This window comes from Streptomyces sp. NPDC051561 (assembly GCF_044454195.1).
Classification (GTDB): Bacteria; Actinomycetota; Actinomycetes; order Streptomycetales; family Streptomycetaceae; genus Streptomyces.
Map to the genome: position 1 here is coordinate 451,284 of NZ_JBITDM010000003.1, position 113,178 is coordinate 564,461.

104 protein-coding genes and 3 tRNA genes (2 of these 107 running past the window's edge) are annotated in these 113,178 nt (G+C 71.0%); 48 read left to right on the plus strand and 59 right to left on the minus strand.

Annotation, left to right across the window (positions count from 1 at the left end):
* Positions 1–16, plus strand: partial view of a zinc ribbon domain-containing protein gene (locus ACIA73_RS10195; protein WP_399437892.1) — the 3' end only. It extends 209 nt beyond the left edge of the window; only the last 16 of its 225 coding nucleotides appear in the window; its start codon lies beyond the left edge, outside the window; it ends in the stop codon at positions 14–16.
* A 27-nt stretch (positions 17–43) separates the two neighbouring features.
* Here ACIA73_RS10195 and ACIA73_RS10200 read toward each other — a convergent pair whose 3' ends face one another.
* The 3 genes from ACIA73_RS10200 to ACIA73_RS10210 are packed head-to-tail and all read right to left on the minus strand — an operon-like array spanning position 44 to position 2,483.
* Positions 44–703: an O-methyltransferase gene (locus ACIA73_RS10200; RefSeq protein WP_399437893.1), complete on the minus strand. Its 660-nt coding sequence runs from the start codon at positions 701–703 to the stop codon at positions 44–46.
* Entirely contained in the window at positions 700–1,350 is a 651-nt protein-coding gene (locus tag ACIA73_RS10205; RefSeq protein ID WP_399437894.1) for a response regulator, read from the minus strand. Before ACIA73_RS10205 ends, ACIA73_RS10200 begins: the two co-directional genes overlap by 4 nt.
* Complete coding sequence (locus ACIA73_RS10210; RefSeq protein ID WP_399437895.1) at positions 1,341–2,483, minus strand: histidine kinase; 1,143 nt, start codon at positions 2,481–2,483, stop codon at positions 1,341–1,343. Before ACIA73_RS10210 ends, ACIA73_RS10205 begins: the two co-directional genes overlap by 10 nt.
* 131 nt (positions 2,484–2,614) lie before the next feature.
* Here ACIA73_RS10210 and ACIA73_RS10215 point away from each other — a divergent pair, with 131 nt between their 5' ends.
* A complete protein-coding gene (locus tag ACIA73_RS10215) occupies positions 2,615–3,301 on the plus strand; it encodes a DedA family protein (RefSeq protein ID WP_399437896.1) in 687 nt (228 codons plus the stop codon).
* Here the strand turns inward: ACIA73_RS10215 and ACIA73_RS10220 are convergent.
* The 3 genes from ACIA73_RS10220 to ACIA73_RS10230 all read right to left on the minus strand — a co-directional run bounded on the left by ACIA73_RS10220 (position 3,210) and on the right by ACIA73_RS10230 (position 8,212).
* Positions 3,210–4,025, minus strand: a complete 816-nt coding sequence (locus tag ACIA73_RS10220; RefSeq protein WP_399438051.1) for an HAD family hydrolase — start codon at positions 4,023–4,025, stop codon at positions 3,210–3,212. The genes ACIA73_RS10215 and ACIA73_RS10220 overlap by 92 nt on opposite strands.
* A gap of 92 nt (positions 4,026–4,117) precedes the next feature.
* A complete protein-coding gene (locus ACIA73_RS10225; protein ID WP_399437897.1) occupies positions 4,118–6,907 on the minus strand; it encodes a phosphoribosyltransferase in 2,790 nt (929 codons plus the stop codon).
* Between the two features lie 96 nt (positions 6,908–7,003).
* Positions 7,004–8,212, minus strand: coding sequence for an HpcH/HpaI aldolase/citrate lyase family protein (locus tag ACIA73_RS10230; protein WP_399437898.1), 1,209 nt, complete (start codon positions 8,210–8,212; stop codon positions 7,004–7,006).
* A gap of 240 nt (positions 8,213–8,452) precedes the next feature.
* On the opposite strand from ACIA73_RS10230, the gene ACIA73_RS10235 reads away from it, so the two are divergent.
* Positions 8,453–9,373, plus strand: a complete 921-nt coding sequence (locus tag ACIA73_RS10235; RefSeq protein WP_399437899.1) for a TerD family protein — start codon at positions 8,453–8,455, stop codon at positions 9,371–9,373.
* Positions 9,374–9,485: 112 nt separating this feature from the next.
* Here the strand turns inward: ACIA73_RS10235 and ACIA73_RS10240 are convergent, their stop codons facing one another.
* The 6 genes from ACIA73_RS10240 to ACIA73_RS10265 all read right to left on the minus strand — a co-directional run bounded on the left by ACIA73_RS10240 (position 9,486) and on the right by ACIA73_RS10265 (position 14,150).
* Positions 9,486–10,232 (minus strand): Tellurium resistance, encoded by a 747-nt coding sequence (locus ACIA73_RS10240; protein ID WP_399437900.1) that lies wholly within the window; start codon positions 10,230–10,232, stop codon positions 9,486–9,488.
* A 198-nt stretch (positions 10,233–10,430) separates the two neighbouring features.
* Positions 10,431–11,573 carry a DUF475 domain-containing protein gene (locus tag ACIA73_RS10245; RefSeq protein WP_399437901.1) on the minus strand — a complete coding sequence of 381 codons (1,143 nt, stop codon included), beginning with the start codon at positions 11,571–11,573 and terminating at the stop codon, positions 10,431–10,433.
* A gap of 56 nt (positions 11,574–11,629) precedes the next feature.
* Positions 11,630–12,208 (minus strand): TerD family protein, encoded by a 579-nt coding sequence (locus ACIA73_RS10250; RefSeq protein WP_399437902.1) that lies wholly within the window; start codon positions 12,206–12,208, stop codon positions 11,630–11,632.
* Positions 12,209–12,332: 124 nt separating this feature from the next.
* Positions 12,333–12,908 carry a TerD family protein gene (locus ACIA73_RS10255; protein WP_399437903.1) on the minus strand — a complete coding sequence of 192 codons (576 nt, stop codon included), beginning with the start codon at positions 12,906–12,908 and terminating at the stop codon, positions 12,333–12,335.
* 152 nt (positions 12,909–13,060) lie between these two features.
* Entirely contained in the window at positions 13,061–13,519 is a 459-nt protein-coding gene (locus ACIA73_RS10260; protein ID WP_399437904.1) for a peroxiredoxin, read from the minus strand.
* Between the two features lie 190 nt (positions 13,520–13,709).
* Complete coding sequence (locus ACIA73_RS10265; RefSeq protein ID WP_399437905.1) at positions 13,710–14,150, minus strand: DUF3052 domain-containing protein; 441 nt, start codon at positions 14,148–14,150, stop codon at positions 13,710–13,712.
* Between the two features lie 473 nt (positions 14,151–14,623).
* Here ACIA73_RS10265 and aceE point away from each other — a divergent pair, with 473 nt between their 5' ends.
* Positions 14,624–17,365: a pyruvate dehydrogenase (acetyl-transferring), homodimeric type gene (aceE, locus tag ACIA73_RS10270; RefSeq protein ID WP_399437906.1), complete on the plus strand. Its 2,742-nt coding sequence runs from the start codon at positions 14,624–14,626 to the stop codon at positions 17,363–17,365.
* Positions 17,366–17,476: 111 nt separating this feature from the next.
* Positions 17,477–18,298 (plus strand): potassium channel family protein, encoded by an 822-nt coding sequence (locus ACIA73_RS10275; RefSeq protein WP_399437907.1) that lies wholly within the window; start codon positions 17,477–17,479, stop codon positions 18,296–18,298.
* Here ACIA73_RS10275 and ACIA73_RS10280 read toward each other — a convergent pair.
* Together ACIA73_RS10280 and ACIA73_RS10285 are read right to left on the minus strand one after the other, a co-directional pair.
* Entirely contained in the window at positions 18,279–18,683 is a 405-nt protein-coding gene (locus ACIA73_RS10280) for a peptidase inhibitor family I36 protein (RefSeq protein WP_399437908.1), read from the minus strand. The two genes, ACIA73_RS10275 and ACIA73_RS10280, sit on opposite strands and share 20 nt — an antisense overlap.
* Positions 18,684–18,876: 193 nt before the next feature.
* A complete protein-coding gene (locus ACIA73_RS10285) occupies positions 18,877–20,490 on the minus strand; it encodes an MFS transporter (RefSeq protein WP_399437909.1) in 1,614 nt (537 codons plus the stop codon).
* 132 nt (positions 20,491–20,622) lie between these two features.
* Here ACIA73_RS10285 and ACIA73_RS10290 point away from each other — a divergent pair, with 132 nt between their 5' ends.
* From ACIA73_RS10290 to ACIA73_RS10320, 7 genes are all read left to right on the plus strand, one after another.
* On the plus strand, positions 20,623–21,453 hold the full coding sequence (locus ACIA73_RS10290; protein ID WP_399437910.1) for a TetR/AcrR family transcriptional regulator: 831 nt from the start codon (positions 20,623–20,625) through the stop codon (positions 21,451–21,453).
* Positions 21,454–21,531: 78 nt separating this feature from the next.
* Positions 21,532–22,743: an alpha/beta hydrolase gene (locus ACIA73_RS10295; protein ID WP_399437911.1), complete on the plus strand. Its 1,212-nt coding sequence runs from the start codon at positions 21,532–21,534 to the stop codon at positions 22,741–22,743.
* Positions 22,744–22,945: 202 nt separating this feature from the next.
* Positions 22,946–23,842 (plus strand): DUF4429 domain-containing protein, encoded by an 897-nt coding sequence (locus tag ACIA73_RS10300; protein ID WP_399437912.1) that lies wholly within the window; start codon positions 22,946–22,948, stop codon positions 23,840–23,842.
* Positions 23,843–23,938: 96 nt separating this feature from the next.
* The gene (locus ACIA73_RS10305; protein WP_399437913.1) at positions 23,939–25,447 is read left to right on the plus strand and encodes a sensor histidine kinase; all 1,509 of its coding nucleotides are present in this window, start codon (positions 23,939–23,941) and stop codon (positions 25,445–25,447) included.
* Positions 25,444–26,124, plus strand: a complete 681-nt coding sequence (locus tag ACIA73_RS10310) for a response regulator (protein WP_399437914.1) — start codon at positions 25,444–25,446, stop codon at positions 26,122–26,124. The genes ACIA73_RS10305 and ACIA73_RS10310 overlap by 4 nt, the downstream gene beginning before the upstream one ends.
* 543 nt (positions 26,125–26,667) lie before the next feature.
* On the plus strand, positions 26,668–27,720 hold the full coding sequence (locus ACIA73_RS10315; protein ID WP_399437915.1) for an alpha/beta hydrolase: 1,053 nt from the start codon (positions 26,668–26,670) through the stop codon (positions 27,718–27,720).
* A 69-nt stretch (positions 27,721–27,789) separates the two neighbouring features.
* Positions 27,790–29,064, plus strand: a complete 1,275-nt coding sequence (locus tag ACIA73_RS10320) for an acyltransferase (protein ID WP_399437916.1) — start codon at positions 27,790–27,792, stop codon at positions 29,062–29,064.
* Positions 29,065–29,094: 30 nt separating this feature from the next.
* Here the strand turns inward: ACIA73_RS10320 and ACIA73_RS10325 are convergent, their stop codons facing one another.
* Together ACIA73_RS10325 and ACIA73_RS10330 are read right to left on the minus strand one after the other, a co-directional pair.
* On the minus strand, positions 29,095–30,114 hold the full coding sequence (locus ACIA73_RS10325; RefSeq protein ID WP_399437917.1) for an aldo/keto reductase: 1,020 nt from the start codon (positions 30,112–30,114) through the stop codon (positions 29,095–29,097).
* A gap of 7 nt (positions 30,115–30,121) precedes the next feature.
* Complete coding sequence (locus ACIA73_RS10330) at positions 30,122–30,592, minus strand: MerR family transcriptional regulator (RefSeq protein ID WP_399437918.1); 471 nt, start codon at positions 30,590–30,592, stop codon at positions 30,122–30,124.
* 97 nt (positions 30,593–30,689) lie between these two features.
* Between ACIA73_RS10330 and ACIA73_RS10335 the strand changes: the two genes are divergently transcribed.
* Together ACIA73_RS10335 and ACIA73_RS10340 are read left to right on the plus strand one after the other, a co-directional pair.
* Positions 30,690–31,169, plus strand: a complete 480-nt coding sequence (locus ACIA73_RS10335; protein WP_399437919.1) for a GNAT family N-acetyltransferase — start codon at positions 30,690–30,692, stop codon at positions 31,167–31,169.
* Positions 31,170–31,216: 47 nt separating this feature from the next.
* Positions 31,217–32,044, plus strand: a complete 828-nt coding sequence (locus ACIA73_RS10340) for a serine hydrolase domain-containing protein (protein ID WP_399437920.1) — start codon at positions 31,217–31,219, stop codon at positions 32,042–32,044.
* 21 nt (positions 32,045–32,065) lie between these two features.
* On the opposite strand, the gene ACIA73_RS10345 is transcribed toward ACIA73_RS10340, so the two are convergent.
* Complete coding sequence (locus ACIA73_RS10345; protein ID WP_399437921.1) at positions 32,066–32,641, minus strand: hypothetical protein; 576 nt, start codon at positions 32,639–32,641, stop codon at positions 32,066–32,068.
* Between the two features lie 120 nt (positions 32,642–32,761).
* Between ACIA73_RS10345 and ACIA73_RS10350 the strand changes: the two genes are divergently transcribed.
* Complete coding sequence (locus tag ACIA73_RS10350; protein ID WP_399437922.1) at positions 32,762–34,660, plus strand: protein kinase; 1,899 nt, start codon at positions 32,762–32,764, stop codon at positions 34,658–34,660.
* Here ACIA73_RS10350 and ACIA73_RS10355 read toward each other — a convergent pair.
* Entirely contained in the window at positions 34,654–35,313 is a 660-nt protein-coding gene (locus ACIA73_RS10355; protein ID WP_399437923.1) for a pirin family protein, read from the minus strand. The two genes, ACIA73_RS10350 and ACIA73_RS10355, sit on opposite strands and share 7 nt — an antisense overlap.
* 173 nt (positions 35,314–35,486) lie before the next feature.
* Here ACIA73_RS10355 and fasR point away from each other — a divergent pair, with 173 nt between their 5' ends.
* The 5 genes from fasR to ACIA73_RS10380 all read left to right on the plus strand — a co-directional run bounded on the left by fasR (position 35,487) and on the right by ACIA73_RS10380 (position 40,379).
* Complete coding sequence (gene fasR, locus ACIA73_RS10360; RefSeq protein ID WP_399438053.1) at positions 35,487–36,626, plus strand: fatty acid biosynthesis transcriptional regulator FasR; 1,140 nt, start codon at positions 35,487–35,489, stop codon at positions 36,624–36,626.
* A gap of 89 nt (positions 36,627–36,715) precedes the next feature.
* The gene (locus ACIA73_RS10365; protein ID WP_399437924.1) at positions 36,716–37,636 is read left to right on the plus strand and encodes an ACP S-malonyltransferase; all 921 of its coding nucleotides are present in this window, start codon (positions 36,716–36,718) and stop codon (positions 37,634–37,636) included.
* A gap of 13 nt (positions 37,637–37,649) precedes the next feature.
* Complete coding sequence (locus ACIA73_RS10370) at positions 37,650–38,681, plus strand: ketoacyl-ACP synthase III (RefSeq protein WP_399437925.1); 1,032 nt, start codon at positions 37,650–37,652, stop codon at positions 38,679–38,681.
* 77 nt (positions 38,682–38,758) lie between these two features.
* Positions 38,759–39,010, plus strand: a complete 252-nt coding sequence (locus tag ACIA73_RS10375; RefSeq protein WP_399437926.1) for an acyl carrier protein — start codon at positions 38,759–38,761, stop codon at positions 39,008–39,010.
* A gap of 82 nt (positions 39,011–39,092) precedes the next feature.
* The gene (locus ACIA73_RS10380; RefSeq protein WP_399437927.1) at positions 39,093–40,379 is read left to right on the plus strand and encodes a beta-ketoacyl-[acyl-carrier-protein] synthase family protein; all 1,287 of its coding nucleotides are present in this window, start codon (positions 39,093–39,095) and stop codon (positions 40,377–40,379) included.
* Between the two features lie 101 nt (positions 40,380–40,480).
* Here ACIA73_RS10380 and ACIA73_RS10385 read toward each other — a convergent pair whose 3' ends face one another.
* On the minus strand, positions 40,481–40,975 hold the full coding sequence (locus tag ACIA73_RS10385) for a DUF3145 domain-containing protein (protein WP_399437928.1): 495 nt from the start codon (positions 40,973–40,975) through the stop codon (positions 40,481–40,483).
* A 387-nt stretch (positions 40,976–41,362) separates the two neighbouring features.
* Between ACIA73_RS10385 and ACIA73_RS10390 the strand changes: the two genes are divergently transcribed.
* A complete protein-coding gene (locus ACIA73_RS10390) occupies positions 41,363–42,277 on the plus strand; it encodes an SGNH/GDSL hydrolase family protein (RefSeq protein WP_399437929.1) in 915 nt (304 codons plus the stop codon).
* 88 nt (positions 42,278–42,365) lie between these two features.
* Here ACIA73_RS10390 and ACIA73_RS10395 read toward each other — a convergent pair whose 3' ends face one another.
* Positions 42,366–44,828, minus strand: a complete 2,463-nt coding sequence (locus ACIA73_RS10395) for a beta-glucosidase (RefSeq protein ID WP_399437930.1) — start codon at positions 44,826–44,828, stop codon at positions 42,366–42,368.
* 156 nt (positions 44,829–44,984) lie between these two features.
* On the opposite strand from ACIA73_RS10395, the gene ACIA73_RS10400 reads away from it, so the two are divergent.
* Complete coding sequence (locus tag ACIA73_RS10400; protein ID WP_399437931.1) at positions 44,985–45,563, plus strand: TetR/AcrR family transcriptional regulator; 579 nt, start codon at positions 44,985–44,987, stop codon at positions 45,561–45,563.
* 94 nt (positions 45,564–45,657) lie between these two features.
* On the plus strand, positions 45,658–46,899 hold the full coding sequence (locus ACIA73_RS10405; protein WP_399437932.1) for a pyroglutamyl peptidase: 1,242 nt from the start codon (positions 45,658–45,660) through the stop codon (positions 46,897–46,899).
* 58 nt (positions 46,900–46,957) lie between these two features.
* Here the strand turns inward: ACIA73_RS10405 and ACIA73_RS10410 are convergent, their stop codons facing one another.
* From ACIA73_RS10410 to ACIA73_RS10420, 3 genes are all read right to left on the minus strand, one after another.
* Positions 46,958–47,566 carry a LysE family transporter gene (locus tag ACIA73_RS10410; protein ID WP_399437933.1) on the minus strand — a complete coding sequence of 203 codons (609 nt, stop codon included), beginning with the start codon at positions 47,564–47,566 and terminating at the stop codon, positions 46,958–46,960.
* A gap of 105 nt (positions 47,567–47,671) precedes the next feature.
* A complete protein-coding gene (locus ACIA73_RS10415) occupies positions 47,672–48,457 on the minus strand; it encodes an EI24 domain-containing protein (protein WP_399437935.1) in 786 nt (261 codons plus the stop codon).
* A 173-nt stretch (positions 48,458–48,630) separates the two neighbouring features.
* Entirely contained in the window at positions 48,631–49,044 is a 414-nt protein-coding gene (locus tag ACIA73_RS10420) for a hypothetical protein (RefSeq protein ID WP_399437936.1), read from the minus strand.
* Positions 49,045–49,309: 265 nt separating this feature from the next.
* Between ACIA73_RS10420 and ACIA73_RS10425 the strand changes: the two genes are divergently transcribed.
* A complete protein-coding gene (locus tag ACIA73_RS10425; RefSeq protein WP_399437937.1) occupies positions 49,310–51,907 on the plus strand; it encodes a M14 family zinc carboxypeptidase in 2,598 nt (865 codons plus the stop codon).
* Between the two features lie 101 nt (positions 51,908–52,008).
* Here the strand turns inward: ACIA73_RS10425 and ACIA73_RS10430 are convergent, their stop codons facing one another.
* Both ACIA73_RS10430 and ACIA73_RS10435 read right to left on the minus strand, forming a co-directional pair.
* Positions 52,009–52,437 carry an organic hydroperoxide resistance protein gene (locus tag ACIA73_RS10430; protein WP_399437939.1) on the minus strand — a complete coding sequence of 143 codons (429 nt, stop codon included), beginning with the start codon at positions 52,435–52,437 and terminating at the stop codon, positions 52,009–52,011.
* A 75-nt stretch (positions 52,438–52,512) separates the two neighbouring features.
* Positions 52,513–53,535, minus strand: a complete 1,023-nt coding sequence (locus ACIA73_RS10435) for an NADP-dependent oxidoreductase (protein ID WP_399437940.1) — start codon at positions 53,533–53,535, stop codon at positions 52,513–52,515.
* Between the two features lie 91 nt (positions 53,536–53,626).
* Between ACIA73_RS10435 and ACIA73_RS10440 the strand changes: the two genes are divergently transcribed.
* The 4 genes from ACIA73_RS10440 (at position 53,627) to ACIA73_RS10455 (ending at position 57,813) form a co-directional block, all read left to right on the plus strand.
* Positions 53,627–54,235 carry a hypothetical protein gene (locus ACIA73_RS10440; protein WP_399438054.1) on the plus strand — a complete coding sequence of 203 codons (609 nt, stop codon included), beginning with the start codon at positions 53,627–53,629 and terminating at the stop codon, positions 54,233–54,235.
* Positions 54,236–54,323: 88 nt separating this feature from the next.
* Entirely contained in the window at positions 54,324–55,361 is a 1,038-nt protein-coding gene (locus tag ACIA73_RS10445) for a rod shape-determining protein (protein WP_399437941.1), read from the plus strand.
* Positions 55,362–55,415: 54 nt separating this feature from the next.
* Positions 55,416–57,107 (plus strand): GAF domain-containing protein, encoded by a 1,692-nt coding sequence (locus ACIA73_RS10450; RefSeq protein ID WP_399438055.1) that lies wholly within the window; start codon positions 55,416–55,418, stop codon positions 57,105–57,107.
* 76 nt (positions 57,108–57,183) lie between these two features.
* On the plus strand, positions 57,184–57,813 hold the full coding sequence (locus ACIA73_RS10455; protein ID WP_399437942.1) for a LysE family transporter: 630 nt from the start codon (positions 57,184–57,186) through the stop codon (positions 57,811–57,813).
* Positions 57,814–57,864: 51 nt separating this feature from the next.
* Here the strand turns inward: ACIA73_RS10455 and ACIA73_RS10460 are convergent, their stop codons facing one another.
* The 8 genes from ACIA73_RS10460 to ACIA73_RS10495 all read right to left on the minus strand — a co-directional run bounded on the left by ACIA73_RS10460 (position 57,865) and on the right by ACIA73_RS10495 (position 67,233).
* Positions 57,865–58,725, minus strand: coding sequence for an amidohydrolase family protein (locus tag ACIA73_RS10460; protein ID WP_399437943.1), 861 nt, complete (start codon positions 58,723–58,725; stop codon positions 57,865–57,867).
* A complete protein-coding gene (locus ACIA73_RS10465; protein WP_399437944.1) occupies positions 58,722–59,708 on the minus strand; it encodes an aldo/keto reductase in 987 nt (328 codons plus the stop codon). The genes ACIA73_RS10460 and ACIA73_RS10465 overlap by 4 nt, the downstream gene beginning before the upstream one ends.
* Complete coding sequence (locus ACIA73_RS10470; protein WP_399437945.1) at positions 59,708–60,463, minus strand: SDR family NAD(P)-dependent oxidoreductase; 756 nt, start codon at positions 60,461–60,463, stop codon at positions 59,708–59,710. The genes ACIA73_RS10465 and ACIA73_RS10470 overlap by 1 nt, the downstream gene beginning before the upstream one ends.
* Positions 60,460–61,893: an L-fuconate dehydratase gene (locus ACIA73_RS10475; RefSeq protein WP_399437946.1), complete on the minus strand. Its 1,434-nt coding sequence runs from the start codon at positions 61,891–61,893 to the stop codon at positions 60,460–60,462. The genes ACIA73_RS10470 and ACIA73_RS10475 overlap by 4 nt, the downstream gene beginning before the upstream one ends.
* 13 nt (positions 61,894–61,906) lie before the next feature.
* Complete coding sequence (locus ACIA73_RS10480) at positions 61,907–62,761, minus strand: fumarylacetoacetate hydrolase family protein (RefSeq protein ID WP_399437947.1); 855 nt, start codon at positions 62,759–62,761, stop codon at positions 61,907–61,909.
* A gap of 827 nt (positions 62,762–63,588) precedes the next feature.
* Positions 63,589–64,548, minus strand: coding sequence for an ABC transporter permease (locus tag ACIA73_RS10485; protein ID WP_399438056.1), 960 nt, complete (start codon positions 64,546–64,548; stop codon positions 63,589–63,591).
* Positions 64,549–64,648: 100 nt separating this feature from the next.
* Positions 64,649–66,163, minus strand: coding sequence for a sugar ABC transporter ATP-binding protein (locus ACIA73_RS10490; protein ID WP_399437948.1), 1,515 nt, complete (start codon positions 66,161–66,163; stop codon positions 64,649–64,651).
* A 5-nt stretch (positions 66,164–66,168) separates the two neighbouring features.
* Positions 66,169–67,233 (minus strand): sugar ABC transporter substrate-binding protein, encoded by a 1,065-nt coding sequence (locus ACIA73_RS10495; protein ID WP_399437949.1) that lies wholly within the window; start codon positions 67,231–67,233, stop codon positions 66,169–66,171.
* A gap of 265 nt (positions 67,234–67,498) precedes the next feature.
* Here ACIA73_RS10495 and ACIA73_RS10500 point away from each other — a divergent pair, with 265 nt between their 5' ends.
* A complete protein-coding gene (locus ACIA73_RS10500) occupies positions 67,499–68,233 on the plus strand; it encodes a FadR/GntR family transcriptional regulator (protein ID WP_399437950.1) in 735 nt (244 codons plus the stop codon).
* Positions 68,234–68,422: 189 nt separating this feature from the next.
* Here the strand turns inward: ACIA73_RS10500 and ACIA73_RS10505 are convergent, their stop codons facing one another.
* Together ACIA73_RS10505 and ACIA73_RS10510 are read right to left on the minus strand one after the other, a co-directional pair.
* Entirely contained in the window at positions 68,423–69,337 is a 915-nt protein-coding gene (locus ACIA73_RS10505; protein WP_399437951.1) for a YceI family protein, read from the minus strand.
* Between the two features lie 138 nt (positions 69,338–69,475).
* Complete coding sequence (locus tag ACIA73_RS10510) at positions 69,476–69,721, minus strand: hypothetical protein (RefSeq protein WP_399437952.1); 246 nt, start codon at positions 69,719–69,721, stop codon at positions 69,476–69,478.
* 212 nt (positions 69,722–69,933) lie between these two features.
* Between ACIA73_RS10510 and ACIA73_RS10515 the strand changes: the two genes are divergently transcribed.
* Positions 69,934–71,049, plus strand: coding sequence for a haloacid dehalogenase-like hydrolase (locus ACIA73_RS10515; RefSeq protein WP_399437953.1), 1,116 nt, complete (start codon positions 69,934–69,936; stop codon positions 71,047–71,049).
* 97 nt (positions 71,050–71,146) lie between these two features.
* Here ACIA73_RS10515 and ACIA73_RS10520 read toward each other — a convergent pair.
* From ACIA73_RS10520 to ACIA73_RS10530, 3 genes are all read right to left on the minus strand, one after another.
* Positions 71,147–71,220 (minus strand) — tRNA-Ile (locus tag ACIA73_RS10520).
* Positions 71,221–71,457: 237 nt separating this feature from the next.
* Positions 71,458–71,530: transfer RNA gene (locus tag ACIA73_RS10525), tRNA-Asn, on the minus strand.
* A gap of 5 nt (positions 71,531–71,535) precedes the next feature.
* Positions 71,536–71,608, minus strand: a tRNA-Asn gene (locus tag ACIA73_RS10530).
* A 182-nt stretch (positions 71,609–71,790) separates the two neighbouring features.
* On the opposite strand from ACIA73_RS10530, the gene ACIA73_RS10535 reads away from it, so the two are divergent.
* The 4 genes from ACIA73_RS10535 (at position 71,791) to ACIA73_RS10550 (ending at position 77,490) form a co-directional block, all read left to right on the plus strand.
* A complete protein-coding gene (locus ACIA73_RS10535; RefSeq protein ID WP_399438058.1) occupies positions 71,791–72,102 on the plus strand; it encodes a YtxH domain-containing protein in 312 nt (103 codons plus the stop codon).
* Between the two features lie 65 nt (positions 72,103–72,167).
* Positions 72,168–73,613 (plus strand): FGGY family carbohydrate kinase, encoded by a 1,446-nt coding sequence (locus tag ACIA73_RS10540; RefSeq protein ID WP_399437954.1) that lies wholly within the window; start codon positions 72,168–72,170, stop codon positions 73,611–73,613.
* A 212-nt stretch (positions 73,614–73,825) separates the two neighbouring features.
* Positions 73,826–75,559, plus strand: a complete 1,734-nt coding sequence (locus tag ACIA73_RS10545; protein ID WP_399437955.1) for an ABC transporter ATP-binding protein — start codon at positions 73,826–73,828, stop codon at positions 75,557–75,559.
* Positions 75,556–77,490, plus strand: a complete 1,935-nt coding sequence (locus ACIA73_RS10550; protein WP_399437956.1) for an ABC transporter ATP-binding protein — start codon at positions 75,556–75,558, stop codon at positions 77,488–77,490. The genes ACIA73_RS10545 and ACIA73_RS10550 overlap by 4 nt, the downstream gene beginning before the upstream one ends.
* Positions 77,491–77,603: 113 nt before the next feature.
* Here ACIA73_RS10550 and ACIA73_RS10555 read toward each other — a convergent pair whose 3' ends face one another.
* The 3 genes from ACIA73_RS10555 to ACIA73_RS10565 form a co-directional block, all read right to left on the minus strand.
* On the minus strand, positions 77,604–78,743 hold the full coding sequence (locus ACIA73_RS10555; RefSeq protein ID WP_399438060.1) for an RNA polymerase sigma factor: 1,140 nt from the start codon (positions 78,741–78,743) through the stop codon (positions 77,604–77,606).
* A gap of 198 nt (positions 78,744–78,941) precedes the next feature.
* A complete protein-coding gene (gene dnaG / locus ACIA73_RS10560) occupies positions 78,942–80,858 on the minus strand; it encodes a DNA primase (RefSeq protein ID WP_399437957.1) in 1,917 nt (638 codons plus the stop codon).
* A gap of 74 nt (positions 80,859–80,932) precedes the next feature.
* A complete protein-coding gene (locus ACIA73_RS10565) occupies positions 80,933–82,213 on the minus strand; it encodes an NAD(P)/FAD-dependent oxidoreductase (protein ID WP_399437958.1) in 1,281 nt (426 codons plus the stop codon).
* Between the two features lie 476 nt (positions 82,214–82,689).
* On the opposite strand from ACIA73_RS10565, the gene ACIA73_RS10570 reads away from it, so the two are divergent.
* Positions 82,690–83,718 (plus strand): ArsR/SmtB family transcription factor, encoded by a 1,029-nt coding sequence (locus tag ACIA73_RS10570; RefSeq protein ID WP_399437959.1) that lies wholly within the window; start codon positions 82,690–82,692, stop codon positions 83,716–83,718.
* Positions 83,719–83,747: 29 nt separating this feature from the next.
* Here ACIA73_RS10570 and ACIA73_RS10575 read toward each other — a convergent pair whose 3' ends face one another.
* The 5 genes from ACIA73_RS10575 to ACIA73_RS10595 form a co-directional block, all read right to left on the minus strand.
* The gene (locus ACIA73_RS10575) at positions 83,748–85,031 is read right to left on the minus strand and encodes a deoxyguanosinetriphosphate triphosphohydrolase (RefSeq protein ID WP_399437960.1); all 1,284 of its coding nucleotides are present in this window, start codon (positions 85,029–85,031) and stop codon (positions 83,748–83,750) included.
* A 54-nt stretch (positions 85,032–85,085) separates the two neighbouring features.
* The gene (locus ACIA73_RS10580; protein ID WP_399437961.1) at positions 85,086–85,334 is read right to left on the minus strand and encodes a hypothetical protein; all 249 of its coding nucleotides are present in this window, start codon (positions 85,332–85,334) and stop codon (positions 85,086–85,088) included.
* A 52-nt stretch (positions 85,335–85,386) separates the two neighbouring features.
* Positions 85,387–85,857 (minus strand): GNAT family N-acetyltransferase, encoded by a 471-nt coding sequence (locus ACIA73_RS10585; protein ID WP_399437962.1) that lies wholly within the window; start codon positions 85,855–85,857, stop codon positions 85,387–85,389.
* A 131-nt stretch (positions 85,858–85,988) separates the two neighbouring features.
* Positions 85,989–86,342, minus strand: coding sequence for a PRC-barrel domain containing protein (locus ACIA73_RS10590; RefSeq protein WP_399437964.1), 354 nt, complete (start codon positions 86,340–86,342; stop codon positions 85,989–85,991).
* Positions 86,343–86,641: 299 nt separating this feature from the next.
* On the minus strand, positions 86,642–86,812 hold the full coding sequence (locus ACIA73_RS10595) for a hydrophobic protein (protein ID WP_399437965.1): 171 nt from the start codon (positions 86,810–86,812) through the stop codon (positions 86,642–86,644).
* Positions 86,813–87,030: 218 nt separating this feature from the next.
* Between ACIA73_RS10595 and ACIA73_RS10600 the strand changes: the two genes are divergently transcribed.
* Together ACIA73_RS10600 and ACIA73_RS10605 are read left to right on the plus strand one after the other, a co-directional pair.
* Entirely contained in the window at positions 87,031–87,738 is a 708-nt protein-coding gene (locus tag ACIA73_RS10600; protein ID WP_399437966.1) for a vancomycin high temperature exclusion protein, read from the plus strand.
* 87 nt (positions 87,739–87,825) lie between these two features.
* Positions 87,826–88,590 (plus strand): glucose 1-dehydrogenase, encoded by a 765-nt coding sequence (locus tag ACIA73_RS10605; RefSeq protein WP_399438061.1) that lies wholly within the window; start codon positions 87,826–87,828, stop codon positions 88,588–88,590.
* 52 nt (positions 88,591–88,642) lie between these two features.
* Here the strand turns inward: ACIA73_RS10605 and ACIA73_RS10610 are convergent, their stop codons facing one another.
* Entirely contained in the window at positions 88,643–88,987 is a 345-nt protein-coding gene (locus ACIA73_RS10610; RefSeq protein WP_399437967.1) for an I78 family peptidase inhibitor, read from the minus strand.
* A 253-nt stretch (positions 88,988–89,240) separates the two neighbouring features.
* Here ACIA73_RS10610 and ACIA73_RS10615 point away from each other — a divergent pair, with 253 nt between their 5' ends.
* Entirely contained in the window at positions 89,241–90,047 is an 807-nt protein-coding gene (locus ACIA73_RS10615; protein WP_399437969.1) for a hypothetical protein, read from the plus strand.
* On the plus strand, positions 90,044–91,318 hold the full coding sequence (locus ACIA73_RS10620; protein WP_399437970.1) for an ATP-binding protein: 1,275 nt from the start codon (positions 90,044–90,046) through the stop codon (positions 91,316–91,318). Before ACIA73_RS10615 ends, ACIA73_RS10620 begins: the two co-directional genes overlap by 4 nt.
* A 256-nt stretch (positions 91,319–91,574) precedes the next feature.
* On the opposite strand, the gene ACIA73_RS10625 is transcribed toward ACIA73_RS10620, so the two are convergent.
* The 3 genes from ACIA73_RS10625 to ACIA73_RS10635 are packed head-to-tail and all read right to left on the minus strand — an operon-like array spanning position 91,575 to position 95,935.
* Positions 91,575–93,542, minus strand: coding sequence for an ABC transporter ATP-binding protein (locus tag ACIA73_RS10625; RefSeq protein WP_399437971.1), 1,968 nt, complete (start codon positions 93,540–93,542; stop codon positions 91,575–91,577).
* The gene (locus ACIA73_RS10630) at positions 93,539–95,278 is read right to left on the minus strand and encodes an ABC transporter ATP-binding protein (protein ID WP_399437973.1); all 1,740 of its coding nucleotides are present in this window, start codon (positions 95,276–95,278) and stop codon (positions 93,539–93,541) included. Before ACIA73_RS10630 ends, ACIA73_RS10625 begins: the two co-directional genes overlap by 4 nt.
* Positions 95,279–95,302: 24 nt before the next feature.
* Positions 95,303–95,935, minus strand: a complete 633-nt coding sequence (locus tag ACIA73_RS10635) for an NADPH-dependent FMN reductase (protein WP_399437974.1) — start codon at positions 95,933–95,935, stop codon at positions 95,303–95,305.
* Positions 95,936–96,272: 337 nt separating this feature from the next.
* Between ACIA73_RS10635 and ACIA73_RS10640 the strand changes: the two genes are divergently transcribed.
* Both ACIA73_RS10640 and ACIA73_RS10645 read left to right on the plus strand, forming a co-directional pair.
* Complete coding sequence (locus ACIA73_RS10640) at positions 96,273–96,863, plus strand: hypothetical protein (protein WP_399437975.1); 591 nt, start codon at positions 96,273–96,275, stop codon at positions 96,861–96,863.
* An 85-nt stretch (positions 96,864–96,948) separates the two neighbouring features.
* On the plus strand, positions 96,949–97,764 hold the full coding sequence (locus ACIA73_RS10645) for a class F sortase (protein ID WP_399437976.1): 816 nt from the start codon (positions 96,949–96,951) through the stop codon (positions 97,762–97,764).
* Here ACIA73_RS10645 and ACIA73_RS10650 read toward each other — a convergent pair.
* From ACIA73_RS10650 to ACIA73_RS10660, 3 genes are all read right to left on the minus strand, one after another.
* The gene (locus ACIA73_RS10650; RefSeq protein ID WP_399437977.1) at positions 97,721–98,503 is read right to left on the minus strand and encodes a sulfite exporter TauE/SafE family protein; all 783 of its coding nucleotides are present in this window, start codon (positions 98,501–98,503) and stop codon (positions 97,721–97,723) included. The genes ACIA73_RS10645 and ACIA73_RS10650 overlap by 44 nt on opposite strands.
* A gap of 37 nt (positions 98,504–98,540) precedes the next feature.
* Complete coding sequence (locus tag ACIA73_RS10655; protein WP_399437978.1) at positions 98,541–98,744, minus strand: hypothetical protein; 204 nt, start codon at positions 98,742–98,744, stop codon at positions 98,541–98,543.
* Between the two features lie 122 nt (positions 98,745–98,866).
* Positions 98,867–100,189, minus strand: coding sequence for a ferric reductase-like transmembrane domain-containing protein (locus ACIA73_RS10660; RefSeq protein ID WP_399438062.1), 1,323 nt, complete (start codon positions 100,187–100,189; stop codon positions 98,867–98,869).
* A gap of 258 nt (positions 100,190–100,447) precedes the next feature.
* Between ACIA73_RS10660 and ACIA73_RS10665 the strand changes: the two genes are divergently transcribed.
* Positions 100,448–100,771 carry a putative quinol monooxygenase gene (locus ACIA73_RS10665; protein ID WP_399437979.1) on the plus strand — a complete coding sequence of 108 codons (324 nt, stop codon included), beginning with the start codon at positions 100,448–100,450 and terminating at the stop codon, positions 100,769–100,771.
* Between the two features lie 167 nt (positions 100,772–100,938).
* Here the strand turns inward: ACIA73_RS10665 and ACIA73_RS10670 are convergent, their stop codons facing one another.
* From ACIA73_RS10670 to ACIA73_RS10680, 3 genes are read right to left on the minus strand one after another with little or no spacing between them, the layout of a single operon-like run.
* On the minus strand, positions 100,939–101,637 hold the full coding sequence (locus ACIA73_RS10670) for a response regulator transcription factor (protein WP_399437980.1): 699 nt from the start codon (positions 101,635–101,637) through the stop codon (positions 100,939–100,941).
* A 32-nt stretch (positions 101,638–101,669) separates the two neighbouring features.
* Positions 101,670–102,965 (minus strand): sensor histidine kinase, encoded by a 1,296-nt coding sequence (locus ACIA73_RS10675; RefSeq protein ID WP_399437981.1) that lies wholly within the window; start codon positions 102,963–102,965, stop codon positions 101,670–101,672.
* An 8-nt stretch (positions 102,966–102,973) separates the two neighbouring features.
* Positions 102,974–103,648: a sensor domain-containing protein gene (locus tag ACIA73_RS10680; RefSeq protein ID WP_399437982.1), complete on the minus strand. Its 675-nt coding sequence runs from the start codon at positions 103,646–103,648 to the stop codon at positions 102,974–102,976.
* Positions 103,649–103,762: 114 nt separating this feature from the next.
* Between ACIA73_RS10680 and ACIA73_RS10685 the strand changes: the two genes are divergently transcribed.
* Entirely contained in the window at positions 103,763–104,719 is a 957-nt protein-coding gene (locus tag ACIA73_RS10685; protein WP_399437983.1) for an SDR family NAD(P)-dependent oxidoreductase, read from the plus strand.
* 97 nt (positions 104,720–104,816) lie between these two features.
* On the opposite strand, the gene ACIA73_RS10690 is transcribed toward ACIA73_RS10685, so the two are convergent.
* The gene (locus tag ACIA73_RS10690) at positions 104,817–105,230 is read right to left on the minus strand and encodes a VOC family protein (RefSeq protein ID WP_399437984.1); all 414 of its coding nucleotides are present in this window, start codon (positions 105,228–105,230) and stop codon (positions 104,817–104,819) included.
* Between the two features lie 102 nt (positions 105,231–105,332).
* Between ACIA73_RS10690 and ACIA73_RS10695 the strand changes: the two genes are divergently transcribed.
* The 5 genes from ACIA73_RS10695 to ACIA73_RS10715 all read left to right on the plus strand — a co-directional run bounded on the left by ACIA73_RS10695 (position 105,333) and on the right by ACIA73_RS10715 (position 110,571).
* On the plus strand, positions 105,333–105,956 hold the full coding sequence (locus ACIA73_RS10695; RefSeq protein WP_399437985.1) for a hypothetical protein: 624 nt from the start codon (positions 105,333–105,335) through the stop codon (positions 105,954–105,956).
* Between the two features lie 262 nt (positions 105,957–106,218).
* Positions 106,219–107,520 (plus strand): ABC transporter substrate-binding protein, encoded by a 1,302-nt coding sequence (locus ACIA73_RS10700; RefSeq protein WP_399437987.1) that lies wholly within the window; start codon positions 106,219–106,221, stop codon positions 107,518–107,520.
* Positions 107,521–107,525: 5 nt separating this feature from the next.
* A complete protein-coding gene (locus tag ACIA73_RS10705; RefSeq protein WP_399438063.1) occupies positions 107,526–108,458 on the plus strand; it encodes a carbohydrate ABC transporter permease in 933 nt (310 codons plus the stop codon).
* A gap of 5 nt (positions 108,459–108,463) precedes the next feature.
* Positions 108,464–109,300, plus strand: coding sequence for a carbohydrate ABC transporter permease (locus ACIA73_RS10710; protein ID WP_399437988.1), 837 nt, complete (start codon positions 108,464–108,466; stop codon positions 109,298–109,300).
* Between the two features lie 110 nt (positions 109,301–109,410).
* The gene (locus ACIA73_RS10715; protein WP_399437989.1) at positions 109,411–110,571 is read left to right on the plus strand and encodes an alkaline phosphatase PhoX; all 1,161 of its coding nucleotides are present in this window, start codon (positions 109,411–109,413) and stop codon (positions 110,569–110,571) included.
* A gap of 15 nt (positions 110,572–110,586) precedes the next feature.
* On the opposite strand, the gene ACIA73_RS10720 is transcribed toward ACIA73_RS10715, so the two are convergent.
* The gene (locus tag ACIA73_RS10720) at positions 110,587–111,600 is read right to left on the minus strand and encodes an ArsR family transcriptional regulator (protein ID WP_399438064.1); all 1,014 of its coding nucleotides are present in this window, start codon (positions 111,598–111,600) and stop codon (positions 110,587–110,589) included.
* 411 nt (positions 111,601–112,011) lie between these two features.
* Positions 112,012–113,178, minus strand: the end of a protein-coding gene (locus tag ACIA73_RS10725) for a discoidin domain-containing protein (protein ID WP_399437990.1). 1,236 nt of this gene lie beyond the right edge of the window; only the last 1,167 of its 2,403 coding nucleotides appear in the window; its start codon lies off the right edge, out of view; its stop codon occupies positions 112,012–112,014.

A 113,178-nucleotide genomic window follows, 5' to 3' on the forward strand; every position in this document is an offset into this window, starting at 1 on the left:
CGGGTGCTGCGGCTAGTCGCGGTGAGGCCGGTGGGGCGGCGGTTCAGCGCTTTCTTGAGAGTGTGATGCCGTCCGAGACGGGCAGCATGACGCTCTCCATGCGCTTGTCCTCCTTCGAGTGTGTGTTGAACGCCTGGATGGCCGCTGTGTTCCCGGTGGCCTCCGGGTCGACGACCCCGCCGCCGTACAGCACGTTGTCGCTGACGATCACACCGCCCTTGCGCATCCTGGGAACCAACTCCTCCCAGTACGCGATGTAGTTGGCCTTGTCCGCGTCCAGGTAGGCGAAGTCGATGTGCGGCTCGCCGGGCATCGCCCGCAAGGTGTCCAGGGCGGGTGCGATACGCAGCTCGATCCGGTCGGCGACCCCCGCCTCGGCCCAGGCCTCCCGCCCGTACGCGGTCCATTCCTCCGATACGTCGCAGGCGATCAGGGTCCCGTCCTCGGGCAGGGCCTGCGCCATGGCCAGGGTCGAGAACCCGGTGAACGTGCCCACCTCGACGATGTGCCGCGCCCCCGCCAACCGGACCAGGAACGCGAGCAACGGCCCCTGCTCCTGCGCCGACTGCATGTTCGCCGCGGAGGGGAAGCGTGACCAGGTCGTCTCGATCAGCTTGCGCTGCACCGCGTCCAGAGGCGGGTTGTGCGCCACGATGTAGTCGTACAACTCATCTGTGATCCTGGTGCTGTTGCCCTTGCTCATTCACTGCTCCCCAAATACCTGAGTACGGCCAGAACGCGCCGACTGTAGCCGCTGGCCCCGTTCAGCCCGAGCTTGTCGAAGATCGCGTTGGCGTGCTTCTCCACCGCACTCAGCGAGATGTGCAGCCGCTTGGCCACCGAGGCGTTGGTATGCCCCTGGGCCATCTCGCCGAGCACTTCGCGCTCGCGTTCGGTGAGGCGGGACAGCGGGTCGCTGCCGTTGGACCGGCGCACCAGTTGCCGGACCACGTCCTGGTCGAAGGCCGCCTGCCCTGCCGCCACCCGCTCCAGGGCGTCGAGGAACTCGTCGACCTGGACCACCCGGTCCTTGAGGAGATAGCCGACGCCTCCCAGATCGTCGGTGAGCAGCTCGGTGGCGTACCTCTTCTCGACGTACTGGGAGAGGACCAGCACTCCGATGTCCGGGCGGCGGCCCTTGAGGTCCAGGACGGCCCGCAGCCCCTCGTCGGTGTGGGTGGGAGGCATCCTGACATCCGCGACGACCACGTCGGGAGGTGTCCTCTCGACGGCGGCCAGCAGCGCCTCGGCGTCCCCGACGGCCGCGAGGACCTCGTGCCCCTCCTCGGTGAGCAGCCGCACCAGCCCTTCTCTCAACAGGATCGAGTCCTCGGCCAGGATTACGCGCATGGGATCTCCGCGGTGATGGTGGTGGGGCCGCCGGGCGGGCTGTCGACCGCGAACCTGCCGTCGAGGGCCGCGACACGTCTGCCGAGTCCTATCAGGCCTCCTCCCGACGGGTCGGCGCCGCCGGACCCGTCGTCCTCGACGGCGACCTTCAACAGGCCTCCGCACCAGTCGAGTCGGAGACTCAGGCGGGTGGCGCCGGAGTGCTTGACGGCATTGGTGACGGATTCGGCGACCACGAAGTAGGCGACGCCCGACGCGGCGGACGGCGGCTCGGTGGTGAAGCCGTCGTACTGCACCAGGGCCGGTATCGGGCAGCGCACCACGACGGTCTCCACCGCGGCCCGCAGGCCCGCCTCGTCCAGCACCGTGGGGTGCACCCGCCAGGCGACCTCGCGCAGTTCGTCCAGGGCCCGTTGGCTCTCCTCGTGTGCCTGGAGCAGCAGGTTCCGCGCGTGCTCCGGGTCCTGGCTGCGGCGGGCCCGGCCGATCAGCATGCCCAGGGCGACCAGTCGTTGCTGCACTCCGTCGTGCAGGTCCCGTTCGATGCGGCGTCGTTCGTCCTGCACGGCTTCGACGACTCCGGCGCGGCTGGCGGCGAGTTCGGCGATGCGGTGCTCCAGGACGGTGGCGGTGCTCGGCCCCAGGAAGTGCCGGGCCAGCTTTCCCTCCAGTGCGGCCAGCCCGAAGACTCCTTGGAAGGAGAGCAGGAAGAGCAGCAGCCCTGCCGCGCTGGAGTAGGCGACGGTGAACGGGTCGTCGATGTCCTCGATCAGCCAGCCGTAGGCGAAGAAGGTGCCGAAGCCCGCTCCCACCACCACATAGGCCAGGACCACCGCTCCCAGGAGGCCCGGTATCCAGCGGACGGCGCGATAGCGCAGTGCCTGGCTGCCGTCGTAGGCCGTGGAGACCCGGGTGTCGAGCAGGACCGCGAGTCGGGTCCGCTCCACGGCGGCCAGCCGCACCGCCACCGCGAGCAGCGGGCGCAGTACCGCACGCCGCCCCTTCGGCCAGGCCAGAACGGGCAGCAGAAGAACTCCTGAGACCAGGGTGAGGACCAGCTCGGCGAGCGCCGTGCAGGCGCCCAGCGCCATGCCCGCCGCGAGCTCAACTCCCCTTCGGGTCAACGCTTTCATGATCCGAAGTTAGCCCGGCCGGCCCGGTCCGCACACTGTGGGAAACCGCAGTCTTTTCCTGCGGAGTGCCGCAGCTGTTCCTGCGGTTTTCTTCAGTGTGCCTTCAGGCTCGGTTCTCTAGCGTGGAATGCATGATCGAAAGCAGCGCACCTCAGTGGATCAACACCCTCGTGGAAACCATGGGGGCGCCCGGCGCCGGCCTCGCCATCGCCCTGGAGAACCTCTTCCCCCCGATTCCGAGCGAAGTGATCCTGCCCCTGGCCGGGTTCGCGGCGGGGGCGGGACAGATGAGCCTGTGGGCCGCCCTGCTGTGGACGACGGCCGGCTCGGTGGTCGGCGCACTCGCGCTGTACGGGGTGGGCGCGCTCCTGGGGCGGGAGCGGACGGTGGCGATAGCGGCGAAGCTGCCGCTGGTGAAGGTGTCCGACATCGAGCGGACCGAGGCGTGGTTCGCCAAGCACGGGACGAAGGCCGTGCTGTTCGGGCGGATGATTCCGGTCTTCCGCAGTCTCATATCCGTGCCGGCGGGGATCGAGCGGATGCCGCTGGCGATGTTCCTCGGACTCACCACGCTGGGCAGCGCGGTGTGGAACACCCTGTTCGTGCTTGCCGGATATCTGCTGGGTGACAACTGGGAGGAGGTGTCGGGTTATGTCTCGGTGTACTCGAAGGTGGTGCTGGTCGTGGCGGGGCTCGCGGTGGTGGCCTTCGTGGTGGCGCGGGCGGTCAGGAAGGGGAAGGGACGCAGGCGGCTGGAGCGGACGGGCTCCGGGCAGGCTGCTCCCCCTCGGACCGGTCCGGGGCGGACGCACGGATGAACTGCCGGAGGATTTCCTCCCCGGCCGCGACACCGGCCTCGGGCAGGGCGGTGACCTGGGGGGCGCTCCAGCCGGCATCGGCGAGCTCGCCGTGGCCGGGACGCCAGCCCTGGTCGGCGGCCTTCAGAAGGTCGGCGTCGAGCAGGGAGTCACCGGCGGCGAGGGTGAGCGTGGCCCCGGTGCGGCGGGCCACCTCGCGGACCGCGGCGCTCTTGGTGAGCGGGTCGGGGACGACGTAGATCTTGCGGCCCTGGAGGGACACGTTCCAGCCGAGCGGGGCGGCCCAGGCGGTGAGGTCCTTGACCCAGCCGTCGGGGAGCAGGGCGCGTTCGACGACCAGGTAGGCGAAGAGGTCCTCCGCCACACGGTCCTTGAGGAGCCAGGCGGGGTCGGCGGTACGGGACAGCCGGTCGCGGATCTCGGCGAGCGGGGCGCACTGGGCGGTGAGCCGCCGGGCGACCTGGTCCTGCCAGTCCGGGTCGGAGACGCCATCCACAAGGAGGTGCCCGCCGTTGGCACAGATCGCGAACTCGGGTGTGCGGCCCGGGAGGTGGATGCGGTGGTACTGCTCCCGGGTACGGGTGGTGGTGGGCACGAAGAGGGTGCCGGGGGCTCCCGACGCCAGCTCGGTCAGCAGCCCGGCGGCGGTTTCGGTGACGTAGGAGAGCGGCTTTCCCTCGTACACCTCGACACACAGCAGCCGCGGCGCCTCGGCGTCGGGCATCCGCAGACCGAGTGCGGCGGACGAGTAGATCAGGGTGCGGTCGAGGTCACTGGCGACCAGGACGGGGCCGGTCACGGGGTTCGCGTCGGTACTCACTTGGTGTCGACCGCCTTGGGGTCTGCCGTGGGGGTGTCGCCGGCTGTCGGATCGACGGCCTTCGTGTCGGCTGTCTTTGGGGCAACGGCCTTCGTGTCGACGGCCTTGCCGTTGGCGCCGGTGGCGCCACGGGTGAAGCGGGGGTGGATCAGTCCGACGCAGGTGTACGGGAGGTTGTCGACCTCCTCGACGGGGACACCGCGCTGTTCGGCCAGGAGGCGTACGTGCCTGAGGTCCGCGCCCGCGCCGCGTCGGGCGAGGATCTTCCAGGGGACGCGCCTGAGCAGGACGCGGGTGGTCTCGCCGACGCCGGGCTTGACGAGGTTGACGTCATGGATGCCGTAGTCCTCGCTGATCCGCTCCACGGCGGCCCAGCCTTCCCAGGTGGGGGTGCGGTCCTGGTTGCGGAGCGACTTGGCCTCGGTGTCGACGGCCTCGCGCACCTCGTCGAAGTGGGCGGCGATCGTATCGAGGAAGAGGCCGGAGACATCGGTGTCCGCGAGGTCGCGGTAGAACTTTCCGCCGTGGAAGTCGTTCGGGCCGACCAGGTCGGAGCGGAGCACGGTGCGCGAGATCAGGCCGGAGACCGTGGAGTTGAGGCAGGCGGAGGGGATCAGGAAGTCCTCGCGGGTGCCGTAGGTGCGCACGCAGGAGCCGGGGTCGGCGAGTACCGCGATCTCCGGATCGAAGCCGTGGAGGGTGTCACCGGCCCCCGCGGACTGGTGGAACTCGGCTATCGCGTCGGCGAGTTCACGGGTGATGGCGCCCTTGCCGGTCCAGCCGTCGACGAAGACGACGTCCGCCGGATCGTGGTGGGCGGCGAGCCAGCGCAGGGCGTTGGTGTCGATGCCGCGCCCCCGGACGATGGAGACGGCGTAGTGCGGGAGGTCGAGGCCGTGCCGGTAGTGGGCCCAGCGCCTCATCAGCACGCCGACGGGGGTGCCGGCCCGGGCGAGGGAGACCAGAACCGGGCGGGGGGAGCGCTCCGCGAGGACGGTCTCGGTGACGGTGCCGACCGCCTGCGCGATTCGGGCCGCCGACTCCTGGAGCGCGGAGCGGAACAGCTGCTGGTACTCGGCGGTCGGCTGGTACTCGACCGGCAGCGACTCCGCGTAGTGCGCACCGCCCGCCTGGATCGCCTCCTCGCGTTCCTCCGTGGGCGCTTCCAGGGTCACCTCCGAGAGGTCCTGGAGGAGCCAGCCGACGTCGTCGGGCGCGTAGGAGGAGAAGGCGGGGCCCCGGAGCGGTGCGGGGAGGGTCGTGGTCACGGCGGGCTCCTGCGCTGGCGGGGGAGGAAGGGGGACGTACGAGGGGACGACCGCCAGCAGGACGCGGTCCGTGTGCGGGGCGAGGCGGGCCAACAGGCCGTCGGGGGCGTGCAGTCGGGGGGTGTCGGCGACCGAGTCGACGACGGCCACCACGGCGTCGAAACCGGCCCCTGCCACGTTGTAGGCGTAGCGCTCGCCGGGCCCGTCGGCGGGGTCGTCGTGGGCGGGGAAGACCAGCCGGGTGCGTATCGCGTAGCCCGGGTCGTCCACGGCCAGGACGGGCGAGCGGGTCGTGGTGGAGAAGCGGACGTCGGCGCCGGTCCGCTGCTCCAGGGCCTCCGCGATGCGCAGCGGGACGTACATCAGCTCCTCGAAGCCGAGTACCAGGACACGCGACCGGTCGTTGAGTGCGGGAAGTTCGCCGACGATCCCGGCGGCGATGCCCGGCAGGGCGTCCTCCAGGCCGGGCCGGTGCGTGGGCAGGAATCCGTGCCGTCCACCGTCGGGAACGCCCGCGGGCCAGTCGAGCTCCAGGCGGACGGCGTGGGGTGCGGTGGTTGCGGTCTCGGTCCCGGTCTCGGGCTCGGTCCCGGTCCCGGTCCCGGGCGTGGATGCGGTCTCGGGCGTGGATGCGGTCCCGAGCGCAGGCTCTGCCCCGGGCGCGGGCCCGGATGTGGGCTCCCCCTCGGGCCGGTCCGGCGTTCCCTGCGCATGCCGCTGCTTCGACTCCTCTTCGGCGACGAGGAGCTGTCCCCGTTCCAGGACGCCGTCCGGCAGCCGGACCGTACCGGTGGCGCGGGCGATCAGGTCGACGCGGGCGCCGATCTCGGCGGCGAAGTCCGCGAGGCGGCCGCGGTCCTGCGGGGAGCGCATGTCGACCAGGGCGACGACGACGTACCACTCGCGGGGGTGGCGGGCGTGCAGATCGCGGATGGTGTTGAGGACGGTGTTGCCGGTCGAGAACTCGTCGTCGACCAGGACCAGTGGGCCGTTCCCCACGAGGAGCCGGGGGTCCTCGGGGAGAAGCAGGTGCGAGGTGGCGTGCGAGTGGGACTCCTCGAATCCGCCCGCCGCGGCCACCCCGGCGACCGGCCGCCGGGTCGAGTGGAGGTACGGGGCGAGGGCGAGGCCGTCGGCGACGGAGTGGCCCAGGCCGGTCGCGGTCTCGGCGTAACCGAGGACGACCGCGCGGGCGGCGTCCCGGTCGCCCAGGAGTTGGCGCACCCGCCGGCCCAGTGCGAGCCCGGCGCCGTACACCAGCGAAGGCCTCTGCGGGATGTGCTTGCCGAGCACATGGGAGACCAGGAGGTGGGCCCGCTTGGGGTTGCGGCGCAGAGCCAGCCCGAGCAGGTCGGTCAGCGCCTCACGGCCGGTGCTGCCGGGATCGCCGGTACCGCCACCGCCCCCGGTCGTGGCATCGCCTTCGACGAGTTCCACACCCAGGCGTTCAGCGACCCAACTGCCGGACCACACCACGTTGTTGCTCTCTCTTCCTTGTTCCGCGAATCTGTGTTCCACGGGTCTGTGTTGCACGGGCCCGGGTCCCACGGCTCTGTGTTCCACGGGTCCGGGCCGCACCGGCTGTTGCCCTCGTCGCGCTGGCTCTGGCACGGGTCAGTCCGCGAGGCCCGCGAGGCCGGCCGTCAGGAGTTCCACGAAGCCGGCGTCCTCCCGCATCACTCCGAAGGCCTCGGCCCGCAGCAGTGTGCGCTCCGCCCAGGCGCGGTGCGGCTTCACCTCGTTCATCTTGTTGGTGTAGGCCGACCGCAGCACCCCGCCCCCGTCCCGTTCCGGCCGGAGGATGTCCCGGGCGTCGCTGTACTCCTCGTGGCTGACCACCGACAGCGCATGCACGGGCAGCACGTGCGAGGGGTGGATGCAGGTCTTTCCCTGGAGCCCGTTGGCGCGGTCGAGACCGATCTCGCGCAGCAGGCCGTCCATGTCGTGCTCGATGAGGGTGGTGCGCAGTTCCTCCGCGCGGCCCTGGAGGAAGGGGCTGCGGCGCAGCTGCGGCTTGAACATCCGCTCCTGGACCCGGAAGTACTCCCAGACCGGCCCGGTGATGGTGAAGCCGGTGCCGTCCGAGCGGCCGAGCACGTTGACGACGTCGCCGATGGCACCGGCCACGATCTGGACGTCGTACGCCGTCATGTCGGGCGCCCTGCGCAGCCCGTAGGCGGAGCAGAAGTCGGTGACGCCCAGTCGCAGGGCGAGCACCCGGTCGCGGTACTTGTCGACGGTGCGGGCGATGCCGCCGAGGGTTTCGGCGCGGGTCTCCAGGTGGAGGAGTTCCGGCGACTCCAGGACGGGCATCGCGAAGAGCCGCTGTCCGCTCGCCGCCTCGGCCTCGGTGAGGGCCTCCAGGAAGGGGACGCCACGCTCCTCGGTGAACTTCGGAAGTACGAATCCGGACAAGAATCGGGCCGAGTCGCCGAGCCGGTGCACCAGGTCGGGTATCTGCCCGGGTTCCCGGACCCGCACGAAGAGCAGCGGGACGGCCGGGGAGTGTTCCGTCCCCGGGGCCGGCACGGTGGTCCCGGCGTGCTCGGCGAGGTCCGCGAACTGCCGGACCAGGTTCTCCTCGGCGCCCGCGACCTCGGCGTCGTCTATGGAATCCTCCAGGCACAGCACCATGGAGACCACTCCCCGCCCGGCCTGCTTGCGTACATCGGCGGCGAGCCTCGGCCGGGTCGCCGGGCTGTAGAGGGTGGCGCCGAGCGCGGCGGCGAGCAGGGGCGCCGGGGAGTTCTCATCGAACTCACAAGGCTCCTGATGGAACAGCTGCTTGCGCACAGCGGCCGGGATATGCCCGAAATGACGCATGTAGATCCCCCGATTGCTGCTCTGGGCTGCCTGGTGTGGCTCTGGAAGGTCCCGCGCGGGCTCTGTTCGGACGCGGAACCGTGGCCGGTTGTGGCCGGTAATAGTACGTACGAACACATGTCCGTAGTTCCCTCTGTGCATGAATTCCAGGTAACCCGGCCCATGCATCACCCTTTACGACCGTACGGGAAGCGGCCCCCGCGTTGTCCGCACGGGCCCAGGGAAGGCAGGATGACGGGCATGAAGCAAGCGATGCTGAAGGGCGCGAACGTTCCGCTCGCCGCCACGGCCGTGCGAGCCGTGCTCCGCTGGACCCCTGGTCCCGGTATCCCCAGCGTGGACGCCTCGGCGCTGCTTCTGGGCTCGCAGGGGCGGGTGCGCTCCGATGAGGACTTCGTCTTCTACAACCAGCCCCGGCACCCGTCGGGCCTGGTGCGCAGGCTGGCGCTCAAGCGGGTCCCGGAGGGCATGACCGACACCATCGCCGCCGATCTGACCTCCCTCGACGCCTCCGTCGAGCGTGTGGTGATCGCGGCCTCTTTCGAGCTCAACGGCGCCGCCGCGACCCTCGACCTCGTCCGTGACCTGCGGATCCTGCTGTACGACGCGGGGCCGGGCGCCGCCGCCGACGGTGAGCCGCTCGCCCTGTTCGACGTGAAGCCGGAGACCGGTGAGGAGACCGCGGTCATCTGCGGCGAGGTCTACCGGCGCGGCGACGGCTGGAAGTTCCGCGCGGTGGGGCAGGGGTACCCGACCGGGCTGATCGGGCTGGCCACGGAGTTCGGCATCTCGGTGGACGAGGGCGAGGAAGAAGCCGCTCCCGGCGGGGCCGCCGGGGAGGACCCGGCACGGGGCGCCGCACCGGGTTCGGCACAGGGCCCCACCGCCGCGAGCTCCGCTGTTCCGGCCTCTCCCCCGTTCCCCGCTCCGGCGCAGGGCCAGGCTCCCGTACAGCCGGTGCAGCCGCCGCCCGCGCAGCCGGCCTACGGATATCCCCCGGCCGCCGCTCCCCCGGCCCCGGCGCAGCCCGCCTACGGCTACCCGCAGCCGTCGTCGCCCCAGCCGTCGTACGGCTATCCGCAGCCGGCCGCGGCGGCCGCGCCTGCACCGGACCCCAGCTTCCGGCTCCCGCCGCAGGGCCCGCAGTTCATCCGCGCCTGACTCCCGCACGGCGGTAACCGCGGCACCGGGTCCCCGCACCGCACCCCGGCTCCCGGCTCCCGGCTCCCGCACCGCAACTGCTCCCGCCCCCGCCGTGCGGTCGCCCCGGGGTCTACGCCTTGGTCTTGTAGCCCCGGCCCCACTGGAGCCCCCACCCGTAGAGCCGGTCCAGTTCGGCCTGGAAGCCGTACACGAACTTCACTTCGCGGCGCACGACGAGGCCGTCCTTGGTGTTCTCGATGGAGAACACGGCGCACGAACGGGCCTGCGGGGCGCGCTCGTCGAGCACGATCTCGATCCGCGGGCCGTTGCTCGGATAGAGCGTGACGACGGCGTGCGTGCGGTCGAAGGCGGGGGTCTGGTCGTAGATGTAGACGAAGACCAGCAGCCGGGCGATCTCCTCGCGGTGGTCGAGGTTGATGAAGATGTTCTCGCCGGAGGGGGCGCCGAAGCGGTCGTCGCCGCTGAGTTTGACGTACGGCGGAACGTTGATGTCGCCGAAGAATCCGCCGAGCGGCTGGACCACGCCCTTGGCGCCGCTCTTGAGCTCGTAGAGGCAGCCGAGGTCGAGGTCGACATTGACGACGCCCTGGGTGTGCGCCTGGACGACGTCGGGCTGGAAGAACTTGAGGGGGCGGGTGAAAAGGTTGCCGCTGTGCTTCTGCCGGCCGCCGATGTCGGAAGTGCGCATCCGCCAGGAGAGGTTGACCCGCATACTGCCGGTGTCGGCGCCCTGCTTGCTGAGCGAGACCACCGGGTGGCGTTTGGTCAGCTCGATGGAGTTGGTGGCGGCGCTGCCCGAGTCGAACTGTGCCGCGTTGCTCTGCCACAGGCTGCTGATCCGGTCCCAGACGGCCATGCGGCCCACCCCCTGATGTCGTGCCTGCCCCGGGCGCAGATGTCCCTGCCCCCTCAGAAAAGGCCCTGCTCCCTCAAAATGCCCTGCACCCCAAAAGGGGCGGCCTCGCAGGCTCGCGCCTCGCGTGGCCGCCCCTGGGGAGAGCGTTCCTCAATGCGGACCGGGTCACACCCCGGATTCGGACACCGTCACAACGGGTCAGACTCCGGAGGGCACTTCGGCCTGCTCACTCGGTTTTTTTCCGCCTTCGGCCTCGATCCGCTTGTTGCGGCGCACGGAGGACCAGAAGGACCAGGCGATCAGGATGACGCCGGACAGGCCGGTGATGAACTCGTTGATCTCGAAGCGAATGGTGATCAGCAGGATGGCGGCCAGGGCGCCGATCGCGTAGTGCGCACCGTGCTCCAGGTAGACGTAGTCGTCGAGGGTTCCCTGGCGGACCAGGTAGACCGTCAGCGAACGTACGTACATCGCACCGATACCGAGGCCCAGCGCCATCAGGACGATGTCGTTGGTGACGGCGAAGGCACCGATGACACCGTCGAAGGAGAACGACGCGTCCAGGACTTCGAGGTAGAGGAACATGAAGAAGGCGGCCTTGCCGGCCATCAGCACGCCGGTGTTCTTCTTGCCGGTGCGCTTGGCCTCTTCCTCGGCCTCGTGCTCGCGCTCCTCGTCCTCCTCCAGCTTGTTCTCGAAGAAGCCGGAGAGTCCGCCGACGATGAGATACGTGATGAGGCCGCCGATACCGGCGAGAAGTACCGTTTCGCTCTTGTCCACGTGCGCGCCGCCGTGCTGGACCGACTGCGGAGCCAGCCACAGGGCGCTGACCAGCAGGACGATCATGGCGATGCAGACCGACAGCATGTCGACCTTGCCCAGCTTGGCGAGCGGACGCTCCAGCCAGGCGAGCCACTTGATGTCCCGGTCCTCGAAGATGAAGTCGAGGAAGATCATCAGCAGGAACATGCCACCGAAGGCGGCGATCGACGCGTGTGCGTCGGTGACCAGTTCCTGATAGCGCGGCTTGTCGTTCAGCGCCAGCTCGACAGCCTCGATCGGGCCGAGGCTCGCACTGATGGCGACGATGACCACGGGGAAGACCAGGCGCATACCGAAGACGGCGATGAGCACGCCGACGGTGAGGAAGATCTTCTGCCAGAAGGCATTCATCTTCTTCAGGATCCCGGCGTTGACCACCGCGTTGTCGAAGGACAGCGAGATCTCCAGGATGGACAGGATCGCCACGATTCCGAAGCCGGTCCACCCCCCGTAGAGAACCGCCGCGGCCAGGCCGATCGCGGTGACCGCGAACGACCAGCCGAAGGTTTTCAGAACCACTGGCTACCCCATCGTTGTGTACGACTTTCCCCCCGCACGATGCGATGCGAGGGGCTTTACGAAACGTTGACCCCGAAGTCTAGAGCGATGCCCCGGAGTCCGGACGCATACCCCTGGCCAACGGCACGGAACTTCCACTCTCCGCCGTACCGGTAGACCTCGCCGAAGATCATGGCGGTCTCGCTGGAGGCATCCTCGCTCAGGTCGTAGCGTGCCAGCTCCTGTCCGTCGGCCTGATTGACCACGCGGATGAAGGCATTGCTGACCTGGCCGAACGTCTGACCGCGGTTGTCGGCGTCATGGATCGAGACCGGGAAGACGATCTTGTCCACGGTCATCGGGACCTTGGAGAGGTCGATGAGCAGCGACTCGTCGTCCCCGTCGCCCTCACCGGTGAGGTTGTCACCGGTGTGCTCGACGGAGCCCTCGGGGCTGGTGAGGTTGTTGTAGAAGATGAAGTACTCGTCGCCCAGCACCCGGTTGCGTTCGTTGCAGAGCAGGGCACTTGCGTCGAGGTCGAAGTCGGCCCCCGTGGTGGAACGTGCGTCCCAGCCGAGCCCGATCAGCACCTGGGTGAGGTTCGGAGCGGCCTTGGAGAGGGAGACATTGCCTCCCTTGGCGAGCGTGACGCCCATGTTCTTGCTTCCTCCCCGTAGTGACTTACGGAATCAAAAGGTTCTCAGGCGCGTCCGGCGCCGCACGTGGGTCACGTGCGGCGCCGGACGGGAAGAGTCCTGCGAGGACTCGGGCGTTGACGTCTCAGACGTTGACGCCGAAGTCCTGCGCGATGCCGCGCAGGCCCGAGGCGTACCCCTGGCCGATGGCGCGGAACTTCCACTCGGCGCCGTTGCGGTAGAGCTCGCCGAAGACCATGGCGGTCTCGGTCGAGGCGTCCTCGCTGAGGTCGTAGCGGGCGAGCTCGGTGTTGTCGGCCTGGTTCACCACGCGGATGTACGCGTTGCGGACCTGGCCGAAGCTCTGCTGGCGGGCCTCGGCCTCGTAGATCGAGACCGGGAAGACGATCTTGGCGACATCGGCCGGTACACCGGCCAGGTTCACCTTGATGACCTCGTCGTCGCCCTCGCCCTCACCGGTGAGGTTGTCACCGGTGTGCTCGACGGAGCCGTCGGGGCTCTTGAGGTTGTTGAAGAAGACGAAGTTCGAGTCGTTGGCGACCTTGCCACCGTCGTTCGTCAGGATGGCGCTGGCGTCGAGGTCGAAGTCGCCGCCGGTGGTGGTGCGTGCGTCCCAGCCCAGACCGACGACAACCGCCGTCAGGTTGGGGGCGGCCTTGGACAGCGAGACGTTTCCGCCCTTGCTGAGGCTGACTCCCACGAGTCCTCCAAAAATGTGTCGGGGGGTTCAGGTGAAGCCCTGCCCCGGAAATGCAGCTGGCAACGGATCAACGTGTCGATCCTAGTGACCGGTTCCCACAACCGGCAGGACTTAAGTCCCGAATTCCTCGGGCCACAAGGCTCCCGCCCGGATCAGAGCGTGTCGAGGGCCTTGAGGTAGTCGCTTCGGTCACGGGCGTCGGGCAGCGCGTTGACGACCCGCCACCGCACGACGCCGGATCTGTCGATGACGAATGTCCCGCGCACCGCGCAGCCCTTGTCCTCGTCGAAGACGCCGTACGCCCGCGCGACGTTGCCGTGCGGCCAGAAATCCGAGAGCAGTGGGTACTCCAGGGCCTCCTGCTCGGCGTAGACGCGCAGGGTGTGCATCGAGTCGCAGGAGACGGCGAGCAGTTGGACCTCGTCGTTGACGAAGCGCTCCAGGTCCTCCTGAAGGGCGGTCAGCTCGCCGGTGCACACCCCGGTGAAGGCGAAGGGGTAGAAGACGAGCACCACGCTTCGCTCGCCCCTGAGGTCGGACAGGCGCACGGTGCGGCCGTGGTTGTCCTTGAGCTCGAAACCGGGGGCCCTGCCGCCCACCTCGATCGCCATGGGATGCGCTTTCCTTGTCCGTCATTACGTCGGCCATTACGTCGGCCATTAGGTCGGTACGTGAGCGCCGGCGGCGCCCGTCGGGGGCCGCTGGTCCGTTCGGGTACGTCGCCCAGCCTACGCAAAGGGCCCCCGCCGACCTGAGTCGGCGGGGGCCCTTCGGGTACTGCACCTGAGGTAATTCCGGCTGTCAGCGCTTGCCGGACTTCGCCGCCTTCGGCGAGACCAGGCGGCTGCCCGTCCAGTCCTTGGCCGCATTGATGCTCTTGGTCTGGGAGAGACCGGCGGTCTGTGCGGCGTCGCTGATGTCGCTCGGCTCGACGTAGCCGTCACGGCCGGTCTTCGGCGTCATCAGCCAGACGGTGCCACCGTCCTCGATGAGCGTGGTGGCGTCCACCAACGCGTCCGTCAGGTCGCCGTCCTCGTCCCTGAACCACAGGACGACGGCGTCAGCCACGTCGTCGTAGTCCTCGTCGACGAGTTCGCCGCCGATGATCTCCTCGATGGCTTCGCGGAGCTCCTGATCGACATCGTCGTCGAAGCCGATCTCCTGGACCACCTGCTCGGGCTGGAAACCCAGCCTCGCGGCAGGGTTGGTCCGCTCCTCCGCGTGGTCCGCGGTCGCGCTCACGGATTGCCTCCTGATCTGTTTTCGGGAAGTGCTTTTTCAGCAATGTGCCTGCAGCCGCGCGCGTGCGCGGCATTGGCGGTAGTCCACACGGGCGGGACCGATCGCGCAAGTACCCGGCCGTCCGGACCGCCGAAACGGTGACGGATGGGGCGCCTCCGCCGCAACTCCTGGCGCCCCTGGAAGCCCGTGCAGTGATTCATCCCACACCATTCGAGACGTTTTGAGATGTTCTGCGCCTTCAATCCGCCAATCGGGGGCGAACGCCTCTACGAAACACATGAACGCCCTGGGCGTAAGGTTGCGATTTGGTCAATACCGCTCATTCGCGGTGGCCGGGACGTCGGCGCCCACCGGTGGTTACCACTGGGTAGAGATGACGTTTACGTTCCCTGGGTACACGATGGACAGCGGCGCGACGCCCCGACCGCCGACCCCCCCGAACGCGGTCATTTCCCTACCAGCGAAGGAACAGCGTGGCTTCCGGATCCGATCGCAACCCGATCATCATTGGCGGCCTGCCGAGCCAGGTCCCTGATTTCGATCCCGAGGAGACCCAGGAATGGCTCGACTCGCTTGACGCGGCCGTCGACGAGCGGGGCCGTGAGCGCGCCCGCTACCTGATGCTCCGGCTGATCGAGCGCGCCCGCGAGAAGCGCGTGGCCGTGCCCGAGATGCGCAGCACGGACTACGTCAACACGATCGCGACCAAGGACGAGCCGTTCTTCCCCGGTGACGAGGAGATCGAGCGCAAGGTCCTCAACGCGACCCGCTGGAACGCGGCCGTGATGGTCTCCCGCGCCCAGCGTCCCGGTATCGGTGTCGGCGGCCACATCGCCACCTTCGCCTCCTCCGCCTCGCTGTACGACGTGGGCTTCAACCACTTCTTCCGCGGCAAGGACGAGGGCGACGGCGGCGACCAGATCTTCTTCCAGGGGCACGCCTCCCCCGGTATCTACGCCCGCGCCTTCCTGCTCGACCGGCTGACCGAGACTCAGCTGGACGCGTTCCGCCAGGAGAAGTCCAAGTTCCCCAACGGGCTTTCGTCGTATCCGCACCCCCGGCTGATGCCGGACTTCTGGGAGTTCCCCACCGTCTCGATGGGCCTGGGCCCCCTCGGCGCGATCTATCAGGCGCGGATGAACCGCTACATGGAGGCGCGCGGTATCGCCGACACCTCCAAGTCGCACGTCTGGGCGTACCTGGGCGACGGCGAGATGGACGAGCCCGAGTCGCTCGGCCAGCTGTCCATCGCCGCCCGTGAGGGCCTGGACAACCTGACCTTCGTCGTCAACTGCAACCTGCAGCGCCTGGACGGCCCGGTGCGCGGCAACGGCAAGGTCATCCAGGAGCTGGAGTCGCAGTTCCGCGGCGCCGGCTGGAACGTCATCAAGCTGGTCTGGGACCGGAGCTGGGACCCGCTGCTCGCGCAGGACCGCACCGGCATCCTGGTCAACAAGCTCAACACGACCCCGGACGGCCAGTTCCAGACGTACGCCACCGAGACCGGCTCGTACATCCGCGAGCACTTCTTCGGCGACGACCAGCGGCTGCGCGACATGGTCAAGGACATGTCCGACGAGCAGATCCTGCACCTGGGGCGCGGCGGTCACGACCACAAGAAGGTCTACGCGGCCTACGCGGCGGCCAAGGCCCACAAGGGCCAGCCGACGGTGATCCTGGCGCAGACGGTCAAGGGCTGGACGCTGGGTCCGAACTTCGAGGGCCGCAACGCGACCCATCAGATGAAGAAGCTGACCGCGGACGACCTGAAGAGGTTCCGCGACCGGCTGCACATCCCGATCGCGGACAAGGACCTGGAGGACGGCGCCCCGCCGTACTACCACCCGGGCCGCGACTCGGAGGAGATCCAGTACATGCACGACCGGCGCCAGTCGCTGGGCGGCTATGTCCCCTCGCGTGTGGTGCGCGCCAAGCCGTTGACGCTGCCCGAGGACAAGACGTACGCGGCTGCGAAGAAGGGCTCCGGATCGCAGTCGATCGCCACCACCATGGCGTTCGTCCGGGTGCTCAAGGACCTCATGCGGGACAAGGAGATCGGCAAGCGGTTCGTGCTGATCGCGCCCGACGAGTACCGCACTTTCGGCATGGACGCGTTCTTCCCGAGCGCGAAGATCTACAACCCGCTCGGGCAGCAGTACGAGGCCGTGGACCGCGATCTGCTGCTGGCCTACAAGGAGTCGCCGACCGGTCAGATGCTGCACGACGGCATCTCCGAGGCGGGCTGCACAGCTTCGCTGATCGCCGCGGGTTCCGCGTACGCGACGCACGGCGAGCCGTTGATCCCGGTGTACGTCTTCTACTCGATGTTCGGTTTCCAGCGCACCGGTGACCAGTTCTGGCAGATGGCCGATCAACTTTCGCGCGGTTTCGTACTGGGTGCGACCGCCGGCCGTACGACGCTGACCGGTGAGGGTCTCCAGCACGCGGACGGCCACTCGCAGCTGCTGGCGTCGACCAACCCGGGCTGTGTCTCCTACGACCCGGCGTTCGGGTTCGAGATCGCGCACATCGTGCAGGACGGTCTCAGGCGCATGTACGGCGGGACGCCCGAGGAGAACGAGGACGTCTTCTACTACCTGACCGTCTACAACGAGCCGATCCAGCACCCGGCCGAGCCCGAGAACGTGGACGCGGACGGCATCCTCAAGGGCATCTACCGCTACAAGGCGGCGGAGCAGGGCCAGCTCCCGGCGCAGATCATGGCGTCCGGTGTGGCCGTGCCGTGGGCCGTCGAGGCGCAGCAGATCCTCGCCGACGAGTGGAACGTCAGGGCCGACGTCTGGTCCGCGACCTCCTGGAACGAGCTGCGGCGCGAGGCCGTGCAGTGCGAGGAGCACAACCTGCTGCACCCCGAGGAAGAGATCCGGGTGCCGTATGTGACGCGGAAGCTCGAAAGCGCAGAGGGTCCGTTCGTGGCTGTTTCCGACTGGATGCGGTCCGTTCCCGACCAGATCTCGCGCTGGGTGCCGGGTGCGTACACCTCGCTGGGAGCGGACGGCTTCGGCTTCGCCGACACCCGTGGGGCGGCCCGCCGCTTCTTCCACATCGACCCGCAGTCGATCGTCCTGGCGACGCTCTCCGAGCTGGCCAAGGCGGGGAAGATCGACCGTTCGGTGCTCAAGCAGGCGGTGGACCGCTACCAGCTGCTCGACGTGACGGCGGCGGACCCGGGTGCGGCCGGCGGCGACGCGTAGGCGCAGCACCAGGAACCACCACCGGAAGCACACCTGAAGCAGCAGGTGAGGTAACGGGTTGGGAAAGGCGGCGGGCCCCGAGGGTCCCGCCGCCTTTCGGCTTTCCTTACGATGCCCGGCATGAAGCAGCACACCGCTCAGGTCCGGTGGGAGCGGCGCACCCAGAACCCCCTCCTCGCCCTCGCGCTCCTCTTCGCCCTCGCGTACGCCGTGCCGATCGTGGCGCCGGATGCCGACCGTTGGGTGCACAGGGCGTGCTCGGTGACCGAGTGGGCGGTGTGGGGGGTGTTCGCCGTCGACTATTTTGTGCGTCTGACGCTGGCCCCGGCGAAGTGGCTGTTCATCCGCAGCCATCCGCTGGACCTGCTGGCCGTACTGCTGCCGCTGGCCAGGCCGTTGCGGCTGCTGCGGCTGGTGTCCACCCTGCTGCTGGTGGGACGGCGGGCCCGGATGGCGCCGCAGATCACGCTGACCGCGTATGTCGGCGGTGCGGTGGTCGGCCTGCTGATGTTCGGGTCGCTGGCGGTCCTTGAGGTCGAGCGGGACGCTCCCGAGGGAAACATCAGGACGCTGGGCGACGCGGTCTGGTGGTCCTTCACCACCATGACCACCGTCGGTTACGGCGACCACTCCCCCACCACCGGCCTCGGCCGGGTGCTCGCGGTCGGCCTGATGCTGTCGGGCATCGCGCTGCTCGGTGTGGTGACCGCCAATATCGCCGCCTGGTTCATCTCCCGCTTCGAGCGGGACGACGCCGAGGAGCGCCGGCAGACGGAGCTGCTGGAAGCACTGACGCGGGAGATCAAGGAGTTGCGCGCGGAGGTGGGGCGGCTGTCGGCGGAGCGGACGCAGCCCGCGGAAGGTGCCGGCGCTCCGCCCGGCGTGCCTCCGCAGGCTCCGTCCGGTCATGCCGTCAGCTCTCCCACACCTTGAACGCCCTTACCCGGTAAGGGGACTGGGGTACGTAGCTGCCGCCGCCCGGATAGGTGTCGAACTCGCCCGTCTCGCCGCACTCGGCCGACTGATACGTGGTGACGGGCCGCCCGGTGCGGTTGGCGAGGGCCTGGGCGTCAGTGCCGGGCGGCAGCGGAATGCAGGATTCCAGGTCGGTGCCGGCCAGTTCGTGGGCGTACCGCTTGCCCTTGAAGCCGGGCTTCTGCCAGAGGCAGAGCTCGCCGGGGGCGCAGTTGCCGAGCTGGACGGCCGGTGCCCCGGCGGGCGTCGGGGCGTGCGCGGCGCTCCGGGCCTGCGCGGTGGCCGTCAGGGTGGCAGCCGTCAGGGTCGCGGCGAGTGCGGTGGTGCGCAGCAGGCTGTTCATCGTGATCGTCCCCCGTTTCCGTGGCCGCACTTGGCTGCGCGGCTCTCCGTGCAGCCACCGTGACCTGCGCGAACGGGCCTGCGAAAGGGGCCGGGCAGCGGATCACCCGGATAGGCGAAAGCCCCGCCGGAACCGGTCCGACGGGGCTGCGGGGTCGCGGAGTTGACGCTTCCGCGGGAGGTGCTGACGTGCGTCAGATGTGGACTCCGCCGCCCGCGGCGTCCGCGTTCGCGCCGCGCTTGGTGAAGAGGGCGACGAGCGCGGCGACCGCGGCGACGACTCCGCCGACGGTGAAGGCGAAGCCCATGCCCGACACGAACGTGTCATGGACGACACCGGTGATCGCCTTGATCGCCTCGGGCGTCATGCCCGGCACCTTGGCGAGCTCCTGTGTCGGGACCATGCCGAACTCGGCGGCCTGCTCCAGCTGCGGCGAGGCCGGACCCGGAATGCCCGCGTCCTTCCAGTTGCCGGCGAACTCGGCGTTGACGCGCGAGGACATGACGGCACCGAGGACGGCCGTGCCGAGCGCGCCACCGACCTGCATACCGGCCTGCTGGAGGCCACCGGCCACACCGGACAGTTCCAGCGGGGCGTTGCCGACGATGACCTCGGTGGCGCCGACCATCACCGGGGCGAGGCCCAGACCGAGCATCGCGAACCACAGGGACATGGTGAGCGTGTCGGTGCCGGTGTCCAGGGTGGACATCCCGAACATGGCGACCGCCGTGAAGACCATGCCGCCCACCAGCGGGACCCTGGGCCCGAACTTGGTGATCAGCAGGCCGGCGACGGGCGAGGAGACGATCATCATGCCGGTCAGCGGCAGCAGGTGCAGTCCGCTGTCGACCGGGCTCATGCCGTGCACGCCCTGGAGGTAGAACGTCACGAAGAAGAGGCCGCCCATGAACGCGAACGCCATCAGCACCATGAGGACCACACCGGCCGACAGCGGCACGGAGCGGAACATGGCCAGCGGAATCAGCGGCTCCTTCGCCCTGGTCTGCCAGAAGGCGAAGAGCACGAACAGGACCACCGAACCGCCCACGCACAGCCAGGTGTTCGTCCCGCCCCAGCCCCAGGACTCACCGGCCTTGATGAGGCCGTAGACCAGCGCGCCCATCGCACCGGAGAGCAGCAGGATGCCCGGGATGTCGAAGGACCGCGGCGCGTTCTCGGCGCGGTGGTCACGCAGTACGACCAGGCCGAAGATCAGCGCGACGACGGCGACCGGCACGTTGATGAAGAAGACCGACTGCCAGCTGACGTGCTCGACGAGGAGACCGCCGACGATCGGGCCGCCCGCGGTGGAGGCGCCGATGACCATGCCCCAGATGCCGATCGCCATGTTCAGCTTCTCGGCGGGGAAGGTGGCGCGCAGCAGGCCGAGCGCGGCAGGCATGAGCAGCGCGCCGAACAGGCCCTGGAGCACACGGAAGGCGATGACCAGGCCGATCTCCGTGGAGAAGCCGATCGCGGCCGAGGAGGCGGCGAAGCCCGCGATGCCTATCAGGAAGGTCTGCCGATGGCCGAAGCGGTCACCCAGCTTGCCCGCCGTGATGAGCGCGACGGCCAGCGCGAGGAGATAGCCGTTGGTGATCCACTGGACGTCGGCCAGCGAGGCCTTGAGGTCATCCTTGATGGCGGGGTTGGCGATGGCGACGATGGTGCCGTCGAGGGCCACCATCATCACGCCGATGGCCACGGCGAAGAGCGTCAGCCACGGGTGGCCGCGAAGCCCCCTGGCCTTTTGCGGTACGGGGTCGGGGCCCGGCGGCACCTTGTCGAGCGTGGTCTGTGCAGTCATGATTTCCAGATTAGTGTCAGCCACTGACACTTGACGAACCAATTCACAAGCCGGTAACTGTCAGGTAGCTCACAGGTAAGCTGAGCAGGCCACATGCAGTGCAAATCGGTGGAATCAGAAACTCAAGGGGCAATGGCGGACGAGCTGGAATCTGCGGGAGCCGCCCGGCGCGGCACGGGCGCACCGGCCGGGAACGGCACGGGGCTACCGGCCGGGAACGGCACAGGTGCACCGGTCAGGAACGGCACAGGCGCACCATCAGGGCGCAAGCGCGCCTGCGCCCTGAGCGGCCCGATCGGTCTGCGCGAGCGCAAGAAGCGGCGCACCCGGGACTCCCTGCTGCGCAGCGCCCTGGAGCTGTTCACCACCCAGGGGTACGACGCGACGACGGTCGACGAGATCGCGGACGCCGTCGAGGTCTCGCAGCGCACCTTCTTCCGCTACTTCGCGTCCAAGGAGGAGGTCGCCTTCACCGTAGTCTCGATGGTCGAGGCGCGCTTCCTGGATGCGGTCCGCGCGCGGCCGGCCCAGGAGGGCCCGCTGACCGCCATGCGCAATGCGGTGATGTGGGCGTGGGACTCGGTCGGCGAGGCCATCGAGGCGGTCGTCCCGATCGAGCTCCATATGCGCGTCTGCCAGATGATCGAGTCCACGCCCGCGCTGCTCGCGGTCCATCTGCGCCGCTCCACCGAGCTGGAGGACGCCATGGCACGTGTCATTGCCGAGCGGGAGGGCCTGGACGTCGAGGCGGACCCACGGCCCCGGATCGCGGTGGCCGCGTTCGGCGGGGTGATGCGGCTGACCGGCCGGATGTGGGGGCAGCGGCAGGACGCGAGCCTGGAGGCGATCCGGGAGATGACCGCGCACTGTCTGGACCAGCTGGGCCCGGCGCTGGCCGGGGACTGGCGGGGGGCCGACGGACGTCCCGATTCCGGTCGGACCTCAGCCGCATACACAGGCTGACCTCCACACCTTTATCGAAACGTGATCCGCGTCACGGAATACGCACGGGCCCCGGTGATTCTCCTAGGGTGTCCCGCAGTGACTTCCTTCGACTCCTCTCCCTCCCTCACCGCCTGGCGCGCGCTGCTCGCCCTGGCCGTGGTGTTCGTGATGCTCGCACTCACTGGCTGGACCACCATCCAGAGCCGGCGGGACGACGACGTCTCCCTCCAGGAAGCCTTCGCGGCCTGGCAGCACGGCCGGATCGACGGTCGCGCGCTGCCCGACGCGAAGGGCTCGCCCCAGCAGGTGGAGCGGTTCTTCGACCGGCTGAGCCCGGGGCAGCAGAACCGCCTCCTCCATGCGTATCCCCTGGTCGTCGGCAATCTCAACGGCACCCCGGTGCCGTTGAGATTCGCCGCGAACCGGCGGGCGCTCGGCCAGGCGAAGGCGATCGAGCAGCGCCGGATGACGGACCCCCGGGTCTCCCGGGCGGGCAAGCAGGACGCCGACCGGCGGATGCACCGGTTCGCGGCGCTGCTGCGCGACAAGCGGCAGATCCTGGCGTTCGACCCGGACGGCGGCGGGCGGGTCGCCGAGGTCTTCGGCGACCTCGGCAAGGCCTCCCGGATCTCGGTGGTCGTGCCGGGCGTGGACACCAACGTGGTCAACTTCGAGCGGACGTACCGCCGGTACTCCGCCCCCGTCGGCATGGCGAAGTCGCTGTACGCCGCCGAGCGCAAGGCCTCGCCCGGCAAGCGGGTCGCCGTGATCGCCTGGGCGGACTACACCGCGCCGGTCGGCCTCGGCATGGACGCGATGGTCGGGGCGCCCGCGCAGGCGGGGGCGCAGCGGCTGATCGCGCTGACCGGGGCGCTGCCCGGTGGCTCCTCGGTACCGGTGTCGCTGTTCTGCCACAGCTACGGCTCGGTGGTGTGCGGGGTGGCGGCGGACCGGCTGCCGGAACGGGTCGGTGACATAGCGGTCTCGGGCAGCCCGGGGATGCGCGCGGACACCGCCGCCGACCTGCGGACGCGGGCCAGGGTGTGGGCGATGCGGGACGCCGACGACTGGATCCAGGACGTGCCGTACCTGGAGGTCGGCGGGCTCGGGCACGGGACGGACCCGGTGTCGCCGGAGTTCGGGGCCCGGGTGCTCTCGGCCGCGGACTCGGTGGGGCACACCGGGTACTTCGAGCCGGGCACGGTGAGCGTGGACAACCTGGCGCGGATCGGCGTCGGGTCGTACGACGAGGTGAGCTGTGCGGGCGGCTCGGCGGCCTGCCGGGACGGGATCGGGGGGACGCGGTGAGTCCGGCGGGAGGGGTGGGACCGGCGGGAGGGGTGGGACCGGCGGCGGCGATGACGGCGGCGGCGTATCCGGCAGCGGTCATTCCGAAGGTGTTGATTCCGCAGGAGGAGCGGTCCGAGGTGTCCGACGCGCGTAGAAAGCCGGAAATCGGGGTGAGCGCCGAGGGGCGACGCCGGGGCGGACGCCGCATACGATGAGCCGCATGGGTGATGTGCTGGCCGGAATTCATGCCACCTGGGAGTTCGACAGCGACTCCATGCTCATACGCTTCGAACGGGGGATACGAACACCGAAGCTGCTGACCGCGCTCGGTGAGCGGCGCATCCCGCACGAGGCGCTGGCCGATGTGACGCTGACCCAGGGCAAGCGCGGCACCGTGGTGCTGCACGCGGTGCCCAGGGCGGGCGCCGATCCGCTCATGGAGGCGGCCGCGGGGCAGCTCAAGGAGGGGTGCGACCCGTATCGGCTGGTGCTGCCCGCCGAGCGGGAGGTGCTGGCGGAGTACTACGCGGACGAGCTGCGGGCCAGGGTGCGGGCGGGTACGGGTGCGGCGGAGAGCGCCGACCGGTTCCTGGTGGCGCCCCCGCAGGGGCCGCTGCACTTCAAGGCGTACGACGGCAAGGCCAGTTTCGACGGGACGCAGGTGGCGTTCCGGTGGTTCTGGACCGGGGCGTCGTCGGCGAAGTGGAAGGTGGGCGACCAGAGCTTTCCGGTCGCGTCCCTGAGCGGGGTCGAGTGGCGCTCCCCCGATGTCTTCGACGGGCATCTGCGGCTGTTGCGGCGCGACGCGGCCACCGAGGAGGGCAAGCCGGGACAGCCGGACCAGGATCCGGCGGCGGTGGTGTTCGGGCTGGGTTACGGGCCGGTGCACGAGTCGCTGCCGTTCGCGGCGGCGGTGCTGGCCGCGGTACGGAGCGGGGTGCCGGCGGTGGCATCCGAGCGGGACCGGATTCCGGTGGAGGCGGGGGGCGGCGCGGGGCGCCGGGAGCCCGCCGACATCGCCGAAAGGATCCGCCATCTCGGGGATCTGCACCGGGCCGGGCTGGTGACGGACGAGGAGTTCAACGCGAAGAAGGCGGAGCTGCTGGCGGAGCTGTGACGGGTGGGGCCCGAGGGTAGTACCGGGGTATGACCGCACTCTCCGAACCCCGGTATGACGTGGGAGAACGGGTGCGCTGCCTACGCTGAGGGGGCCATGAAACCACCCACAGAGCCCCCCTCGCCCGCCACGCCGCGGCCGCCCTCCTATCCCCCGCCGCCCTCGTCGGCCCCGGCGGTGGAAGGGCTGTTCGCCGCCGGGCTCCGGCACACGCGTGCCGTGCTGCACGCCCTCACTCATCCCTCGCACCCGCCGACCCCCCTGCTCCAGCAGGCGCCGAAGCGGTGGCAGCGGCTGCTGCCGTACGGGGTGGTGCTCGCCCTCACCGCGACGCTGCTGCCGGTCACCGTGCAGGTGCTCGCCAATGACTACGGGGTGTCCGGGGGCATCGCCGGGGCGATGGCCGTCGGGGAGACGGTGCCGTTGCTCCTGATCGCCCACCGGCCGTTGCAGGCCTGGTGGGTGGTGTTCCTGACCGGGGTGATCGGCAGCCCGTTCCTGCTCACCGGGGCGCAGGGGCACTCCATCTGGCCGTGGCCCGCGCCGACCATCGTGGGTCTGCTGTTCCTGCTGTTCGCGCTGGCCCTGCGGGAACGCCGGCCCGCGCTGGTCGGGGTGTGGCTCGCGATCACGGTGGCCGGGCTCGTGCTGGGGCAGCTGGCGCCGGAGGCGAGTGACGGCACCAATGTGCTGACCATCGTGCTGAGCGGTGCGGTGCTGATCATCGGGGGTGCGCTGCGCGAACGCGGTGAGGCGCAGCGCAAGCTGGTGGAGCAGGAGACCATCAGCGTCGCGGAGCGGGCGCGGCGGACGTTGCTGGAGGAACGGACCCGGATCGCCCGGGAGTTGCACGATGTGGTCGCCCACCACATGTCGATGATCACGGTGCAGGCCGACTCGGCGCCGTACCGGATCAGCGATCTGCCCGCCGAGGCCGAGGAGGAGTTCGCCTCGATCGCGTCGAGTGCGCGGGAGTCGCTGACCGAGATGCGGCGACTGCTGGTGGTGCTGCGCAGCGACGGTACGGAAGGGGAGCGCGCGCCGCAGCCTGGCCTGGACAAGGTGCAGCAGCTGGTCGAGGCGACGGTACGGGCCGGGGTGCCGGCCGAGCTGTCGATGTCCGCCGAACTGGTCGCGGAGGAGGGAAAGCTGGCGGTGGGGCAGGCGGTGGACCTGTCGGCGTACCGGATCGTGCAGGAGGCGCTGGCCAATGTGGTGCGGCATGCGCCGGGGGCCGTCACACGGGTGTCGGTGCGGGCGGAGGGGGCGGATCTGCTGGTACTGGTCGTCAACGGGCCCGCCTGCGAGCCGACTCCGCGCAGGGACCGGGTGGAGGCGAAGGGGGCCGGTGGGCACGGACTGGTCGGGATGCGTGAGCGGGTACGGCTGACCGGGGGCACGCTGGACACCGGGCCGCTGCCGGACGGGGGGTTCCGGGTGGCGGCGAAGCTGCCGTTGGGGGCGGGTGGTACGCCGGGATCGGCGGAATCGGCGGGGTCCGTGGGGGCGGCCGATGTGGTCGACGGGGACCGGCTGGGCGACGATGCTGGTCCGGACAACCCTGCCGGTACCACCTCTTCAGCGAAGGACTCCCCCGCCCCATGACCATCCGCGTGATCATCGTCGACGACCAGGCCATGGTGCGGGCCGGATTCGCCGCACTGCTCTCGGCGCAGGCAGACATCGATGTGGTGGGCGAGGCGCCGGACGGGCGGCAGGGGGTGCAGGTGAGCCGTGCCACGCATCCGGATGTGGTGCTGATGGACGTACGGATGCCGGAGATGGACGGGCTCGCCGCCGCCCGGGAGATCCTGAACCCGCCGGTGGGGGTGGCGCATCTGCCGAAGGTGCTGATGCTGACCACCTTCGACGTGGACGACTACGTGTACGAGGCGCTGCGGGCGGGCGCGTCCGGCTTCCTGCTGAAGGACGCGCCGCCGGCCGATCTGATCGCGGCGGTACGGGTGGTGGCGGCGGGCGAGGCGTTGCTGGCGCCGTCGGTGACACGGCGGCTGATCGCGGACTTCGCGGCGCAGCGCCCGGTGGCGCGGCGGAATCCGGCGCTGCGGCTGAACGGGCTGACGCCTCGGGAGACGGAGGTTCTGGAGTTGATCGCCCGGGGGCTGTCGAATCAGGAGATCGCGGAGCACTTGATCCTGGCGGAGCAGACGGTGAAGACGCATATCGGGCGGGTGCTGGCGAAGCTGGACCTGCGGGACCGGGCGCAGGCGGTGATTTTCGCTTACGAGTCGGGGCTGGTGGCGCCGGGGGACGCGGGGTAGGCGGGGCCGCCCCGCTCCCCCGCACGGGGGACCTGGATCACTCGCCGTGGTGAGGCGGGGCGGGGTACCCGACGGGACTCTGTCGTCATGAAGGACCGCGCACTCCCCCCGGACCCCGCCCCTCCCTACGCGTACGGAGTCCGAACATCGCCCCGGCGGCTCTGAACTGGTACGTCGTCGCCGTTGGCGCCCTCGCGCTCGGCGCCCTCGCGCTGCGTGTCCGGCACGGGGAGCGCCGCTGGACGCGGCAGCTGCTGGGGGCGGTGGCCGTACTGTCCACTGGCTCCGCACGCGGCCCTCTGCGGCGATACGGGGAGGGCGGGAGCGGCCCCGGACCGGCCCCCCTCCCCACCCCCGATCACCTCCGCCAACCGGCTTGCCCCACCCCCCGCAGGGGGGCCAACCCCACCCTCTGACCTGCGGAAATCCTCCAGTACTGGGGTATCACCGCAGAGTTGGCCCCGTGGTGTGACGCCCCGGCACCCACCCTCTTCCTACCTTGCTCCACGTCAACCGTGAAGCAGAGGAAGAGGGGGCAGGCAGATGCGCCGGTTCAGGAGGACGTTGGCCGCCGTCGGTGTGGCGCTCGCCGTGGTGTCGGGGACCGCGGGGTGGGCGTCCGCCGACGCGCAGAGCGCCGTGACCGGACCGCCGCCGGGGGCGGGGGCCTGGAGCGCGGAGGGGCTGATCGACCCGGCCGCCAGTACGCCCGCCCAAGTGGCCGCCTTCTTCGGGACGTTGAGCAAGAAGCGGTCCGCCGAGCTGGTGCGGCGGCACCCCTCCGTCGTCGGGAATCTCGACGGCGCCCCGGTCGCCCTGCGGTACGCCGCCAACAAGCGGGCTCTCGCCTCCGACGGCCGTTTCCCGGAGCTGCTCTCGCCCGGCCGGCAGATTCTCGCCTTCGACCTGCGGGGGCGGGGCCAAGTGGCCGAGGTGTACGGGGACTTGGCGCGGGCGGCCCATGTGGCCGTGGTGGTGCCGGGATCGGACATCGACGCCGCGACGTACGACCGCGAGAAGGACCCGTACGGCACCCCGGCCGGGATGGCCAAGAGCCTGCGCCAGGAGACGGGGCCCGGTACCGCCGTCATCGCCTGGGCCGGATACACCACCCCCGTCGGCGTCGGGATCGACGCCGCGACCGGCGAGCTGGCCGAGGCGGGTGCCGACCGGCTGGTCCGCCTCACCGACGGGCTCGACGCGGTGGGCGCCCCCGACCCCGCGGTGTTCTGCCACAGCTACGGCTCGGTCGTCTGCGGACTGGCCGCGCCCCGGCTGGACGCCGCCGACCTGGTCGCCCTCGCCTCCCCCGGTATGCACGCGGACACCGCCGCCGACCTGCGCACCAGCGCCCGGGTCTGGGCCGCCAAGGACGCGGACGACTGGATCGACAACATCCCCCACGTCCGCTTCCTCGGCCTCGGCCACGGCGCCGACCCGACCGCCGCCGCCTTCGGCGCCCGCCCGGTCCCGGCCGCCACCGCGAAGGGCCACACCGGCTACTTCGCCCCCGGCACGGACTCGCTCCGCGCCTTCGCCGCGATAGCGCAGGGGCTCCCGGTCACCGCACCCGCCTCCCCGGCCAGGACGCCCTGAGGTCCCGGTCGGCGCCACCCGTTCCTCCCACCGAAGGGCCGCCCCCGGCCCCCTCCCGAAGGACCCTCGATGAGCCTCACCGCCCCTCCCGCAAGGCCCGGCGCTCCCCTCCCGGCCGCGAAAGCACCCAGCAGCAAACTCGCCACGCTCGCCGCCAGGATCGACGCCCGCACCCCCGCCCACCGCGACCGCGCCATCGACGGCCTCCGCGCCCTCGCTCTCCTCGCGGTCCCCACCGGCCACTGGCTCCTCGGCGGTTTCACCGTCGACGCGACGGCGGGCTCGTTGCACAACGCCAGTCCGCTCTCCTCCTTCGCCGCTCTCGCTCCCGCCAGCTGGATCCTTCAGATGCTGGGGATCTTCTTCCTGGTCGGCGGGTACGCCTCGGTCCTCTCGTTCCACAAGCGCAAGGGGTCCACCACAAAGTGGCTCAAGGGCCGTCTGGTGCGGCTGGGACGCCCGGTGCTCGGCGTGACCGCCGTGTGGGCACTGCTGGTTCCGGTGCTCTACGGGCTCGGGGTGCCGGAAGCCACCTTGCGGACCGGCGCGAAACTCGTCGTCCAGCCGCTGTGGTTCGTCGCGGTGTATGCGGTGATCACCGCGCTCACGCCGCTCTGCATCCGGGCCGCCCGCCGCATGGGCGCCTGGTCGGCGGCCCCGCTGATCGGGTCCGTCGCGGTCGTCGACTTCCTCAGGTACGGACCGTTCGCGGACTCCATGCCCTCCTGGCTGAGCCTGCTCAACCTGCTGCCCGGCTGGCTCTTCGCCTACCAACTCGGCGTCGTCTGGGGCGAGAAGCGGCTGACCAGGCGCACCGCGTCCCTGCTGCTGATCGGCGGCACCGTCCTCTTCGCCGCCCTCCTCGCCCACTTCCACTACCCCGCCTCGATGGTCGGCGTCCCCGGTCACGACCGCACCAACTCGCACCCGCCGTCGCTGCTGGTCCTCGCCCTGGCCGCCGCGCAGAGCGGTGCCGCCATCCTGCTCCGTGACCGGATCGCCCGGTTCCTGGCCCGGCCCGCGTTCTGGGCCCCGGTAGTCGTCATCAACCTCTCCGCGATGACGATCCTGTGCTGGCACCAGACCGCGATGCTGGCCGCCGCCGTCCCCGGCTCGTACCTCGGTACGATCCCGGGTCTGACCGCGGCCCCCGACACCCTCGGCTGGATCGCGGCGCGGCTCGCCTGGATGCCGCTGTTCGCGGTGCTGCTGGCGGTGATCGCCAAGTACGCCCGGGTCTTCGAGAGTCCGGGGAAGGGGGCCCGGAACGCGACGAAGGCCCGCAAGGCGATCGCGGGCCTTCTGGCGGCGAGCTTCACCGCGTTCGCGCTGGGTCTGGCGTGAGCGGGGAGCGCCTGTGCCCCGCCCCGGTCCCTACTCCCGGCCGGCCGAGGTGAACCCCATGTCCGCGTACCGGGGCCCGGCGACCTGGCCGGCGATCGGGTCCAGGAGGGCCAGTTCGTCGGCGCTCAGCACCAGTTGGGTTGCTGCCGTGTTCTCCTCGACGCGGCTGCGCTTGCGGGTGCCCGGGATCGGCACCACGGACAGGCCGTGCACCTTGGCCTGCTGCTGCACCCAGGCCAGCGCGACCTGGCCCAGGGTGACGCCCCGGGTGCGGGCGATCTCGCGGACCGGGTCGAGCAGCGCGCCGTTGGCCTCGGCGTTGGCGCCGTTGAAGCGGGGCTGCTGGCGGCGGAAGTCGTTGGAGCTCAGTTCCTTCTCCGCGCTGGCGAACGCCCCGGTGAGGAAGCCGCGCCCGAGCGGCGAGTACGCCACCAGGGTCGCGCCGGTCTCCGCGACGGCGGGCACCACACCCGCCTCGATGTCCCGGCTGAACAGCGACCACTCCGACTGCACGGCGGCGATCGGGTGCACGGCCTGCGCGGTCCGCAGTTCGTCGCCGGTGACCTCGCTCAGCCCGAGCTGCCTGACCTTGCCGGCCGCGACCAGTTCGGCCATCACACCGACGGTCTCCTCGATCGGGATGCTCAGGTCACGCCGGTGCATGTAGTAGAGGTCGATGACGTCCACGCCGAGCCGGCGCAGGCTGTTCTCGACACACCCGCGGATGTACGCCGGATCGTTGTTGATGACCCGCTTGGTGCTGTCCTCGGGGTCGATGGCCAGCGCGAACTTGGTGGCGATGACGATCTCGTCCCGGTGCGCGTTCACGAACGGGGCGAGGAACCGCTCGTTCTCGCCGTCCGCGTACGCGTCCGCCGTGTCGTACATGGTGACGCCCAGCTCAAGGGCCCGCTCCAGGGTGGCCCGCGCCTCGGCGGCGTCGGTCGGGCCGTACCCGAAGTTCATGCCCATGCAGCCGAGGCCCTGGACGCCGACCTCGGGGCCGGTGGGGCCGCCGAGTCGGGTGGTGGCGATGCGGTGGGTATTCATGGAAGTGTCAGAACCTCTCCGACGCCCGGCGGGCGTCCGCATAAACGTCGATCTTGTGGTCGAGTACGGCGAGCGTGTCCTGAAGCTCCGCGATCCGGTGAATCACATCCCGGCGGGTCGCCTCCAGCAGGTCCTGCCGCTCCTCGAAGGTGTCCTTGCCCGCGCGGACCAGTTCCGCGTACCGCACCATGTCGGCGACCGGCATCCCGGTCAGCCGCAGCTTGCCGACCAGGGAGAGCCAGTCCAGGTCGCGGTTGCGGAAGCGGCGCTGCCCGGTGTGCGAGCGGTCCACGTGCGGCATCAGGCCGATCCGCTCGTACCAGCGCAGGGTGTGCGCGGTGAGCCCGGTGACCGCCGCCACCTCACTGATCGTGTAGTGGTCGCGTCCCTCGGGCAGGGGGTGCCCAGTGGGCACTTCACAGGTGGCCGTCGTGCGCTTCGAGTCGGTTTGTACGGGACTGCTGTCGATCACCGTCATGTCCTCCACGCTAGAACGTTGGAGTGCACTCGAAGCAAGCGCTGCCTCTGAGAATTCTTGGCTGCGCAACGACCGTGCGCGGCGTAATCTGCGCCGCATGAATCACCGAACGGTACGGCGCGCGACCGCCGACGACGCGGCCGAGCTGCTGCGCCTGCGTCAGATAATGATCGAATCCATGCGGCACGAGCCCGCCCCGACCGACTGGCAGGACGCCTCCCTCCCCCGGCTGCGCAAGGAACTCGCCGACCAGGACGGCAACTTCGCGGTCTTCGTCGGTGAACACCCGGACGGTGGCGGCAAGCTGGGCACCATGGTCGCCGGGACGATCGACTACCGGATCGGCGGACCGCCCGCCCCGCTCGGTGACCGCGGCCACATCTTCGGGGTCGTCACCGAGCCCGACGCCCGGCGCCTGGGCGCGGCCCGCGCCTGCACGGTGGCCCTGCTCGACTGGTTCCGCGAGCGCGGGGTGGCCCAGGTCGACCTGAGCGCCTCCGCCGACGCCGAGCCGCTGTACGCCTCGCTGGGCTTCGTGTGCCGCGACGAACCGGCGATGCGGCTGAACCTCACCTGAGAGCCTGCGCCCGGGAGGCGTCCGGGGGCTCCGGTTAGGCTCGACCCATGCAGAGCGTGACGATGATCGAGTCCTGGCCGGTGCCCACGGCCGCCGCAGCAGTCGTACGGGCGGACGGCACCGTCCTCGGGTCGCACGGCCCCACCGGCCACCGCTTCCAGCTGGCCTCCGTCACCAAGCCGCTCGCGGCGTACGCGGCGCTGGTGGCGTACGAGGAGGGCGCGATCGAGCTCGACGAGCCCGCCGGCCCCCCGGGCTCCACCGTCCGCCACCTGCTCGCCCACACCAGTGGCCTCGCCTACGACGAGCAGCGCGTCACCTCCGAGCCGGGCACCCGCCGCCTCTACTCCAACGCGGGCTTCGAGGCACTCGGCGACCACCTCACCAAGGCCACCGAGATCCCCTTCGCCGACTACCTCCGCCAGGCCGTCCTGGAACCCCTCGGCATGACGGCCACCGCTCTGGAGGGCAACGCCTCCCCGGCCCGCGACGGTGTCTCCACGGTCGACGACCTGCTGCGTTTCGCCGCCGAGCTCCAGGCCCCCCGCCTGCTCGACCCGCGCACCGTCGCCGAGGCCACCCTCACCGTGCACTACCCCGGCACCAAGGGCGTCCTCCCCGGCTACGGTCACCAGAACCCCAACGACTGGGGCCTGGGCTTCGAGATCCGCGACTCCAAGTCCCCGCACTGGACCGGGAGTTCGTCCTCCCCGCGCACCTTCGGCCACTTCGGCCAGGCGGGCACCTTCCTGCTGGTCGACCCTGATGCCTCGCGCGCCGTCGTCGCCCTCGCCGACCGCGCCTTCGGCCCGTGGGCGGCGGAGGTCTGGCCGCCGTTCGTCGACGCGGTCCTGGCGGAGGCGCGTACGCTCTGACCCCCCGGTGGCGCGGGCCCCTCACCAGTCGGCCTCCGTCATGGGCCTGGCCCGCGCCCACGCCTCCTCGAACTCGCCCCCGCTGATCTCCTGATCCACCACCTTCGGGTCGAAGAGGTCCACCAGCGGCGGATTCAGCACCCAGTCGTCGGGGGTGCTGCGCACGGCGGTGCCGTCGGCGGTCACCTCCACCTGCCGGGTGCGCCGCCCGTCGGACCCGATCTCCATCAGGAAGTCGGGGGGCACCTCGCCCTCGTCCCACGCCTCGTCCTCCTCGTCCCAGCGACGCCGCAGATGTACGAGGTCACGCCCGGCCAGTGCCCCGAAGCCCGGCTTCCCGCGCTGGGCCTCGCGCTCGGCCCGCAGGGCGTCCAGTCCGGGAGGCATCGCGGGCGCGTCGATGTCCACCACGTCCACCTCCGCGTCCTGCTCGAACCTGGTCACGCTCTCCGGATCCTCGACCACCTCCAGCCAGGCGAAGGTCTCCACGACCTCCCGCGCGGACCTGGCCCGGATCCACCACCAGCAGGCGCCCATGCCGTAGTCGTGCAGCGCGAGAAAGGACTGCTTGGCGGGCTCGGCACTCTCGTCGGTCATGGGAGCAGACCCTAGGACAGGGGTGTTCGCCTTCTCGGGCGGGGCCCACCGGGGCGCACTCCACCTTGGGCTACCCTCCCACCCGACGGCAGCGACACGGTTCAACGGGCGGGACGGCAGATGCACCAGGGCAGTACGGGCGGACAGTTCCACCCGCTGGAGGACAAAGACCCTCGTACGGTGGCGAGTTATCGGATTGCCGCCCGTCTGGGTGCGGGCGGTATGGGGCAGGTGTATCTGTCCTACACGCCCGGCGGGCATCCGCTCGCCATCAAGGTGATCCGCCCGGAGCTGGGCGACGACGCCGGGTTCCGGCAGCGGTTCCGCCTGGAGGTGCAGGCGGCCCAGCGGGTGCAGGGGCTGTACACGGCGCCGGTGATCGACTTCGACACGGAGGGCGAGCGGCCGTGGCTGGCCACCGCCTATGTGCCGGGGCCCTCGCTCGCCGTCGCCGTCTCCGAGCACGGCAGGCTGCCGGTGCCCACCGTGCTGCGGCTGCTGGCCGGAATGGCGGAGGCGCTGAAGGTCATCCACGCGGCGGGCATCGTGCACCGGGACCTCAAGCCCGCCAATGTGCTGCTGGGCGCGGACGGACCGAAGGTGATCGACTTCGGCATCGCGCGGGCGGCGGACGCCACCGCGCTCACCGGAACCGGCGTCACGGTCGGCACGCCCGCGTTCATGTCACCCGAGCAGGCGGCGGGCAAGGAGCTCGGACCGGCGTCGGACCTCTTCGCGCTGGGGCAGGTCGGGGTGTACGCGGCGCTGGGCAACACCGCGCACGGCGAGGGCAATTCGCATGCGGTGCTGTACCGGATCGTGCACGAGGAGCCGGACCTGACCGGGCTGCCCGAGGAGCTGGGCTTTCTGGCGCAGTGCCTGGCCAAGGACCCGGCCCAGCGGCCCGACCCGGCGGAGATCATCGAACTGTGCCGGGCGGCCTCCCCCGGCCCCCTCAGCCAGCAGGGCGATTGGCTGCCGGAGCCGATGACGCAGGACATCGACCGGCGCACCCGCGCGTGGGCGGCGATGCGGACGACGATGTCGGCGCGCGAGACGGGTGCGGAAGAGGCAGTGCGCGCGGCGGGAGCGGTTGGTGCGGCGGGAGTGGCGGAAGCAGTGGGGCACGCCTCGCCCACCCGGTCCGCCGCCCCCGGTGGGGTGCACCACGCCCCGACGGAGGCCGCCGTCCCCACTCCCCCGCCGGGCACCCCCGCCCCACAGGTCGCCCCGCCGACCCCACCGCCGTACCCCGGGAGTCTCCCCGGACAGCACCAGGCCGGACAGCACCAGCCCGGCCCGGCCACCCACCCCGGCCCCGGCCCCGCCCACCCGACGTACCCCTCCCAGACCGCCCAGACCCACCAGCCGCACAGCCTGCACGCCGCCCCCTACCCGATGCAGCCGCAGCCGGGCTGGGCGCCGCAGCCTCCGCCGAAGAAGAAGATGGGCGGCGGCGCCATCACGCTGATCGTCCTCGCGGCCCTGGCGCTGCCGATCGGCGGCTGTGCCGTACTGGTCGCCAGCCTGCCCACCACCAAGAGCGACCGGCCGGGTGCCTCCGGCGCGGCGAACGGCGAGGGCGGCAAGGGCTCCACCCCGCGCCCCGACCCCAAGCCGGTGACGTACAAGGGCGTGAACGTCCCCAACGACTACTACGTCCGGTTCGCCGACTCCCCCCTGAAGCCGATCCACTCGGGCGACGCCGCCTACGAGGACGACGCGGACTTCTACTACTGGAGCGACGACCGCTACCTCGGCAGCAAGGACGAGAAGGTCGTCCTGCTGAACAACTCCCAGCAGGGGTCCCTGAAGACCTGCCGCGCCGAGACGCGCTTCACCGAACAGGTCACCCTGGGCCAGGTGTCCCGGGGCTCCCAGTTCTGTGTGCACACCAAGTCGGGGCACATCGCGCTGGTGACGTACCGGGGCAGGTCCGGCTCCTCGGACCCCAGCGACTACGTCACGCTGGACTTCACCCTGTGGCGCAACGCCGAGGAACCGGAGGGCGGTTACTGAGCCGGGGTGACGAACTCCCACACCAGCACCTCGGCCGGCCCGGTGGCGAGCAGTTCGAGTGCGCTCCCGCCACCGGCCCGCACCGAGTCGCCGGGCTCCAACTCCTCGTCGCCGAGCGTCAGCCGGCCTCGTACCACATGGAGGTACGAGGTCTCCGGCACCGGCACCCGCTCGCCCGCCGCCGGGCGGCGCACATGCAGCACCGCGCCGGCCGCCGGGAGGTCGTAGGGGGTGGCGTCCGCGATGCCACGGACGAGGTCGTACGTCGGGTCGCCGCCCGGCGCGAGCGGGGCCAGCCACATCTGGACGAACACCAGCGGGCCGGGGCCCGCGTTGCGCTCCACGTGCCGCACCCCGTCGGCCGCGCCGAGGTACTGGAGGTCGCCCGGACGTACGACCGTCTCGTGGCCGGCGGTGTCGGAGTGGGTGAGTTCGCCCTCGACGACCCAGGTGACGATCTCGGTGTGGCTGTGCGGGTGTTCGTCGAAGCCGGCGCCGGGGGCCAGGCGTTCCTCGTTGCAGGCGAGGACCGGGCCGAAGCGGAGGTTGTCCGGGTCGTAGTGGTGGCCGAAGGAGAAGGCGTGGCGGGAGTCGATACCGGCGGCGCTGTCGCCGCCCCGGTAGCGGTCGGCGGCGCGGTGCAGGGACATCACAGGGACCACGGTAGCCCCGGCACACAGCGCCGCCCGCCGGATAAGGCAGTCTTGTCACCGTGCCCCGATCCGATCCCGCGCAGCAGCCAGCGCCGCAGCCCGAGCCGTCCGCGCCTGTAGCAGGGGCCGCCGACGGGCCCGCGCAGCGTGCCGCCCACCCGCACACCGCGACCCTGAAGCGGCTGGAGCAGTCCTCCGGTTCCCTCGCCGCGAGCGCGATCGCGCGGATGGACGAGACGCTGTCCTGGTACCGGGCGATGCCGCCGGAGAACCGGTCGTGGATCGGTCTGGTGGCGCAGGCGGGCATCGCGGCGTTCACCGAGTGGTTCCGCCACCCGGAGACCCCGCAGGCGATCTCGACCGATGTGTTCGGCACCGCGCCGCGCGAGCTGACCCGGGCGATCACGCTGCGCCAGACCGTGGAGATGGTGCGCACCACCATCGAGGTCATGGAGTCGGCGATCGAGGAGGTCGCCGCCCCCGGTGACGAGTCGGTGCTGCGCGAGGCGCTGCTGGTGTACGCCCGGGAGATCGCCTTCGCCACCGCCCAGGTGTACGCGCAGGCGGCGGAGGCGCGGGGCGCGTGGGACGCCCGGCTGGAGTCGCTGGTGGTGAACGCGGTGCTCAGCGGCGAGGCCGACGAGGGCGCCGTCTCCAGGGCCGCCGCGCTGGGCTGGAACGCGCCGGAGCACGTGTGTGTGGTGCTCGGGACCGCCCCGGACGGGGACTCCGAGCTGACCGTGGAGGCGATCCGGCGGGCCGCCCGGCACGCCAAGCTCCAGGTGCTGACCGGGGTGCTCGGCACCCGGCTGGTCGTCATCGCGGGCGGCAGCGACAATCCGCTGCAGGTGGCGAAAGCCCTGATCGGGCCGTACGCCGCCGGTCCGGTCGTCGCCGGACCCGTCGTACCCGACCTGCTCGCGGCCACCCGGTCCGCGCAGGCGGCGGCCGCCGGGCTGAAGGCGTGCACTGCCTGGCAGGACGCCCCCAGGCCCGTACTGGCGGACGATCTCCTGCCGGAGCGGGCGATCGCCTCCGACCCTGCTGCGCGGGAGCAGTTGGTGGAGGAGATCTACAGACCGCTGGAGGAGGCGGGCTCCGCTCTTCTGGAGACGCTGAGCGTCTATCTGGAGCAGGCGTCCAGTCTCGAAGGTGCCGCCCGGATGCTCTTCGTGCACCCCAATACCGTGCGCTACCGGCTGCGACGTGTGACGGACGTCACCGGGTGGTCGCCCTCGGACGTCCGCTCCGCGTTCACGCTGCGCATCGCCCTGATCCTGGGGCGTCTGGCCGACGGCGACTCTCCGTCCTAGACTTTTGTTGGATACAAACAATTAGCCCGTCGGTTCTTCGTCCCAGTCCCCACGGGCAGAAGACGCCGCCCACAAGAGAGAGTGTGAGGGTGCTCGTACTCGTCGCTCCCGGCCAAGGCGCTCAGACGCCCGGCTTCCTGACTCCCTGGCTCGACCTCCCCGGCGCGGGTGACCGCCTCGCGGCCTGGTCCGACGCCATCGGGCTCGACCTCGTCCACTACGGCACGAACGCCGACGCGGACGCCATCCGTGACACCGCCGTCGCCCAGCCCCTGCTGGTCGCCGCCGGTCTCCTCTCGGCGTCCGCCCTCGGTGACTTCTCCTCGGCCGGTGCGGTCGCCGGACACAGCGTCGGTGAGATCACCGCCGCCGCGTTCGCCGGTGTGCTGACCGAGGAGGCCGCGCTGCGTTTCGTACGTACGCGTGGACTCGGCATGGCCGAGGCCGCCGCCGTCACCGAGACGGGCATGTCCGCCCTGCTCGGCGGCGACCCCGAGGTGACGATTCCGCATCTGGAGAAGCTCGGTCTCACCCCGGCGAACGTGAACGGCGCCGGCCAGATCGTCGCCGCCGGCACGGCCGAGCAGCTCGCGGCCCTGGAGGCCGACAAGCCGGAGGGTGTGCGCCGCGTCGTCGCCCTGAAGGTCGCCGGTGCGTTCCACACCGAGCACATGGCTCCCGCGGTCACCGAACTCGGCAAGGCCGCCCAGGACCTGGTGGTCTCGGACCCGACGCTGACCTATGTCTCCAACGCCGACGGCACAACCGTTGCCGCAGGCTCCGAGATCGTCTCGCGACTGGTCAGCCAGGTCTCCAACCCGGTCCGCTGGGACCGCTGCATGGAGACCTTCAAGGAGCTCGGTGCGACCGCGCTGATCGAGGTCTGCCCGGGCGGCACCCTGGTGGGCCTCGCCAAGCGCGCGCTGCCGGGGGTCAAGACCCTCGCGCTCAAGACCCCCGACGACCTCGATGCGGCCCGCGCGCTCCTCGCCGAGCACGCGGCCGCGTAAGGAGCGAGCACCCATGTCGAAGATCAGGCCCAGCAAGGGCGCCCCGTACGCGCGCATCCTCGGTGTCGGCGGCTACCGCCCCACCCGGGTCGTGCCCAACGAGGTGATCCTCGAAAGGATCGAGTCGTCCGACGAGTGGATCCGCTCGCGCTCCGGCATCTCCACCCGCCACTGGGCCTCCGACGAGGAGACCGTGGCGATGATGTCGATCGAGGCGTCCGGCAAGGCCATCGCCGACGCCGGGATCAGCCCGGAGCAGATCGGTGGGGTCATCGTCTCCACCGTGTCGCACTTCAAGCAGACCCCCGCCGTGGCGACCGAGATCGCGCACAAGATCGGCGCGACCAGGCCCGCCGCCTTCGACATCTCCGCCGGATGCGCCGGCTTCGGCTACGGACTGACCCTGGCGAAGGGCATGATCGTTGAAGGCAGCGCGGAATACGTGCTGGTCATCGGCGTGGAGCGGCTCAGCGACCTGACCGACCTGGAGGACCGCGCGACGGCCTTCCTGTTCGGTGACGGCGCGGGCGCGGTCGTGGTGGGCCCCTCCCAGGAACCGCACATCGGTCCGACCGTGTGGGGTTCCGAGGGCGACAAGTCCGAGACCATCAAGCAGACGGTGGCCTGGGACCGGTTCCGCATCGGGGACGTCTCGCAGCTGCCGCTGGACAGCCGCGGCGAGGTCAAGTTCCCGGCCATCACGCAGGAGGGCCAGGCGGTGTTCCGCTGGGCCGTCTTCGAGATGGCGAAGGTCGCCCAGCAGGCGCTGGACGCGGCCGGGATCTCCGCGGACGACCTGGACGTCTTCATTCCGCACCAGGCCAACATGCGGATCATCGACTCGATGGTGAAGACCCTCAAGCTGCCGGAGCACGTCACGGTCGCCCGTGACATCGAAACCACCGGCAACACCTCGGCCGCCTCGATCCCGCTCGCGATGGAGCGGCTCCTGGCGACCGGGCAGGCGAAGAGCGGGGACACCGCCCTCGTCATCGGCTTCGGGGCGGGTCTCGTGTACGCCGCGACGGTCGTTACCCTCCCCTAGGGCACTTACTTCGGATTCATCCGGACAATGCCCACCCTCCAAACCCTCTGATTCACACACACCGAAGGAGCGCCACCATGGCCGCCACTCAGGAGCAGATCGTCGAAGGTCTCGCCGAGATCGTCAACGAGATCGCCGGCATCCCCACCGAGGACGTCCAGCTGGACAAGTCCTTCACCGACGACCTGGACGTCGACTCGCTGTCCATGGTCGAGGTCGTCGTCGCCGCCGAAGAGCGCTTCGACGTGAAGATCCCCGACGAGGACGTCAAGAACCTCAAGACGGTCGGCGACGCCGCGAAGTACATCCTGGAGCACCAGGCCGCCTGATCGGGCCCGATCGCTCTGTGTCGCCACCCGGCGGTGGCGCCGTGAAAAAACTTCCCCCTCTACACGTGGAGAAAGAATTCCTGTGAGCCCGACCAATCGCACCGTGGTCGTCACCGGTATCGGCGCAACAACACCGCTGGGTGGCGACGCCGCATCGACCTGGGAAGGTCTGCTGGCCGGCCGGTCCGGCGTACGCCCCCTGGAGGGCGAGCGCTTCGCCGAGCTGCCGGTACGGATCGCGGCCCAGGCGGCCGTGGACCCGTCCGAGGTGCTGCCGCGCCCGCTGGCCCGCAAGCTGGACCGCTCCGCGCAGTTCGCGGTCATCGCGGCCCGCGAGGCCTGGGCCGACGCGGGTTTCACCGCCAAGGCGGGTGAGGACACCGCCCCTGACGGAACCGCGGTGATCGCGCCCGAGCGCCTCGGCACCGTGATCGCCTCCGGCATCGGCGGCATCACCACCCTGCTCGACCAGTACGACGTGCTCAAGGAGAAGGGCGTACGCCGCGTCTCCCCGCACACCGTCCCCATGCTCATGCCCAACGGCCCGTCCGCCAACGTCGGCCTGGAGATGGGCGCCCGCGCGGGCGTGCACTCCATGGTCAGCGCCTGCGCGTCCGGCGCCGAGGCGGTCGGCTACGCGATCGAGATGATCCGCTCCGGCCGCGCCGACGTCGTCATCGCCGGCGGTACGGAAGCGACGATCCACCCGCTGCCGATCGCCGCGTTCGCCAACATGATGGCGATGTCGAAGAACAACGACGAGCCCGAGCGTGCCTCGCGCCCCTACGACACCGCCCGCGACGGCTTCGTCCTCGGTGAGGGCGCCGGCATCGTCGTCCTGGAGTCGGCCGAGCACGCGGCAGCCCGCGGCGCCAAGGTCTACTGCGAGGCCATCGGCCAGGGCCTGTCCTCGGACGCGCACCACATCGCGCAGCCCGAGCCGACCGGCCGCGGCATCGCCGCCGCTCTCCAGCAGCTGCTGGACGCCACGGGTCTCGCCCCGTCCGAGATCGTGCACCTCAACGCGCACGCCACGTCCACCCCGCAGGGTGACGTCGCGGAGATCAAGGCGCTCCGCAAGGTCCTGGGCGACGACCTCGACCACGTGGCGGTATCCGCCACCAAGTCGATGACCGGCCACCTGCTGGGCGGTGCCGGCGGCATCGAGACGGTCGCCACCGTGCTGGCCCTGCACCACCGGACGGCCCCGCCGACCATCAACGTCGACGACCTCGACCCGGAGGCGGCGGAGGCGGACATCGTCCGCGACAAGCCGCGCGCCCTGCCGGCCGAGGGCACCATCGCCGCGATCAACAACTCGTTCGGCTTCGGTGGCCACAACGTGGTGCTGGCCTTCCGCACGGCCTGATCCTCCCGGCCGTCCGGTCCTGCCGCACGTACGCCGAAGGCCCGCCCCCACATTCCGGGGCGGGCCTTCGGCGTACCTGACCGGACCCCGGACGCGGGCCCTCAGACGACCTGGTGCAGCCAGCGGACCGGGGCGCCCTCACCGGCGTACCGGAAGGGCTCCAGTTCGTCGTCCCACGGCTTGCCGAGCAGGCGGGAGATCTCGGACTCCAGGTGGCTCTCGCCGCGCACCGAGCGGGCGAGTGCCGCGCGCAGCCGGTCCTCGGGGATGAGGATGTCGCCGTGCATGCCGGTGACCGCGTGGAAGATGCCGAGCGCCGGGGTGGAGCTGTAGCGCTCGCCCTCGGCGGTGGGACAGGGCTCGGCGGTCACCTCGAAGCGGAGCATGTCCCAGCCGCGCAGGGCGGAGGCGAGCTTGGACGCCGTGCCCGCCTTGGCCTGCCAGGAGAACTCGCTTCTCCAGGTACCGGGCGCGGCCGGCTGTCTGATCCAGTCGAGAGAGACTCGCACGCCCAGCACGGAACCCACCGCCCACTCCACGTGGGGGCACATCGCGCGCGGTGCGGAGTGGACGTAGAGAACTCCACGTGTCGTCACCGGGACCTCCTGCTGTGTGGGTCGAGGTTCGCCTTCACCAGCGGCCTCGCGCTCCCTGACCATGCGAATCGCGGTGAATCGCCCGGCCGGCTCCCGAGGTTGTCAACAGTAAACAGCATCGGGAGAGAATCTCCCGAAAAGGGACAGTATGTGACGTCAGGTAATTTACCGGTACGGGAGGGACGGCGGACCCAGTGGTGTGGCCACCGGGGCGCTGCGGTGACGTCGTGGGGAAAAGCTACCGTGCGGCGTGCGCCGGAGTGTGACGTACTGTCGGTCCGGGGGCAGGGAAATACCGGGGTCTCCGGGGTTTCCCGGGCTTCCGGCCCATTTCCGGAGGCTTTTGACGGCCAGGAAGCACCCCGGCGCGCGGAGGGAAGCACAAGGATGCGGGACAGCAGGAGGGGCGCACGGCGGGCCGTGACCACTTCACTGGCGGCCGCCGCCCTGCTCGCGGTCGCCGGATGCTCGGGCGGTGGGGCCGAGGGCAGTCCTTCCGGTACGGGGGCGGGGGCCGGGCAGCGGCCGGGCGCGAGCCCCACGCCGAAACCAACCCCCACGTGGGACCGTTCGCCGTCCTCGCTCGTTGCCGTCGGCGATTCGATAACACGCGGGTTCGACGCCTGTTCGGTACTGGCCGACTGTCCGGAGGCGTCCTGGGCGACCGGTACGGACGCGGCCGTGAACAGTCTGGCCCGGCGGCTGCTGGGGCCCGCGGGGGCCACGGAGCGCAGTTGGAACCTGGCGGTGTCGGGCTCCCGCATCGCGGACCTGCCCCGGCAGATGTCCCGGGCCGTCGAGCACAAGCCGGCGCTGGTCACGGTGATGACCGGGGCGAACGACGCCTGCCGCGACAGCGTGGACCGGATGACTCCGGTCGCCGACTTCCGCGCCTCCTTCGAGAAGGCCCTGCGCACGCTGCGGGACGACCTGCCGAAGACCCAGGTGTATGTGGCGAGCGTGCCGGACCTCAAGCGGCTGTGGTCGCAGGGGCGGGGCAATCCGCTCGGCAAGCAGGTGTGGAAGCTGGGCGTGTGCCCGTCGATGCTGGGCGACGCGGACGCGATGGACCAGCGGGCGATGACCCGCAGGGACACGGTGCGCGAGCGGGTGGTGGCGTACAACGAGGCGCTGCGGGAGGTGTGCGCGAAGGACAAGTGGTGCCGGTACGACGGCGGGGCGGTCTTCCGGTACGCCTTCACCGGGGTGCAGTTGAGCCAGTGGGACTGGTTCCACCCGAGCGTGGACGGGCAGGGGCGGCTGGCGGAGATGGCGTACCGGGGAATCACTCGGGCGCGGTAGCCGGCGCCCGGGAGGCGCGGGCGTGGTGGCCGGCACCGGGGAGGCGCGGGGTCCGCGAGGATCCCGCCCCTCCCCTCTTGCCCGGTGCTCAGGCGCGGGCCTCCAGCGTGGCGCTCACGCGGCGGTCGGCGATCGAGCGGCCGGCCCCGACCTCGTACGAGCCCTCGACGAGGGACCAGGCGTTGGCCGCCTCGTCCCAGATCTCGAAGGCGCGGCGCGGGAGCTCGACGGTCACCTCGGTGCTCTCCCCGGCGGCGACCTGCACGCTCGCGAATCCGGCCAGCCAGCGCAGCGGGCGCTCCACCGTGTCGGCGATCGGGGCCAGGTAGACCTGGACGACCTCGCGGCCGGTGCGCTCACCGGTGTTGCGGATGCGGACGGTGGCCGTCGTGCCGTCCAGGGTCAGCGACTCGTACTCCCAGGTGGTGTAGCCCAGGCCGTGGCCGAAGGCGTACGCCGGGGCGACATGGGACTTGTCCCAGGCGCGGTAGCCGATGAACACGCCCTCGGTGTAGTGGAGTTGGCCGTCGGTGGGGGTGACCTCGGTGACGGGGGCGTCCGCGAAGGCGACCGGCCAGGTGGTGGGCAGCCGTCCGCCCGGTTCCTCGGTGCCGAGCAGGACGTCGGCGAGGGCGGCGCCGCCCTCCTGGCCGGGGAACCAGCTGAAGAGGACCGCGGAGACCTCGTCGCGCCAGGGCAGCTCGACCGGCGAGCCGGAGTTGACGATGACGACGGTGCGGGAGTTGACCGCGGCGACCGCGCGGACCAGGTCGTTCTGGCGGCCCGGGAGTTCCAGGTCCTTGCGGTCGAAGCCCTCGGACTCGACGCGGTCGGTGGTGGCGACCACGACGACGGCTGCGTCCGCGTCACGGGCGGCCTCGACGGCCTGGGCGATCAGCGCGTCCTCGTCGAGCTGCGGGCCGAGGTGGGTGAAGGAGAACATGATCGCCGTGAGGGGCGAGCCGGTGTTCTTCAGGACGGTATGGCGCAGCGAGACGGTGATGGTCTCACCCTCGGCGAGGGTGCGGCGGCCGCGTTCGGTCGGGGCGCCGAAGAACGCCTCGAAGGGGTCGGCGGCGGCGGACATGCCCTGGACGTCGTCGTGGACGACCTCGCCGGCGAGGGTCATCGCGAAGTGGCCGATGCCCCGGGTGCCGAAGGCGTGCTCGCCGGCCTCGCGGGCGGTGAAGGTGCCGATGACCTCGACGCTGTGCAGCGCCTCGTGGGTGACGCCGTCCGGGAGGTCGTCGCCGATCCACTGGACCTGACCGTTGGGCAGCGAGCCCTCGCCGAGCACGTTGTCGTGCTCGTCGCGGCAGATGGCGCGGAGCTCGAACCCCTTGTCGGCGACGGTGAGTTCGTCGCTCGGGTCGGCGCCGACGGCGTACGAGACGGTGCCCTCGGGCAGTGCGTGCAGGAGGCCGTCGAGCGGGGCGACGACACGCTCGGGGAAGACGGTGGCGGAGCCTCCGCCCAGGACGCGGGCGTCGCGGGCGGCGGCGCCGCTGAGGGCGACCTTGCGGAGGGCGGAGGCGTCCAGCGGCAGGGCGGCGTTGTCGTTCTTGACCAGGACGAAGCCGCGGCGGGCGATCTCGCGGGCCAGGGCCTGGCCGTCGAGGGCGGCGGGCAGGTCGGTGACGACGGCGGGGGCGCCTTCGAGGATGCCGACGCGGGCGGCGAGCCGGAGCACGTTGCGCACCGCGTCGTCGACCAGCGACTCCTCGACGTCACCGGCGCGGACGGCCCCGGCGAGGGACTCGCCGTAGACGGTCCGCGGTCCGGGCATCGCCACGTCCATGCCGCCCTCGATGTCGCCCCTGGTGGAGCGGGCGGCCATCCAGTCGGAGACGTTGAAGCCGTCGAAGCCCCACTCGCCGCGCAGCACCTCGTTCACCAGGTAGCGGTGCTCGGTCATGGTGGTGCCGTTGACCTGGTTGTAGGCGGTCATGATGCCCCACGGGTGGGCGTTCTTGACGATGGCCTCGAAGGGGGCCAGGTAGAGCTCGCGCAGCGGGCGCGGGGCGATGACGCTGTCGACGGTGAAGCGGTCGGTCTCCGCGTCGTTGCCCACGAAGTGCTTGACGGTGGTGCCCACGCCGCCGTCCTGGACGCCGCTGACGTAGCCGGAGCCGATCTCACCGGTGAGGTAGGGGTCCTCGGAGTAGCACTCGAAGTGGCGGCCGCCGAGCGGCGAGCGGTGCAGGTTGACGGTGGGGGCGAGCAGGACGTGCACGTTCTTGCGGCGGGCCTCCTGGGCGAGCAGCCGGCCGGCCCGGCGGGCGAGCTCCGGGTCCCAGGTGGCGGCGAGCGCGGTCGGCGAGGGCAGTGCGATCGATGGGTCGTCGGCGGTCCAGCGGACGCCGCGGACGCCGATCGGGCCGTCCGACATCACCAGCGACTTCAGGCCGATCCCGGGGAGCGCGGGCAGCGTCCACATGTCCTGGCCGGCCAGCAGCCCGGCCTTCGCGTCGAGGTCGAGCTTGCCGAGTGCCGCCTCGACGGCCTGCTCGCGAAGCTGCTCATGGTGCTGGGTGGTGGGCTCGCCTGCCACGGCCGTACCTCCTCGTTGAGATCTGGTGTTGCCCCCATGGTTACTCGCATTACCTGTAATTCGGTAGGCTTCGTAATCCATTCGTGACTTTTGGACATGGCGTACCGTCCTGACCAGCAAGATCACGGGACTCATCGGGTGAGGGGTGCGACGCGGATGGCCAGAGCCAGGAGCGAGGAGCGGCGCGGGGAGATCCTGCGGGCCGCCTTCGAGGTGATCGCCGAGCGCGGCTACCGGGGAGCGTCGCTGGCCTCGGTCGCCGAGCGCGTGAACCTCACCCAGCAGGGCCTGCTGCACTACTTCCCCACCAAGGAGGCACTGCTGGTCGCCGTGCTGGAGGAACGCGACCAGTGGGACACCGGCGGGGCGGGTCTGAGCGCCGCCTCCTACCGGCTGGACCTCCTCGAATCGCTGGTCGAGTACAACGCGATGCGCCCCGGAGTCGTCCAGACCTTCTCCGCCCTCCTCGGCGAGAGCGTCACCGACGAACACCCCGCCACGGACTTCTTCACCCATCGCTACGCCGCTGTCCGCACGGGCATGGCGCTGGCCCTGCGCGCCGAGTTCGGCCCCCGTCTCCCCGGCGGCCTGACCCCGGAACAGGCGGCTCCGCTGCTGGTGGCGGTGCTGGACGGTTTGCAGTTCCAGTGGCTGCACGACCCGGACTCGGTGGACATGCCGGAGGCGTTCAGGAACTTTCTGGGGCTGCTGCGGGGTGGCGGGGCCGAGGGCTGAGACCCCGGACCCCCTTTCGCACCGTGCGGCGCTCTTCGATACTGGGGGCGCTTCCGTCCCGGAAGCCTCAGGTCTTCCCAGGGAAGGACGCGTTGTGCGACGTCTCGGTGTGTTGGCGGTAGCGGTGCTGGTCGGGGCGGGCGTGGTGACGACGGCGGGGCCCGCGCCGGCCCAGGTGCGGGGCGCGGCGGCGCCGACCGTCGAGGAGGCGCGGCTCGACAAGGGGGTGCCGCGGGAGATCCTGCGGCGCAGCGGATTCGCCTCCGTGGGGCCGGAGTTCGCGAAGGCGCTGCGCGAGGCCGGGTCGTACCGGGAGGCCGAGCGGGTGGTGGTGCGGCACGGGGAGCGGGTGTGGCGCAAGGCCGTGGACCGGGTGCAGGGGCGGGGGCCCGCCGGGGGCGACCTGGACCGGGCCGACGACCGGCCGCTGTACTGGGCCCGGTTGGCGATGACCCGGGAACTGCGCGGCTGGCAGCCGGAGTTCGAGATGACGGACGGCGCGAGGGCGGCGCTGGCCGAGCGGCTGGAGCGGGGCTCGCGGGGCCAGGAGGACCTGCGGATCCCGGAGCGGCGGGGGCACTCGGGCGGGGTCGGGCGGGTGCTGATGACCGGGTTCGATCCCTTCACGCTGGACCGGGACATCCGGATCGGGAATCCGTCCGGGGCGACCGCGCTGGCCCTGGACGGCACCGAGATCCGCACCGCCGACGGCCGCCGGGTGCGCGTCGAGACCGCCGTCTTCCCGGTCCGCTGGGACGACTTCGCGGCAGGCACCGTCGAGCGTGCGCTGCGCGCCAAACTGCCCTACGTCGACGCCTTCACGACGGTCAGCCAGGGGCGGGCCGGGCGGATCGACATCGAGCGCACCAACGGGGCCTGGCGGGGCGGGTTCGGCGACAACCTCAATGTGGGCCGCACCGGCCCGGTACCGGTCAAGGACCCCGCTTCGCAGCCGCAGTGGACGAAGACCTCACTGCCGTACGCGAAGATCGTGGCGGCGGGCACGGGGCGCTTCCCGGTGTACGACAACACCTCGGTGACCGAGGTCCCGGCGGGCGGGAAGGACCCGGTGGTACGCCCCGACGGCCCGACCCCCGGGTCGCAGGCGCGCGCCGGGGGCGGCGGGGACTACCTCTCCAACGAGATCGCCTACCGGGCGACCCTGCTCCGGGACCGGCTCGGGCTGAGGATCCCGGGCGGGCATGTGCACACCCCGGTGCTGGAGTTCGACCACGCGAACACCACGGAGATCAGCGACCCGGTGTACGTGAAGAACCGGGCGGACATCGTGGCGCAGGTGCGGGAGGTCATCCGGATCGCGGCCGCCGGGAAGTAGCCCGCGACCGCCGGGAAGCAGTCACGGCCACTGAGTGGCAGCGGGAGGCGGCAGCAGGTCAGCGGGCCAGGCCCAGGGTGACGCCGAGGCCGACCAGGACCGAGCCGATGCCCCGGTTGAGGGCCTTCTGCCGGCGGAGCATCGCGGCGCGCAGCCGGCCGTCCGAGAAGAACAGGGCGACCAGTGCGAACCAGCCGAAGTGCGCCGCCGACATGAAGAGCCCGTACCCGGCCTGCTGCCACACCGCCGTGTCCGGGCCGACGACCTGGGTGAAGGTGGAGACGACGAAGAGGGTCGTCTTGGGGTTGAGGACATTGGTGAGGAAGCCGGCCCGCATCGCGGCCGGCGGGGTCAGCTCGCGCTTGCCTTCGAGGTCCACGGCGAGTTCGGCGCGGGCGAAGAAGGTGCGCACGCCGATGTACACCAGATAGGCCGCGCCGAGCAGCTTGATCACGGTGAAGAGGGCGGTGGAGGAGGCGATCAGGAGGCCGACGCCGAGCATCGTGTACGTGACGTGCACCAGGACGCCGGCGGCCACGCCCGCCGCGCCGAAAAGGCCGGTGGTGCGGCCGTAGAGGTAGCTGTTACGGACCACCATCGCGAAGTCGGCGCCGGGACTGATGACGGCGAGGACGGTGATCAGGGCTACCGCCAGGAGTTCGGTCATGGGGGCGATACTCGCCCCAACGCCGTTGCGGATCAAGGGACTTCCGGGGTGAGTCAACCGACCTCGTACGCCGCGTGCACGTACGAGGCCGGGGTGTGACGCCGCTCAGGCACCCAGGGCGGGCGCCTCCTCCTCGTCGTCCACCGAAGGCTCCTCCAGCAGGTCCCGAGCCATCAGCGTCGCTCCCGCCACCGCCCCCGGCATCAGGAAGACCGCCACGAACGGCACCAGGAAGGCGAGCGTCAGCGGCACGCCGAAGCCGAGGATCAGGGAGCGGCGGCCGCGCAGCAGCGCCAGGCGTTCCTTGAACTCGATGCCGCGCCGCTGAAGGGCGACGGCGGTCAGCTCCTCGGCGAGGAAGAAACCGGAGACGCAGAAGCCGAGGACCGGGACGACGGTCTGGCCGATGACCGGGATGAAGCCGCAGGCGAAGAGCAGAATGCCGAACATCAGCACCCGCAGCAGGACCCGCACACTGTCCCTGGCGGAGATCCACAGCTCGCGCATCAGCGGGAGACCGGACTCGGGCGCCGTGCCGTCCGGCGACCTGGAGCGGTCGACGCGCTCGGACAGTGCCTCGTAGAAGGGCTGCCCCACCAGGAGGGTTACGGCGGTGAAGGTGATCACCGCGACGAAGAGCGCCAGCGCGAACAGCACCACCCGCAGCAGACCCCGGAAGAGGGTCAGCCAGGTCTCGCCCCACCCGTCGGCGAACGGCGTCGCCCAGGCCACGAAGTCACCCGACCACGTCACCAGGCCGATCAGCGCGGCGACATAGAGAACGAGGGTGACCAGGCCGGGCAGCAGCCCGAGACCGTAGTTGCGCCCGTTCTGCGCCATCCATCGCTGGCCCTTCGCCAAGTACTTGAAACCTGCCCCGAGATCACTCATGGCCACAGCCTATGGGTGGGCTCGCGGGGGACGGTCGGGCGGCCGGGCGCCAAGACCTGGCCGGGCCGCAAGGGGTGGCCGGGAACCCGCTGCCGGGCCTCGGCGCGCTCACACCGAGGCCCGGGCCGAACCGCCCGGGGCGAAAGCCTCCCCGAGCGGTCGGTCCGGCCGGGTCAGAAGGCCTGGCCGCAGGTGTAGGAGTTGGAGTAGAGGAAGTCGCCCACGCAGACGCGGGACTTGTAGGCGTGGTCGTCGTAGTACCAGGCGGTGTAGTCCGCGGCGTAGTGGTCGCCGCTCACCTTGACCCAGCCGTTGCCGTTGGAGCGCTGGAGCCAACCGACGCAGTCCTGGTTCCTGGTGCTGAGGCCCATTCCGACGAACTGCCCTCGTGCGAACTGACGCTGATCCGAGGTGCGGATGCCCAGCTGGAGCTTGGCGTAGCAGCCGTGGAACTCGGCCTTGCCGCCCACGGGAACCACCGAGACGTTGATGGTGTCGGCGTGCGCGCTGGACACCACACCCAGAGTGAGGGCGGCGGTGGCGCCGAGCACGGCCAGCGGACGGAGGACCTGACGAAGCCTGGACATGTGAAATCGCCTTTGTGAGACGGGAGTTGGTTTCGGGTGAGACCAGAGGGAAAGTAGCTTTCGCCGACGGAGCGGGGGAATCGGCCGAAGGTCTGGGGGGATCGGCCGAAGGTCTGAAGGAATGGTCCGAAGGTCTGAAGACACCTTGGGCCCCCTGCGATACGGCAGACCCTTCAGGCTCCAACTCCCCCTTGTGCAACGGGTGGTGGGGCGATAGACCTTCGCGTACCAGTCCCCCGCCCCAGCACCGGAGGTAGGCACACGCATGGGCCCCACCAGAACCCGCACCCGCGGACCCCTCCTCGCCGGTGTCGCCGCACTCACCGGGGCGGTACTGCTCGCCCCCGCACAGGCGAACGCCCGGCCCGCCCCTCAGGAGCCGCCGCCCACGCGCGAAGGGGTCTCCTCCGCAGCGGAGTTGAGAGGGCCGGCCGCCGGGATTCCGGCCGCCCGCACCCTCGCCCCCGCCGGCACGGGGACCGGCACCGAGGCCCTCGCCCCGCGCCGGCACACCGGCTACCCCCGCCGTACCGCCCTCCCCGTGCCCGCGCCCAACCCCGCCGACAAGTCCCTCAAGCTGGGCCTCACCCCGTACCACGCGCTCGCCCCCAGGCTGAACCAGCTCCAGAACCTGGGCGAGCGGGTGAGCGTCGAGATCGCGGGGAAGTCGGCCGGCGGCCATGACCTCTATCTGGTCACCGTGACCGCACCGGAGAGCGCGGGGCAGGCGCGCGAGCAGGAGCGGATGCGGGAGAAGATCGAGAACGCGCCCGCCCCGGCCGCCGGGGACCGGCGGATCAAGGAGACGTACAAGACCCCCGTCTTCATCAACAACAACATCCACGGCAACGAGTGGGAGGGGACGGACGCGTCCCTGAAGCTGATCGAGGAGCTGGCGACGGCGAACGACGCCAGGACCGCCGCACTCCTCTCCCAGAACCGCATCTACATCAACGTCACCGCCAACCCCGACGGCCGGATAGCGGGCACCCGGCCGAACGCCAACGGCTTCGACATCAACCGGGACTTCATCACCGCCACCCAGCCCGAGGCGCGCGCGATCCGCCGGATCGCCATCGACAAGCAGCCCGCCGTGATGCTCGACATGCACGGCTATGTGAACGGCACGCTGATCGAGCCGACCACCCCGCCGCACGGCGAGAACTACGAGTACGACCTCTTCCTGAAGAACTCCTACGCCAACGCGCTGGGCATGGAGAAGGCCGTCAACGGGCTCGGCTACACACCCGCCGGGGACGGCGTGGACCCGGCGGTCATCCCCTTCCGGGACCAGCAGGAGGGCTGGGACGACTGGCCGCCCATCTTCACCCCGCAGTACATGCCGTTCCAGGGGGCGGTCGCCGCGCACACCATCGAGATCCCGTTGCAGGTCAACAACGAGGAGTACGACACCCAGCCGGTCGCCGAGCTGCGGCGCAGGTCCGCGATCAACACGGACATCGCGGGTGCGGCCATCAGGGCCTCCCTCAACTACACCGCGCAGCACCGCACTTCGTTGATCGCCGACCAGATCGAGACCTTCCGGCGGGGTGCGGCGGGCGCGGCCCAGATCCCGGTCTCGGAGGAGACCGTGCCGGGGGTTGACGGCATCGGCCCGGAGGACGTCTACACGACCGACTTCCCGCGCGCCTACGTCATCCCGGCGGGCTCCGGCTCCCGGCAGCGTTCGGACGTGGCGGCGGCCAGGCTGGTCGATCATCTGGTGGCCAACGACGTACGGGTGGAGCGAGCGCTGCGCCCCTTCGGGCTCGGCGGCAGGAGCTACCCGGCGGGGTCGTACGTCGTCGACATGCGTCAGCCCAAGCGGGGCCTCGCCAATGTGATCCTGGCCGAGGGGCGTGACATCAGCCAGGACGTCTCCGCGATGTACGACATCTCCGGGTGGAGCCTGGGGCTGCTGTGGGGTGCGAGCGTCGACAAGGTGCGGGAGGGACGGCTGGATGTGCCGAGGCGTACGGTGCATGCCGCTTCCCCGACCGGCTACGTCGCTCCCCGGGGCGATCTGCGGCTGCGGCTCGACGATCCCAAGGAGGTCGCCGCCCTCAACTCCCTGCTCGCGGACGGGGTGAAGGTGCGGCGGGCCGCCGACGGGTCGGCCGTGGTGCCGGGTCCGGCGCGTGGGAAGGCGGCCCGGCTGGCGGATCGCCTCGGGGTGGCCTTCCACAGCACCCGTACCCAGGGCGTGCGGCCATTCACCGCGACCCGGGTGGCTGCGGCGGTGACTCCGGGCGAGCTGTTCTCGCTGCGGGAGATGGGCTTCGCGGTGACGCCCGTGTCGACGGACGTGCTCAACAAGGGCTTCGACTGGAAGTCGGTCGACACCCTGTACGTCTCGGCGCCGCTGGCGTACGGAAAGCTGAACCCGGCGGCGAAGGCGGGCCTGGACGGCTTCCTGGCGTCCGGGCACGGTCTGGTCGGGCTCGGTGAGGCCGGAGCGAAGCTCAACACGGACACCGCGCTGATCACCGCGACGGCGGTGCGGGGCAACGGGGACGCCAACGGTGTGGTCCGGGTGGACAGTTCGGGCACCAGCCCGGTGACCGCCGGGGCGCCCGCGCACACCTTCGTCTTCTCGCCGATGTGGTTCACCGGCCTCGGCGAGAGGGTGCGCACCGACCAGTCGTACGGGAAGGGCGCCAACCCGCTCGTCTCCGGGCACTGGCGGGCGAACGAGGACGGCAGCGGTGGCCCGAAGGACGCGGCCGGTCAGGCCGCGATCGTCTCCGGTACGTCGGCGCGGGGCGCGCAGGTGGTGCTGTTCGGCACCCAGCCGCTGTTCCGCGCACACCCCAAGGGCGAGTTCGCGCAGATCGCGCGGGCGCTGTACGCCACGGCCGGGTAGAGGTGCGGATGGCCCGCACAGCAGCAGGGGCCGCCCCGGATCACTCCGGGGCGGCCCCTGCGCCGTACGCTCAGGACATCAGGCGCCGTACGCCCAGGACATCAGGCGGCCGAGACCTCGACCTTGATGTTGCCGCGCGTGGCGTTGGAGTACGGGCACACCTGGTGCGCCTTCTCCACCAGGGACTGGGCGGTGGCCGCGTCCACGTTCGGGATGGTGGCCTTCAGGGAGACCTCCAGGCCGAAGCCGCCGGCCTCGTTCTGGCCGATGCCGACCTCGGCGGTCACCGTGGAGCCGGAGATGTCGACGTTCTCCTTGCGGGCGACGACACCGAGCGCACCCTGGAAGCAGGCGCTGTAGCCGGCGGCGAAGAGCTGCTCCGGGTTGGTGCCGGCGCCGCTGCCGCCCATTTCCTTCGGCGGGTTGACGACCACGTCGAGCCGGCCGTCGTCGGTGGAGACGCGGCCGTCACGGCCGTTCTCGGCGGTGGCGACGGCGGTGTACTTGACGTCGATCTTCTGAATGGTCATACGGGTGGGTCCTCCTGCTTGGTTCGCCGCGACTCGCGCCCACGGATCGCGGCGGCTGTGGACGAGCCTATCCGGTCAGGCGGGGAGAGAAACGATCATCTTTCCGGTGTTCGCGCCGCGCAGCATGCCGAGGAACGCCTCGACGTTGTTCTCCAGGCCCTCGACGACGGTCTCGGAGTACTTGAGCTCGCCGGAGCGGATCCAGCCGGAGACCTCTTCGACGAACTGCTTCTTCAGGCCGGCGTGGTCGCCGACCAGGATGCCGGTCAGGCGCAGCCGCTTGCCGATGACCAGCATCATGTTGCGCGGGCCGGGGGTCGGCTCGGTCTCGTTGTAGCCGGAGATGGCGCCGCAGAGGGTGGCGCGGCCGTGCACGTTGAGGGACCCGATCGCCGCTTCGAGGTGCTCGCCGCCCACGTTGTCGAAGTAGACGTCGATGCCGTCCGGAGCCGCCTCGCGCAGCTGCCTCGCGACCGGGGCCTCGTCCTTGTAGTTGAACGCGGCGTCGAAGCCGTACTCCTCGGTGAGCAGCTTGATCTTGTCGGCGGAGCCCGCCGAGCCGACCACCCGCGAGGCGCCCTTGAGCTTGGCCATCTGGCCGACCTGGCTGCCGACCGCACCGGCCGCGCCGGAGACGAAGACCGCGTCGCCCTCCTTGAAGGACGCCACCTCGAAGAGACCGGCGTAGGCGGTCAGCCCCGGCATGCCGAGGACGCCGAGGTAGGTGGAGAGCGGGGCGAGCTCGGCGCTGACCTTGGTGGCGTACGAGGCGTTCACGTCGGCGACGTCGCGCCAGCCCTGGTCGTGCAGGACGTGGTCGCCGACCGAGAAGCGCTCGTCGTTCGAGGCGATGACCTCGCCGACCGCGCCGCCGGTCATCGGCTTGTCGAGCTCGAAGGCGGGAACGTACGACTTCACGTCGTTCATCCGGCCGCGCATGTAAGGGTCGACGGAGAGGTGCAGGTTGCGGACCAGGATCCGGCCCTCTGCCGGTGCGCTCACCGGGAACTCGACCAGGGCGAAGTCCTCCGGGACGGGCCAGCCGTTCGGACGGCGGACGAGGTGCCAGGCGTGGCCGGTGGTGGGGAGAGTGGTCATGGGATGCGGCCTCCGGGTCGACAACAAACAACTTTACGATCTGAATGAACCTTGCACCTCAATGTTTGAGATTGTCAAGTAAGTGAGGTGGATGATGGCGGGAACGTCGGGGCCCCAGGGATCTCCGGGCCCTCTCGGTCCGAGGGAGTTCCAGCTGGTGCTGCTGCGCCGGCTGGCCGACTTCCAGCCGGACCTGGCCCAGGACGCCCGGATCTCGATGGGGGTGAGCCTCACCGCGATGCGGGACGTCAATCGCCGCTGGCAGGCCATGGTGCGCTCACCGAGGGCGCGGGGCGCGGCGGAGCGCTACCTCTCGGTGCTCGGGCCGCCGGAATCAGTCGTACGGCGGCAGATCGGCGACCTGGAGTGCGAGGCACTGCTGTGGCCGGTGCCGCTCTGGCCGGACCTGCGGTTCGAGGCGATGCGCGGGCCCGACGGGCGGGTGTGGAACGAGTGGCTGGTGCGGGCGCCGGGCGCCCCGGGCCCGGTGCTCGAAACCGCTGACGACCTGCGGCCCTGGTCGGCGACGGTGGACGAGGTGGCGCGGGCCTTCGGACCGGTACGGATGCGGGACAGCGGGACCCCGCACCGGTCGCGTCTGGAGGTGACGCTGCCGGGCGGGGAGCGGCGGGTGGCAGAGTTCACCTGGGGGCTGCTGGACGGTCTCTCCGCCGCCCGGCCGGAGGGGGAAGCCCCGTAGCCCCGCTTTCTGGCACTGCGTCAGCTCCATTGCCCCGTGCGGCTCATCCCAGCGCGCGCCCGCTCTGCGCGCGGCGCACGATGCCACTATGACCGTCAGCCTTGAGCAGTTGCGCCGTTGCCATGTCGCCGTCGATCTGGGTGCCTCCAGGACACGGGTGTTCGTGAAGGGGCTCGGCCTCGTGGTCGACGAGCCGAGCTGTGTCGCCGTCAACACCCGCACCGGGGCGCTCATCGCGGTCGGCGCGTTCGCGGAGCAGATGACCGGACGCACCCCCGACTACATCAGGGTGGTGCGCCCCGTCACCGGCGGCACCGTCGTCGACATCGAGATGGCCCGGCGGATGCTCCAGCAGCTCCTCGGCGACAAGCTGCGCCGCCAGCTGCGCCGCAAGCCGAGGCTGCGGGCCGCCGCCAGCACCCCGCACGACGCGGACCCGCTCGCCCAGCGCGCCACCGTCGAGACCCTGGTGGGCATCGGGGCCCGCCGGGTGGAACTGGTGGACACGCTGATCGCGGCGGCCGTCGGCTGCGGGCTGCCGGTCGAGCAGCCGTCCGCCACGATGATCATGGTGTGCGGGGCGGCGACCACCCAGATCGCGGTCCTCTCGATCGGCTCGATCGTGGCGGCGGAGCGGATTCCGGTCGGCGGCAACGCCATCGACCACGCGGTCATCCAGCATCTGCGCCAGGCCCACGAGCTGATGCTTCCCTCGCAGTCGGTACGTCCGCTCCAGCTCGCCCTCAGCGGGACGGGGCTCGCGGCGGGCGGCCCGGCCTCCACCGAGATCCACGGCCGGGACGTGGCGACCGGTCTCGCCCGTTCGGTACTGGTCGACACCGCCGCGGTGCGCCGCGCCATCCACACCCCGCTGACCGCCGTCGTCGACGGCATCGGCAAGATCCTGCGCAACTGCCCGCCCGATCTGGTCTCCGACCTGGCGGAATGCGGAATCATGATGGTCGGCGGCAGCGCCCTGCTGCCCGGCCTGGACCAGATGCTGCGGGACGCCACCGGAATGCCGGTGCAGATCGCGGAACGCCCCGACGTGTGCGGGGTGCTGGGACTCGGGGCGATGCTGGAGGGGCGGATCTCGCCGATGGCGCTGGACCCGATGGCCGACTGAGGGGCCGGCTCCGGTTAGGGCTCGTACCCACCGACCGAAGGATTCATGGACCCCATGCACGACGAGGGACGCACCGCTCCCGGCCTGCCCCTGCTGCTCGACGCGGTGCTCAGCGTCGGTTCGGACCTGGAGCTGCGCGGCACCCTCCAGCACATCGTGGACTCGGCGATCGAACTCTCCGGGGCGCGGTACGGGGCACTGGGCGTCATCAGGCCCGACGGGGCCGGGATCTCCGAGCTGTTCACGGCCGGGATGGGCGAGGCGGCCAAGAAGCTCATCGGGCAGCTGCCGGACGCGCACTCCGGGCTGCTCGGCATCCTGGTGCAGGTGCCGCGCCCGCTGCTCGTGCCGAGCATCGCGGCGGATGTGCGCGCGGCCGGGTTCCCGCCCGGGCACCCCGTCATGGAGTCCTTCGTCGGGGTCCCGGTCCGGGTGAACACCAAGGTCTTCGGCAACCTCTATCTGACCGACAAGCGCGACGGCACCCCCTTCACCAGCGACGATCTGGCGCTGCTGCGGGTGCTCGCCGCCCAGGCCGGCATCGCGATCGGCAACGCCAGGCTGTACGAGCAGGCCCGGCTGCGCGAGCACTGGATCGAGGGTGCCGCCGCCGTCACCACCTCGCTCCTGCACGGCGGCAGCGAGTCCGAGGCGCTGGTCACGGTCGCGGAGAAGGCCAGGTCGCTGGCCGGGGCGAACGCCGGGATCATCCTGCAGCCGACCGAGGCGGGCGGCATGGAGATCGTGGCGGCGGCCACCGGCCCCGGGGACGACGCGGCCGACTACCTCGGTACGGCGATCGCTCCCGGCAGCGCCGTACTGGAGCAACTCCTCGGCGGGAAGCCGGTGTTCGTGGACGACTCGGCCACCGACGCACGGATGACCACGGCCGTGCGGACCCGGTTCGGGCCGAGCATGCTGCTGCCGTTGCAGAGCGGCGGCAAGCTGATCGGCACCCTGGCCCTGCCGCGGCTGCGCGGCGCGGCCCCGTACACCCGCACGGAACGCCTGCTGGCCTCGCAGTTCGCCTCGCAGGCGGCGCTCGCGATGGTGCTGGCGGACGGGCGGGACGCGCGGGAGCGGCTCGCGGTCTTCGAGGACCGCGACCGGATCGCCCGCGACCTGCACGACCTGGTGGTGCAGCGGCTGTTCGCGACGGAGATGATGCTGGAGTCGACCCGGCGGCGGGCGAAGGTGGCGGCCGCGGGTTCCGGCACTTGTGACGCCTCGGACGCCGGGCACGAGATGGACAGCCTGCTCGGGCGGGCGGTCGACGAGCTGGACTCGACGATCCAGGAGGTACGGACCGCGATCTTCGCCCTTCAGCAGCCGCCCGCCGACGCACCGACCACCGTGCGCGGCAAGGTACTGCGCGAGACCGCGGGCGCCGGGACGCTGCTCGGCTTCGCCCCCTCGGTGCACTTCGAGGGGGCCGTCGACACCCTGGTCGGCTCCCCGGTGGACAAGCAGCTGGTGGCCGCCCTGCGCGGGGCGCTGGCGGCCGCCCACCGCAGGGCGGCCGTCTCCTTGGTACGGGTGCGGGTGGACGCGACGGCGGTCCTGCCGGACGGGCGCCCCTGCGTACGGCTGACGGTGACGGACGACGGGGAGCCGGAGGACGGCGTGCAGCCGGGTGACGACGGACCGGACGCGGGCACGGGCCCGGGCGCGGGAACAGGGCCGGGGCCGGGGCCGGAAGCGGGCACCGCCCGGGGGACGACCCTGACCTGGCAGGCCCCGCTGTAGTCCGCCGCCCCTCCCCCGCCGCCTCCACGGGAAAACCGGTCGCGGGCTCACCCTTCGACCCCCGAGAGTGAGCGCCATGAGCGAGCTGATGGCGCCCGCGCTGGCCGGTGCGGCCGCGGGTCTGGGCGTGGCGGTGCCGGTCGGCGCGATGGGTGTCCTGCTCATCCAGGAGGGCATGCGCGACCGGCGCGGCGCGGTGGCCGCGGCGGCCGCCGTGGCGGTGGTCGACATGGGTTACGCGGCGGTGGCCGTCGCCCTGGGACCGCTGGTCGCGGGGGCCCTGGACGGGGTGGAGGCGTGGGTCCGGCTGGTGGCGGGCGCGGTGCTGATGGCCATCGCGGTACGGGGGCTGTGGGCGTCCCTCCGCCCGGCCCCCGACACGGAGGGGACCTCCCCGGAGGCGGTCGGCGCCAGCCCGGTCCGTACCTTCACCCGGTTCGCCGCGCTGACCCTGATCAACCCGACGACAGCCCTCTACTTCGCCGCCCTCACCACCGGCCAGGGCGCGAGCCTCGGTGAGGGCGGGGCGGGCGCGCTCTTCGTGGCCGGGGTGTTCGCGGCGTCCCTGCTGTGGCAGCAGCTCCTGGTCGCGGCGAGCGGGTTCGCGGGGGCGCGGATCTCGGCGCGGGTGCGGGCGTGGACGTTCCGGGTGGGGTACGGGCTGGTGGCGGTGTACGCCGTGAAGGTGGCACTGCCGCTTCCGTAACCCCGCACCCGTCCCCGCTCGCCCGCGACAGCCGCCCGGCTGACGTCCGCCTCAGGCCTTCAGCCCGTACACCCGGTCCGCCACTCCCCCGAAGACCTGCGTCTGCTCGTCCGGTGACAGTGCGGACATCAGCCCCCTGGCCACCACCAGCACCTCCTCGTACGAGGAGGCCAGCTCGCACACCGGCCAGTCCGACCCGTACATCAGCCGCCCGGGCCCGAAGGCGTCGAGCACGGTCTGCGCGTACGGCCGCAGATCGTCCACGGTCCACCGCTGCCAGTGCGCCTCGACGACCATCCCGGACAGCTTGCAGACCGTGTTCGGCCACGCGGCCAGTTCGCGGACGGCCGTCGCCCAGGGCTCCAGGGCGCCGGTGACGATGGGTGGTTTCCCCAAGTGGTCGAGCACAAAAGTGAGTTGGGGAAGGGCCGCGGCCGCCCGCACCGCGGCCGGCAGCTGGTTCGGGGTGATCACCAGGTCGTAGACCAGTCCCGCGTCCGCGACCGCCGCCAGCCCGCGGCGCACCTCCGGCCGCAGCAGCCACTGTGGATCGCTCTCGCCCTGCACCTGGTGCCGGATGCCGGCCAGATGTGCGCCGCCCGGCAGGGCCCGGAGTGCGGCGAGCCGGTCGGCGACGTTCTCGTGGGTGAGATCGGTCCAGCCGACGACGCCCGCGATCAGCTCGTGCGCCTCGGCGAGCGCCAGGAACTCCGGGGTCTCCTCGGCGACCGGGACCGTCTGTACCAGCACCGAGGCGCTCACCCCGGCCGTGGCCGCCTCCGCCTCCAGGTCCCCGACGAGGAAGTCCCGCCGGATGGGGTCGAGTTGAGGACCGGTGATCCAGTCCTGGTCGCGTACCGACAGGTCCCACACGTGGTGATGGGCGTCCACCACCCGGGGCAGCACGCTCACAGACCCTCCCCCAGCAGGCCTTCCGCCCGCAGCTCGTCCCAGAGTTCGTCCGGTACGCCGACGGCGAGCATGGCCGCAGCGTCGGTCGCCTCCGCCGCCGTACGCATCCCGACCAGTACACCGGCCACGGCCGCGTACCGGAAGGGGAAGGCGAGGGCGGCGGCGCGCAGCGGCACCCCGTGGCCCTCGGCGATCGCCTTGATGCGCAGGGCGCGGCCGAGCAGGTCGACGGAGGCGGCGCGGTAGTCGAAGGTGGCGCCGGGCTGGGGGTCGGCGAGCAGTCCGGAGTTGAAGACTCCGCCGACCACGACGCTGCGTCCGCGCTTCTCGGCCTCCGGGAGGAGGGTGAGCGCGGCCTGCTGGTCGAGCAGGCTCAGCCGTCCGGCACAGAGCACCACGTCGGCGTCGGTCTCCCGCACCACCCGTTCCAGGCCCGCGACTTGGTTCATACCGGCCCCGATCGCACCGACGACCCCTTCGGCCCGCAGTCGCTCCAGCGCCGGGTAGCCCTCGCGCAGAGCCTGTTCGCCGCCGTCGCCGCACTCGTCGGCGTCGTGCAGATAGACCACGTCGACGCGGTCGAGGCCGAGCCGCTGGAGGCTGTCCTCCAGGGAGCGCCGTACGCCGTCGGCACTGAAGTCCCACACCCTGCGGTGCGTCACCGGGACGGCGAACCCGGCGTCCGTACCGCCGGTGTACGCGCCGCCCGAGCCCGTCGGCTCCAGCAGCCGCCCCACCTTGGTGGACAGGGTGAACGCGTCCCGGGGCCGGTCGCGCAGGGCCTCGCCGAGCCGTCGCTCCGAGAGGCCGAGCCCGTAGTGGGGAGAGGTGTCGAAGTAGCGGACTCCGGCGTCCCAGGCGGCGTCGACGGCGGCGCGGGCGTCCTCGTCGGTGACCGGCGCGAACAGGTTGCCCAGTGTCGCCGCCCCGAGGCCGAGCGGGGTGACCGGCACGGCCGAGGCGCCCAGCCGGGCGGCGGCCACTACTGCCCCTCCGGACGCAGCCGCAGCCCCTGCATTCCGCCGTCCACGGCGAGCGAGGCACCGGTGACGGAGGCGGCGGCCGGACTCGCCAAGTAGGCGACGGCAGCTGCCACTTCACCTGCGGAGACCAGTCGGCCCATCGGCTGACGTGCGTGGAGCGCGGCCCGCTCCGCGACCGGATCCGGCGCCGCGTCCAGCAGCCGTCCGACCCACGGGGTGTCGGCCGTCCCCGGGTTGACGCAGTTGACCCGGACGCCCTCCCGCACATGGTCGGCGGCCATCGCGAGGGTCAGCGAGAGCACCGCCCCCTTGCTCGCGCTGTAGAGCGCGCGCTGCGGCAATCCGGCGGTCGCGGCGATGGAGCACGTGTTGACGATCGCGGCGTGGTCCGAGGCGCGCAGCGCGGGCAACGCCGCCCGGCTCACCCGCACCATTCCCAGTACATTCACGTCGAGCACCCGGTGCCACTGCTCGTCGTCGTTGTCCTCCACGGTGCCGGCCGCGCCGATGCCCGCGTTGTTGACGAGGATGTCGAGACCGCCGAGTGCGTCCACCGCCGCGGCGACGGCCGCCCGTACCGACGTGTCGTCCGAGACGTCGGCCTTGAAGCCGAGCAGCGGCGCACCCGCCCCCGAGGGATCCAGGTCCAGCACGGCGACCTGCGCACCCCGCTGCGCGAGCAGCTCCGCGGTGGCCAGGCCGATACCCGAAGCACCGCCCGTGACCAGGGCCTTCAGTCCTGCAAGCTCGCTCATACGGCGGCCTCCTCGGCGATCTGTGCGGCGCTCGCCGCACTCGTGGACTTCTCGTCGGACGTTTCCTTCGAGGACTTCACCTCTGACGTCTGCGCCAGATCGGCGGCCCAGAACCGGCCGTCCGGATAGGTGAACTCGGCGATCGAGCCGGCGTGCATGGTCGCCGAGAAGCCGGGCGTCGTGGGGGCGACGTAATGCCCGTCCCGCATCACCACCGGGGTCTCGAAGTGGTCGTGCAGATGGTCGACGTACTCGATGACCCGGTCCTCGGTCGTTCCGCTCAGCGCCACGAAGTCGAACATCGACAGGTGCTGCACCAGCTCGCACAGCCCCACACCCCCCGCGTGCGGGCAGACCGGCACCCCGAACTTCGCCGCCAGCAGCAGAATCGCCAGGTTCTCACTGACCCCGCCCACCCGGGCGGCGTCGATCTGGAGGATGTCGATCGCCCCGGCCTGCAGCAGCTGCTTGAAGACGATCCGGTTCTGCACGTGTTCGCCGGTGGCGACCTTGATGCGCTCCGGGGCCAGGGCCTCGCGGATCGCGGCGTGGCCGAGGATGTCGTCGGGGCTGGTGGGCTCCTCGATCCAGTACGGGTCGTAGGCGGCCAGCGCCCTCGTCCACTCCACCGCCTCGCCCACGTTCCAGCGCTGGTTGGCGTCGATGGCGATCCGGATGTCCGGGCCGACGGCGGCGCGTGCCGCCTTCATCCGCCGTACGTCGTCGGCCAGTTCGGCGCCCACCTTCAGCTTGATCTGCCCGAACCCGTCGGCCACGGCCTGCTGGGCGAGCCGGGTCAGCTTCTCGTCGGAGTAGCCGAGCCAGCCCGGCGAGGTGGTGTAGCCGGGGTAGCCGCGCTCGCGCAGCTGCTCCTCCCGGGCGGCGGACCCGGCCCGTCCGGCACGCAGCAGACTCAGCGCGTCGGCCGGGGTCAGCACATCGGCGATGTACCGGAAGTCGACCTGGTCGACCAGCCACTCGGGCTCGGCCTGCGCCAGGAACTTCCACAGCGGCAGCCCCGCCCGCTTGGACGCCAGGTCCCAGGCGGCGTTGACCGCCGCCCCGATCGCCATGTGCATCACCCCCTTCTCGGGCCCGAGCCAGCGCAGTTGGCTGTCCCCGGTCAGGGCGCGCCCCAACGTCCCCGGATCGGCGCACAGTTCCGCCACCGAGCGGCCGATCAGATGCGGCTTCAGCGCCTCGATCGCCGCCACCTGGACATCGTTGCCGCGCCCGATGGTGAAGGTGAAACCGTGCCCCTCGATGGCGTCCTCGGCGTCGGTGCGCAGGATGAGGTACGCCGCCGAGTAGTCCGGGTCGGGATTCATCGCGTCCGAACCGTCGAGCTCGCGCGAGGTGGGGAAGCGGATGTCGTAGGTCGCGACCTCCCGGATGACGGGGCCGCCTGCACTACTGCCTGTACTGGTCACGTGGTGGGGCCTCTCACGCCTGGGCGAAGGTCTGGCGCTGGCTGCCGAGGCCGTCGATGGACAGCTCCACGGTGTCGCCGGCACGGAGATAGGGATTCTGGGGCAGCCCCAGGGCGACGCCGGCCGGAGTGCCGGTGTTGATGACGTCGCCGGGCTCCAGCACCATGTACTGGCTCAAGTAGGCGATGACCTCCGCCACTTGGAAGATCATGTCCTTGCTGTTGCCGTCCTGCCGCTGGACGCCGTTGACCTCCAGCCGCAGCCGCAGGTCCTGCGGCTCGGTGATCTCGTCGGCGGTGACCAGCCAGGGCCCGAGCGGGTTGAAGGTCTCGCAGGACTTCCCGAGGTCCCACTGCGGGGAGAAGTCCAGCTGGAACTCGCGCTCGGAGACGTCGTGACTGACGGCGTAGCCGGCGATGCACTCCTTCGCCGCCTCGGGGCTCTCCAGATAGCGCGCCCGCTTCCCGATGATCACCCCGAGCTCGACCTCCCAGTCCGTCCGGGTCGAGTTGCGCGGGATGAGCACCTCGTCGTACGGGCCGACGACGGTCCCGGGATCCTTCATGAAGACGACGGGCCGGGGCGGGAGGGCGGCGCCGGTCTCCTCGGCGTGGTCGCGGTAGTTCAGCCCGATGCAGACGACCTTGCCGGGGCGGGCGACGGGTGCGCCGACCCTCATCCCGTCGGCCCCGTCGAGCAGGGGCAGCTCCCCGGCCTCGTACGCGGCGCGCGCCCGGGCCAGGCCGCCGCCGGCGAGAAACGCACCGTCGATGTCGCCCGTGATCCCACCCAGATCGTAGATCCGCCCGTCCTCGCCCAGGATCCCGGACCGCTCACTCCCGACCTCACCAAGTCGCTGCAATCTCATATCCCTTGACTCCTCACGATGTGCGTCCACGGAGAACGCAAGATGGTTTTTTCCTCTGCCCGGGGGGGTGTCCGTCCCGCCCTCGGGCCCAGAACCACAAGCCCACACCCATGCCAGGCCACAGCCCCACAGCCCCGCCTTCCAGGGCCCCGATCCCGTGCCCCTCCGCGGCTACCGCCGCACGGCCACGCCTGCCCCCTCCCAGGGGCAAGGGCCTGTATCACTCCGCGGCTCCGCCGCGCGGCCGCACCCTCAGGGACGCGGGCCCGTCTCCCTGTACGGCCACCGCCACACGGCCACCCCCTCCCACTCCTGACCCCCGTCCCAGGGGCGCGGGCCCGTATCACTCTGCGGCTCCGCCGCGCGGGCGCACCCTCCCACCCCTGACCCCGCCCCAGGGGCGCGGGGAACTGCGCGACCAGCCCCCTCCCACCCGCCACATCCCCACCCACCCCTGGAGGGCCCGCCACCTCGCCGGGGTCTGGGGGCCCGCCCCCAGTTTCGGGAAGGGGCGGGGTGGGGTGAAGCCCCGCGCAGCGGACCTCCTCCCCGGGGAGCGTGACCGGGACCGGGGCGGGCCGGGACGGCAAGGGTGGCGACTCCGTCGGGGGCCGCCCCCTTGCCCGCCCGTTCCGCCCCCGGGGGGCGGCCCCGCCGCCCAAGCGGGCGAGGTAATGAGAGGAGGGGCATGCCGCCCCGCCGCCCAAGCGGGCTACCAAGGGGTGAAGGGCCGGGCGGCCCCGCCGCCCAGGTGGGCTGAGGTGGCGCGGGGGAGGAGGGACGGCCCCGCCGTCCAGGCGGGTGAGGCACAGCAGGGGGCGTGTCCCTCAGTCCTGGGCCCGCCCCGTAGTCACCCGAGCAATCATCAGCGCCACCAGAATGATCCCCCCATAAATCGCCTGGATCCAGAACGACGGCACCTGCGCCAGCGTCAGCAGGTTCTGCACCACACCAAGCAGCAGCACCCCCGTCAGTGCCCCGAACATCGACCCCTTGCCGCCGTCCAGGCTGATCCCGCCGATGACCGCAGCCGCCATCACCGTGAAGATCATGTTCTGGCCCTGGTTGGCGTTGATCGCACCGACGTAGCCGGTCTGGATCAGCCCGCCCAGCGACGCCAGCACACCACCCGTGATGAACACCCCGAGCATCACCCGGTCCACCCGGATACCCGCCGCCCTGGCCGCCGCCGGATTACCGCCGATGGCGTACAACGCCCGTCCCACCCGGTGGTACTTCAGCACGAAGCCCGCGATCCCGAAGGCCACCGCAGCGATCCACACCGACAGCGGAACACCCAGGAAGGTCGACGTCGCCAGCGAGAAGAACGCGTCCGGCATACCGAACAGCGTCTTCCCCTCGGTGGCCCCCACCAACAGCCCGCGCAGCACGATCAGCATCGCCAGCGTCACGATGAACGCGTTCAGCTTCAGCTTCACCACCAGCGAGCCGTTGAAGGCACCGATCAGCGCGCCCACCACCAGGATCACCAGAATGCCCACCCAGGTGGGCAGTTCGGTCCCGAATCCCGCCTGCAACGCGGGCAGCACCAGCAGCGCCCCCATCGCGGGAGCGATGCCGACGACCGACTCCAGCGACAGGTCGAACTTCCCGGTGATCAGCACCAGCGACTCCGCCAGCACCACCATCGCGAGCGCGGCGGACGCGCCCAGGATCGAGATGATGTTGTTGCCGGTGAAGAAGGTGTCATTGGTGAGGGCGCCCAGCAGCACCAGCACCAACAGCGCGGGTACCAGGGCCAGTTCACGCGCCCTGCTGACCAGCAACGACTTCTTCCGGTCCGCCCCGGGCCGCCCCGGCTTCCCCGGCTTCCCGGGCTTCCTGCGCCGGTCCGCCGGGGCTGTGGCCGCCTGCGAGGCTGTTGTCTCAGCCACGGTCTACTCCTTCAATGGATGCGATCAGCTCGTGGTCGTTCCAGCCGGCCGCATGGTCGGCGACGACCCGCCCGTGGAAGAGCACCAGCACCCGGTCGCAGCGCCTCAGATCATCGATTTCATCGCTCACCACCAGCACCGCCGTGCCGTCCTCGCGCGCACTGTCCATCCGCGCGAGCAGTGATTCCTTGGACTTCACGTCCACGCCCGCCGTCGGGTTGATCAGCACGAGCAGCCTCGGATCGGAGGCCAGCGCCCGCGCCATCACCACCTTCTGGGCATTGCCGCCGGACAGGTCCGACACCGGCTGGTGCGGCCCCTCGGCGTGGATGTCCAGGCGCCGGATCAGCTCCTCGCCGACCTTCCGCTTGTTCTCCGTACCGACGAATCCGTACCTGCCCAGGCGCCCCAGCACACTCATCGTGGCGTTGTCGCCGACACTCATGCCGGAGACGAGCCCCTGGTCGTGCCGGTCCCGGGGGACGCACGCGACACCGGCCTTCAGTGCCGCCGGCACATCCCCGAACTCCAGGACCCGGCCGTCGAGCTGGGCGTGACCCCGGTCGGGCGTGTACAGCCCGGCGAAGGTCTCGGCCAGCTCGATCTTGCCGCTGCCACTGGTCCCGGCGAGGCCGACGACCTCGCCCTCGCGAACGGTCAGACTGATGTCCTGGTACGCCGCCGAGGACATCCCCGCCACGTCCAGCCGCACCCGCGCATCCGCCGGTACGTCGGACCTGGCGGCGCTCTCGGCGGCCGTGACCGACTCCCCCGCCATGGCCTCCACCAGGGCGGCGCGCGGGAGTTCGGAGACCGGGGCGGTGATGATCCAGCGGGCGTCGCGCAGCACGGTGACCGCCTGGCACACCTCGTACACCTCCTGGAGGTGGTGCGAGATGAACAGGAAGGTGACCCCCTGCTCCTGCAAGGTCCGCATCCGGTCGAAGAGGCGCTCGATCTCCTTGTTGTCGAGCTGCGCGGTCGGCTCGTCGAGCACGATGAAGCGCGCCCCGAAGGACAGCGCCCGCGCGATCTCGACCATCTGCCGGTCCTCGACCTTGAGTTCGGCGGTGCGCACCTCAGGGTCGACGCGCACGTCCCACTGTTCGAGGAGCCGGGCGGCGTCCGACCGCAGCTTCTTCCACTGGATCATGCCGCCGAAGCCGGTGGGCTGCCGGTGGATGAACAGGTTCTCGGCGACGGTCAGTTCGGGGACGACCGTCGGTTTCTGGTAGACGCAGGCGACCTTGGAGCGCCAGCCGTCCCGGTCGGACAGCGCGGGCGCGCTCTGCCCGTCGAAGCGGACGGTGCCCGCGTCCGGGGCCTGAAGCCCGGTGAGCACCGTCACCAGGGTCGATTTCCCGGCCCCGTTGCGCCCGACCAGTGCGTGCGACTCGCCCGCGTGCACGGTGAGCCTGCCGTCCTGGAGCGCGAGGGTGGGACCGTACCGCTTGGTGATCCCGGACGCCTCGACCAGCGGTCGCACCGAGGCGTCGGTTCGGGTCACGTGGCTCACTTGGAGGCATTGCCCCAGAGCTTGGAGTCGTCCACGTTCTCCTTGGTGACCAGCGGGGCCGGCAGCTGGTCCTCAAGGAGCCCGTTGGGGTGCTTGACGATGACGGAGCCGTGGTCGGTGGGGCCTTCCTTGAAGGTCTCGCCGGCCATCGCCTTCTTGATGTAGTACATGCCGTACTTGGCGTAGGTGTCGGCGGGCTGCGACACCGTCGCGTCGATCTCGCCCTTGCGGATGGCGTCCAGCTCCAGCTTGATGCCGTCGTTGGAGACGATCGCGATGTGCTTGGGGTCGCCGACCGGCTTGAGCAGCTTCTTGGTCTTCAGGGTCTGCAGGGTGGGGGCCAGGTAGACGCCGCCCGCCTGCATGTAGATGCCCTTGATATCGGGGTTGTCGTTGAGCAGGGTGTCCAGCTTGGAGGCGGCGACATCCGACTCCCACTTCGCGGGAATCTCCAGGACCTTCAGGTCCGGGAACTTCTCCTTGTTGCACTTGCGGAAGGCCTCGGAGCGCTCGCGCCCGTTCACCGAGGCGAGGTCACCCATGATCTGGACGACCTTGCCGGACTTGATCTTCGAGCCCAGGAACTCGCAGGCCTTCTGGCCGTACGCCACGTTGTTGGCGCGCACGATCATCGCGACCTTGCCCTTGTCGGGGGCGACGTCCACGGCGACGACCGGAACGCCCTTGCGCTCGGCCTGGTCCAGACCGGCGGCTATCGCGGCGCTGTCGAGGGGGGCCACGACGAGGCCCTTCACGCCCTGGTTGAGCTGGTTGTTGATGTCGGTGATCTGCTGTGCCGGGTCGCTGTTGGAGTTGACGGTCTTGAGCGCCTCGACCTTCTCCTCCTTCGCCATCTTCGGCACGTAGTCGTTGTACGACTGCCAGAAAGGCGAGGTCAGCAGGGGCAGGATCACGCCGACCTTGCCTTCGCCACCGGCCGCACCGGAGGCCCCGTCCTTGGTGCTGCCGCACGCGGTGAGCGCCAGCGAGGCGCTTGCCGCGAGGGCCACCCAGCCCGTCGCACGTGCCTTCGCCCTGCTACCCGCTGTCCTGCCGGTCATCTGACGGCTCCTCGTAGAAAAGGAATGCTTGGGGGGAGCGCCCGGTACGGAGTCACAGGCCGGCAGGCCGGCGCCAAAGGTCCTCCGCCGGGGCTCTGCCGTCCGATGTTTCCCATCAGGCCGCGACGCATATTTATCAGACCTATCAGGCCCTTCAACACCCCTCAGGCCCCATCATCCCGATTTTGACGCCACATTGGTCCGATGACTGTGTCTTGACGGCGGACTAGACTCGCCGACAACCGCCAACGCCCGGAGGGACCCCATGGCCGTCAGCAGCCCCGAGAGCGCCCCTGAAAGTGCGCCCGAACTCGCGCCCGCCAAGGGGACGGTGACCCACCGCGCCATCGAGGCGATCAAAGCCATGATCACATCCGGCCGGCTCACGGCGGGCCAACGACTGCCCACCGAGAGGGACTTGGCCGCCCGCCTGGGAATCTCCCGCAGCTCCATGCGCGAGGCGATCCGGGCCCTGACCGTGCTGGGCATCCTCGAATCCCGCCACGGCTCGGGCGTCTACGTCACCAACCTCGAAGCCGTCGACCTGCTCGACACCTTCGGCGTGGTCGCCGAGATCTCGCCGAAGCCACGCCTGGTGGAGTTCCTGGAGGTACGCCGCATCCTGGAGTCCTCAGCGGCGGCCCTGGCCGCCGCCCGCATCGACGAAACCCAACTGGCGGAACTGGCAACCCAGTTGGAAGCCATGAACCGGACCGAGGACGCGGAGGAGTTCCTGGCCGCCGACATGGCCTTCCACCGCACCATCACCCAGGCCGCCGGGAACGAGGCACTCGCCGCCATAGTCGAGGGCCTCTCCTCCCGCACCTTCCGCGCCCGCATCCGCCACGGCCACCAGGAAGCCGGCGCCCTCGCCCTCGCCCGCGAGGAGCACCGCCGCATCTACGCCGCTCTCGTCGCCCGCGACCCCAACACCGCCCGCGACGCCGCAGCCGCCCACATCGAAACAGTCGCCAGCTGGCTCCGCACCCAACTCAACTGACCCCACCCCCTCGGCCGGCAAAGCCGCTGCCCTCCCACCCCCCGTCAGCCCCCTTGGGCGGCGGGGCCGCCCCCCGGGGGCGGAACGGGCGGGCAAGGGGGCGGCCCCCCACGGAGTCGCACCCACCCCACCCGGGCCCACCCCGACCCCGGTCAAGCCCCCACCCCCGGCCCCACAACACCCCCGCCCCTACTCCGGAGGAGTCGGCGTATCCGGCCCCTGGAACATCGTCTGCACATCCATCTCCAGCCTCACCGTCGGCCCCACAATCGCAATCCCCTTGGCCAGCATGTTCCGCCAGTTCAACGTGAAGTCCTCCCGATGCAGCTCCGCCCCGGCCCGCGCCGCGCACCGCAGCTCCTCCCCGTACCCCCCGTTCACCGCCCCCAGGTACGACGTCTCCAGCGCCACCGACCGGCTCACCCCGTGCAACGTCAACGCCCCGTGCACCGTCCACCCGTTCCCGCCCCGGTACACGAACCGGTCACTCACGAAGTCGATGTACGGATAGTTCTCCACATCCAGAAAGTCCCGGGACCGCAGATGCGCGTCCCGGGTCTTGTTCCCGGTCGTCAGGCTGGCCGCCTCGATCCGCACCCGTACCTCGGACTCCTCCGGGTTCTCCGCCACCCGCACCCCGCCCTCGAACTTCTGGAAGCGGCCGTGCACATGGGCCATGCCGACGTGCTTGGCGATGAACCGGATCGCGGTGTGCGGCGGGTCGACCGTCCACATCCCCGGCGTCGGCGGCGGCAACTGCTGCGCCACCTCCATCTCGACGCGCCCCATGGACAGCGCCTCCCCCGGGTCGACGTAGAAGGACCAGCTGGCCGGGGTCATCCCCTCGGCGGACATCAGGAGCCCGTACTCACCGGCCGGCAGCGCGGCCGTGAACAGGCCGAACAGATCGGTCGTGCCCTTGGCCGCCACCCGCCCGTCGCTCTTCGCGGTGACGGTGATCTCCGCCCCGCCGAGCTTCTGGCCGACCGGGTCCACCACCTCGCAGCTGACCGTCCCCGCACCCCGGGGCACCGGCAGCACCAGCCCGCCACCGCCCGCCGAACCCGCCTTCGCCCGCGCACGCCGGAGGAGGGAGAGGACCATGGAGTTCACCTTTCAACGCAGGACAACCGGAGGACACCACCGGCGGACCACCGGACCCGGCACAAGCCGGAACGGAATGATCCGTTCAGTTGTCTCACAAAGCGAACGCAGATCCGAAACTCCAGCGATCGGCCGAGGTCAGCGATCCATCGGCCGGTCCGGCGTGATCCGCCTCCCCCGGTGCTGCCGCCGGTACTTGCGGTCCCACCTGTCCCGCTTCTCCCGCTGCTCCCGGTACTGCTCGTACTCCGGCCCCGAGGCACCGCGCACCCCGTTCCCGTACCGGAGGAACCCGTAGAGCGCGACGCCCCCGATCAGCCACCACACCGGCTGCGAGAAACCCATCACGAACAGCACCGCACCGACCACCAACAGAACGACCATGACTGGCCCCCATGTCGTCGCTCGCAAGCCCTGAACGGACCGCCCGGGCAGAGACCGCATGCCGGGGTCCGGGGCCGCTGCGGCCCAGGGTAGACCCGCCCGGGGCCCGCGAGAAGAGCCGTGCGGACCCCAGCACCTACCCGTCCGGGACCGCCCCACTCCATGAGTTCGATCATGGGCAATCCGGTACGCCCGGCCTACGCTTACGCGCCGTGAACACTCCCCCCGCACGCCCGACGCGCAAGAAGTCCGTCCTGCTCACCACGGCGCTCGCCCTCACCACCGCCGTGGTCGCCACCACCGCACTGTGGCCGGACACCGAGGCGAGGGCGGCGGACGGCACCCGCCAGCGCGAGCAGCGCGCGGTGACCGCCGAACTGGCCCACTGGCCCGCCCCCGTGGCCAAGCAGCTCGCGAGGACCATCGCCTCCCACGACCACCGGGGCGCCTACGCCGTCTTCGACGCGGACAACACCACCTACCGGGGCGACCTGGAGGAATCCCTCCTCCCCTTCCTGGAGATGAAGGGCGTCCTGACCCGCGCCACCATGGACCCCTCCCTCAAGGTCGTCCCCTTCAAGGACACCGCCACCCACCGGGAAACCCTCACCGAGTACTACGAACGCCTCTGCGAGATCGACGACCAGGTCTCCTACCCCTGGGCCGCCCAGATCTTCTCCGGCTTCACCCTGAAACAGCTCAAGGGGTACGTCGACGAACTGCTCGCGTACAAGGGCCCGCTGCCCGGCGGTGCCAAGCCCCCGCAGTTCTCCACCGGCATGCAGGAGCTCTACCGCACCCTCACCAAGCACGGCATCGAGGTGTACGTGGTCAGCGCGGCCCACGAGGACCTGGTGCGCATGGTGCTCGCCGACCCCAAGTACGGCTACGGCGTGAAGCCGCAGAACGTCCTCGGCGTCTCCACCCTCCTCAAGGACCGCCGCACCGGCGAAGTCACCAGCTCCCGCAAGGAGATCGCGGCCGGCCGCTTCGACCAGCAGAAGCTCGCGCACCACGAGCTGACGCCCACCCTCTGGGCCCCTGCCACCTGGTACGAGGGCAAGCCCGCCGCCATCAGCACCTACATCGACCCCTGGCAGAAGCCGGTCCTCGCCGCCGGTGACACTCCCAGGAGCGACGGCCCGATGCTCTTCCGCTCGACGGACGTGGCCAATGGCGGCGTCCGGGTGTGGGTCAACCGCAAGGACGCGTACATGAAGGAACTCGACGGCATGAAGGCGGCAGGCGTGAAGCGCCAGAAGGAACTGGGCCAAAAGGTCACCGCCGACAAGCACTGGCTGACCGTCACCCCGGACCAGATCCGCTGACCGGCCGGAACACGGGAGAGGGCCCCCGGGAAACTTCCCGGGGGCCCTCTCCACGACTGCCGCGCAGGTCGATACGTTTCTTCCGAACCTGCCTAAGTGGGGCGGGTGGGACTCGAACCCACGGCCGACGGATTATGAGTCCGCTGCTCTAACCGGCTGAGCTACCGCCCCCACTCGGCGTGGCGCGTACAAATGTGCGCGCCGTCTGCCGCAGCATAGCCGGTCATACGATCTCCTGCCTCGGATGGTCGGCAACGCATGACCATGAGGACTTCACCGCTGTCCGGACGGTTCCCCGACGTGGCTCATGCCACACCAAAGAGGCTGAACGGAAGCTGCGGGCGCACACGGGAGGCGGCCGGGACGCACAAAAAGAGGGCCTCCGAAGAGGCCCTCTTTTTTTTCCTGCTCCCCCGACTGGACTCGAACCAGTAACCCTCCGGTTAACAGCCGAATGCTCTGCCAATTGAGCTACAGGGGACCGCGCTCCCCCGACTGGACTCGAACCAGTAACCTGCCGGTTAACAGCCGGCTGCTCTGCCAATTGAGCTACAGGGGATTGCTGCGGTTGCACCGAATGCACCTCCCACCGGGTCTACCGGGGGCGTGCGCTCGCTGCGAGACATACATTAGCGCAAGCAGGGGGGTGCTCCGCCAATCGGTATCGCCCCGGATGATCAGCGGGCTGTACGGGTAGGCGGCCAAGCACACCGACACCGTTGCAGGAGAAGGGTGGCAGCCATGCGCTACCGGCTCACGTTCGTCGCCGGACTGGCCCTGGGGTACGTGATCGGCACCCGGGCCGGGCGCGAGCGTTACGAGCAGATCAGGAAGTCCGCCCGGCGGATCGCGCAGAACCCGGCCGTGCGGAACACCGCGGAGTCGGCGGCGCAGAGTGGCCGCCAGTTCGCGGGCAAGGCGATGCACACCGTCACCGAGAAGGTGGGTGACAAGGTGGGCGGCCGGGTTCCGGACTCGGTGGCCCAGCGGGTGCGTTCGCTCCGGGAGCGCGGGCACGGCGGCGAGGACGACTGGGGTACCAGCAACACCTGACCCCCACGCCTCTGGTTTCACGGCTGCCGCATTCCACCTCGGTGGGGTGCGGCAGAATCGTGTGCATGGGCATAGTCGCGGGGTTGGACAGTTCCTCCGGTTACACACACGTTGTCGTCTGCGATGCGGACACGGGCGCCGTACTGCGCGAGGGGTACGCCCCGCATCCGGTCGAGGAGAAGTCCTCGGAGGCGGATCCGCAGGCGTGGCTGCTCTCGCTGGGCGAGGCCGCGGCGGACGGGCTGCTGGACGAGGTGGCCGCAATCGGGGTTTCCGCGCAGCAGCACGGCCTGGTCACGCTGGACGCCGGGGGCAATCAGGTGCGTCCGGCGCTGCTCGGCAACGACAAGCGGGCGCAGGTGGCGGCGGCCGACCTGGTGGAGGCACTCGGCGGCAAGCAGGCGTGGGCGGAGGCGGTCGGGGCGGTGCCCTCCGCGCCGCAGCCACTGGCCAAACTGGGCTGGCTGAAGCGGCACGAGCCACAGAACGCCCGCAGGATCGCTTCGGTGATGCAGCCGCACGACTGGCTGGTGTGGCAGTTGCTGGGCAGGCCCGCGCGCAGGACCACGGACCGGGGCGCCGCTTCGGGCACCGGGTACTGGTCGGCGGCCACCGGTTCCTACCGCCCTGACCTGGTGGAGCTGGCGCTGGGGCACCGGGCGGTGCTGCCGGAGGTGCTGGGTCCTTCGGACACGGCGGGAACGACACCTGAGGGATTGCTGATCTCCGCGGGTACGGGCGAGACGATGGCCGCCGCCTTCGGGCTCGGGGTCGCGGTCGGGGACGCGGTGGTGTCGCTGGGTGCCTCGGGTTCGGTGATGGCGGTGCACCACGAGGCGCTCGCGGACTCCAGCGGGATGATCACGTCGTTCGCCGACGCCACGGGCATGCATCTGCCGGTGGTGCACACGAGCAATGCGGTACGGGCGCTGCGGGGCACCGCGGAACTGCTGGGTGTGGACAGCCTCGAAGAACTGTCCGCGCTGGCGCTGAAATCGACGCCGGGCGCCTCCGGTCTCGTACTGCTGCCGTATCTGGAGGGTGAGCGCACGCCGTGGCTGCCGCACACCGCGGGCACCCTGTGCGGGCTCCGGCGGGAGTCGATGAAGCCGGAGCATCTGGCGCGGGCGGCGTTCGAGGGGATGCTGTGCTCGCTGGCGGACGCGATGGACGTGCTGCGGGCGCGCGGGGTGCAGGTGCGGCGGGTGTTCCTGCTGGGGGCGGCGGCCGAGCTGCCGGCCGTGCGGGCGATGGCGCCGATACTGCTCGGCACTCAGGTGGTCGTGCCGCAGCCCGCGCAGTACGCGGCGCTGGGCGCGGCCCGGCAGGCGGCGTGGGCGCTCGGGGTCGCGCAGGGCACGCTCTCGCCGCACGACCCGCCTGCCTGGCAGGGGGCGGTGGCGCAGGTGCTGGAGCCGGGCGAGGAGCTGCCCGTGGGCAATGCCGTACGGCAGCAGTACCGGGCGTCGCGGGACCAGATCCACCCGGAGGCCTTCGGTCCGGGGCAGTAGCAGGGTGGGAAGGGGGCGGCGGCCGGCCGGTTCGCGGAGGGGTGGGGTCCGGTTCTCCGGGGAGAGCGCTGGTGCGGTCTTGACCGGGGTTTGGGTTAATCCCTTGGGCGCGGGCGCGGTGGTTGACGGAGGATGGGGGCCGATCCCTGTCCTGCGCGACAACCGCCGCGGCAGCCGCCGCGACCCCGCCGCCGCCCGACGAAAGACCCCGTGTGCTTCTCAAGCTTCTGCGGGCCCATCTCGGCCCGTACAGGAAACCCATAGCCCTGCTGGTGGTGCTGCAACTGTTGCAGACCAGCGCCTCCCTCTATCTGCCCACCCTCAACGCGGACATCATCGACAAGGGTGTCGTGAAGGGGGACACGGGCTACATCCTCACCTTCGGCGCGCTCATGATCGGCGTCAGCCTGATCCAGGTGGTCTGCAACATCGGCGCCGTCTTCTACGGTGCCCGCACGGCCTCCGCCCTCGGGCGTGACATCCGGGCGGCGGTCTTCGGCCGGGTGCAGAGCTTCTCGGCGCGCGAGGTCGGGCAGTTCGGGGCACCGTCGCTGATCACCCGGACGACGAACGACGTCCAGCAGGTGCAGATGCTGGTCCTGATGAGCTTCACCCTGGTGGTGGCCGCGCCGATCATGTGCGTCGGCGGCATCATCATGGCGCTGGGACAGGACGTACCGCTGTCCGGAGTGCTGCTGGCGGTGGTGCCGGTGCTGGGCGTCGCGGTCTCGCTGATCATCCGGAAGATGCGTCCGCTGTTCCGGTCGATGCAGGAGCGTCTGGACAATGTGAACCGGGTGCTGCGCGAGCAGATCACCGGCAACCGGGTCATCCGCGCGTTCGTCAAGGACGACTACGAGAAGGCCCGCTTCCAGAAGGCCAACGAGGACCTCACCGAGGTGTCCCTGTCCACCGGCCGGCTGATGGCGCTGATGTTCCCGATCGTGATGACGGTCGTGAACGTCTCCAGCGTGGCGGTGGTCTGGTTCGGTGCGCACCGGATCGACAGCGGGGCCATGGAGATCGGTTCCCTGACCGCGTTCCTGGCGTATCTGATGCAGATCGTGATGTCCGTGATGATGGCCACCTTCATGTTCATGATGGTGCCGCGCGCGGAGGTGTGTGCCGAGCGGATCGAGGAGGTGCTGGGCACTCAGTCCAGTGTGGTGCCGCCGCTCGCCCCGGTCACCGAGCTGCGCAGGCACGGTCAACTGGAGCTGCGCAACGTCGAGTTCTGCTACCCGGGCGCCGAGGAGTCGGTGCTCAAGGAGATCCGGATCGAGGCCAGGCCCGGCGAGACGACGGCGATCATCGGGTCCACCGGCAGCGGGAAGTCGACACTGCTCGGGCTGATTCCGCGACTGTTCGACGCGACCGGCGGCGAGGTGCTGGTCGACGGTGTCGACGTCCGCACGCTGGATCCCGTACTGCTCGCGCGGACCGTTTCGCTGGTGCCGCAGAAGCCGTACCTCTTCTCCGGGACCGTCGCGAGCAATTTGCGATACGGAAATCCGGACGCGACGGACGCGGAACTGTGGCACGCGCTGGAGACGGCGCAGGCCAGGGATTTCGTGGAGCGGCTGGAAGGCGGGCTCGACGCCCCGATCTCGCAGGGCGGCACCAATGTGTCGGGCGGGCAGCGGCAGCGGCTCTCGATCGCGCGGACGCTGGTGCAGCGGCCCGAGATCTACCTCTTCGACGACTCGTTCTCGGCGCTGGACTACGCCACGGACGCGGCGCTGCGGGCGGCGCTGGGCCGGGAGACGGCCGAGGCGACGGTGCTGATCGTCGCCCAGCGGGTGTCGACGATCCGGGACGCGGACCGCATCGTCGTACTCGACGAGGGAAGGGTCGTGGGCACCGGGCACCACCGCGAACTGATGGAGACCAATGAGACCTACCGGGAGATCGTGCTCTCCCAGCTGACGGAGGCTGAGGCGGCATGAGCGGGCCCGGTGGACGGATGATGGGACCCCCGGTCGAGAAATCGGCCGACTTCAAGGGGTCGGCGAAGCGGTTGGTGCACCAACTGGCGCCGGAGAAGGCCACGTTGTGGGTGCTGTTCGTGGCTCTGGTATGCAGCGTGGCACTGTCGGTGATCGGGCCGAAGATCCTCGGTTCGGCGACCGACCTGCTGTTCGGCGGGATAGTCGGACGGGAGATGCCGGCCGGCCAGACGAAGGAACAGGCGATCGAACGCCTGCGGGCCGGGGGCGAGGGCGGGTTCGCCGACATGCTTTCCGGGGTGGACTTCACTCCGGGGCAGGGAATCGACTTCACGGCGATCGGGCACGTCCTGCTGATCGTGCTCGGCGTGTACGTCGGCGCCGGGCTGCTGATGCTGGTCTCGACGCGGCTGGTGAACCTGGCGGTCAACCGGACGGTGTACCGGATGCGCCAGGACGTGCAGGCGAAGCTCTCCCGCCTCCCGCTGTCGTACTTCGACCGGGCCAAGCGGGGTGAGGTCCTCTCGCGCACCACCAACGACATCGACAACATCGGCCAGACCATGCAGCAGACCATGGGTCAGCTCATCAACTCGGTGCTGACCGTGGTGGGCGTGCTGGTCATCATGTTCTGGATCTCGCCGCTGCTCGCGGTGGTCGCGCTGATCACGGTGCCGCTGTCGGTGGTGGTGGCGGCGAAGGTCGGCAAGCGGTCGCAGCCGCAGTTCGTGCAGCAGTGGAAGACGACCGGCACCCTCAACGCGCACATCGAGGAGATGTACACCGGTCACTCACTGGTGAAGGTCTTCGGCCGGCAGGACGAGTCCGCGGCGGCCTTCAAGGAGCAGAACGACAAGCTCTACGAGGCGTCCTTCAGGGCGCAGTTCAACAGCGGCATCATGCAGCCGCTGATGATGTGCGTCTCCAACCTGAACTACGTGCTGGTGGCGGTCGTGGGCGGCTTGCGGGTCGCGTCCGGCACGCTGTCGATCGGTGACGTCCAGGCGTTCATCCAGTACTCGCGGCAGTTCTCGATGCCGCTGACGCAGATCGCGTCGATGGCGAACCTGGTCCAGTCGGCGGTCGCGTCCGCCGAGCGGGTCTTCGAACTCCTCGACGCCCAGGAGCAGGAGCCGGACGCGGCGACCGCGGAGCTGCCGGTGACGGACCCCGATGTGCCGCGCGGCGCGGTCGAGTTCGAGAGCGTCTCCTTCCGCTACGAGGAGGACAAGCCGCTGATCGAGGACCTGTCGCTGCGGGTCTCCCCCGCGCAGACGGTGGCGATCGTCGGGCCGACGGGTGCGGGCAAGACGACCCTGGTGAACCTGCTGATGCGGTTCTACGAGGTCACCGGCGGCCGGATCACCGTGGACGGGGCGGACATCGCGAAGATGTCGCGCGAGGAGCTGCGTTCCGGGGTCGGGATGGTGCTGCAGGACACCTGGCTGTTCGGCGGGACGATCGCGGAGAACATCGCGTACGGGGCGAGCGGGGAGGTGACGCGGGAGGAGGTCGAGGCCGCTGCCCGGGCCGCCCATGCCGACCGTTTCGTACGGACGCTGCCCGACGGGTACGACACGGTGATCGACGACGACGGGGCGGGGGTCAGCGCGGGTGAGAAGCAGCTGATCACCATCGCGCGGGCGTTCCTGTCGGACCCGGTGATCCTGATCCTCGACGAGGCGACGAGCTCGGTCGACACCAGGACCGAGGTGCTGATCCAGAAGGCGATGGCGCGGTTGGCGCACGGGCGTACATCGTTCGTGATCGCGCACCGGCTTTCGACGATCCGGGACGCCGATGTCATTCTGGTGATGGAGAGCGGGTCGATCGTGGAGCAGGGGACGCACGGGGAGTTGTTGGGGGCCCAGGGGGCTTATGCGCGGTTGTACGCGGCGCAGTTTGCTCAGGCGGTGGTGGAGGTGGAGTAGGGGGTACGGGGGCGCAGGTGGGCCGGGGCGGGTGGGGTGCGACTCCGTCGGGGGCCGCCCCCTTGCCCGCCCGTTCCGCCCCGGGGGCGGGTTGCCAGGAGTGAGAGGGCGCTTCAGTCCAGGTAGCCGCGGAGTTGGTCGGCGAAGGCGTGGTCGCGGAGTTTGTTGAGCGTCTTGGACTCGATCTGCCGGATGCGTTCGCGGGTGACACCGAAGATGCGGCCGATCTCCTCAAGGGTGCGGGGGCGGCCGTCGGCGAGGCCGTAGCGGAGCTGGACGACCTTGCGTTCTCGCTCGCCGAGCGTGGAGAGCACCACCTCCAGGTGCTCCCGGAGCAGCAGGAACGCCGCCGACTCCACCGGCGACGTCGCGTCCCCGTCCTCGATCAGGTCACCGAGGGCCACGTCGTCCTCCTCCCCCACCGGTGCGTGCAGGGAGACGGGCTCCTGGGCGAGGCGGAGGACTTCGCCGACGCGTTCGGGGGTGAGGTCGAGCTGGGCGGCGACCTCGTCGTGGGTGGGTTCGCTGCCGCGTTCCTGGAGCATGCGGCGCTGGACGCGGACGACGCGGTTGATGAGTTCGACGACGTGGACCGGGACGCGGATGGTGCGGGCCTGGTCGGCCAGCGCGCGGGACATGGCCTGGCGGATCCACCAGGTGGCGTACGTCGAGAACTTGTAGCCGCGGGCGTAGTCGAACTTCTCGACGGCACGGATCAGGCCGAGATTGCCCTCCTGGACCAGGTCGAGCATGGTCAGGCCACGGCCGACGTACCGTTTCGCCACGGAGACGACGAGGCGGAGGTTGGCTTCGATGAGGCGGCGTTTCGCCATGCGGCCCCGAACCACCAACTTGTCGAGGTCCAGGGCGAGTTGGGAGTCGAGATCGTCGTAGCGGGCGAGTTTCTCCTCGGCGAAGAGGCCGGCTTCGACGCTGCGGGCCAGCTCCACTTCCTCCGCTGCGGTGAGGAGGGGGATGCGGCCGATCTCCCGTAAGTACTGGCGGAAGAGGTCCGAGGAGGGGCCGGCGGAATCGGCGGCCCGGAGCGGGCGCTTGGGCGGGTCGGGCCGCTCGTACTGCTGGCCCGCTTCTTCCACCGGGTCCTCGGCGGGGTCGGGGGCCTCGGCAGTCTCCACTGCCTCCGGGGCCTCGGCCGTCGCTGTTGCTTGTGGGTGGTGCTCGGCGCGGCTCTGTGCGGGTACGGCCGCGACCGGATCGGTCAGGGTCTGGGTCTGCACGGGGGCGACCTCCAGGGTGAACGCTGCCGGGTCGGGGCCTCAGGCACCGCAACCAGTGTGGGGTGCGACACATGGCCGCCGCGAGGGGCGTGCGTTGACTTTCTGAGTCCGGTCCGTAACCGGGCGGTTACCCGGGTGAGGGGCGGGCGCGGTGCGGCCCCCTCCCGGACGGGCACGTGTTGCGGGAGGAGGCCTGGCGGGGAGAGGTCCCCGCTAGAGGGCCGCGGCTCCGTGGTTGCGGAGGGACTGGGCGTACTGCTGGAGGACCCAGAGCTCGTTCTGGACGGCGGCCAGGGCGGCCGGGTCACCGTTGCTGCCCGCGCGGGCGAGGGAGCCCTGGACTTCCAGGATGCGGCGGTCGACGGCGCGCAGCCTGACCTGGACGAGCTGGACGCCGGCGTAGATCTCGTCGACGGACTTGGCGTGGATGGCTTCGACGGCCAGTTCGGTGACCATGGCTCTGACCTGGTCGTTGACGGCGGACTCGCGGACCCGGGCAAGGTATTCGGCGGCGGCCTGGGCCCCCTGCTCGGCGCCGCCCGCCTCCTCGATGGTCTGCCGGACGGTCGCATAGGGAGGCGCGGTGAACTCGTCGGCGCCGTAGGCGTCGAAGGCGGGAGAGACCAGGTCGGGGCGCTGGAGGGCGAGCTTGAGGAGCTCGCGCTCGGTGCGGTGGACGGGGCTGCGGAGGTTGAGGGCGGGGCCCGCGACGACGGGGGCGGGTGCGCCGGTGGCCCCGGCGTCGTAACCCTGCCTGCCGCCACGCGCGCCCTGCTGCGGACCGCCCCGCCCGCCCTTGTCCTTGGCCCAGCGGGCGAGCTGACCGATCCGCTTGACCACGAACTGGGTGTCCAGGATGCCGAGCATGCCCGCGAGCTGGACGGCGACCTCGTGCTGCGAGGCGCTGTTCTTGATCCGGGCGACGACCGGGCCCGCCTCGTCGAGGGCGGCGGCCCGCCCCGCCGGGGTCTCCAGGTCGTAGCGGGCGACGATCTGGCGCAGCGCGAACTCGAAGAGCGGGGTGCGCGGCTGGGTGAGGTCGGCGACCGCCTCGTCGCCCTTGGCCAGGCGCAGGTCGCAGGGGTCCATGCCGTCGGGGGCGATCGCGATGTAGGTCTCGGCGGCGAACTTCTGGTCGTCCTCGAAGGCACGCAGGGCGGCCTTCTGGCCTGCGGCGTCGCCGTCGAAGGTGAAGATCACGCGGGCCGAGCCGTTGTCCATCAGGAGGCGGCGGAGGATCTTGATGTGGTCGGTGCCGAAGGCGGTGCCGCAGGTCGCGATGGCCGTCGTCACACCGGCCAGGTGGCAGGCCATGACGTCGGTGTAACCCTCGACGACGACGGCCCTGCTGACCTTGGCGATCTCCTTCTTGGCCAGGTCGATTCCGTACAGGACCTGGGACTTCTTGTAGATCGGGGTCTCGGGTGTGTTGAGGTACTTGGGCCCGTTGTCGTCGTCGCGGAGCTTGCGGGCGCCGAAGCCGACGACCTCGCCGCCGATGTCGCGGATCGGCCACATCAGGCGGCCGCGGAAGCGGTCGATGGGGCTGCGGCGGGACTCCTGGGCGAGGCCGGAGGTGAGGAGTTCCTTGTCGGTGAAGCCCTTGCCGCGGAGGTAGCGGGTGAGGTGGTCCCAGCCGGCCGGGCTGTAGCCGACGCCGAAGTGGGCGGCGGCGCCCTGGTCGAAGCCGCGCTCGGCGAGGAACTTGCGGCCGATCTCCGCCTCGGGACTCTCCAGCTGCTGGATGTAGAAGTCGGCGGCGGCCTTGTGCGCCTCGACCAGGCGGGTGCGCTCGCCGCGCTGGGTGGAGGGGTTGTAGCCGCCCTCCTCGTACCGCAGGGTGATGCCCGCCTGTGCGGCGAGCCGCTCGACCGTCTCCGAGAAGGTGAGGTGGTCGATCTTCATCACGAAGGCGATCGTGTCGCCGCCCTCCTGGCAGCCGAAGCAGTGGAAGAGACCCTTGCTCGGACTGACCTGGAAGGAGGGCGACTTCTCGTCGTGGAAGGGGCAGAGGCCCTTGAGGTTGCCGCCGCCCGCGCTCCGGAGCTGAAGGTATTCGGACACGACGGCGTCGATCGGGAGCGCCTCCCGGACCGCCTTCACGTCGTCGTCATTGATCCTGCCTGCCACGCGTGAAGTGTACGGGGAGGCTCGGACACTCCGGCCTCCCCGGTCACTTGATCACGCGGCGGAACGGCTGCCGATCATGGGGTGACCAGCGACTCCAGCGGTACCGAGGGGTCGGCGAGGGCGTGCTGGTCGACCCGGCCGCCGCTGCGGATGAGCTGCTTGATGTGGTCGGTGACGTCCCACACGTTGACGTTCATCCCGGCCAGCACCCGCCCGTCCTTCAGCCAGAAGGCGAGGAACTGCCGCTTCCCCGCGTCCCCCCGGACCACGACCTGGTCGTACGTCCCGGGCGGCGCCCAGCCGGTGTACTCCAGGCCCAGGTCGTACTGGTCGGAGAAGAAGTAGGGGATGCGGTCGTACGGTGCGCCGAGCCCGAGCATCGACCTGGCGGCGGCCGGTCCGCCGTTGAGGGCGTTCGCCCAGTGCTCGACGCGCAGCCGCTGCCCGTGGAGGGGCGAGCCCGGCAGGTGCAGGGGTACGGCGGCGACGTCGCCGGCGGCGTAGATGTCGGGGTCGCTGGTACGCAGCCGGGAGTCGACGGCGATGCCACCGCCGTGGGCGCGGTCGACCAGGTCGAGGCCGCTGGATTCGGCGAGGACGGTGCGGGGGGCCGCGCCGATGGCGGCGAGGACGTCGTGGGCGAGGTGTTCCTCGCCGTCGTCCGTCCGGGCGGCGAGCACCATGCCGTCCTGGCCGATGATCTCGGTGAGGCGGGCGCCGAAGTGGAAGCGGACGCCGCGCTCGGCGTGCAGGTCGGTGAAGAGCTGGCCGAGTTCGGGGCCGAGCACGTTGTGCAGGGGGGTGGGCTCGGCTTCGACGAGGGTGACCTCGGCGCCGTAGCCGCGGGCGGCGGCGGCGATCTCCAGGCCGATCCAGCCCGCTCCGGCGATGACCAGATGCCCGTTGTCGCGGCCGAGGGTGGCGAGGACTCCGCGCAGCCGCTCGGCGTGCGCGAGGCGGCGCAGGTGGTGGACGCCGGCCAGTCCGGTGCCGGGGATGTCCAGCCGGCGGGGCTCGGAGCCGGTGGCGAGGAGGAGTTTGTCGTAGCGGATGAGGGTGCTGTCGCCGAGCCGGACGGTCCTGGCCTCGCGGTCGAGGTGGTCGACGGTCTGGCCGAGGTGCAGCTCGACGTCATGGGTGGCGTACCAGCCGGTGTCCTGGACGAAGACGCTGTCGCGGTCGTCCTTGCCCGCGAGGAAGCCCTTGGAGAGGGGTGGGCGTTCGTAGGGGTGGTCACGTTCGTCGCCGATCAGGATCACCCGGCCGGTGAATCCCTCCGAACGAAGGGTTTCGGCCGCTTTCGCCCCGGCCAGCCCTCCGCCGACGATCACGAACGTCTGATCTGCGTCGACCACTTGATGCCTCCACCACTGTGCCCTGTGCTACCGCCGCGCTGCTCCGGCGCGCTGTCTCCGGGCGGCGTGCGCGCGGTGTCCGCGGGTACGCCGCCCCAAATGAGCGTCCCGCACGGAGGGGAATGACGAAAGAGGGGGGTAGGGCGTGGGGGCCGAGGAGCGTCGTCGCAGCGGGGCAGTGGCCCCACGCTGTCCGGGCAGTGGCCCCGTGCCGTCAGGGCGAGGGCCCTGAGCCGTCCGGGCAGTGGCCCCGTGCCGTTCGGCCCTGCGCCCGGGCGGATGGCCGCGGACGTCTCCCCCGCCGGACCCTCCGCGGCCATCGCCACCCCAGGGTCGTGGTCATGTGTGCGACTGGCGGGGCTTTCGTGCACAAAGCAAAGGGAACGTCCCCCTCCGGTGAACGGTCGTTACGCTCGTAGAAGCGCCGGGGAGGCGTGGGACACGGGACGGCGGGGAAGAAGGGGGCCGATGCGCGCGTGCTTCGCATCCACTTCGCCGCCGAGGACCTGAACCGGCTGCGGATCGCCGCCCACCCGGACCCCCTGTGGGAACTCGTGCACGCCCTGCATCTCCTGCACAACCGGCAGGCCGCGCTGGTCTTCGCCCCCTGGCGGCAGGAGGTCCGCGAGGCGGTCGCCCGCGAGGAGCTCACCGCCACGGTGGCCGCGCTGGGCAGGCTGTGCCCGTGGGCGGCGTACTTCCCCGACTTCCTGACCCCGGGCCGGGGCACCGTCGATCTGGAGACCGGTATCGATCAGGTGCTCTCCACGCCCATGCGGCGGCTGAACGCCGAACTGGGGCAGCTGTTCGCCGGGGCGGGGGCGCCGGTTCCGGCGGTGGCGCGGCGGCTCGCGGAGGGGGACCCCCGGACGCTGCTGCGTCTGGGGGAGGCGCTGCGGCGGTTCTACGCGGTGGCGGTGGCCCCCTACTCGCGGGAGATCCGGGCGGCGGTCGCGGCGGACCGGCCGGTGCGTGCGGAGGCGGCGCTGGAAGGTGGCGCGGACGGGCTGCTCTCCAGCTATCAGCCGGAGCTGACCTGGCGGGAGGACGGCAGGCTGCTGGAGGCCGGGTATCCGATGGAACGCGAACTCGTTCTGGGCGGAAGGTCGTTGACGCTGATTCCGTCCTTCTTCTGTGTACGTCGCCCGGTGGCGCTGGCGGACCCCGGCCTGCCGCCGGTGCTGGTGCACCCGCTGACCCCGGAGCCCGGCTGGCTGATGCGCTCCCGGGCCCTCAGGGACGGGGAACCGGCGGCCGCGCTGCCGGTGGCCCAGCTGATCGGGCACACCCGGGCCGCGGTCCTTGACGTACTGGACCGCCCGATGACCACCTCCCAGCTGGGATCGGCTCTGCGGCTGGCGCTGTCCACGGCCAGCCGGCACGCGACGGTGCTGCGCGAGGCGGGTCTGGTGGCCTCCCACCGGCGCGGCTCGGCGGTGGTGCACCGCAGAACCGGCCTGGGCGACGCCCTGCTCGACGGGGACATGGGAGGCACGGGGTTCTGAGAGCCGGTGTCCGCGACGCACGACCCGCTTCAGCGCCGGGTCGTGAGGCGTGAGTGCAGGGAGCGGGCCGAGGAGTCCGTGAGGGCGGCGATCTGGTCCACCAGGACGCGCTTGCGGGCGCGGTCGTCGGTGGCCGCGTCGAAGAGGGCACGGAACTGGGGGTCCAGGCCCTCCCCCGGTGCCCGCAGGGTCAGCGCCTCAGCCAGTTCGGCGATCACGATGCGCTGGTCGGCGCGGAGGCGTTCCTGCTCGTCGCGCTGCATGACATAGCGGTCGGCGACCGCCTTGAGGACCGCGCACTCGTTGCGCGTCTCGCGCCCGACGACCAGCTCCGCCGCGTACCGGGTGAGCCGTCCGCTGCCGTACGCGGCCCTGGTCGCACTCTCCGCGGCGAGGCAGAACCGGCCGATGAGCTGGCTGGTGGCGTCCTTGAGGCGGGCCTGGGCCAGAGCGGAGCCGTCGTAGCCGTGCGGCCACCACTCCTGTTCCGTCAACCGGTCGAGGGCTTCGGCCAGTTCGGCGGGGTCGGTGTCCTCGGGGACGTAACGGCCTATGGCCACCCGGTAGATCTCGGCCCGTTCCGGTTCGGCGAGGAGGAGGCCCGGGTCGATGTGGCCGGCGTGCAGGCCGTCCTCGAAGTCGTGCACGGAGTAGGCGACGTCGTCGGACCAGTCCATCACCTGGGCCTCGAAGCACTTGCGGAGGCCGGGGGCACCCTCGCGCGCCCACCGGAAGACCGGGAGGTCGTCCTCGTACACCCCGAACTTCACCGAGTCGGGGTCGGTGGGGTGACCGCCGCGCGCCCAGGGGTACTTGGTGGCGGCGTCCAGGGCGGCTCTGGTGAGGTTGAGGCCGACGCTGACCAGCTCGCCGGTGGCCTCGCTGCGGACGAAACGCTTGGGTTCGAGGCGGGTGAGCAGTCGCAGCGACTGGGCGTTGCCCTCGAAGCCGCCGGCGTCCTTGGCGAAGTCGTTGAGAGCCTGCTCGCCGTTGTGGCCGAAGGGCGGGTGGCCCATGTCGTGCGAGAGGCAGGCCGCTTCGACCAGGTCGGGGTCGCAGCCCAGGGCGGCGCCCAGTTCGCGGCCGACCTGCGCGCACTCCAGGGAGTGGGTGAGCCGGGTGCGGGGGCTCGAATCCCACACCTGACTGCGTGAACCGGGCGTCACCACCTGGGTCTTGCCCGCCAGGCGGCGCAGCGCGGCGGAGTGCAGCACCCGGGCGCGGTCGCGCTGGAACGCGGTCCTGCCGGGCCGTTTGTCGGGCTCGGCGTCCCAGCGCTGCGTCGCGGCCGAGTCGTATGCGGTGCTTTCCATACGCATGACCGTAACCGCAAGCACTGACAGTCACCCTCGTCCGCCGCTCGCAGGTCAGGCGGGTGCGGGCGACGACGGTGCGCCGCGGGGCCCCTCGGCGCGCGGCCGGTCGGCCCGCCGCCCGTCGCGCCGCCACCGCTCCAGCCGGGAGCCCTCAAGCCGGGGGCCCTCGCGCCGGGAGCCGTCCGGCGAGATCCGGCCGAGCTGGGTGGAGAGCTGGGCGGTGATACGGGTGAGGAGTTCGGCGGTGCTGTCGAGGGGCAGGGAGTCGGTCTCGCGCGGTAAGGACGGTTCTGTCGTCATGTTCCGGATCCTCCCGGGCGTACGTTGCGGCCGGATTGCGCGGGAGTGACGTCTACTGCCGCTGCGCCCCGTCCAGTTTCCTGAAGAAGTACACGTCCTCGTGCCCGCCGGGTACGCCGGGCTGACGGCCGACCTCCTCGTACCCCAGTCCCCGGTAGAAGTCCGGCGCCTGGAAGGTGTAGGAGGACACCGTCATGCGGTCCCCGCCGCGCCGCAGGACCTCCGCCTCGGCGGCGCGCATCAGCCTGCTGCCCCACCCCTCGTGCCGGGCGTCCTCGCGGACCCAGAGCATGTGGATGGCGCCGAGTCCGCCCCAGGTGTATCCGGTGAGTCCGCCCCAGGTGTATCCGGTGAGTCCGCCGACGAGTTCTCCGGCGGCGTCGGTGGCCCGTACCGACAGTTCCTTCTCGTCGTACGCGCCGGTGGCGGCGCTGTTGAAGGCGGTGAGTTCCCTGTCGAGCCGGTCGGTGAGTTCCTCGTCGTCCTCGCCCACCCGGAGCGTGGCATTCCCGTCGGTCGTCATGCGGGGAGTATGCCGGGCCACGGCGCGGGGACTCCAGTGGAAAAGGGGTCCCCGGCCAACGGGGCCGGCCGGAGTGATTCCCGGTCGGCCCCGCGGGGTCCTGGGCCCGTGGCCGGGCCGCACGCACTGCGTCAGATACGACGGTGCTTGCCGTAGTAGCCGCCGATCTGCTCGTGGTAGCCCGGGTCGCCGATGTGCTTCTCCTTGTCGAACTCGGGCGCGTCCTTGATCTGGTCCTTCGTCAGGCCGACGTAGATCTTCTTGTCGGCGGTGTCGATGCGCTCGACCGTGCCGGCCGGCAGCAGGACGTGCTTGCCGAAGATCCAGACGCCGGTGTCGACGACGAGGTAGGCGGAGCCCACCTCGTCGGAGTGCTTGTCGACCTTGCCGATGCTGCCGTCGGTGGCTTCGACCTTGAATCCGGCCAGGCTGGTGCCGGACTGGTAGCCGGTGGTCGGCTGGTAGCCCCAGATGTTCTCGCTCATGAATAGCTCCTTCATCGTCGGCAGTGGAACTTCTGCGTTCGGGCGGTGCGCCCGGACAGTGCGTTCAATCGGGGGGAATCATCCGCTCGATAGCCTGCGGAATTCCCTGCCGCCGGTCGAGTGCCCCGACTCGCATCGCCTACACGGGCCGGGCCACTTCGACCGGAATTCATCCCACAGCCATCCGCCGCCCACCCTCCGCCCTCGCGCGCACAGCGCAAATGCGGGTGACCCGGACGATTTTCCGTCCGGGCCACCCGCATTCACCGCAGTACTACGCCTCCACTGTCACACCTCGCCTACCAGCGATACCAGCGGCCACGGCGGCCCCCGCTGCCACCGGACCGGGCAACGAATCCGAGCAGCCAAAGCACCAGTACGGCAATTGCTATCCACCAGAGAATTTTGACTGCGAATCCGGCACCGAAAAGGATGAGGATCAGCAGCAGTACGAGAAGCAGGGGAACCATAGTTATCAACCTCCAGGCAGACGTGTGCCCCGGGGAATCCATGGCATGCGCCCGCAATTCACGCGAGTTTTATCTCGGTCCGACAACGCCCGGAGGGGACCGTTCCGAGCCCCGCGCCGGGTCTCCGGCCGCACCTCGCGGGTGGTGCGCGGAACTATCGCGCCCGCCCGGGCGTCGACAAGGCAGAGAGATCGGCACGTACCACCGGGGGGAATGTCATGCGGCTCTGGCGCATCGAGGTGAAGCGGCCCAGGCTGCCTGCTCCGCCCTCGGGAAGGCGCGGCAGACGGCGCCTCGTCCAGGCCGTGATGGCGGGGTGCGTGCTGGCACTGCTGCCTTCGACCTGGACGTACGCCGCGACCGGCGGCCGGATCGGGGACGTGGACCGGGCACCGGAGCGGGAGGTGGCGATCGTCTTCGGGGCGGGACTGTGGCGGGGCGAGCCGACCCCGTACCTGGCGCGACGGCTGGACGCGGCGGCGGAGCTGTACCGGACGGGCAAGGTCCGCGTGGTGCTGGTGACCGGGGACAACGGACGCGAGGAGTACGACGAACCGGACGCGATGCGTGGCTATCTGGTGCGCCACGGGGTGCCGGACAAGCACATCGTGAGCGACTACGCCGGGTTCGACACCTGGGACTCCTGTGTGCGGGCCAAGCAGATCTTCGGCGTCGAGAGGGCGGTACTGATCAGCCAGGGCTTCCACATACGGCGGGCCGTCGCCCTGTGCGATGCGGCGGGGGTGGACGGCTTCGGGGTCGGCGTCGACGACGAGCACGACGTGACCTGGTACTACGGCGGCGCCCGGGAGATGTTCGCCGCCGGAAAGGCCGCGCTGGACGCCACGTTCAAGCCGGATCCGCACTTTCTCGGTGAGCGGGAAAAGGGTGTGACGGAGGCGTTGGCAGACGGGCCGGGGCGCTGACACACTGACCGCCGTCCGATTGAGGTATGCCGGATAGGCATACGAGCGGGAGGCGGGTGGGTTCAAGTGGCCGGTACGGACAGGGCTTTGGGCGCGCTGGACGGGAAGGTCGTACTGGTCACCGGGGGCTCCCGGGGGCTGGGGGCGGCCACCGCGCGGGCCGTGGTGGCCGGCGGCGGGCGGGTCGTCATCGGTGACGTACGCGAGGAGGAAGGGGAGCGCCTGGCAGCGGAGTTGGGGGATGCGGCGGCCCGCTTCCGGGTGCACGACGTGACCGGCGAGGAGAGCTGGGCGGAGGTGGTGGCCTTCACGGTCGGTGCGTTCGGCCGGCTGGACGCTCTGGTCAACAACGCCGGTATCTCCAGCGGGGAGTTGCTCGCGGACGCCGATGTGGCGCGCTTCAGGGCGATCGTCGAGGTGAACCTGGTGGGGGTCTTCCTCGGGATGCGGACCGTGGTGCCGGTGATGCGGGAGGGCGGCGGCGGCTCGATCGTCAACATCTCGTCCGCCGCCGGGCTCACCGGAATGGCGCGGACGGCCGGGTACGGGGCGTCCAAGTGGGGTGTGCGCGGGCTGTCCAAGATCGGGGCGGTGGAACTGGCCGAGGCGCGGATCCGGGTCAACTCGGTGCACCCGGGGATGACCTACACCGCCATGACGGCCCATGTGGGCATCGAGGTCGGGGACGGCAAGTACCCCTCCGCCCCCATGGGGCGGGTGGGGGTACCGGACGAGATCGCGGCGGCCGTGGCCTTCCTGCTGTCGGATGCGGCCGGCTATGTGACGGGGGCGGAACTGGCCGTGGACGGGGGGTGGACGGCGGGGCTGGTGCCGGGGAGGGGTGAGGGGTGAGGGAGGCGGCGCGCGGGCGGCCAGGGGGTGGTGAGGTGCGGGGCCGTGAGGTTCAGCCGAAGTTGACGCGGGTGATGACGCCGGCGTCGTCGAGGTAGATGTTGAGGCGGTCCGGGTTGTACTCCTGGGTGACGAAGGAGCCGGGGGTGATGACGCGGTACGGCTTCGGGATGTCGCGTTCGTGGACCAGGCGGTCGGCGGGGGTGCCGGTGGGGGGCTTTTCGCCGTTGCGGACCAGGGTTTTGCCCACCCACTGGGCGTAGTCGGGGGCGAGGGACACGGGGGCGTGCGGCTCGGCGGCGAGGGATTCGGTGGCGTGGGACTTGCCGGTGGGGGCGAAGAAGGTGGCGGCGAGGGCGGCGGCGGTGACGAGAGTTTTGAGGTGGGAGCTGTGCATGGGGGGCAGGTTCCTATTGGGGGCGGCCAACTTCCAAACTGGTTACACCCGTTCGGGTGGGGTGGGTGGGGGTCTGTTCGATTGGGAGGGTGCGTCGGTGGGGTGAGTCGAGGGTCTGGGGGGGCGGGCTGCGGTAATGGGGGTGGGGGGTCGCAGGGTGGTTGTTACAGAATGTCTCGGTTGCCGTGATGTGTAGTAGTTAGGGTCGAGGGACCACCCGGTCCCGTACACCAGCTCTTCAGGCGGCACCCCCATGCACCCCCGTACGCGTACCCGCAGGTCGAACGTCATGGTGGCGGTCGGGCTGCTCGGCGCCGTCACCGCGTGTGGCGCGCCCTCCGGTCTCGGCAAGGGGGAGCCCGCCCCCGCGGCCAGTGCCCAGCCGGTGCCCGCGACACTGTGGCCCGCCTGGTCGCCAAAGTCGTCCTCTCCCTCGGACGCCGTGTCCGACCCCGAGCTGCAGCCCACACCGGAACCGCTGGCGGGCGCTCCCGTCGTACCCGCCGGCGGATTCGCCTCGATGGATCAGCTGGCTGTGCTGCGCGCCGACCCGCGCATGAAGCGCCTGACCCGGCACGGGGTCGTCGAGAAGCCGGGGCAGCCCGGTGTCCGCCCGGCCGTACTGCGGGACCTGACCGGCGACAGGCGCCCCGAACTGATCAGTGCGGTGGACCTGGAGAGCGGGCGGGTGCTGATGGCGGTGTACACGGTGCGCGAAGGGAAGGTCGTGCCGATCCTCCACACCAGCGGCGTACGCCCGGTCATCGAGTCCGTCGGCGTGGACCTGGTGGTGCGCAGCTCCGCGACCGACGGCGGCGAGCAGTCCGTTCGCTACCGCTGGGACGGCCACCGGATGATCACCGTCAGCGAGGTCCGCAGCTACCGGAACGAGGTCCGGCACAACGGCGACGGCACCCCCGGCATCGCGACCAACCCGGACGCCCCCTCCCAGGAGCCCGGCACCCCCAGGACGGGCACCCCCCGCCCCGTGCCGTCACCCCCGCAGCCGCCCCCCGGGCCCTCCCAGGACCGGCCCGCCTCCCCCGGACCCACCCGGTGATCCGCCGGATCCGCAGCTTCTTCGCCGGGCTCAGCCTCCGCTGGAAGATCGCCGCACTGCCCGCCCTCGGGGCCGCCCTGGTCGCGCTCGCCATCGGCGGGCTGATCCATCAGGCCCGTACCTCCCAGGTCGCCGAGACCGCCGGGGAGTCCGCGATCGCCGAGCTCTACCGGGTACGGCAGCTGTACGAGCTGACCGGGCACGTGGACCCCGCGGACACCGGGTCCGCGCTGGACTCCGCCGACCTTCCGGCGCCGCTGGCCGCCGATGCCGGGGCCGGGCGGCGCAACACCTATCTCGACATGTCGGGGGACCACCCCGCCGTATGGGCGGCCCGGCCGATCGGCTCCCACGTGCTGTCGGTACGGCTGCCGCTGAACGCCCAGCGCGACGACATCCACGAACTCGACCGCACGCTGGTCGGCTGGGGTCTGCTGGTGGTCGCGCTCACCGCGCTGGGCGGGGCCGCACTGGCGTCCCGGCTGAGCCGCGAGCTGCGGAAGGCGGCGGCCACCGCGCGCCGGATCAGTGGCGGTGACCTGGACGCGCGGATCGCGCGGCGGCCGGGGCAGCCACAGGATTCGGGGGACGAGGTGGCTGAGCTGGCCGCCGCCCTCAACACCATGGCCGCGTCGCTCCAGCGGCGGATCGAGGCCGAGCAGCGGTTCACCGCGGATGTGGCCCACGAGCTGCGGACGCCGCTGACCGGGTTGCAGACCGCGGCCGAGCTGTTGCCGCCGGGGCGGCCGACGGAACTGGTGCGGGACCGGGTGGCCGCCCTGCGCATCCTGACCGAGGACCTGCTGGAGGTGGCCCGGCTGGACGCGGGGGCGGAGGTTCCGGATCTGGCCGTGCATCCGCTGGGTGCGCTGGTGGAGCGGATGGCGGAGCGGCTGGGGTGCGAGGTGGTGCTGCCGGAGACCGGCACGGAGGTGACGACGGATGTGCGGCGGCTGGAGCGGATCGTCACCAATCTGGTCGTCAACGCGCGGCGGCACGGGGGCGATCCGGTGGAGGTGCGGGTCGAGGGGGCTCGGATCGTGGTCCGTGACCATGGGCCGGGGTTTCCCGAGGAGGTGCTGCGGGACGGTCCGCAGAGGTTCCGGACGGGGGCTCAGGAGCGGGGGCAGGGGACGGGGCTGGGGCTGACGATCGCGTTCGGGCAGGCGAGGGCGATGGGGGCGCTGGTGGAGTTGTCCAATGAGGGGGAGGGGGGCGCGGTGGCGGTGGTGACGTTGCCGGGGGCGAAGCAGGGCCCGGTAGCCCGGTAGCCCGGTAGCCCGGTAGCCCGGTAGCCCGGTAGCCCGGTAGCCCGGTAGCCCGGTAGCCCGGTAGCCCGGTAGCCCGGTAGCCCCCTTGGGCGGCGGGGCCGCCCCCGGGGGCGGAACGGGCGGGCAAGGGGGCGGCCCCCGACGGAGTCGCACCCCACCCGCCCCGGCCCGTCCCGACCCCGTACCCAAGGGGAAAGGGCAACGGCCCCGCCGCCCAAGGGGGCTGACGGGGCGGGCGACCTGGGCCGTGAGTGGGTCAGACCGCGGCAGCGAACTGGGCGGCGTGAAGGCGGGCGTAGCTGCCGCCGATGTGAAGGAGTTCCTGGTGGGAGCCCTGCTCGACGATGCGGCCCGCCTCCATGACCAGGATGACGTCCGCGTCACGGATGGTGGAGAGGCGGTGCGCGATGACGAAGGAGGTCCGGCCGTGCCGCAGTGAGTTCATCGCGCGCTGGATGAGGACCTCGGTGCGGGTGTCGACCGAGCTGGTGGCCTCGTCCAGGACCAGGATGGACGGCTGGACGAGGAAGGCCCGGGCGATGGTGATGAGTTGCTTCTCGCCGGCGCTGAGGTTGCCGCCCTCCTCGTCGATGACGGTGTCGTAGCCGTCGGGCAGGGTGCGGATGAACCGGTCGGCGTACGTCGCCATCGCCGCCTCCACGATCCGTGCCCGCGACACGTCGCCCCGCACCCCGTACGCGATGTTGTCGGCGATCGTCCCGCCGAACAGCCAGGTGTCCTGGAGGACCATGCCGGTCGCCGCCCGCAGTTCCTCCCTGGAGAGGGTGGCGATGTCGGTGCCGTCGAGGGTGATGCGTCCGCCGGTGACCTCGTAGAACCGCATCAGCAGATTGACCAGGGTGGTCTTGCCCGCGCCGGTGGGGCCGACGATGGCGACGGTCTGGCCGGGGGCGACCTGGAGGGTCAGGTCCTCGATGAGGGGTTTACCGGCCTCGTAGCGGAAGGCGACGTTCTCGAACGCGACCCGGCCGGTGACCCTTTCCCGGCGGGTGCGGGCCGGGGGCTCAGGGGACTCCTCCTGCGCGTCCAGCAGGTCGAAGACACGCTCGGCCGAAGCGACCCCGGACTGGAGGAGGTTGGCCATCGCGGCGACCTGGGTGATGGGCCCGTTGAACTCGTACGAGTACTGGACGAAAGCCTGGATCTCGCCGATCGACAGCGACCCGGAGGCCACCCGCAGACCGCCGACGACCGCGATCAGGACGTAGTTGAGGTTGCCGACGAAGGACATCGCGGGCTGCATGATCCCGGAGATGAACTGGGCCCTGAAGCTGGCCCCGTGCAGCTCGGCGTTGTGCGCCTCGAAGGTGGCGATGGCCTCCTTCTTGCGGCCGAAGACCTTCACCAGGGCGTGCCCGGTGTACATCTCCTCGATGTGCCCGTTGAGCCGGCCGGTCACCGCCCACTGCTTCACGAACTCCGGCTGGGCGCGCTTGCCGATGACGTACGCCCCGTAGAGCGAGAGCGGCACGGTGGCCAGCGTGACCAGCGCCATCAGTGGCGAGATCCAGAACATCATCGCCAGCACACCGACCAGGGTGAGCAGGGCGCGGACCATCTGGCTGGAGGCCTGCTGCATGGTCTGGGTGATGTTGTCGATGTCGTTGGTGGTGCGGGAGAGGACCTCGCCGCGCGGCTGGCGGTCGAAGTAGGAGAGGGGCAGCCGGGCGAGCTTGGTCTCGGCACGTTCCCGCAGCCGGTAGCCGAGCCGCTGGACGACGGCCATGGCGATCCGCGCCTGGATCCAGGTGAAGAGGGCGCCGCCGGCGGTGAGGGCGAGGGCGAGCAGCAGTACCCGGGCGACCGCGTCGAAGTCGATTCCGGCGGGGCTCTTGGCGCCCGTCACCACCAGGTCGGTGGCGTCGCCCAGGATCTTGGGGGTGACCACCGCCAGGGCGACCGCGAGGACACCGGCGGTGAGGACGGCCGCCATCAGGTGCTTTTCGGGGGCGGTCATCCTGAGCAGTCGCAGCCCGGAGCGGCGGAAGTCGAGGGACCGCTCCAGCGGCGGACTGCCGACCACACCGGGACCGCGCTGCGGCGGCGGCCCCTGCCGGGCGGGGACCGCCTTGCGCCCGGCCCCCTTGCCCCCAAGCTCCTTGCCCTCGGCCCCCTTGCTGCCGGATTCCTTGTTCCCGGCCCTCCTTCCCGCGGCGTGCTTTCCCTCCGGTGCCTCCTCGCTGTTCTCCATGGTGATGCTCATGCCGCTTCCTCCTCGGTCAGCTGGGAGAGGACGATCTCCCGGTAGGTCTGGTTGTCCCGCATGAGCTCGTCGTGGGTGCCGGTGCCGACGACCCGGCCCTCGTCGAGGACCACGATGTTCTCGGCACTGCGGATGGTGGAGACGCGCTGGGCGACGATCACCACGGTGGCGTCCGCGGTCTCCTCCGCCAGGGCTGACCGCAGCGCCGCGTCGGTGGCGTAGTCGAGCGCGGAGAAGGAGTCGTCGAAGAGGTAGATGCCGGGGCGGGTCACCAACACCCGCGCGATGGCGAGGCGTTGGCGCTGGCCGCCGGAGAGGTTGGTGCCGCCCTGGGAGACGGGGGCGTCCAGCCCTTCGTCGAGTGCTTCGACGAAGTCGCTGGCCTGGGCGACCTCCAGGGCGTGCCAGAGCTCGGCGTCGGTCGCCTCCGGATTGCCGTACCGCAGGTTGGAGGCAACGGTTCCGGAGAAGAGGTACGGCTTCTGCGGTACGAGGCCGACGGTGCGCGACAGCAGCACCGGCTCCACTTCCCGTACGTCCACTCCGCCGACCAGGACCTGCCCGCCGGTGGTGTCGAAGAGGCGTGGGATCAGATGGAGCAGGGTGGTCTTGCCGCTGCCGGTGGAGCCGATGACCGCGGTGGTACGTCCGGGACGCGCGTCCAGGGTGACTCCGCCCAGCACCGGCTCCTCCGCCCCCGGATAGCTGAAGTCAACCCCCCGCAGCGACAGTTGACCCCGTCCGTGGAGCCGGGCTACCGGCGCGAGGGGCTCGGCCACACTCGGCTCGGTGTCGAGGACCTCCTTGATCCGCTCCGCGCTGACCGCGGCGCGGGGCAGCTGCATCATCATGAACGCGGTCATCATCACCGCCATCAGGATCTGCATCAGATAGCCGAGGAACGCGATCAGCGAGCCGACCTGAAGGGTGCCCGAGTCGATGCGCTGTCCCCCGACCCAGATGACGGCGATGGTGGCCAGTTCCCACACCAGGAGGATGGTCGGCATCATCAGCGCCATCAGCCGGCCGGTGCGCAGCGAGACTCGCATCAGGTCGGCGTTGGCGTCGGCGAACCGCTCCTGCTCGTGCTTGTCGCGGACGAAGGCGCGGATGACCCGGATGCCGGTGATCTGCTCGCGCAGGACCCGGTTGACGGCGTCGATGCGCTTCTGCATCCCACGGATCAGCCGCGGCATCCGCCGGATGATCAGCCCGACCGCCCCGCCGAGCAGCGGCACGAAGACCAGCATCAGCAGTGCCAGGGGGACGTCCTGGGAGAGCGCCATCGCGATCCCGCCGACGCACATCAGCGGGGCCGCCACCAGCATGGTCAGCGCGAGCACGGTGAGCATCTGCACCTGCTGGACGTCATTGGTGGTGCGGGTGATCAGCGAGGAGGCGCCGAACCTGCCGACCTCCCGCACCGAGAAGTCCTGCACCCGGGAGAACACGGCGGACCGCAGGTCTCGCCCCACCCCCATCGCGACGCGCGCCCCGAAGAAGACGGCCGCGCCGGCGGCGAGGACCTGGAGGAGCGTGACGGCGATCATGACGCCGCCGGAGGACAGGACGTAACCGGTGTCACCGGTGAGGACGCCCCGGTTGATGATGTCGGCGTTGAGGGTGGGGAGGTAGAGGGTCGCGGCGATCTGGGCCAGTTGCAGGGCCACGACCAGCGCGAGGGTGCGTCGGTAAGGGTGCAGGTGGACGCGGAGCAGCGCGGGGAGTGCGGACATGGTGGGTACCGGTCCTCAGTGTCATCAGGCCGAGAAGGCGCGGACGGACTTGGCGTCGCGGAGCGCGTGCGCCCACCAGCTGAGCTGGTTCAGCAGGGACTTGGCGGCGGTGTTGCATGCCTCGGGGTCGGTGTGCACGCCGTCCTCGTCGAACTGGCCCCACGGCCCGTGGAAGGAGACGGTGTCGCGCAGGGTCATGGTGTGCAGCTCGGCGAAGACCTGCCGCAGGTGCTCGACCGCGCGCAGGCCGCCGGAGAGGCCGCCGTAGGAGACGAAGCCGAGGGGCTTGGCGTGCCATTCGGCGCCGTGCCAGTCGATGAGGTTCTTGAGGCCGGCGGGGTAGGAGTGGTTGTACTCGGGGGTGATGACGACGAAGGCGTCGGCCGCCGCCAACTTGGCCGAGGTCTTGGCGAGTTCGGCCCGTACGGCGCCGGTGGGGTTGAAGGAGAGCGCGGTCGGCAGCTCGACCTCGGCCACGTCGACGACATCGACCTCCAGGCCGCCGAACTCCTCGGCCCGGGAGAGGAACCACTGGGAGATGACCGGGGCGAAGCGCCCCTCGCGGTTGCTGGCGACGATGACGGCGACCCGAATGGGCTTGTCGGAAGGGGAGTTGGCGGGGGCGGTGGATGCGGATGCGGTGCTCGTGAGGTCCATGTGGAGAAGACTCCGACCTCAAGCGGGCTTGAGGTCAAGCGCGGCTGGGAATCTTCTTTTTTTCCGGGTGGTCGGGGGCGGCCGGAATCCCCCTCTCCACCCGCTGCCTCCGCTCGGAGCTCCCCCTTTCGCCCCGCCCCGTCACCCATTCGGCCCGGCCCCCTTCCTGAGCCCCCGTCACCTCTCTGACCTGCCATAACGGCCCGGCGTATGAGTGAAGCAGCACCCCCCGACCCGTCCCGGTACGCCGTCTCGGCAGGCGCGGCAGGCCCGGCGCCGCTTATCTCGGAGGGAGAGATACGTCGACGCCGCGAGCGGTACGCCTTCGGAGGACCCCATGCGCAAGCCCCCCGCCCGACCCCGCCACCGCGCCCGGCCCACCCTCGTGGCGCTGGCCGCGACCGCGGTGCTCGCGCTGGGCGCGGCCGGTGCGACGGGTACGGCGGGGGTGGCGCACGCGGAGGACACCGCCGCCGGGCAACTGGAGTTCACCCCGGAGACCGTGTCCCCCGGCACCGAGGTCACCGTCAACACCACCGCGTGCGGGCCGGGCGGCTCGGGCAGCGGCGACGCGTCCTCGCTCGGTGTCGGCGGCTTCACCGTGGAGACGGCCACCCACAAGGAAGTGCTGGTCGGCAAGTTCACCGTGCCGTCCCACGCGGTCAAGGGCGAGTACCGGATCAGCGTGTCCTGCACGGACGGGGTGAAGTCGGCCGAGGCCGATCTGTGGGTGACGGCGGGAGGGCCGGATTCCGGCTCCCCCAGCCCGTACCACTCCGGCCCCACCGGTCACGTCCGCACCGGTGCCGGCGGCGTCTCGCGCCCCGACACCCCCCAGATCGCGGCGGGAGCGGCCGTGCTGGTCGCGTCCGCCGTGGGCGGCACCTGGCTGCTGCGTCGCCGGGCGAGGGAGACGCAGCACCGCTGAACCGCCGCCGTCCCGTGTTCCCGCCCTTCACCATGAGCTCCGGGCGGGAACGCGGGCCGTACGCACGACTGGGAGTGCTCCCCCTATGCAGATGACTCCGCCCGACCGGCCCCCGAAGCGCCGGACGCAGGCGCACCGAGCCCCGGCGCACCCGGCCGCCGACCGGCCCGCCGCCGATCCCGCCCGGCTGCGCACCCAGTGCGCCCTGGTCACGATCGCCGCGCTCAGCGGGCTGTGGCTGATCCAGGACGGATCGGCGGACTCCACAGCGCCGCCGCAGCCCAGTGCGGCCGAGGCGTTCGCACCGGGCCGCGCGGACCGGTCGGGGGCGCGGACCGGTGAACAGCCCGCGGCGGCCACCGCGACCGCCCCACTGCCGCCGTCCGACCCGGTGCGGCTGCGCATCCCGCAGATCCGGGTGGACACCCCGGTGATGCGGCTGGGACTCGACGCCGGGGGCGGTCTCGACGTACCGCCGGAAGGAAATCCGAACCTCGCGGGCTGGTACCAGGACGGCACTGCGCCCGGGGCCGCCGGAACCGCGATCGTCGCAGGTCACGTGGACACCACGAGCGGGCCCGCGGTCTTTTACCGCCTCGGTTCACTGCGCAAGGGCCACACCCTGGAGGTACTGCGCGAGGACGGCCGTACCGCCGTCTTCAGCATCGACGCGATCGAGGTGTACGACGCCGAGGACTTCCCGGACCGCAAGGTCTACGGCAAGTCGCCGCGCCCCGAACTCAGGGTGATCACCTGCGGCGGCGGCTTCGTCGAAGGCAAGGGCTACCGGGGCAATGTGGTCGCGTACGCCCACCTCACGGGGGTGAAGGGCGCGGCAGCCGCGGGGCCCTTTGGCCTCACGCCACCCACTGGTCGTACGCAAGCTTCGCGACCAGCGTGAAGACGACCACCAGCAGCACCACCCGGACGAATCCACTGCCCTTCTTGAGCGCGGTGCGTGCGCCGAACATGCCGCCCGCCAGGTTGAACACGGCCATCAGCAGCGCGAGTTGCCACAGCACGTAGCCCTGGTAGGCGAACATCGCGAGCGCACCGGCGTTGGTGCAGACGTTGACGATCTTCGCGGTGGCGGAGGCGGTGACCATGTCGAAGTGCAGGATCGCGGTCAGGGCGAGCACCAGGAAGGTGCCGGTGCCCGGCCCGAACAGACCGTCGTAGAAGCCGATTCCGCAGCCCGCGAGGAGAATCGCGGCGAGGATCCGCTGCTTGCCGACGGGGCCGGTGGCAGGGGCGGTGCCGAAGTTCGGGCGGAAGATCACGAAGGTTCCGACGCCCACCAGCACCACCATGATCATGGGGCGCATGACCTCGTTGCTGATCCCGGCGGCAAAGAACGCCCCGGTCATCGAGCCGGCGAGGGCGGCCAGCCCGATCCGTACCGCGATCCTCACGTCGATCGGGGCCTTGCGGATGTAGGTGATGGCCGCGCCGGTGGTTCCCACGATGGCCACCGCCTTGTTGGTGCCGAGCGCGAAGGTGCTCGCCATGTTGGCCGGCAGCCCCATGACCAGCGCGGGAAGCAGGAGCAGTCCGCCGCCGCCGACCACCGCGTCGACCCATCCGGCGGCGGCTGCCGCCAGGCAGAGCAGGATCACCGCGGTGACCGAGATATCAGGCATGATCAGGACAGTACGGGGCTCAAGTGCCGTGCACCACTTACTTGATGGAAAGTTGAGCAAGCCCGGCGCCGCTCACCGGGGGCACCCGGTCGGGGGCCGGCGGCGCGGCGGGCTCGACGGCGACGGCGAGGAAGGTCGCGGCCAGCGCGCTCGCCCCGAAGAGACCTGCGGCGACCTGGCGGCGGGCACGGGCGGTCATGACCGCGGTACGGGCGGGGACGGGTCTGCGGTGGCGTGCCACGGTGACTCCTGGGGTGGGTGGGGTGCGGGGTGTGCGGTGTGCGGTGCGCGCTGTGCGGTGCGCGAGGGGGACTTACGGCCCGGCGGGCGGGGGGAGGCCGTACGGCGTGGAAGACGTACGGCCTAGAAGCTGAAGACCTCCGCGTGGATACGGGACGCGGGCACACCCGCCCGTACCAGTGAGGCCGTCGCCGCGTCCGCCATCCCGGGCGGCCCACACAGGTAGACGTCGTGCTCGGCGAGGTCGGGCAGCAGGGCGCGCAGGGCCCGCGGGGCGAGCGGGTCGTACGCCGCTGCTGAGGATCCGAGCAGGAAGTGCAGCCCGGCGTCCCTGACCCTGGCGATCTCCTCCAGTTCGGCCCGCAGCACCAACTGCCCCGCGTTGTTGGCCCGGTAGAGAAGCGTCAGCTCTCCCGGCCCGCCCGGCAGCGTCTCGAAGAGTGCCCGCATCGGGGTGATCCCGACGCCGCCCGCGAGCAGCAGCACCTTGCGCCGGGTCCTGCGGTGCGCGGTCATCGCCCCGAACGGACCGGTCGCCAGGACCCGCGTCCCGACGCGAAGCCGCCGCAGCCTGCGGGTGTGGTCCCCGGCCGCCTTCACCGTGATCCGCAGCGTGTCGTCCTTCACCGGCGCCGACAGCGAGAACGGCAGCGCGGTGTGCCACACCCGCCGTTGCAGGAAACGCCACCGGAAGAACTGACCCGCCTCGGCCCGCAGTTCGTCGAGCCCGATGCCCTGCACCACCACCGACACCACCCCGGGCGCCTCGTCCCGCACCTCGGACACCCGCAGGCTGTGCCGCAACGCCTGCCGCACCGGCACCACCGCCCGGTACCAGACCAGCAGCACCGCCACGCTCGCGTGCATCATCGCCCACACCCACACCACCACCGGGCTGCCCGCCACGTCGGGCCCGGCCAGCTGGTGCACGAAGGCGAGCGCGGCACCGAGGTAGGTCAGCAGGTGCACGGCCCGCCAGGTCTCGTGCCGCACCTTCCCGCGGACGCTCCGGGCCGAGGTGATGCCCACGGCCGCCAGCAGCAGCGTCCCCAGCGCGGCGGCCAGCACGCCCCCGTACCCGAGCAGCTCCGCCCCGGCCGTGAACAGGTCCGCGCCCCCGTGCGCGGCGTAACCGCACAGCGCCAGCAGCCCGTGCCCGGCGCACAGCGTGAGCACATACCGCCCGCCCCGTGCGTGCCACCTGGCCAGCAGGTCCGCGCCGACGCCGTGCTCGACGGCGGGCACCCGTGCCATCAGGAAGAGCATCACCAGCACCCCGTATCCGGCGAGCAGCCCGCTGAGATGCGCCCCGGACGCGAGAAGCACATCGAGCCGGAACGACGGTTCCGCCTGCGCACCCCACAGCACGCAGACCGCCCCGAGCCCGGCGACGATGCCGGTCCGGACGGTACGGGGGGTCAGACGCGGCGGCACGTCCAGGGCCACCGCGGCGGACCCGGCACCCCACGGGGCGGCGCCGGCGGGAGCGGTGGGGGCGGCGGCGGCCTCCCTGCTGGACAGATAGGCCGCCAGGGCAGGGTAGGAGTCCGGGTCCGTCCGCGGTGGGGTGGCCTCGATCGTCACGTCCGGCAGACTAGGCGCCCGGGCCGGGCGAAAACGCTGGTCAGAGCAGTGCGGCCGATCCTTAAGGCGGCCTTGAGGAAGGGCTGAAGGACGGTTAACCAGCGGGCCTAGAATGGGTCAATGATCTTTATTGTCGTGAAGTTCCCCGTTAAGCCCGAGTACGCCGATTCCTGGATGCAGCACGTGGAGGCGTTCACCACCGCGACGCGTGCCGAGGCCGGAAACCTGTGGTTCGAGTGGTCCCGCAGCGTCGAGGACCCCACCTCCTTCACCCTGGTCGAGGCGTTCCAGGACGACGCGGCCTCCGCACACGTCGACTCGGACCACTTCCGCGCGGCCATGAAGACGATGCAGCCGCTGCTGCGCCGCACCCCGGAGATCGTCAGCACGACGATCGAGGGCCAGGCCGGGTGGAGCGAGATGGGCGAGCTGACGGTCGGCTGAGGCCATTGCGGGGGGCGGCTTCCGGACCCGCCGCTTCCGGACCCGCCCCCTCTGTCTGTCTCCACCGCTCGGAGCATCTGCCCCGCCCCCTCGGACCCCGCCCCCTCGGACCCCGCCCCCTCGGAGCGCCGCTGTCACCGCCCCGCCCCGGGTCGGGGCAGCGGCGCTCACCCCTCCAGATACCTCAGCACCGCCAGCACCCTCCGGTGGCCGCCCTCCTCCACCGCGAGCCCCAGCTTGGCGAAGATGTTCCCCACGTGCTTCTCGACGGCGCGCTCGGTGACCATGAACTTGTCCGCGATCGCCTGGTTGGTCAGCCCCTGCGCCATCAGTCCGAGCACCTCGCGCTCGCGCGCAGTCAGCTCGTCCAGTGCGCGGTGCCGTCTGCTGGCGCCGAAGAGCTGGGACACCACCTCCGGGTCGAGCGCGGTGCCGCCCGCCGCGACCCGCCCGATCGCGTCCACGAACTCCCCGACGTCGACGACCCGCTCCTTCAGCAGATAGCCGACCCCGGCGCCGCCCCTGCCACCTCCGCCGCCGCCGAGCAGCTCCGCCGCGTACCGCGTCTCGACGTACTGCGAGAAGATCAGCACCCCGACGCCCGGCCGGGTCCGCCGGATCTCCACCGCCGCCCGCAGCCCTTCGTCCGTCTGCGTCGGCGGCATCCGTACGTCGATCACCGCCGCGTCCGGCGCGTGCTCGGCCACCGCCGCCAGCAGCGCCTCGGCGTCGCCGACCGCCGCCACCACCTCCACGCCGCGCATCGACAGCAGTTGCACGAGGCCGTCGCGCAGGAGTGCGGAATCCTCGGCGATCACGACGCGCAGGGGCGGCGGGACGGGCGTCGAAGCGGGATGCGAAGGCATGGGCGGGTGGACTCCCTCGGGCGGTTGCGCCCCTACCGGAAGGGCAGCACGACAGCGATCACCGTAGGCCCACCGGCCGGACTGTCGCACTCCAGCGTGCCGTCCACCGCCCTGATCCGCCCCAGCAGCCCGCTCAGCCCACTGCCCGCCCCGACCACCGCTCCCCCGCACCCGTCGTCCCGCACCTCCAGCCTCAACCTTCCCGCCTCTGCGGCCACTTCGACCTCCACCGCGCCGGCCCCACTGTGCTTGGCCGCGTTGGCCAGCAGCTCGGCGGCGCAGAAGTAGGCGATGGATTCCAGCGCAGGGGAGGGCCGTTCGGTGATCCCCACCCGTACGGTCACGGCCAGCGGGGAGTCGGCGGCCAGGGTGGCGAGTGCGGCGTCGAGCCCCTGGTCGAGGACCGGCGGGTGGATGCCCTTGACCAGGTGGCGGAGGTCGACGACGGCCTGTTTGGCGTGAGACCGGGCCCTCTCGACGACGGCCAGCACCTGTTCCTTGTCCGCGCCGTCCGTGACCAGTTCGCGGATCATGGTGAGGTGCATGCCGAGGCCGACGAGCCGGACCTGGGTGCCGTCGTGCAGGTCGCGTTCGATCCGGCGCAGGGTGGCCGCCGCGTCCTCGACGGCCTGGGCGCGGGTCTCCTCCAGGGTGCGGATGCGCCGGTCGGCGGCGCCGGGACCGAGGAGTGCGCGCAGGACGGTCCCGTACGGTACGAGGGCCCGGCGGACCAGCCAGGGGGCGACCGCGAGCAGCAGCACCCCCAGGGCGACGACCGCCGGCCACCTCGGCCAGCTGTCCATCTGGACGCCGAAGAGTTCCAGGGAGACCCGCCGCTCGGTTCCGTCGCTCCCCCGCACGGTCGAGAAGTTGACGTGCTTGAGCAGCGGGTGGAGGAGGAAGAGGATGCCGTACGCGTAGCCGACCGTCACCGCCAGCACGGCGGGCAGCGCCAGCAGGGGGGCGGCGAAGGCCCAGCCGACGGCCCGCCAGCCGGCCCGGTCGGTGAGGGCGGTGCGTCGCCACCCGAGGAGCCCGCCGGCCTGTGGGCGTACGGGCTCCTCGATCTCCACACCCAACAGCCCTCGGGAAAGGGCGCGTTGGGCCACACCCAGCCCGGCCGCCCCGCGTACGGTCAGGGCGATCAGCCACGGCCCGAGCGCCGTGACGGCCAGGATGCCCCCGGCCAGCAGCCCGGCGAGCACCAGCGCCATGCCCGTCAGGGCGAACGGCCAAGCGAGCAGGGCGTACAGCAGGACCTTGGCGTGAGGCAGAACCCTGACCCGGGGGAAGAGGCGGCGGACCCGGGGGAAGAGGCGGCGGCGCATGGTGACCACTAAAGCTGATGGATGATCGGCACGGACAGCAGCCCGCAGAGCGCGGCCACCGCCACCGCGATCCCGATGGCCCGCCCGAGCCCGGCCCGGTCCTTCCCCAGCAGCCCGGCCACCAGCCGCACCTGGAGCGCGGCGAACCCCTTGGCGACCCACGGCGTCAGCAGCAGGAAGCCCACCCCGCCGGCCAGCCCGTGCACCGCCCACGCTCCGGCCATGGTGGGGCCGCCCCAGGAATCGGTGGGGTCGTTGCCGGGCCGCAGCGGATAGCCGAGGTTGATGGCGACGACGAACCAGAAGAAGCCGACCACGACCGCCCCGACGAGTGCCAGCGGCACCTGGAGCAGCGCGTGCGCCACCCCCGGGAGCCAGGTCCGCTCACGGGGTTCGGTCGCGGGCCCCTCCCCCAGCACCCTTTGCGCCAGACCGAATTGAATTCTCGCGACCGGTCCGCCGACGAGGGCGAGCGGGAGGCAGAGCAGCCCGACGGGCAGGGCGAGGAGGAGGTAGGCGACCCCGCGCCAGGTCCTGGCACGGAACGGCTCCCGGAGGATTTCCGTGGCGCCGGGGAAGCGGCGCCCGGGGTGCGGCGAGGTCGCGGAGGAGGGGGAGACGGGGGCGGGGGCCGGGATCGGGGAGGCGGCGGTGCCGGGGGCCGTGCTCGTGTCGATGTCCATGCCTCAAGGCTGGCGGCCGTACGCCCTGGACTCGACCGTGCCAGCACGGAAGCCCGGGGTTCGGTTTACCCCACCCCCGGCCGCCCGGCCCACCCCCGCTCGTACGCTGACCGGATGACTACCGGCTGGAACGCGACCGACATCCCCGACCAGAGCGGCCGCATCGCGATCGTCACCGGCGCGAACAGCGGCATCGGGCTGGTCACCGCCCGGGAGCTCGCCCGTCGCGGCGCACAGGTGATCCTCGCGTGCCGCGACGAGCGGCGCGGCCGGGGCGCCGAGGAACGGATCCGGGCCGAAGTCCCGGGCGCCCGGGTGGAGTTCAGGCCGCTGGACCTGGCCGACCTGTCCTCGGTACGGGAGTTCTCGGCGTCGTACGGCAAGGAGAGCGGGGGCGGCGCATCCGGGGGCAGCGGCGAGGCAGGCAGCAGCGGCGCATCCGGGGGCAGCGGCGAGGCAGGCAGCGGCGAGGCAGGCGGCAGCGGGGGCTCCCCCCGCCTGGACCTGCTGATCAACAACGCCGGTGTGATGGCACTCCCCCAGGGACGTACCGCCGACGGCTTCGAGACCCAGTTCGGTGTCAACCACCTCGGCCACTTCGCCCTCACCGGGCTTCTGCTGCCCCACCTGCTGGCCACCCCCGGCGCCCGGGTGGTCAGCGTCTCCAGCGGGGCGCACGCCCTCGCCAATGTCGAGATCGGTGATCTCAACAGCGAGCGCCGCTACCGCCGTTGGCCGGCCTACGCCCGGCCCAAGACGGCCAATCTTCTCTTCATCCACGAACTGGCCCGGCGCCTGGCCGGGGAGAGCGACCTGGTCGCGGCCGCCGCGCACCCGGGCTACGCCCGCACCAATCTGATGGCGGCCGGCCCCGCATGGAGGGCCGAAAGCAGGTGGAACGGATCTTCGAGCTGGGCGGGCGCCTCATCGCGCAGAGCCCCGAGTCCGGCGCCCTGCCCACCCTGTACGCCGCCACCGCCCCCGGGGTGCGCCCCGACTCCTTCACCGGCACCCGCCTGCCGCGCCGGCGCGGTGCCCCCGCCCCGTCCTGGCGGGCGCCCTGGACCCTGAACGATGTCGCGGGCGAACGGCTGTGGGCGGCGTCGGAGCAGCTCACCGGGGTGACGTATCCGGCACTGCGGCGGGAGATCTGAGAGGCCGGGACGGCTCAGCCCTGGACCATCGACGGGTCCATCCACATGATCTCCCAGTTGTGCCCGTCCAGGTCCTGGAAGGAGCGGCCGTACATCGTGCCGTAGTCCTGCGCGTCCTTGGACGGCGTGGCACCGGCCGCCAGGGCCGCGTCGCACAGCTCGTCGACCTTGGCGCGGCTCTCGGCACTCAGGGCGATGAGTGCCTCCGCGTGGGTCGAGGAGTCAGCGATGTCCTTCGGGGTGAACTCCTTGAAGCGGGGCTCGCTCAGCAGCATCACCACGATGGTCTCGCTGATGACGACGGACGTGGTCTTCTCGTCGCTGAACTGCTTGTTGTGCGAGAAACCCAGCTGGGCGAAGAAGTGCTTGGAAGCCTCGACGTCCTTGACGGGAAGGTTCACGAAGATCATCTGCTGGTACTGCGACATCGTCTCTCTCGTCTCTCTCGTCCGGCGCGGCCCCTGTGCCGCCGCCTTTCACAGATGTAGACCGGGGGTGATCCGCATACTCATCGCTCCCCGGGAAGAAAAATGGCACAGATTTCGAACGACGGCCTCCCGGACGGCCGAACCCCTCCGCAAACCCCCGCCAAGCCCAGCAGGAGGATCACCGAGAAGCTCTCCGGAGAGGCCCTGCACGCCGAAACCGGCAAGGACTGGCCCGCCTGGTTCGCCGTACTCGACGCCTGGAACGCCACCGCCCGCACCCACACCGAGATCGCCCGCCATCTCGTCGAGGCGCACGGTATGGCCGGCTGGTACGCCCAGTCCGTCACCGTCGGTTACGAGCAGGAGCGCGGCCTGCGCCAACCCGGTCAGTCGTCGACCGGCGTATGGCAGACCAGCGCGTCGCGCACCCTCCGCGCCGACCCGGCCCGCACCCTGGCGGCGTTCACCGACGACGCGGTACGCCGCCGCTGGCTCCCGGGGGACGGATTCGCCCTCCGCACCCACCGGCCCGCCAAGTCCCTGACCGCCGACCTCGCCCGTCCGGGCCTCGCGGGCCGCCTCTCCGTGGGCGTCACCCCCAGGGGCACCGACCGCACCCTGCTCGCCGTCGGCCACACCAAGCTCGCGGACGCCGACGCGGTGGCGGCGGCCAAGGCCTTCTGGAAGGACCGCCTCCAGGCCCTCAAGGATCTCCTGGAACCCTAGCCGGGGCGGCCCCTGGCCAGGGCGGCCGAAGCGGTACGGCTTCCGCAGCACCGCGCACACGATGTCCGGTCAGGGCAGCCGCACGGCGCTGACTGAGCCTGCTGAACTGCTGAGCCTGACCGGCTCCGGGGTCTGACGGGCGTCCCCGCACAGCGACATACCGCCGCAACACACTGGCCGTAAAACCGCTGCATGGTTGATCGTTGGGCTGTCCCGCTTCACGATGGCCCGGTCCGACGAGCAACCACTGGGGGAACAATCCATGTCCATCAGTCGCAGAAACCTCCTCGCCGCAGGCTCCGGCCTCGCCCTGACCGGCGCGCTCACCGCCTGCGGTTCCAACACCGGTCGCGGGGACGGTGGTTCCGGCGGCGCAACGGGTGGTTCGGGAGGTACCGGCGGGGGCGATCTCGCCCAGTGGTACCACCAGTACGGCGAGCCCGGCACCGAGCAGGCGGTGCGGCGTTACGCGGCGGCGTACAAGAAGACCAAGGTCACCGTGCAGTGGCGGCCCGGCAACTACGACCAGCAGACCGCCGCCGCCCTGCTCACCGACGGCGGCCCGGATGTCTTCGAGGTCAACGGCCCGACGCTGGACCAGATCCGGGGCGGCCAGGTCGTCGACCTCACCGATCTGTTCGCGGGGGTCAAGGACGACTTCAACCCGGCCGTGCTCGCCCCGAAGACGTACGAGGGAAAGATCTATTCGATCCCACAGGTCGTCGACATGCAGCTGCTCTTCTACCGCAAGAGCATGCTGAAGAAGGTCAATCTCCAGCCACCGCGCACCCTCGACGAACTGGTGAACGCGGCGAAGGAGTTGACCGAGGCGGGCGACAGGAAGACCAAGGGGCTCTTCCTCGGTAACGACGGCGGCGCCGGTTCGCTCGGCGGCACCCCGCTCTACGCCGCCGGGCTCTCACTGATCACCGAGGACGGCAAGGTCGGTTTCGACGACCCGTCGGCCGCCCGTGCGCTCGGCAAGCTGCGCCAGTTGTACGCCGACAAGTCGCTGCTGCTCGGTGCGCCCACGGACTGGTCCGATCCCTCCGCGTTCATCCAGGGGCTGACCGCGATGCAGTGGTCGGGGCTGTGGGCGCTGCCCGCGGTGCAGAAGGCACTCGGGGACGACTTCGGGGTGCTGCCGTTCCCCAAGGAGGGCGGCAGCGGGAAGCCTTCGGTGCCGGTCGGGGCGTACGGGGCGGCGGTGAGTGCGCGCAGCAAGCAGCAGGCGGCCGCCAAGGAATACATCAAGTGGTTGTGGATCGAGCAGGAGGAGTTCCAGACAGACTTCGCCCTGTCGTACGGCTTCCACATTCCGGCCCGTGTCTCGCTGGCCCAGAAGGCGTCGAAGCTGAAGGACGGCGCGGCGGCGGACGCGGTGAGGTTCGCCACCGACAACGGTTACGCGCAGCCGCTGCTGTGGACGCCGGCCGGCCAGAGCGCGTACCAGGACGCGCTGAGCCGCATCATCAAGGACGGCGCGAACCCGGACACCGAACTGAAGACAGTCGTGCGCAAGACCAACGAAGAACTTCAGCGAGTGAAGAAGAAGTCTTCGTGAGCGCGGTGAAGGCGCACGGCACGACGAAAACAAGGCTGTTGGGGACCCAGAACCGCACCCTGTGGTTCTGGGTCTTCGTCGGGCCGTTCGCCCTCGGGCTGGGCCTGTTCACCTATGTTCCGCTGCTGTGGAGCCTCTGGCTCAGCTTCTTCGACGCGCACAACACCGTCTCGCCGACAAAATTCGTCGGCTTCGACAACTACACGGCGATGCTGCGCGACGACGCCTTCACCAGCAGCCTCGGTACCTTCGTGCTGTTCACCGCGTTCATCGTGCCGGCGACGTACGCGCTCTCGCTCGCCCTCGCGCTGATGGTGAACCGGCTGAAGTTCGCGCAGGCCTTCTTCCGGTCGGTGTTCTTCCTCCCGGCGGCCTGTTCCTATGTCGTCGCGGCCCTGATCTGGAAAATGTCGATCTTCAGCGGGGTGCGGTTCGGGCTGGCGAACACCGTGCTCGGCTGGTTCGGCGCGGATCAGACGGCGTGGCTGTCGACGACCGATCCGCCCTGGTACTGGCTGGTCATCGTGACCGTACGACTGTGGCTGCAAGCCGGTTTCTACATGATCCTCTTCCTGGCCGGGCTGCAGCGCATCTCACCCACGCTGTACGAGGCCGCCTCCGTCGACGGCGCCCGCCCCGGCTGGCAGGTCTTCCGCCACATCACCTTCCCGATGCTGCGGGCGACTTCGGTGGCCGTTGTCCTTCTTCTCGTCATCAACGCCTTCCAGGCCTTCGACGAGTTCTACAACCTGCTGTCGGACTCGCGCGGATATCCGCCGTACGCCCGGCCCCCGCTCGTCTACCTCTACTACACGGCGCTCGGGCAGGGGCAGAACCTCGGGCTCGGCAGTGCGGGCGCCATCATCCTGGCGCTGATCATCGCCATCGTGACGATCTTCCAGGCCCGCTTCTTCGGCCTCGGCCGGAAGGAGGACTGACCCGGATGGACGACGCCCTGGTACGAGTGGGACGCGCACTGCGCGTGGTGCTGCTGGTCGCACTCGCGCTGCTCTTCCTGGTCCCCTTCTATCTGCTGGTGCGCAACGCTCTCGCCACCGACGCCGAGATCACCTCCCCGGAGTGGACGTTCTTTCCGTCCACCCTTCAGTGGGGCAACATCGGAGAATTGTTCAACGATACGGCGATCCCTTTCTCCCGTACCCTCCTCAACTCCTCGCTGATCGCCGTCGCCACCACACTCGGCACCCTGCTGCTCGCCTCACTCGCCGGATACGGTCTGGCCCGCATCCCCTACCGGCACGCCAACAAGGTCTTCTACGCGATCCTCGGCACCCTGATGGTCCCGGCTGCCGTCACCTTCGTGCCCAGCTTCGTGCTGGTCTCCTCGCTCGGCTGGATCTCGACCTTGCGCGGGCTGATCGTTCCGACGCTGTTCTCCGCCTTCGCCTGCTTCATCTTCCGGCAGTACTTCCTGGGTTTCCCCAGGGAGCTGGAGGACGCGGCCCGGGTCGACGGGCTCGGTTACTGGCGGACGTACTGGCGGATCGTGGTGCCCAACTCGCGGCCGGTCTTCGCCGCCGTCGGCACCATCGTCTTCATCGGCGCCTGGAACGCCTTCCTGTGGCCGCTGGTCATCGGGCAGGACCAGCAGTCATGGACGGTGCAGGTGGCGCTCTCCACCCTCAACACCGCCCAGACGGTCAATCTGCACGAACTGTTCGTCGCGGCGGCCGTCTCGATCCTTCCCCTTGTCCTGGTCTTCCTCTTCTTCCAGCGGTGGATCGTCGCGGGAGTCGAAAGGTCCGGCATCGACGACTGATTCGCCTCTGCTTCACCGCCAGTTGACGCCACGTCAACTCGCGCTGCCTAGGTTCCGGGGGCACGGCAAGCCCCTCCCCGCCCCGTCCCCGGAACCTGGAGCGATCCCCCATGCAACGACGCACCTTCCTGCGCACCGCGGTCCTCTCCGCCTCCGCGACCGCCTTCGGTGGCACCCTCTGGCGCGGCGCCGCGTACGCCGACCCGGCACAGCCCGGCACCGGCCCCTACGGAGCCCTCGGTTCCGCCGACGCCAACGGCATCCAGCTCCCGGCCGGCTTCAGCAGCCGTATCGTCGCCAGATCCGGCCAGAAGGTGGCCGGCACCTCCTACACCTGGCACAACGCCCCCGACGGCGGCGCCTGTTACGCCGACGGCACCGGCTGGATCTACGTCTCCAACTCCGAGATCAACCCCTCCGGAGGCGCGGGCGCGGTCCGCTTCTCCGCGACCGGCGCGATCACCGGGGCGTACCGCATCCTCTCCTCCACCCGGCAGAACTGCGCGGGCGGCAAGACCCCGTGGAACACCTGGCTGTCCTGCGAGGAGGTCGACCGGGGCTACGTCTACGAGACCGACCCGTGGGGTGTGAAGGCGGCCGTCCGCCGCGACGCCATGGGCCGCTTCAAGCACGAGGCGGCCGCGGCCGACCCCGACCGCAAGGTCGTCTACCTCACCGAGGACACCTCCGACGGCTGCTTCTACCGCTTCACGCCCAGCAGTTGGGGCAATCTCGCGGCGGGCAAGCTGGAGGTCCTGAAGATGGGCTCCGGCACCAGCGGCCCGGTCACCTGGGGGGCCGTATCCGACCCGACCGGCGCCTCCAAAGCCACCCGCGACCAGGTCTCCGGCGCCAAGCGCTTCAACGGCGGCGAGGGCTGCTACTACGCGAACGGCATCTGCTTCTTCACCACCAAGGGCGACAACCGCGTCTGGCGTTACGACGCCGCCGCATCCACCCTCGACCTGGTCTACGACGACTCCCTGGTCACCGGCGGCTCCGCCCCGCTCACCGGCGTGGACAACGTCACCGGCACCTCCTCCGGCGACCTCTACGTCGCCGAGGACGGCGGCAACATGGAGATCTGCATGATCACCCCGGCCGATGTCGTCACCCCCTTCCTGCGCGTCAACGGCCAGTCCGGCTCGGAGATCACCGGCCCCGCCTTCTCCCCCGACGGCAAGCGCCTCTACTTCTCCAGCCAGCGCGGCACCAGCGGCAGCTCCTCCGGCGGCCTCACCTACGAGGTCACGGGCCCGTTCCGCGCCTAGGGCCGCTCGCTTTGATCATGCTGGGCTCACCGGCGCCGGTGCCGCCCCGCCCCTGAGCAGGGCGGCACCCAGCGGAGTCAGCGAGTGCAGTACGGCGCTGCCGTGCCGCAGCGTCACCACCAGGCCCGCCTCCCGCAGCACGCACGCGTGCTGACTGGCGGAGGCGAGGGAGACCCCGGCGCGGCGGGCCAGCTCGCTGGTGGTGCAGCCGTGGCCGATGGCCCGCAGCACCACGGAGCGGGTCCGGCCGACGAGCCTGCCGAGGTACGGTCCGCCGCCGGCCGGGGCGGTGGCGGCGGGCGGGGTGCGGTGGGCGACCGGGTAGACCAGCACCGGGGAGAGCTCCGGGTCGTACAGCATGACCGGCGCCCCCTGGCAGAAGAACGACGGCTGGAGCCGCAGCCCCCGCCCGTTCAGCCGCACTTCGCGCTCCACCGGATAGTCGGTCTCCAGTACCGGCGAGTCCCAGCGCAGCACCGGCGACAGCGAGGCGAGCAGTGCCTCGGCGCCGCCGTCGAGGAAGGCACGGCCCCGGGCGGCCCGGTCGGCCTCCACCCGGGCGTGCAGATGCGACCAGTAAGGGGCGACGGCCGCGCGGTGGTAGTCGCCCAGGGCATCCACCAGGGCTCCGAGCGCGGGTGGTTTCCTCAACTCCCCCGGTGTCGGCGCTCCGATGCCGGGCGCCCCGCTCAGCTCACGCCGGGCCAGCGCCACTTCTCGCACCACCTGCCCCTCGGGAGTGGCCCGGACCGCCTCCGCGCCCTCCTCCCAGCCGTGCGCCCCCTCCGGCGGGGTGAGGAAGTCGGGGAAGTACCCGCGCACCGGCACCACGGAGGCCAGCATCCGGCGTGCCTCCCGCCCGCCACCACCGAACCGGGTCCGTGCCTCGGTGCGCCACGGCGCGTACACGCGGCCGCCCCGCCGGTCCCGCAACCGGTGGAAGCTCAGCACTGTCTCCCACCACGCGTCCGGCCTGGCGGCCAGCCGCACCCGGGCGAGATCCTCCCCCGTGAAGTGGATACGCAGCACCACCGACCCAACTCCCCACCCTCGCCCGCAGGTTGCATCCGCAACCGTCCCGCAGATGAGTATGCACGCACTCACACGCGGTCACCACGGCCTTTCGGCCACAGTTGAAACGCCTCGCGGGCACGCCTCGAACACGGAAGGCTGAGTGGTGTCGGGCGCCGGGCGCCGCGGACGACGAAAGGGCGGGGCGAAGGCCGTGGGGGGCTTCGTCGCGCTTGACGGCGACGTACGCGGTGCGAGGACCGGCCGCCCGACAGCGATGCGGGGCGCGGACGGTAGGTGGGGATCTGCCGTCCGCGCCCCGCGCCATGTGTGCGGTGGGTCACCCTCCGCCCCGTACCGCAAAGGTCAACTTTTCAACTGCCACTTCGCGCAACGGGGTTGAGCGCCCGCCGTGGTGGCGACCCGACGCTATCCGCGGACCTCGAACCGCCACAGCGAGTACCCGTAGGTGGACTGCCGCGTGCGGCCCTGCATCCGGACGTACCGGGCCTGTTCGGGGGCGGACAGTTCGACGACGTCCTCCCCGGCGGTGGTCCGACCACGCCGCTCGGCGACGGTGCGCCAGGCGGAGCCGTCCCCGGACACCTGGAGGTCGTAGTCCTTGCCCGCCGCCGCCTCCCAGTCGAGCAGGACGCGCCGTACCGGGTGCACCGCCCCGAGGTCCACCTGAATCCATTCGCCGTCGGTGTACCGGGACGCCCAGCGGGTGCCCGGGTCGCCGTCGGTGGCGAGTTCGGCTCCCAGGTGGCCGGTTTCGGCGGACGAGGCGGTCGTCGTCCGGCCCCGCGCCAGGTCGGGTACGTCGAAGACCTGCACGGACCACAGGGTGTACCTGGCGGGCCGCCGCTCCCGGCCGCGCACCCGGACGTACCGGGCGTGCACGGCGTCGAAGGCCAACTCGTCCCGCCCGGGGGTCTGTCGCCCGCGCCGCTCGGCCACGGTCCGCCACTCGTGCCCGTCCCCGGACACCTCGATGTCGTACGCCCGCCCGAACTCCTGCCCCCAGTCGAGCCGCACCCGGCCCACCCCGCGCATCCTGCCGAGGTCCACGGTCAGCCACGGTTCGCGCTCCTGGCGGCTGCTCCAGCGGGTGACCGGGCTGCCGTCGGTGGAGCCGCCCGGCCGGGTGCCGTCCCCGGACGAGGAGGCCGAGGCGTCGGCCCCGAAGGAGATCTGGTCCGGTTCGGCGAGGGTCGGTCCGACCACCTTGAGGCCGGGGCCGAGCGCCCCGCGCCGCATCGAGGCGGTGAACTCGCCGTACGGCATCCCGGCGCCGGCCCCGCTCCACATCTTCTGGGCGAGCACCCCGAAGGTCTTCTCGATCAGTCCGTGGACGTCCTTCTCGGTGTACGTGGCGTGCACCAGGTCGTTCCAGACGGCGGACATGGCGCCGCGCAGCACCGGGTCGAAGGGCGCGAGGCTCTCCTTGCCGGGGAAGACGTGCGGCTCCCAACTGTCGTAGAGATAACGGCCGTCGAGGCCCAGCGGGTGGTAATAGGTGGCGAAGGGGACGATGTAGAGCAGCCCGTCGTTGGTGTTGACGAGGTCGGTGTACCCGTCCCGCTTCGCGGCCTG

Bases quoted from the DNA above. Each gene is read 5' to 3' on its own strand.
- ACIA73_RS10200 (WP_399437893.1), bottom strand. From the start codon at position 703: ATGAGCAAGGGCAACAGCACCAGGATCACAGATGAGTTGTACGACTAC.
- ACIA73_RS10205 (WP_399437894.1), bottom strand. From the start codon at position 1,350: ATGCGCGTAATCCTGGCCGAGGACTCGATCCTGTTGAGAGAAGGGCTG.
- ACIA73_RS10210 (WP_399437895.1), bottom strand. From the start codon at position 2,483: ATGAAAGCGTTGACCCGAAGGGGAGTTGAGCTCGCGGCGGGCATGGCG.
- ACIA73_RS10215 (WP_399437896.1), top strand. From the start codon at position 2,615: ATGATCGAAAGCAGCGCACCTCAGTGGATCAACACCCTCGTGGAAACC.
- ACIA73_RS10220 (WP_399438051.1), bottom strand. From the start codon at position 4,025: ATGCCCGACGCCGAGGCGCCGCGGCTGCTGTGTGTCGAGGTGTACGAG.
- ACIA73_RS10230 (WP_399437898.1), bottom strand. From the start codon at position 8,212: ATGCGTCATTTCGGGCATATCCCGGCCGCTGTGCGCAAGCAGCTGTTC.
- ACIA73_RS10235 (WP_399437899.1), top strand. From the start codon at position 8,453: ATGAAGCAAGCGATGCTGAAGGGCGCGAACGTTCCGCTCGCCGCCACG.
- ACIA73_RS10240 (WP_399437900.1), bottom strand. From the start codon at position 10,232: ATGGCCGTCTGGGACCGGATCAGCAGCCTGTGGCAGAGCAACGCGGCA.
- ACIA73_RS10250 (WP_399437902.1), bottom strand. From the start codon at position 12,208: ATGGGCGTCACGCTCGCCAAGGGAGGCAATGTCTCCCTCTCCAAGGCC.
- ACIA73_RS10260 (WP_399437904.1), bottom strand. From the start codon at position 13,519: ATGGCGATCGAGGTGGGCGGCAGGGCCCCCGGTTTCGAGCTCAAGGAC.
- ACIA73_RS10275 (WP_399437907.1), top strand. From the start codon at position 17,477: ATGCCCGGCATGAAGCAGCACACCGCTCAGGTCCGGTGGGAGCGGCGC.
- ACIA73_RS10280 (WP_399437908.1), bottom strand. From the start codon at position 18,683: ATGAACAGCCTGCTGCGCACCACCGCACTCGCCGCGACCCTGACGGCT.
- ACIA73_RS10285 (WP_399437909.1), bottom strand. From the start codon at position 20,490: ATGACTGCACAGACCACGCTCGACAAGGTGCCGCCGGGCCCCGACCCC.
- ACIA73_RS10290 (WP_399437910.1), top strand. From the start codon at position 20,623: ATGGCGGACGAGCTGGAATCTGCGGGAGCCGCCCGGCGCGGCACGGGC.
- ACIA73_RS10300 (WP_399437912.1), top strand. From the start codon at position 22,946: ATGGGTGATGTGCTGGCCGGAATTCATGCCACCTGGGAGTTCGACAGC.
- ACIA73_RS10305 (WP_399437913.1), top strand. From the start codon at position 23,939: ATGAAACCACCCACAGAGCCCCCCTCGCCCGCCACGCCGCGGCCGCCC.
- ACIA73_RS10310 (WP_399437914.1), top strand. From the start codon at position 25,444: ATGACCATCCGCGTGATCATCGTCGACGACCAGGCCATGGTGCGGGCC.
- ACIA73_RS10315 (WP_399437915.1), top strand. From the start codon at position 26,668: ATGCGCCGGTTCAGGAGGACGTTGGCCGCCGTCGGTGTGGCGCTCGCC.
- ACIA73_RS10320 (WP_399437916.1), top strand. From the start codon at position 27,790: ATGAGCCTCACCGCCCCTCCCGCAAGGCCCGGCGCTCCCCTCCCGGCC.
- ACIA73_RS10325 (WP_399437917.1), bottom strand. From the start codon at position 30,114: ATGAATACCCACCGCATCGCCACCACCCGACTCGGCGGCCCCACCGGC.
- ACIA73_RS10330 (WP_399437918.1), bottom strand. From the start codon at position 30,592: ATGACGGTGATCGACAGCAGTCCCGTACAAACCGACTCGAAGCGCACG.
- ACIA73_RS10335 (WP_399437919.1), top strand. From the start codon at position 30,690: ATGAATCACCGAACGGTACGGCGCGCGACCGCCGACGACGCGGCCGAG.
- ACIA73_RS10340 (WP_399437920.1), top strand. From the start codon at position 31,217: ATGCAGAGCGTGACGATGATCGAGTCCTGGCCGGTGCCCACGGCCGCC.
- ACIA73_RS10345 (WP_399437921.1), bottom strand. From the start codon at position 32,641: ATGACCGACGAGAGTGCCGAGCCCGCCAAGCAGTCCTTTCTCGCGCTG.
- ACIA73_RS10350 (WP_399437922.1), top strand. From the start codon at position 32,762: ATGCACCAGGGCAGTACGGGCGGACAGTTCCACCCGCTGGAGGACAAA.
- ACIA73_RS10370 (WP_399437925.1), top strand. From the start codon at position 37,650: ATGTCGAAGATCAGGCCCAGCAAGGGCGCCCCGTACGCGCGCATCCTC.
- ACIA73_RS10375 (WP_399437926.1), top strand. From the start codon at position 38,759: ATGGCCGCCACTCAGGAGCAGATCGTCGAAGGTCTCGCCGAGATCGTC.
- ACIA73_RS10390 (WP_399437929.1), top strand. From the start codon at position 41,363: ATGCGGGACAGCAGGAGGGGCGCACGGCGGGCCGTGACCACTTCACTG.
- ACIA73_RS10400 (WP_399437931.1), top strand. From the start codon at position 44,985: ATGGCCAGAGCCAGGAGCGAGGAGCGGCGCGGGGAGATCCTGCGGGCC.
- ACIA73_RS10410 (WP_399437933.1), bottom strand. From the start codon at position 47,566: ATGACCGAACTCCTGGCGGTAGCCCTGATCACCGTCCTCGCCGTCATC.
- ACIA73_RS10415 (WP_399437935.1), bottom strand. From the start codon at position 48,457: ATGAGTGATCTCGGGGCAGGTTTCAAGTACTTGGCGAAGGGCCAGCGA.
- ACIA73_RS10420 (WP_399437936.1), bottom strand. From the start codon at position 49,044: ATGTCCAGGCTTCGTCAGGTCCTCCGTCCGCTGGCCGTGCTCGGCGCC.
- ACIA73_RS10425 (WP_399437937.1), top strand. From the start codon at position 49,310: ATGGGCCCCACCAGAACCCGCACCCGCGGACCCCTCCTCGCCGGTGTC.
- ACIA73_RS10430 (WP_399437939.1), bottom strand. From the start codon at position 52,437: ATGACCATTCAGAAGATCGACGTCAAGTACACCGCCGTCGCCACCGCC.
- ACIA73_RS10435 (WP_399437940.1), bottom strand. From the start codon at position 53,535: ATGACCACTCTCCCCACCACCGGCCACGCCTGGCACCTCGTCCGCCGT.
- ACIA73_RS10440 (WP_399438054.1), top strand. From the start codon at position 53,627: ATGATGGCGGGAACGTCGGGGCCCCAGGGATCTCCGGGCCCTCTCGGT.
- ACIA73_RS10445 (WP_399437941.1), top strand. From the start codon at position 54,324: ATGACCGTCAGCCTTGAGCAGTTGCGCCGTTGCCATGTCGCCGTCGAT.
- ACIA73_RS10450 (WP_399438055.1), top strand. From the start codon at position 55,416: ATGCACGACGAGGGACGCACCGCTCCCGGCCTGCCCCTGCTGCTCGAC.
- ACIA73_RS10455 (WP_399437942.1), top strand. From the start codon at position 57,184: ATGAGCGAGCTGATGGCGCCCGCGCTGGCCGGTGCGGCCGCGGGTCTG.
- ACIA73_RS10470 (WP_399437945.1), bottom strand. From the start codon at position 60,463: ATGAGCGAGCTTGCAGGACTGAAGGCCCTGGTCACGGGCGGTGCTTCG.
- ACIA73_RS10480 (WP_399437947.1), bottom strand. From the start codon at position 62,761: ATGAGATTGCAGCGACTTGGTGAGGTCGGGAGTGAGCGGTCCGGGATC.
- ACIA73_RS10495 (WP_399437949.1), bottom strand. From the start codon at position 67,233: ATGACCGGCAGGACAGCGGGTAGCAGGGCGAAGGCACGTGCGACGGGC.
- ACIA73_RS10500 (WP_399437950.1), top strand. From the start codon at position 67,499: ATGGCCGTCAGCAGCCCCGAGAGCGCCCCTGAAAGTGCGCCCGAACTC.
- ACIA73_RS10505 (WP_399437951.1), bottom strand. From the start codon at position 69,337: ATGGTCCTCTCCCTCCTCCGGCGTGCGCGGGCGAAGGCGGGTTCGGCG.
- ACIA73_RS10510 (WP_399437952.1), bottom strand. From the start codon at position 69,721: ATGGTCGTTCTGTTGGTGGTCGGTGCGGTGCTGTTCGTGATGGGTTTC.
- ACIA73_RS10535 (WP_399438058.1), top strand. From the start codon at position 71,791: ATGCGCTACCGGCTCACGTTCGTCGCCGGACTGGCCCTGGGGTACGTG.
- ACIA73_RS10540 (WP_399437954.1), top strand. From the start codon at position 72,168: ATGGGCATAGTCGCGGGGTTGGACAGTTCCTCCGGTTACACACACGTT.
- ACIA73_RS10550 (WP_399437956.1), top strand. From the start codon at position 75,556: ATGAGCGGGCCCGGTGGACGGATGATGGGACCCCCGGTCGAGAAATCG.
- ACIA73_RS10575 (WP_399437960.1), bottom strand. From the start codon at position 85,031: ATGGAAAGCACCGCATACGACTCGGCCGCGACGCAGCGCTGGGACGCC.
- ACIA73_RS10580 (WP_399437961.1), bottom strand. From the start codon at position 85,334: ATGACGACAGAACCGTCCTTACCGCGCGAGACCGACTCCCTGCCCCTC.
- ACIA73_RS10585 (WP_399437962.1), bottom strand. From the start codon at position 85,857: ATGACGACCGACGGGAATGCCACGCTCCGGGTGGGCGAGGACGACGAG.
- ACIA73_RS10590 (WP_399437964.1), bottom strand. From the start codon at position 86,342: ATGAGCGAGAACATCTGGGGCTACCAGCCGACCACCGGCTACCAGTCC.
- ACIA73_RS10595 (WP_399437965.1), bottom strand. From the start codon at position 86,812: ATGGTTCCCCTGCTTCTCGTACTGCTGCTGATCCTCATCCTTTTCGGT.
- ACIA73_RS10600 (WP_399437966.1), top strand. From the start codon at position 87,031: ATGCGGCTCTGGCGCATCGAGGTGAAGCGGCCCAGGCTGCCTGCTCCG.
- ACIA73_RS10610 (WP_399437967.1), bottom strand. From the start codon at position 88,987: ATGCACAGCTCCCACCTCAAAACTCTCGTCACCGCCGCCGCCCTCGCC.
- ACIA73_RS10615 (WP_399437969.1), top strand. From the start codon at position 89,241: ATGCACCCCCGTACGCGTACCCGCAGGTCGAACGTCATGGTGGCGGTC.
- ACIA73_RS10625 (WP_399437971.1), bottom strand. From the start codon at position 93,542: ATGAGCATCACCATGGAGAACAGCGAGGAGGCACCGGAGGGAAAGCAC.
- ACIA73_RS10630 (WP_399437973.1), bottom strand. From the start codon at position 95,278: ATGTCCGCACTCCCCGCGCTGCTCCGCGTCCACCTGCACCCTTACCGA.
- ACIA73_RS10635 (WP_399437974.1), bottom strand. From the start codon at position 95,935: ATGGACCTCACGAGCACCGCATCCGCATCCACCGCCCCCGCCAACTCC.
- ACIA73_RS10640 (WP_399437975.1), top strand. From the start codon at position 96,273: ATGCGCAAGCCCCCCGCCCGACCCCGCCACCGCGCCCGGCCCACCCTC.
- ACIA73_RS10645 (WP_399437976.1), top strand. From the start codon at position 96,949: ATGCAGATGACTCCGCCCGACCGGCCCCCGAAGCGCCGGACGCAGGCG.
- ACIA73_RS10650 (WP_399437977.1), bottom strand. From the start codon at position 98,503: ATGCCTGATATCTCGGTCACCGCGGTGATCCTGCTCTGCCTGGCGGCA.
- ACIA73_RS10665 (WP_399437979.1), top strand. From the start codon at position 100,448: ATGATCTTTATTGTCGTGAAGTTCCCCGTTAAGCCCGAGTACGCCGAT.
- ACIA73_RS10670 (WP_399437980.1), bottom strand. From the start codon at position 101,637: ATGCCTTCGCATCCCGCTTCGACGCCCGTCCCGCCGCCCCTGCGCGTC.
- ACIA73_RS10675 (WP_399437981.1), bottom strand. From the start codon at position 102,965: ATGCGCCGCCGCCTCTTCCCCCGGGTCCGCCGCCTCTTCCCCCGGGTC.
- ACIA73_RS10680 (WP_399437982.1), bottom strand. From the start codon at position 103,648: ATGGACATCGACACGAGCACGGCCCCCGGCACCGCCGCCTCCCCGATC.
- ACIA73_RS10685 (WP_399437983.1), top strand. From the start codon at position 103,763: ATGACTACCGGCTGGAACGCGACCGACATCCCCGACCAGAGCGGCCGC.
- ACIA73_RS10690 (WP_399437984.1), bottom strand. From the start codon at position 105,230: ATGTCGCAGTACCAGCAGATGATCTTCGTGAACCTTCCCGTCAAGGAC.
- ACIA73_RS10695 (WP_399437985.1), top strand. From the start codon at position 105,333: ATGGCACAGATTTCGAACGACGGCCTCCCGGACGGCCGAACCCCTCCG.
- ACIA73_RS10700 (WP_399437987.1), top strand. From the start codon at position 106,219: ATGTCCATCAGTCGCAGAAACCTCCTCGCCGCAGGCTCCGGCCTCGCC.
- ACIA73_RS10710 (WP_399437988.1), top strand. From the start codon at position 108,464: ATGGACGACGCCCTGGTACGAGTGGGACGCGCACTGCGCGTGGTGCTG.
- ACIA73_RS10715 (WP_399437989.1), top strand. From the start codon at position 109,411: ATGCAACGACGCACCTTCCTGCGCACCGCGGTCCTCTCCGCCTCCGCG.